The sequence below is a fragment of the Novosphingobium terrae genome (assembly GCF_017163935.1).
Taxonomy (GTDB): Bacteria; Pseudomonadota; Alphaproteobacteria; order Sphingomonadales; family Sphingomonadaceae; genus Novosphingobium; species Novosphingobium terrae.
Genome location: NZ_JABVZR010000001.1, coordinates 2907624 through 3022966 on the forward strand (window position 1 = coordinate 2907624; position 115343 = coordinate 3022966).

At 64.4% G+C, this 115343-nt stretch carries 93 protein-coding genes and 2 tRNA genes (1 of these 95 only partly in view); 49 read left to right on the top strand and 46 right to left on the bottom strand.

Going from position 1 to position 115343, the window contains the following annotated elements; all coding sequences use genetic code 11:
- The 8 genes from HGK27_RS13005 to HGK27_RS13040 form a co-directional block, all read right to left on the bottom strand.
- Nucleotides 1-17 carry the beginning of an XrtA system polysaccharide deacetylase gene (locus HGK27_RS13005; RefSeq protein ID WP_241127117.1) on the bottom strand. 901 nt of this gene lie to the left of the window's left edge, so the window shows 17 of its 918 coding nt (coding positions 1-17); it begins with the start codon at nucleotides 15-17; its stop codon lies off the left edge, out of view.
- A 35-nt stretch (nucleotides 18-52) separates the two neighbouring features.
- The gene (locus HGK27_RS13010; RefSeq protein WP_206241084.1) at nucleotides 53-1291 is read right to left on the bottom strand and encodes an AAA family ATPase; all 1239 of its coding nucleotides are present in this window, start codon (nucleotides 1289-1291) and stop codon (nucleotides 53-55) included.
- 17 nt (nucleotides 1292-1308) lie between these two features.
- Nucleotides 1309-3330, bottom strand: coding sequence for a preprotein translocase subunit YajC (locus HGK27_RS13015; protein ID WP_206241086.1), 2022 nt, complete (start codon nucleotides 3328-3330; stop codon nucleotides 1309-1311).
- On the bottom strand, nucleotides 3327-4646 hold the full coding sequence (locus HGK27_RS13020) for a tyrosine-protein kinase family protein (protein ID WP_206241087.1): 1320 nt from the start codon (nucleotides 4644-4646) through the stop codon (nucleotides 3327-3329). The genes HGK27_RS13015 and HGK27_RS13020 overlap by 4 nt, the downstream gene beginning before the upstream one ends.
- Before the next feature lie 10 nt (nucleotides 4647-4656).
- A complete protein-coding gene (locus HGK27_RS13025) occupies nucleotides 4657-6204 on the bottom strand; it encodes an XrtA system polysaccharide chain length determinant (RefSeq protein ID WP_206241090.1) in 1548 nt (515 codons plus the stop codon).
- A gap of 23 nt (nucleotides 6205-6227) precedes the next feature.
- Nucleotides 6228-6872, bottom strand: coding sequence for an XrtA/PEP-CTERM system exopolysaccharide export protein (locus tag HGK27_RS13030; RefSeq protein WP_206243153.1), 645 nt, complete (start codon nucleotides 6870-6872; stop codon nucleotides 6228-6230).
- Between the two features lie 252 nt (nucleotides 6873-7124).
- Nucleotides 7125-8351, bottom strand: coding sequence for a pyridoxal-dependent decarboxylase, exosortase A system-associated (locus tag HGK27_RS13035; RefSeq protein WP_206241092.1), 1227 nt, complete (start codon nucleotides 8349-8351; stop codon nucleotides 7125-7127).
- Complete coding sequence (locus HGK27_RS13040) at nucleotides 8348-9928, bottom strand: acyl-CoA ligase (AMP-forming), exosortase A system-associated (RefSeq protein WP_206241094.1); 1581 nt, start codon at nucleotides 9926-9928, stop codon at nucleotides 8348-8350. Before HGK27_RS13040 ends, HGK27_RS13035 begins: the two co-directional genes overlap by 4 nt.
- A gap of 26 nt (nucleotides 9929-9954) precedes the next feature.
- Here HGK27_RS13040 and HGK27_RS13045 point away from each other — a divergent pair, with 26 nt between their 5' ends.
- The 5 genes from HGK27_RS13045 (at nucleotide 9955) to HGK27_RS13065 (ending at nucleotide 13272) form a co-directional block, all read left to right on the top strand.
- A complete protein-coding gene (locus tag HGK27_RS13045; RefSeq protein WP_206241096.1) occupies nucleotides 9955-10980 on the top strand; it encodes a GNAT family N-acetyltransferase in 1026 nt (341 codons plus the stop codon).
- A gap of 128 nt (nucleotides 10981-11108) precedes the next feature.
- The gene (locus HGK27_RS13050; RefSeq protein ID WP_206241097.1) at nucleotides 11109-11369 is read left to right on the top strand and encodes an acyl carrier protein; all 261 of its coding nucleotides are present in this window, start codon (nucleotides 11109-11111) and stop codon (nucleotides 11367-11369) included.
- A 137-nt stretch (nucleotides 11370-11506) separates the two neighbouring features.
- Nucleotides 11507-12193: an alpha/beta hydrolase family protein gene (locus HGK27_RS13055; RefSeq protein WP_206241098.1), complete on the top strand. Its 687-nt coding sequence runs from the start codon at nucleotides 11507-11509 to the stop codon at nucleotides 12191-12193.
- On the top strand, nucleotides 12190-12999 hold the full coding sequence (locus tag HGK27_RS13060; protein ID WP_206241099.1) for a hydrolase 1, exosortase A system-associated: 810 nt from the start codon (nucleotides 12190-12192) through the stop codon (nucleotides 12997-12999). The genes HGK27_RS13055 and HGK27_RS13060 overlap by 4 nt, the downstream gene beginning before the upstream one ends.
- A 90-nt stretch (nucleotides 13000-13089) precedes the next feature.
- Nucleotides 13090-13272, top strand: a complete 183-nt coding sequence (locus HGK27_RS13065; RefSeq protein ID WP_407674616.1) for a Flp family type IVb pilin — start codon at nucleotides 13090-13092, stop codon at nucleotides 13270-13272.
- A gap of 124 nt (nucleotides 13273-13396) precedes the next feature.
- On the opposite strand, the gene trxB is transcribed toward HGK27_RS13065, so the two are convergent.
- Nucleotides 13397-14362 carry a thioredoxin-disulfide reductase gene (trxB, locus tag HGK27_RS13070; protein WP_206241101.1) on the bottom strand — a complete coding sequence of 322 codons (966 nt, stop codon included), beginning with the start codon at nucleotides 14360-14362 and terminating at the stop codon, nucleotides 13397-13399.
- Between the two features lie 301 nt (nucleotides 14363-14663).
- On the opposite strand from trxB, the gene HGK27_RS13075 reads away from it, so the two are divergent.
- Nucleotides 14664-15584 (top strand): hypothetical protein, encoded by a 921-nt coding sequence (locus tag HGK27_RS13075; RefSeq protein ID WP_206241102.1) that lies wholly within the window; start codon nucleotides 14664-14666, stop codon nucleotides 15582-15584.
- Between the two features lie 116 nt (nucleotides 15585-15700).
- On the opposite strand, the gene HGK27_RS13080 is transcribed toward HGK27_RS13075, so the two are convergent.
- Nucleotides 15701-17269: an aldehyde dehydrogenase (NADP(+)) gene (locus tag HGK27_RS13080; RefSeq protein ID WP_206241103.1), complete on the bottom strand. Its 1569-nt coding sequence runs from the start codon at nucleotides 17267-17269 to the stop codon at nucleotides 15701-15703.
- Between the two features lie 265 nt (nucleotides 17270-17534).
- Here HGK27_RS13080 and HGK27_RS13085 point away from each other — a divergent pair, with 265 nt between their 5' ends.
- Entirely contained in the window at nucleotides 17535-18677 is a 1143-nt protein-coding gene (locus HGK27_RS13085) for an aminotransferase (protein WP_206241106.1), read from the top strand.
- Between the two features lie 149 nt (nucleotides 18678-18826).
- On the top strand, nucleotides 18827-19309 hold the full coding sequence (locus tag HGK27_RS13090) for an EF-hand domain-containing protein (protein ID WP_206243155.1): 483 nt from the start codon (nucleotides 18827-18829) through the stop codon (nucleotides 19307-19309).
- 257 nt (nucleotides 19310-19566) lie between these two features.
- On the opposite strand, the gene fdhD is transcribed toward HGK27_RS13090, so the two are convergent.
- Nucleotides 19567-20403 carry a formate dehydrogenase accessory sulfurtransferase FdhD gene (gene fdhD / locus HGK27_RS13095; protein ID WP_206241108.1) on the bottom strand — a complete coding sequence of 279 codons (837 nt, stop codon included), beginning with the start codon at nucleotides 20401-20403 and terminating at the stop codon, nucleotides 19567-19569.
- Between the two features lie 102 nt (nucleotides 20404-20505).
- Here fdhD and HGK27_RS13100 point away from each other — a divergent pair, with 102 nt between their 5' ends.
- The gene (locus HGK27_RS13100) at nucleotides 20506-22875 is read left to right on the top strand and encodes an FdhF/YdeP family oxidoreductase (protein WP_206241110.1); all 2370 of its coding nucleotides are present in this window, start codon (nucleotides 20506-20508) and stop codon (nucleotides 22873-22875) included.
- 106 nt (nucleotides 22876-22981) lie between these two features.
- Here the strand turns inward: HGK27_RS13100 and HGK27_RS13105 are convergent, their stop codons facing one another.
- Genes HGK27_RS13105 through HGK27_RS13130 form a run of 6 tightly spaced genes read right to left on the bottom strand, consistent with a single transcriptional unit; the run spans nucleotide 22982 to nucleotide 27130 of the window.
- A complete protein-coding gene (locus tag HGK27_RS13105; RefSeq protein ID WP_206241112.1) occupies nucleotides 22982-23263 on the bottom strand; it encodes a hypothetical protein in 282 nt (93 codons plus the stop codon).
- 56 nt (nucleotides 23264-23319) lie between these two features.
- On the bottom strand, nucleotides 23320-24177 hold the full coding sequence (locus tag HGK27_RS13110; protein WP_206241114.1) for a copper resistance protein B: 858 nt from the start codon (nucleotides 24175-24177) through the stop codon (nucleotides 23320-23322).
- On the bottom strand, nucleotides 24174-25853 hold the full coding sequence (locus HGK27_RS13115; RefSeq protein ID WP_206241116.1) for a multicopper oxidase domain-containing protein: 1680 nt from the start codon (nucleotides 25851-25853) through the stop codon (nucleotides 24174-24176). The genes HGK27_RS13110 and HGK27_RS13115 overlap by 4 nt, the downstream gene beginning before the upstream one ends.
- A 25-nt stretch (nucleotides 25854-25878) precedes the next feature.
- Complete coding sequence (locus HGK27_RS13120) at nucleotides 25879-26442, bottom strand: RNA polymerase sigma factor (RefSeq protein WP_206241117.1); 564 nt, start codon at nucleotides 26440-26442, stop codon at nucleotides 25879-25881.
- Nucleotides 26439-26861, bottom strand: a complete 423-nt coding sequence (locus HGK27_RS13125; protein WP_206243157.1) for a periplasmic heavy metal sensor — start codon at nucleotides 26859-26861, stop codon at nucleotides 26439-26441. Before HGK27_RS13125 ends, HGK27_RS13120 begins: the two co-directional genes overlap by 4 nt.
- Before the next feature lie 5 nt (nucleotides 26862-26866).
- The gene (locus HGK27_RS13130) at nucleotides 26867-27130 is read right to left on the bottom strand and encodes a hypothetical protein (RefSeq protein WP_206241119.1); all 264 of its coding nucleotides are present in this window, start codon (nucleotides 27128-27130) and stop codon (nucleotides 26867-26869) included.
- A gap of 422 nt (nucleotides 27131-27552) precedes the next feature.
- Between HGK27_RS13130 and HGK27_RS13135 the strand changes: the two genes are divergently transcribed.
- The 3 genes from HGK27_RS13135 to HGK27_RS13145 all read left to right on the top strand — a co-directional run bounded on the left by HGK27_RS13135 (nucleotide 27553) and on the right by HGK27_RS13145 (nucleotide 31598).
- A complete protein-coding gene (locus tag HGK27_RS13135) occupies nucleotides 27553-29754 on the top strand; it encodes a penicillin acylase family protein (protein WP_206241121.1) in 2202 nt (733 codons plus the stop codon).
- Nucleotides 29755-29892: 138 nt separating this feature from the next.
- Nucleotides 29893-30831 carry an ABC transporter ATP-binding protein gene (locus tag HGK27_RS13140; RefSeq protein WP_206241122.1) on the top strand — a complete coding sequence of 313 codons (939 nt, stop codon included), beginning with the start codon at nucleotides 29893-29895 and terminating at the stop codon, nucleotides 30829-30831.
- Nucleotides 30828-31598, top strand: a complete 771-nt coding sequence (locus HGK27_RS13145; RefSeq protein WP_206241124.1) for an ABC transporter permease — start codon at nucleotides 30828-30830, stop codon at nucleotides 31596-31598. The genes HGK27_RS13140 and HGK27_RS13145 overlap by 4 nt, the downstream gene beginning before the upstream one ends.
- Nucleotides 31599-31705: 107 nt before the next feature.
- Here HGK27_RS13145 and HGK27_RS13150 read toward each other — a convergent pair whose 3' ends face one another.
- Both HGK27_RS13150 and HGK27_RS13155 read right to left on the bottom strand, forming a co-directional pair.
- On the bottom strand, nucleotides 31706-32146 hold the full coding sequence (locus HGK27_RS13150) for a hypothetical protein (RefSeq protein WP_206241126.1): 441 nt from the start codon (nucleotides 32144-32146) through the stop codon (nucleotides 31706-31708).
- Nucleotides 32147-32278: 132 nt separating this feature from the next.
- The gene (locus HGK27_RS13155) at nucleotides 32279-32431 is read right to left on the bottom strand and encodes a hypothetical protein (RefSeq protein ID WP_206241128.1); all 153 of its coding nucleotides are present in this window, start codon (nucleotides 32429-32431) and stop codon (nucleotides 32279-32281) included.
- A gap of 524 nt (nucleotides 32432-32955) precedes the next feature.
- On the opposite strand from HGK27_RS13155, the gene HGK27_RS13160 reads away from it, so the two are divergent.
- From HGK27_RS13160 to HGK27_RS13180, 5 genes are all read left to right on the top strand, one after another.
- On the top strand, nucleotides 32956-33489 hold the full coding sequence (locus tag HGK27_RS13160) for a protein-disulfide reductase DsbD domain-containing protein (protein WP_206241130.1): 534 nt from the start codon (nucleotides 32956-32958) through the stop codon (nucleotides 33487-33489).
- On the top strand, nucleotides 33482-34951 hold the full coding sequence (locus HGK27_RS13165; protein ID WP_206241132.1) for a hypothetical protein: 1470 nt from the start codon (nucleotides 33482-33484) through the stop codon (nucleotides 34949-34951). The genes HGK27_RS13160 and HGK27_RS13165 overlap by 8 nt, the downstream gene beginning before the upstream one ends.
- A 34-nt stretch (nucleotides 34952-34985) precedes the next feature.
- A complete protein-coding gene (locus HGK27_RS13170) occupies nucleotides 34986-36329 on the top strand; it encodes a peroxiredoxin family protein (RefSeq protein WP_206241133.1) in 1344 nt (447 codons plus the stop codon).
- Between the two features lie 65 nt (nucleotides 36330-36394).
- Nucleotides 36395-36784 carry a c-type cytochrome gene (locus HGK27_RS13175; protein ID WP_206241134.1) on the top strand — a complete coding sequence of 130 codons (390 nt, stop codon included), beginning with the start codon at nucleotides 36395-36397 and terminating at the stop codon, nucleotides 36782-36784.
- Between the two features lie 121 nt (nucleotides 36785-36905).
- A tRNA-Gly gene (locus tag HGK27_RS13180) sits at nucleotides 36906-36979 on the top strand.
- Nucleotides 36980-37136: 157 nt separating this feature from the next.
- On the opposite strand, the gene HGK27_RS13185 is transcribed toward HGK27_RS13180, so the two are convergent.
- A complete protein-coding gene (locus HGK27_RS13185; protein ID WP_206241135.1) occupies nucleotides 37137-37694 on the bottom strand; it encodes an outer membrane protein in 558 nt (185 codons plus the stop codon).
- Between the two features lie 164 nt (nucleotides 37695-37858).
- On the bottom strand, nucleotides 37859-38803 hold the full coding sequence (locus HGK27_RS13190; protein ID WP_206241136.1) for a carbon-nitrogen hydrolase family protein: 945 nt from the start codon (nucleotides 38801-38803) through the stop codon (nucleotides 37859-37861).
- Nucleotides 38804-38922: 119 nt separating this feature from the next.
- Here HGK27_RS13190 and HGK27_RS13195 point away from each other — a divergent pair, with 119 nt between their 5' ends.
- Nucleotides 38923-39777 (top strand): LysR family transcriptional regulator, encoded by an 855-nt coding sequence (locus tag HGK27_RS13195; protein ID WP_241127386.1) that lies wholly within the window; start codon nucleotides 38923-38925, stop codon nucleotides 39775-39777.
- 202 nt (nucleotides 39778-39979) lie between these two features.
- Here HGK27_RS13195 and HGK27_RS13200 read toward each other — a convergent pair whose 3' ends face one another.
- The 7 genes from HGK27_RS13200 to HGK27_RS13230 form a co-directional block, all read right to left on the bottom strand.
- Nucleotides 39980-41254: an ArnT family glycosyltransferase gene (locus tag HGK27_RS13200; protein WP_241127119.1), complete on the bottom strand. Its 1275-nt coding sequence runs from the start codon at nucleotides 41252-41254 to the stop codon at nucleotides 39980-39982.
- 26 nt (nucleotides 41255-41280) lie between these two features.
- Complete coding sequence (locus HGK27_RS13205; protein ID WP_206241139.1) at nucleotides 41281-42156, bottom strand: beta-1,6-N-acetylglucosaminyltransferase; 876 nt, start codon at nucleotides 42154-42156, stop codon at nucleotides 41281-41283.
- Complete coding sequence (locus HGK27_RS13210) at nucleotides 42153-43661, bottom strand: oligosaccharide flippase family protein (RefSeq protein WP_241127121.1); 1509 nt, start codon at nucleotides 43659-43661, stop codon at nucleotides 42153-42155. Before HGK27_RS13210 ends, HGK27_RS13205 begins: the two co-directional genes overlap by 4 nt.
- Before the next feature lie 157 nt (nucleotides 43662-43818).
- The gene (locus HGK27_RS13215) at nucleotides 43819-44808 is read right to left on the bottom strand and encodes a DUF6607 family protein (RefSeq protein WP_206241140.1); all 990 of its coding nucleotides are present in this window, start codon (nucleotides 44806-44808) and stop codon (nucleotides 43819-43821) included.
- Between the two features lie 21 nt (nucleotides 44809-44829).
- Nucleotides 44830-47070 (bottom strand): TonB-dependent hemoglobin/transferrin/lactoferrin family receptor, encoded by a 2241-nt coding sequence (locus HGK27_RS13220; protein ID WP_206241141.1) that lies wholly within the window; start codon nucleotides 47068-47070, stop codon nucleotides 44830-44832.
- A 315-nt stretch (nucleotides 47071-47385) separates the two neighbouring features.
- The gene (locus HGK27_RS13225) at nucleotides 47386-48804 is read right to left on the bottom strand and encodes a carboxylesterase/lipase family protein (RefSeq protein ID WP_206241143.1); all 1419 of its coding nucleotides are present in this window, start codon (nucleotides 48802-48804) and stop codon (nucleotides 47386-47388) included.
- An 81-nt stretch (nucleotides 48805-48885) separates the two neighbouring features.
- On the bottom strand, nucleotides 48886-49839 hold the full coding sequence (locus tag HGK27_RS13230) for an alpha/beta hydrolase (protein WP_206241144.1): 954 nt from the start codon (nucleotides 49837-49839) through the stop codon (nucleotides 48886-48888).
- 176 nt (nucleotides 49840-50015) lie between these two features.
- On the opposite strand from HGK27_RS13230, the gene HGK27_RS13235 reads away from it, so the two are divergent.
- The 3 genes from HGK27_RS13235 to HGK27_RS13245 all read left to right on the top strand — a co-directional run bounded on the left by HGK27_RS13235 (nucleotide 50016) and on the right by HGK27_RS13245 (nucleotide 53752).
- Complete coding sequence (locus tag HGK27_RS13235) at nucleotides 50016-51032, top strand: MBL fold metallo-hydrolase (protein ID WP_206241146.1); 1017 nt, start codon at nucleotides 50016-50018, stop codon at nucleotides 51030-51032.
- Between the two features lie 135 nt (nucleotides 51033-51167).
- The gene (locus tag HGK27_RS13240; RefSeq protein ID WP_206241148.1) at nucleotides 51168-53117 is read left to right on the top strand and encodes a hypothetical protein; all 1950 of its coding nucleotides are present in this window, start codon (nucleotides 51168-51170) and stop codon (nucleotides 53115-53117) included.
- A gap of 275 nt (nucleotides 53118-53392) precedes the next feature.
- Nucleotides 53393-53752, top strand: coding sequence for a hypothetical protein (locus HGK27_RS13245; RefSeq protein ID WP_241127123.1), 360 nt, complete (start codon nucleotides 53393-53395; stop codon nucleotides 53750-53752).
- A gap of 210 nt (nucleotides 53753-53962) precedes the next feature.
- On the opposite strand, the gene HGK27_RS13250 is transcribed toward HGK27_RS13245, so the two are convergent.
- The 4 genes from HGK27_RS13250 to HGK27_RS13265 all read right to left on the bottom strand — a co-directional run bounded on the left by HGK27_RS13250 (nucleotide 53963) and on the right by HGK27_RS13265 (nucleotide 59851).
- A complete protein-coding gene (locus HGK27_RS13250; RefSeq protein ID WP_206243378.1) occupies nucleotides 53963-54145 on the bottom strand; it encodes a hypothetical protein in 183 nt (60 codons plus the stop codon).
- Nucleotides 54146-54227: 82 nt separating this feature from the next.
- Nucleotides 54228-55547: an MFS transporter gene (locus tag HGK27_RS13255; RefSeq protein ID WP_206241150.1), complete on the bottom strand. Its 1320-nt coding sequence runs from the start codon at nucleotides 55545-55547 to the stop codon at nucleotides 54228-54230.
- A gap of 107 nt (nucleotides 55548-55654) precedes the next feature.
- Nucleotides 55655-58483: a TonB-dependent receptor plug domain-containing protein gene (locus HGK27_RS13260; protein WP_206241152.1), complete on the bottom strand. Its 2829-nt coding sequence runs from the start codon at nucleotides 58481-58483 to the stop codon at nucleotides 55655-55657.
- A gap of 219 nt (nucleotides 58484-58702) precedes the next feature.
- A complete protein-coding gene (locus tag HGK27_RS13265) occupies nucleotides 58703-59851 on the bottom strand; it encodes an L-talarate/galactarate dehydratase (protein ID WP_274617167.1) in 1149 nt (382 codons plus the stop codon).
- 161 nt (nucleotides 59852-60012) lie between these two features.
- Here HGK27_RS13265 and HGK27_RS13270 point away from each other — a divergent pair, with 161 nt between their 5' ends.
- The 3 genes from HGK27_RS13270 to HGK27_RS13280 all read left to right on the top strand — a co-directional run bounded on the left by HGK27_RS13270 (nucleotide 60013) and on the right by HGK27_RS13280 (nucleotide 63511).
- On the top strand, nucleotides 60013-61284 hold the full coding sequence (locus tag HGK27_RS13270; protein WP_206241154.1) for a glucarate dehydratase family protein: 1272 nt from the start codon (nucleotides 60013-60015) through the stop codon (nucleotides 61282-61284).
- A gap of 100 nt (nucleotides 61285-61384) precedes the next feature.
- Complete coding sequence (locus HGK27_RS13275; protein ID WP_206241155.1) at nucleotides 61385-62272, top strand: LysR family transcriptional regulator; 888 nt, start codon at nucleotides 61385-61387, stop codon at nucleotides 62270-62272.
- Between the two features lie 102 nt (nucleotides 62273-62374).
- Nucleotides 62375-63511 (top strand): mannonate dehydratase, encoded by a 1137-nt coding sequence (locus HGK27_RS13280; protein ID WP_206241157.1) that lies wholly within the window; start codon nucleotides 62375-62377, stop codon nucleotides 63509-63511.
- A 316-nt stretch (nucleotides 63512-63827) separates the two neighbouring features.
- Here HGK27_RS13280 and HGK27_RS13285 read toward each other — a convergent pair whose 3' ends face one another.
- Both HGK27_RS13285 and kdgD read right to left on the bottom strand, forming a co-directional pair.
- Nucleotides 63828-65156 carry an enolase C-terminal domain-like protein gene (locus HGK27_RS13285; protein ID WP_206241159.1) on the bottom strand — a complete coding sequence of 443 codons (1329 nt, stop codon included), beginning with the start codon at nucleotides 65154-65156 and terminating at the stop codon, nucleotides 63828-63830.
- Entirely contained in the window at nucleotides 65156-66088 is a 933-nt protein-coding gene (gene kdgD, locus HGK27_RS13290; RefSeq protein ID WP_241127126.1) for a 5-dehydro-4-deoxyglucarate dehydratase, read from the bottom strand. Before kdgD ends, HGK27_RS13285 begins: the two co-directional genes overlap by 1 nt.
- Nucleotides 66089-66430: 342 nt before the next feature.
- On the opposite strand from kdgD, the gene HGK27_RS13295 reads away from it, so the two are divergent.
- A complete protein-coding gene (locus tag HGK27_RS13295) occupies nucleotides 66431-66775 on the top strand; it encodes a hypothetical protein (protein WP_241127128.1) in 345 nt (114 codons plus the stop codon).
- Nucleotides 66776-66837: 62 nt separating this feature from the next.
- Here HGK27_RS13295 and HGK27_RS13300 read toward each other — a convergent pair whose 3' ends face one another.
- Entirely contained in the window at nucleotides 66838-69111 is a 2274-nt protein-coding gene (locus HGK27_RS13300; protein ID WP_206241161.1) for an outer membrane protein assembly factor BamB family protein, read from the bottom strand.
- Between the two features lie 26 nt (nucleotides 69112-69137).
- Nucleotides 69138-70043 (bottom strand): ThuA domain-containing protein, encoded by a 906-nt coding sequence (locus tag HGK27_RS13305; protein ID WP_206241162.1) that lies wholly within the window; start codon nucleotides 70041-70043, stop codon nucleotides 69138-69140.
- 177 nt (nucleotides 70044-70220) lie between these two features.
- Between HGK27_RS13305 and HGK27_RS13310 the strand changes: the two genes are divergently transcribed.
- The 11 genes from HGK27_RS13310 (at nucleotide 70221) to HGK27_RS13360 (ending at nucleotide 84857) form a co-directional block, all read left to right on the top strand.
- Nucleotides 70221-70748 carry a hypothetical protein gene (locus HGK27_RS13310; RefSeq protein ID WP_241127130.1) on the top strand — a complete coding sequence of 176 codons (528 nt, stop codon included), beginning with the start codon at nucleotides 70221-70223 and terminating at the stop codon, nucleotides 70746-70748.
- A gap of 117 nt (nucleotides 70749-70865) precedes the next feature.
- Nucleotides 70866-74291, top strand: a complete 3426-nt coding sequence (locus HGK27_RS13315; protein ID WP_206241163.1) for a glycosyl hydrolase — start codon at nucleotides 70866-70868, stop codon at nucleotides 74289-74291.
- Between the two features lie 16 nt (nucleotides 74292-74307).
- Entirely contained in the window at nucleotides 74308-75192 is an 885-nt protein-coding gene (locus tag HGK27_RS13320; RefSeq protein ID WP_206241164.1) for a LysR family transcriptional regulator, read from the top strand.
- Nucleotides 75193-75337: 145 nt separating this feature from the next.
- Complete coding sequence (locus HGK27_RS13325) at nucleotides 75338-76561, top strand: amidohydrolase family protein (protein ID WP_206241165.1); 1224 nt, start codon at nucleotides 75338-75340, stop codon at nucleotides 76559-76561.
- Between the two features lie 58 nt (nucleotides 76562-76619).
- Nucleotides 76620-78125 carry a bifunctional 3-(3-hydroxy-phenyl)propionate/3-hydroxycinnamic acid hydroxylase gene (locus HGK27_RS13330; RefSeq protein ID WP_206241167.1) on the top strand — a complete coding sequence of 502 codons (1506 nt, stop codon included), beginning with the start codon at nucleotides 76620-76622 and terminating at the stop codon, nucleotides 78123-78125.
- The gene (locus HGK27_RS13335; protein WP_206241169.1) at nucleotides 78122-78535 is read left to right on the top strand and encodes a GlcG/HbpS family heme-binding protein; all 414 of its coding nucleotides are present in this window, start codon (nucleotides 78122-78124) and stop codon (nucleotides 78533-78535) included. The genes HGK27_RS13330 and HGK27_RS13335 overlap by 4 nt, the downstream gene beginning before the upstream one ends.
- Nucleotides 78536-78549: 14 nt before the next feature.
- The gene (locus HGK27_RS13340; RefSeq protein ID WP_206243170.1) at nucleotides 78550-79461 is read left to right on the top strand and encodes a VOC family protein; all 912 of its coding nucleotides are present in this window, start codon (nucleotides 78550-78552) and stop codon (nucleotides 79459-79461) included.
- A 28-nt stretch (nucleotides 79462-79489) separates the two neighbouring features.
- On the top strand, nucleotides 79490-80320 hold the full coding sequence (locus HGK27_RS13345; RefSeq protein WP_206241171.1) for a fumarylacetoacetate hydrolase family protein: 831 nt from the start codon (nucleotides 79490-79492) through the stop codon (nucleotides 80318-80320).
- A 71-nt stretch (nucleotides 80321-80391) separates the two neighbouring features.
- Nucleotides 80392-82614, top strand: a complete 2223-nt coding sequence (locus tag HGK27_RS13350) for a TonB-dependent receptor (protein ID WP_206241172.1) — start codon at nucleotides 80392-80394, stop codon at nucleotides 82612-82614.
- Between the two features lie 63 nt (nucleotides 82615-82677).
- A complete protein-coding gene (locus tag HGK27_RS13355; RefSeq protein WP_206241173.1) occupies nucleotides 82678-83535 on the top strand; it encodes an alpha/beta hydrolase in 858 nt (285 codons plus the stop codon).
- Nucleotides 83532-84857 (top strand): family 1 glycosylhydrolase, encoded by a 1326-nt coding sequence (locus HGK27_RS13360; protein WP_206241174.1) that lies wholly within the window; start codon nucleotides 83532-83534, stop codon nucleotides 84855-84857. The genes HGK27_RS13355 and HGK27_RS13360 overlap by 4 nt, the downstream gene beginning before the upstream one ends.
- Nucleotides 84858-84999: 142 nt before the next feature.
- On the opposite strand, the gene HGK27_RS13365 is transcribed toward HGK27_RS13360, so the two are convergent.
- Nucleotides 85000-85329: a hypothetical protein gene (locus HGK27_RS13365; protein ID WP_206241175.1), complete on the bottom strand. Its 330-nt coding sequence runs from the start codon at nucleotides 85327-85329 to the stop codon at nucleotides 85000-85002.
- Here HGK27_RS13365 and HGK27_RS13370 point away from each other — a divergent pair.
- From HGK27_RS13370 to HGK27_RS13380, 3 genes are read left to right on the top strand one after another with little or no spacing between them, the layout of a single operon-like run.
- Nucleotides 85322-88102, top strand: coding sequence for a TonB-dependent receptor (locus tag HGK27_RS13370; RefSeq protein ID WP_206241176.1), 2781 nt, complete (start codon nucleotides 85322-85324; stop codon nucleotides 88100-88102). The two genes, HGK27_RS13365 and HGK27_RS13370, sit on opposite strands and share 8 nt — an antisense overlap.
- 23 nt (nucleotides 88103-88125) lie before the next feature.
- The gene (locus tag HGK27_RS13375; RefSeq protein WP_206241177.1) at nucleotides 88126-88782 is read left to right on the top strand and encodes a DUF6250 domain-containing protein; all 657 of its coding nucleotides are present in this window, start codon (nucleotides 88126-88128) and stop codon (nucleotides 88780-88782) included.
- The gene (locus HGK27_RS13380) at nucleotides 88779-91481 is read left to right on the top strand and encodes an exo-rhamnogalacturonan lyase family protein (protein WP_241127132.1); all 2703 of its coding nucleotides are present in this window, start codon (nucleotides 88779-88781) and stop codon (nucleotides 91479-91481) included. The genes HGK27_RS13375 and HGK27_RS13380 overlap by 4 nt, the downstream gene beginning before the upstream one ends.
- A 44-nt stretch (nucleotides 91482-91525) precedes the next feature.
- Here the strand turns inward: HGK27_RS13380 and HGK27_RS13385 are convergent, their stop codons facing one another.
- The gene (locus tag HGK27_RS13385; protein WP_206241178.1) at nucleotides 91526-92719 is read right to left on the bottom strand and encodes an SGNH/GDSL hydrolase family protein; all 1194 of its coding nucleotides are present in this window, start codon (nucleotides 92717-92719) and stop codon (nucleotides 91526-91528) included.
- 255 nt (nucleotides 92720-92974) lie between these two features.
- Between HGK27_RS13385 and bglB the strand changes: the two genes are divergently transcribed.
- The 3 genes from bglB to HGK27_RS13400 all read left to right on the top strand — a co-directional run bounded on the left by bglB (nucleotide 92975) and on the right by HGK27_RS13400 (nucleotide 95192).
- On the top strand, nucleotides 92975-94024 hold the full coding sequence (gene bglB / locus HGK27_RS13390; RefSeq protein ID WP_206243173.1) for a beta-galactosidase BglB: 1050 nt from the start codon (nucleotides 92975-92977) through the stop codon (nucleotides 94022-94024).
- A 323-nt stretch (nucleotides 94025-94347) separates the two neighbouring features.
- The gene (locus tag HGK27_RS13395; protein ID WP_206241179.1) at nucleotides 94348-94767 is read left to right on the top strand and encodes a C40 family peptidase; all 420 of its coding nucleotides are present in this window, start codon (nucleotides 94348-94350) and stop codon (nucleotides 94765-94767) included.
- Entirely contained in the window at nucleotides 94767-95192 is a 426-nt protein-coding gene (locus HGK27_RS13400) for a hypothetical protein (RefSeq protein ID WP_206241181.1), read from the top strand. Before HGK27_RS13395 ends, HGK27_RS13400 begins: the two co-directional genes overlap by 1 nt.
- Nucleotides 95193-95285: 93 nt before the next feature.
- On the opposite strand, the gene HGK27_RS13405 is transcribed toward HGK27_RS13400, so the two are convergent.
- Nucleotides 95286-96074 carry a rhamnogalacturonan acetylesterase gene (locus HGK27_RS13405; RefSeq protein ID WP_206241183.1) on the bottom strand — a complete coding sequence of 263 codons (789 nt, stop codon included), beginning with the start codon at nucleotides 96072-96074 and terminating at the stop codon, nucleotides 95286-95288.
- The gene (locus tag HGK27_RS13410; protein WP_407674617.1) at nucleotides 96071-97615 is read right to left on the bottom strand and encodes an MFS transporter; all 1545 of its coding nucleotides are present in this window, start codon (nucleotides 97613-97615) and stop codon (nucleotides 96071-96073) included. The genes HGK27_RS13405 and HGK27_RS13410 overlap by 4 nt, the downstream gene beginning before the upstream one ends.
- Nucleotides 97616-97706: 91 nt before the next feature.
- On the opposite strand from HGK27_RS13410, the gene HGK27_RS13415 reads away from it, so the two are divergent.
- The gene (locus tag HGK27_RS13415; RefSeq protein WP_206241187.1) at nucleotides 97707-99047 is read left to right on the top strand and encodes an oligogalacturonate lyase family protein; all 1341 of its coding nucleotides are present in this window, start codon (nucleotides 97707-97709) and stop codon (nucleotides 99045-99047) included.
- 40 nt (nucleotides 99048-99087) lie between these two features.
- Here HGK27_RS13415 and HGK27_RS13420 read toward each other — a convergent pair whose 3' ends face one another.
- The 3 genes from HGK27_RS13420 to HGK27_RS13430 are packed head-to-tail and all read right to left on the bottom strand — an operon-like array spanning nucleotide 99088 to nucleotide 105110.
- Nucleotides 99088-102072, bottom strand: a complete 2985-nt coding sequence (locus HGK27_RS13420) for a beta-galactosidase (RefSeq protein WP_241127137.1) — start codon at nucleotides 102070-102072, stop codon at nucleotides 99088-99090.
- A 9-nt stretch (nucleotides 102073-102081) separates the two neighbouring features.
- Complete coding sequence (locus tag HGK27_RS13425; protein WP_206241189.1) at nucleotides 102082-103533, bottom strand: rhamnogalacturonidase; 1452 nt, start codon at nucleotides 103531-103533, stop codon at nucleotides 102082-102084.
- On the bottom strand, nucleotides 103533-105110 hold the full coding sequence (locus HGK27_RS13430; protein WP_241127138.1) for an alpha-N-arabinofuranosidase: 1578 nt from the start codon (nucleotides 105108-105110) through the stop codon (nucleotides 103533-103535). The genes HGK27_RS13425 and HGK27_RS13430 overlap by 1 nt, the downstream gene beginning before the upstream one ends.
- A gap of 87 nt (nucleotides 105111-105197) precedes the next feature.
- Between HGK27_RS13430 and HGK27_RS13435 the strand changes: the two genes are divergently transcribed.
- Nucleotides 105198-106433, top strand: coding sequence for a rhamnogalacturonan acetylesterase (locus HGK27_RS13435; RefSeq protein WP_206241191.1), 1236 nt, complete (start codon nucleotides 105198-105200; stop codon nucleotides 106431-106433).
- Nucleotides 106434-106492: 59 nt separating this feature from the next.
- On the opposite strand, the gene HGK27_RS13440 is transcribed toward HGK27_RS13435, so the two are convergent.
- Nucleotides 106493-109450 carry a TonB-dependent receptor gene (locus HGK27_RS13440; protein WP_206241193.1) on the bottom strand — a complete coding sequence of 986 codons (2958 nt, stop codon included), beginning with the start codon at nucleotides 109448-109450 and terminating at the stop codon, nucleotides 106493-106495.
- 285 nt (nucleotides 109451-109735) lie between these two features.
- Between HGK27_RS13440 and HGK27_RS13445 the strand changes: the two genes are divergently transcribed.
- The 3 genes from HGK27_RS13445 to HGK27_RS13455 all read left to right on the top strand — a co-directional run bounded on the left by HGK27_RS13445 (nucleotide 109736) and on the right by HGK27_RS13455 (nucleotide 112592).
- A complete protein-coding gene (locus HGK27_RS13445; protein ID WP_241127139.1) occupies nucleotides 109736-110533 on the top strand; it encodes an IclR family transcriptional regulator in 798 nt (265 codons plus the stop codon).
- A 120-nt stretch (nucleotides 110534-110653) separates the two neighbouring features.
- Nucleotides 110654-111646: a VOC family protein gene (locus HGK27_RS13450; RefSeq protein WP_206241194.1), complete on the top strand. Its 993-nt coding sequence runs from the start codon at nucleotides 110654-110656 to the stop codon at nucleotides 111644-111646.
- Between the two features lie 28 nt (nucleotides 111647-111674).
- Entirely contained in the window at nucleotides 111675-112592 is a 918-nt protein-coding gene (locus HGK27_RS13455; protein WP_206241195.1) for a 3-keto-disaccharide hydrolase, read from the top strand.
- Here HGK27_RS13455 and HGK27_RS13460 read toward each other — a convergent pair.
- Nucleotides 112496-113521, bottom strand: a complete 1026-nt coding sequence (locus HGK27_RS13460; RefSeq protein ID WP_206241196.1) for a ThuA domain-containing protein — start codon at nucleotides 113519-113521, stop codon at nucleotides 112496-112498. The genes HGK27_RS13455 and HGK27_RS13460 overlap by 97 nt on opposite strands.
- A 685-nt stretch (nucleotides 113522-114206) precedes the next feature.
- Between HGK27_RS13460 and HGK27_RS13465 the strand changes: the two genes are divergently transcribed.
- Together HGK27_RS13465 and HGK27_RS13470 are read left to right on the top strand one after the other, a co-directional pair.
- Nucleotides 114207-114548, top strand: a complete 342-nt coding sequence (locus HGK27_RS13465) for a hypothetical protein (RefSeq protein ID WP_206241197.1) — start codon at nucleotides 114207-114209, stop codon at nucleotides 114546-114548.
- A gap of 142 nt (nucleotides 114549-114690) precedes the next feature.
- A complete protein-coding gene (locus HGK27_RS13470) occupies nucleotides 114691-115209 on the top strand; it encodes a DUF3237 domain-containing protein (protein WP_206241198.1) in 519 nt (172 codons plus the stop codon).
- 50 nt (nucleotides 115210-115259) lie between these two features.
- Here the strand turns inward: HGK27_RS13470 and HGK27_RS13475 are convergent.
- A tRNA-Arg gene (locus HGK27_RS13475) sits at nucleotides 115260-115336 on the bottom strand.
- Nucleotides 115337-115343 lie beyond the last annotated feature (7 nt).

Here is a 115343-nt window from a genome sequence, read left to right on the forward strand (position 1 = left end):
ATGCTGGACTTCGACACGGTACAATCTCCTCAAGACCTTCGGGCGTTAACCCTCAGGCGGCGACGCGGGGCGTCCCGTCGCGCTCGATCCATTCGATCAGCATGGTCAGCGTGTGGCGCAACGTGCGGTCCTGCTCGGCCAGACGGGCCTCCAGCTCGCCGAGGCGCGCGGTCAGCGTCTCGATGGCAGCGGCCTGAGCAGCCGAAGCGGCGGCCTGAGCCGCATCCTCAGGGCGCTCCGCCCCCTGACCACCGGCCAGTTCGATCACGGCATGCTGCAATTCGGCGATCTGCGCGGCCTGCTCGGCCAGACGGGCGGACAGCTCGTCCGACAGCGAGGCATGATGCTCCACCGCATGATCCAGCGGCTTGTCCCCGCCCGCTGCACGCGCGGCCACCACAGCGGGGGCCTCATGCGCAGCCTGCGCGATCACGCGGCCCAGCGACAGGCCGCCATCAGCCACCATCTCGCTCAGCACGCGGGCCAGCAGCACGCCATCGAGATGCTCGCGCTGCTCGGCGGCGCCTGCCATCAGCAGGCGGCTGGTGATCTGGTTGATCCGGCGCGGCACGCCGCCGCTGGCCTGATGGATCTCGGCAAAGAGCGAGGGCGCGAAGGTCGGGCGGCCCTGCCAGCCGACCAGACGCAGGCGATGGCCCAGATAGGCCTCCACCTCTTCGGCGCCCATGGGCTCCAGATGATGGGCGGCGATCACACGCTGGCGCAATTGCTCCAGCCCGGCCTGACCCGACAGGTGATCGCGGAATTCGGGCTGGCCCAGCAGCAGAATCTGCAGCAGCGGGTGATTGCCCAGCTGGAAATTGGAGAGCATGCGCAGCTCTTCCAGCGCCTCATCCGAGAGGTTCTGGCTCTCATCCACCACCAGCAGGCAGCGGCGACCGGCGCGCGCCTCACTGTGCAGGAACGCCTCGATCTGCGAGAGGGCCTTGGCCTTGCCGGTGCCGGGGTCACGGCCCAGCGCGGCCTCACCCTCGGCACGGATGGCGAATGCCTGCGCCACAAGCTGCACCAGATCCTTGTCATCCAGACGGCTGGTGACGACCTGCGCGGCGGTCAGGCGCTGGCGGTCGATGGTGGCCATCAGATGGGCGACCAGCGTGGATTTGCCGGTGCCGACGTCACCCGTGATCACCACGAAGCCCTCACCCTGCGCCAGGCCATAGCCCAGATAGGAGAGCGCCTTGCGATGAGTCGCGCTTTCGAAATAGAACGCCGGATCGGGCGTCAGCTGGAACGGGCGAGCGGTGAAGCCATAGAAATCATCGAACATCGTCAGTCCTCCGCCGGTCAGAAGCTGTAGCGCATGCCAAGGGCACCGGATGCAATCCAGATGTCCTCGCTCTGATCGGTCCTGGCCCCTGTGATAACCGCAGAGGCGTTGCCGCTAAGGTGCCGTGTGAAATAGTAATTATACAGAGCTGTTGCACTCACGCCCGTGGTATCGCCTGCCGCTGCCAGACCGCTTTCGAAGCGGTAAAGCTCCAGCGTGGTCTGGATGGTGGAACGCTGCGAGAGCTTGCCGCTCAGGCTCGCGGCCCCCCAGTAATACTGGTCAGCCTTGCCGTCCAGCGCGGCCAGCACCGTATCGGGGGCACCGATATACTGGCGCCGCTCCCAACCGGCGGCGAGGCCTGCCTGCCAATGGCCGAAATCATACATCGCGCTGGCGGTAACCCCGCGCCCGCGATAGATCTGCCCGTTGAGCGAGCCCAACCCGCCGCTGACGCAGCCCCCGCCCGTGGCCGAACCGACGCAGCTGGTCAGCCCGCCCGAAATCGGATCGCGAATGGCGGTAAAGCTGGTCGGCGCCGAGGTGAGCGCCGTGGTCAGCGCGCCACCAAAGCCGGTCAGGTTCTCATAGGCCACCACATTGAAGGTGGTGCGGCCATTGGGCTGCCAGTTGAAGAAGCCATAGCCGCCCAGACGGCCATAACGGCGCCCGATATGCGCCTCGGCGCTGGTGCGGGGGTTGGGGCGCCATTGCACGCCCACATCCCAGATCAGCCCGCTGGTGTCGAAGGCCATGATGCGCGGGCTGGAATAGTCGGTCACATAGCGGCCATGGGAGTCCACGATCGGGTTGCCATTGGCATCGCGCACCGCATCGCGGCTGCTAACCTGCACCTTTTCATAGCCCGCCGTGGCGATGGCGTTCAGGTTCTGGGTCACCGGCACGATCACGCCCGCGCGGGCATGCACATCCTCCACCTTCTGATCGAGATTGGAGATATCCTGCCGGTAATAGCCCGCCTCGCCCGTCAGGCCGACAGGCAGGCCCAGATCGCCCGGCTTGGTCGCGGCGGCAAGGCGCGCATCCTGCGAGAGCGAATGGCCCAGAATGCCGCCACCCGCCACCACGGCGCCACTGCCGCCATCCACATCGGTGTAACCGACATGATAGGCCGCATTGACCGCCACATCGCCAAGCTGCGTGGCATAGCGCGGCCCGGCATAGACCGAATAGACCTGGCTGAGCGTATCGCCCTGGCTGTTCACCCCGGCGAAGGTCGCGCCCCCGGCATAGGTGTTCACCCGGTTCGCATAGCCGCCGTAGTCCATATACAGGCCGCTCTTGCCCTCACCCGTCAGGCGCGTCGAGAAATTGGCGATGCCGCTCAGGTTGTCGCTGTCCTGCGCCTTGCCCCAGCCGATGTTGCGCTGATAGCGCAGCGAGATCGCGCCCTGCGTGTTGCGGCCATTGACCAGCCCGTCCACGCCCGCAGCCAGCACGGAATAGGTCAGCACATCGCCGGAAGGCTGTATGGGCGCATAGGCCACCTGCTGCGCCTCAATATAGGGGCGGATCAGCAAGGGGCGGCCATGCAGATCGGCGCTGCCGAAGGTGTTGATCTGGCCGGGAATCAGCGCGGAAGGGGCCAACACGGCATCATCGCCGCCGCCCGCCCCGTTGACCTCCTGCATGGTGACGCCGCCATTCGTTCCGGCGCGCGCGCCACGGATCTGCGGCGCCTGCTTGCCGGTGATGTCGGTGGAGGAAGGATCATTGTCCTGCGGTTCACCATTATAGGAAACCACAGTGTTATAGGGGTTGCCGCCATAGGCCGAATTCGGCGTGGCCGTCAGCGTGCCCTGTGCCGCAGACTGCGCGGGTGTCTGCGGCGCGGACGCAGGTGCCGCGCCCTGATCCGCATCGGCCTGAAGCAGCCCGCCGGTGTCATAAGCCATCGCCGCGCCCGGCGCGGCTTGACTCGATACCGCCGAGCCCGCCGCGCCCTTGGCCACGGCCAGACCCGGTGCGGCAAGCGCCATCAGGCTGACCGTGACGAAAAAGCCCCCCGCCAGCTTCATCCGCGATATCCGTGATAGGAGCCGAAGCGGCGCCCGCTGGGGCTGAACTGCACCGCATTGAGCAGCAGCTGCACATTAGGGCAGCCCGCCAACAGCGAGGCGGCATCCTGCACCGCATTGGTGCTGGTCTTGTCGGCACGCACCACCATCACCACCTGGCCCACCAGCTTGGCAACCTCGGCAGGATACATGGCGGCCAGCGTGGGCGGCGTGTCGATGACGACGATGCGGCGCGGATAGCCCTCGGTCAGCAGATCGAGCACGCGGGGCGCGCGCGAGCTTGCGAGATATTCCGCATCCGAATTGGTGGGGCGCCCGCCCGGCAGCACCGAGAGGCCGACGATATCGGTGGGGATCACCAGAGACCGCACATCGATGCGCGGATCGGCCAGTGCGTCCATCAGGCCCGGTCCCGCCGGAATGCCCAGAATGCCCAGCGCCGAGGAGCGCGCTAGATCGAGGTCGATCAGCACCACCTCGGCTTCCTTTTCCGCCGCGATCGACATGGCGAAATTGAGCGCGCAGAAGGTCTTGCCCTCGCCCGGATGGGGGCTGGTGATCATGATGCGCTGGCTGGCCGGACCGGAACGCATGCGGCGCAGTTCCTCGGCCTGAGCCAGCAGCTGGCGCTTGACGATGCGGAACTCTTCCAGCTGCGCGGTGGCGCCGCTTTCTGGCACGATCAACCCGGCCTCGGCCAGAGCGTTCCGGTTGACGGCATGGCGCGGCCGCGCGGGCGGCGGCGGCGTGACGGGCTGCTGCGGCGCGGCTGGCGCGGCCTGCTGAGGATAGCCCTGCTGGGGGTAGCCCTGCTGCGGATAACCGGGCTGCTGGGCATAGCCCTGAGGTGGCAGTCCCTGAGGCGGATAGGCCGGAGGCTGGCCATAGGCCTGCTGCGGCGGAAAACCCTGCGGCGGATAGGGGTAGGCGGGATGGCCAGCCTGTCCGTAAGGCGCAGGTGCCCCCTGCCCATAAGGCGGCTGACCATAAGACTGCTGGCCATAGGCCGGATGCCCGTAAGGCGGCTGAGCGCCCTGACCGAAAACCGGCTGGCCATAAGGCGGAAACGGCTGAGGTTGCGCCGGATAAGGCATGCCCGTCTGCGGATCGACAGGGCCGGCTTGCGGCACCGGATTGCCCTGAGGCAGCGGCTGAGGCCGGATCGGCGCCTGTTCAGGTGAGGCAGCAGCGGGTTGGGCCGCATGCGGCTGGCCCAGCGGCACGACCTGGCCCCGGCCATCCTGACCCTGCGGACCCTCGCCGTCGGAGCCTTGGCCGGCACTGCCCTGAGGCGTCAGTTTCCTGGGTTCGAACATCGCCATCTCCTCAGGCCCCGCCGCCGATGTTGAAGCGTTCCATCATCACCAACAGCATGAACAGCCCGCCCAGCGCGCCGCTGGCGGCAATAAAGCCGCGCAGACCACGCGCCCGTTCGGCCCGCGCCGTTTCCGACAGCGACTGCGAGATCGCCCCCAGCACCGGCAGGCCGGTCACACGCTCCAGCTTGGCCGTGGTGGCAAAGCTGGACTGCAATTCACCCAGCGCAAAGGCCACACCCAGCCCCGCGCCGATCCCCGCCACCAGCACCACCATCAGCAGCAGCGGACGGTTGGGCGCGGAGGCACCATGCGGTAGCACCGGCGGATCGAGCACCTGGAACTTGGTTGCGCCATGGGCTGCAACCACTTGTCCGCGCAGGCGCAATTCCTCGCGGTCCTGCAGCAGCTTGTCATATTGGGCTTTCAATATGTCATAGTCGCGGCTGATGTTCTGCGCTTCCTGTGCCAATTCGGGATTGCTGAGCTGGCGCGCCGTCTGCGTGGCGATGGCCTGCTCGATGGTGGTGCGCCGCGCCTGAAGCGCCTGAAGATTGGCCTGCCGCTCCACACGGATCGATTCCAGCGTGGTGTAGGCCGGATTGGGCTGAGCCCCCGGCCCGGCCACGGGCGTCGGCCCCTCGGCGCGGATCTGGGCCTTCAGCGCCACGATCTGGTTGCGCGCGGCAATCACATCGGGGTGATTGTCGGTCATGCCGCGCGCACGCATGCCCACCAGATCGGATTGCAGCTGCGCCAGTTGCGCCCGCGTGCCGCCAAGCTGACCGGGCGCCGCAGCCCCGGCCACCGTGGGCGCAACGCCCGCCATCTGGCCATTGACCGCCGCCAGAGCGCTCTGCGCCGCGGCAATATCGCCATCGAGGCCGCGCATTTCGGCGCGGTTCTGCTCCATCTGCTGGATCGTGGAAACGCCGCCCTGCGCCAGTTCGGGATGCTGGGTCTCGAAGGTCAGGCGGCGCTGTTCGGCGGCCTGCAACTCACCCTGACGGTTCACCAGCTGCTGGTCGAGGAAATCCAGCGTCTGCTTCATCTCGCCCTGCTTGGTGTCGTTGTTTTCGTCGCCAAAAATGTCGATCACCTTGCGCACGATGTCCTGCGCCAGATGAGCGCCATCAGCATCGCTCATCCCGCCGCCCGAGCGCGACTGGGCGCTGATCTCGAAGATGTTGTCCTGCGTGGCGACGATCTTGATCGATTTGGACAGGCCCGCGATCATGCCTTCCATCTGCTTGCGATCGGTGATGTTGTCACCCAGACGCGTGCCGCGGATCACCTTTTCCAGATTGGCCGAGCTGGTGAGCGTATCGCGCACGCGGTCCACATCGCGCTTGCGGTCCGAGGCATCGATGCCGACCTGCGCCGCGAGCGGATCATAGAGCTGGACCATGATGCGCGCATGCGATTCATAGGTGTTGGGAATGGTGCTGACCATGCCCCAACCGGCCAGACACACCAGCCACGCCACGCCCAGCGCGATCCAGCGGCGGCGCCAGATCGAGAACAGCGTGGCTTTGATATCGTCGAAGAGCGAGTTCATAGGGTTGGGTCCGGCCTCGCTGCTTAGAACATGCTTTCGGGGATGATGATGACATCGCCCGGCATCAGCATCACATTGGCCTTGCTGTCACCCTTCTTGAGCAGATCGCCCAGCCGCAGGGCAAATTCCTGCTGATGGCCGGTGGCCTTGTCATAACGGATCAGCTTGGCCCGGTTGCCCGAAGCATATTCGGAGAGGCCGCCCACTGCAATCATCGCGTCCAGAATGGTCATATTGGCGCGATAGGGCAAGCTTGCGGGCTTGCCGGTGGCGCCCACGATGCGGATCTGTTCAGAGAAGGTGCCCGCAAAACGCGTGACGATCACCGAGACCAGCGGGTCCTGAATATACTGGGACAGCTGAAGCTGGATGTCCTGCGCCAGCATGCTGGGTGTCTTGCCGACAGCAGGCATATCGGTGATCAAGGGCGTGGTGATGCGCCCGTCAGGCCGCACCTGCACCTTCGAGCCCAGCTCCGGGTTGCGCCAGACGAAGACGGTCAGCTCATCCATCGGGCCGATGATATAGTCCTCGCCCGGGCCTTCCTGATGCGCCACAAAATTGGCCGGAGGCAGCCGCGCCGCCGTGCCATCGCCCGCGCAACCGCTCAGGGTCAGGCTGGCGAGAGCCGCGCCGGCAATGGTGTGAACGGCTGTCTTGCTCGGCATCATGTCTTCCCGGACTGGGCGGTATCCGTCGGCCTGCGCGCTGCGAGGGCGCAGGGATGGATACGGCAGTTCATGGTCGGCTATGCGCCCGAAGGGTAAACATTGGGTTAGTCATCCACCCGCAAGACGCCGGTTTTCCGCCATTTTGCGCGGGTCTGTCCCGGTGGGAGACAGGCGCGCAAGGCCCAGCGTCTCGCCGTGGGACGATTCGCGCAAGAGTGTCCTAAGGGATTCGCCGGAGTCAGTCAGGTGTCAGATCAGGATTTCGCGCGCGGGTCCCTGCCCGAGGAAGGCCGAGGGGCTGGCACTGGCGCCATAGGCCCCGGCGCAGAACACCGCGACCACATCGCCCACATCGGCCTTGGGGAAATGGCCCTTGTCGGCCAGCCGGTCGAGCGGGGTGCAGAGGCAGCCGACGACGCTGGCCTCTTCCTCGGGCTCAGCGCCAAAGCGGGTGGCGATGGCGACGGGATAGTTGCGCCGCACCACCGTGCCGAAATTGCCGCTGGCCGCCAGCTGGTGATGCAGGCCGCCATCGGTGACGAGGAAGATATCGCCGTGGCTTTCCTTGCGGTCGAGGATGGTGGTCAGGTAGACACCCGCTTCTCCGGTGAGGAAGCGGCCCATTTCCATGGCCAGTTGCGTATCTTTCAGCACATCGGGGCGGTTGCTCAGGCGTTCGCCCAGCGCGGCGCCGATGGGGGTGAGGTCCAGCGGCGAATCGCCGTTGAAATAGGGAATGCCAAGCCCGCCGCCGATGTTGAGATGCGGCAGGGGCACATCGGCCTGCTGGGCCAATTGCACCGCCAGATCGAGCACCTGCCCCTGCGTTTCGGCAATCGCCGCGCCATCGAGCGACTGCGATCCGGCAAAGATATGGAAACCGCGCCATTCCGCCCCTGCCGCCACGATCTCGCGGGCCAGAGCGGGCACCTTGTCGGTGTCGATGCCGAAGGGTTTGGCGCCACCGCCCATCTTCATGCCGCTGCCGCGCAGGTCGAAATCGGGGTTCACGCGGATGGCGAGGCGCGGGGTCTTGCCCAGCTTTTCGGCGATGGTGAGCGCGCGGCGGGCTTCGGCGGCGGATTCGAGGTTGAGGGTGACGCCCTGCATGATTGCCGCCTGCAGCTCGATATCGCGCTTGCCCGGCCCGGCGAAGCTGATGAGCGAAGGATCGAGCCCTGCCTCGCGCGCCATGCCCAGTTCGCCGCCGCTGGCGATGTCGAAGCCGTCGACCAGCGTGCCCATCAGGCGCAGCAGGGGGGCGAAGGGGTTGGCTTTCACCGCGTAATGCAGCGCCAGGGCTTCGGGCATGGCCGCGCGCAATGCCGCCACCCGCGCCCGGATCATGCCGGAGGAATAGACGAAAGCAGGCGTCGCCCCGGCCTGAGCGATCAGTTCGGTGATCTTGATGCCGTCCACCGCCAGCACGCCGTCACGCGCGGCAAAGCCTGCGGGAATGGGGCCGAGGGGTTTCATGCGCCTGCCTCCAGACCGGCGCGGATCTCTTCGAATAGACCGGTGCGGTCGAGCTTGCCATTAGGGCCGATGGGCATGGTGTCTTTCCAGTGGATCACTTTGGGTTGCATGAAATTGGGCAGATCGGCGGCAAGGCGCTTGGGCAGCAGCGTTGCCGCATCCTCTGCGCCCGGCACGGCGCGCACCACCAGATGCACGGCCTGACCCAGCCGTGGGTCGGGCAGGCCCAGCGCCACCACCTCGGCCACGAGGCCGGTGGCCAAAGCCGCATCCTCCACCTCTTGAGGCGAAATACGGTTGCCCGAGGATTTGATCATCGCATCGCGGCGGCCCACGAAATAGAGCAGGCCATCCTCATCGCGCCTCACCCGGTCGCCCGACCATACTGCCATGCCGCCATAAACACTGCCCTCCGGCGCGGGACGATAGCGTTCGGCGGTGCGCTGCGCGTCTTGCCAATAGCCTTGCGCCACCAGCGGGCCGGTGTGGACGAGTTCGCCTTCCTCATTGTCCGCCGCGATCTGGCCCGCATCGTTCACCACCAGAATTTCGGCATGGGGGATGGCCTTGCCCATGCTGGTGGGGTGCGTGTCAATCAGCGCGGGATCGAGATAGGTCGAGCGGAAGGCCTCGGTCAGGCCATACATGGCGAAGAGCCGCGCATCAGGGAAAAGCGCGCGCATGCGGCGCACCAGATCGACCGTCAGCGCGCCGCCGGTGTTGGTCAGGCGGCGCAGTCTGGTGGCGGTTTCGCTCGGCCATTCGGCTTCGATCAGTTGCACCCAGAGCGGCGGCACGCAGCCCAGCGTGGTGATGTTGTGACGCTCGACGGCCTTCACCACATCGCGCGGGGTGAGGTAATCGAGCGGGGCGGCGCTGCCCCCGACATACCAGTGCGACAGCAACTGGTTCTGCCCATAATCGAAACTTAGCGGCATCACCGCCAGAGCGCGATCATCGCTCTGCAGCCCCAGATAATTCGCGACGCTTTCCGCCCCCAGCCACAGATTGGCGTGAGAGAGCATCACCCCCTTGGGCCGCCCCGTCGAACCGCTGGTGTAGAGGATGGCCGTCAGGGCGTTCGGATTGGCCTGCGAAGGCGGCAAAGGGACGGCACTTTCGGCCAAAGCCAGCGCCTCGGCCTCCTCCAGCGTGGAGCAAGTTTCAGGCACATCGCCCGGCTCCAGCGTGGTAAGGCGCGAGGGCGTGGCGATCACCAGCACCGCCCCACTGTCGGCCAGAATATGCGCCACCTGCGCCCGTTTCAGCAGCGGATTGATCGGCACATGGATGCAACCGGCCCGCGCGGCGGCCAGAGGCAGCAGGCAGGTCAGTTCTCCCTTGGCCGCCCAGCTGGCCACGCGGGGGCCATGCTCACCGGTAAAGGCCTGTTCCCCCAGCCGATCCTTTAACCAACCGGCAAGACGAGCGACACGCGTTCTTAAGTCCTGCCAGCTAAGCACACCGCTGCGCAGCACCAGCGCGGGAGCGTCATCTGCCCCGCGCAGCGCGAGGTGATCGAGCGGAAGAGCCGTGATTTCGGCACTTTGACCGGTAACGTCGCTGGAATAAGGCATGATGGAATGAAACGAGGCCTTTTGTCGTGATCTCGCTGGCTTATCACGCCGATCTTAAGGAAGTTCAACGCGATTGCGCGCTGGCGGATGCTTTGGCGCTGGCTGCGGGGGCTGAGCCGGGCGTGGCCGGGCCTTTCGATCGTCTTGGCTGGTGGCTGGCGCTGCAAGAGGAATGCGCCGTCGCGCCGATTCTGGCGGTGGCGCGACAGGGAGATGCGCTGGCCGCGCTGCCGCTGGCCCATGGCGATCAGGGACTGAAGGGGCTCGCCAACTGGTACACCTTCCGCCTGCGCGCGCTTTTGACACCGGGCGCCGATAGCCCTGCCCTGCTGAAGGCTCTGGCGCGCGAGGTGAAGCATCGCGGCAGCCGTCTGACGCTTTCGCACATCCCCGAAGAGCAGATCCATCTGCTGGCCGATGCGTTTCGCGCCGCCGGATGGATGGTGCAGGTGGCCCCTTGCGATATCAACCACTGGCTGGATGTGGCAGGGCGCTCCTATGTCGATTATCTCGCCGCTCGCCCCGGCCCCTTGCGCACCACGCTGAAACGCAAGGCGAAAAAGGTCTCCTGCGAGATCCATCGTGACTTTTCCGAAGACATCTGGGCCGATTACGAGGCGATCTACGCCGCCAGCTGGAAGGGCGAGGAAGGCTCCATGGCGTTCCTCAAGCGTTTCGCGCAGGAGGAAGCTGCAGCCGGCCGCCTGCGCCTTGGCCTCGCCCGCGCGGAGGGCAAGCCTGTCGCCGCTCAGCTCTGGACCGTGGAGGCGGGCACCGCCTTTATCCACAAGCTGGCCTATATCGAGGAGGCCAAGCCGCTCTCCCCCGGCACCAGCCTGTCGGCTGCGCTGTTCCAGACGGTGATCGATGAGGATCGCGTCAGCTTCGTCGATTTCGGCACGGGCGACGATCCCTACAAGCGCGACTGGATGGAGCAACAGCGCAACCGCTGGCAATTGCAGGCCATCGATCCGCGCGCGGTCAGCCAATGGCCCGCTCTGGGGCGCATGTGGGCCTCGACCTTGGTCGCAAGAGTGAAGCGGCGTTTTTAGACTACACCGCCTATGGCGGCAGGGGCTTGTGAGCAGTTAAGCGCTCCATTAAAGCCACGCAAAACCTTCTGAACGGGTAACCACGTTCAGAACCGGAACAACAGAACCAAAACCCCCAAAGGGACATCATGAGCAAGGATATCGACCTTACATTGCGCCGGATTCTCGGCGATGTTCTGGGCCTCAAGCCCGCGCAGGTGGAGGCGCTGAACGAGGACAGCGGCCTGTTCGGCCATCTGCCCGAACTCGATTCCATGGCCGTTGCCGGCCTGCTGACCGAGATCGAGGACCGGCTGGACATCGTGATCGAGGATGATGAGGTCGATGGCGACCTGCTGGCCGATTACGGCGCGCTGCTGCGCTTTGTGAAGGGTAAGGTCGCCGCCTGAGTCCGTCGATCTGGTGGCATCGTATCAACTCCTTCAGCTTTTTGTTTTACCGCGCTTTCACACCGTTTTTCAGAAGGCCGGGTGATCCACCCGGCTTGAAAGCACTTTAGAACGAAACAAAGGGGCAGATCACCGGCATGCGTTATGCGGACTGGAGCTTTACGGCGCCTGATGGCAGCCACCATGCCGACAGCGCGCTATGGCTGGGCGAAAGCGGCCCGCGCCTGCTGATCGTCCCTGCCCTGCTGGATGAAGGCCATCGCCTGCGCCGCCTGACGGTCGAAGTGATGCGGCGGCTGGCGGCCAGCGGCATCACCTGCATCCTGCCCGATCTGCCGGGCACGGGCGATTCGGTCTTTCCCCTTGGGCAGACGGATGTGCGCCTGTGGCGCAAGGCGATGGGCGAACTGGCGCAAGAGGTCGGGGCGCAGGCCGTGTTTGCGCTGCGTGGCGGGGCTCTGGCGGCGCCTGAGGGGCTGAAGAGCTGGCATTATGCGCCCATCAAAGGGGCCAGCATTCTGCGGCAACTGATCCGCGCCCGCATCATCGCCTCACGCGAGGCCGGTGTGGAAGAACGGCAGGACGCGCTGATGGAGCAGGGCCGAGCGCAAGGCCTCGAACTGGCCGGATATCGGCTGGGGGCGGCCATGATTGCCCAGCTTGAAGAGGCTCAACCAGTTTCAGAAGGCACCACCCTGATCGATCAGGAAATGGTCACCGGCGCGCCCCTCTGGCTGCGCGCCGAGCCGGGGGAAAACCGCCAGCAGGCCGATGCTTTGGCCGCCATTCTCGCCATCGGACTGCGTGATGGAGTGCCCGCATGAGCCGCCAGCGCTTCACCATCCCCTGTGAGGGCAGCGCGATGGGTGCCACGCTGGATGGCCAGCTGGAGGGCGCCAAAGCGGCTCTGCTGATCGTTTCAGGCGGCAATGAAATCCGCAGCGGCACATGGGAGGGGCAGGCCTGGCTCGCCGCGGAGGTGGCGCTTGCGGGCTTTCCGGTGCTGCGCTTCGACCGGCGCGGCGTGGGTGACAGCGAAGGCGCCAACCTCAGCTATCGCGGCGCCGGGCCGGATATTGCCGAAGCCTTGGGCTGGTTGCGGGCTCAGGCACCTCAGGCGCGGATCGTGGCGCTGGGCAATTGCGATGCGGCCAGCGCACTGATGCTGGGCGATGGCTGCGGCGCCGACGGCCTGATCCTCTCCAACCCATGGACCTTCGAGGGCGAAGATGAAGGCGCCAGCGCCGAAGCGCAGGCCGATGCCAAGGTGTCCAGCCTGAGGGCGCATTACCGCGCGAGGCTGGCCAATCCGGCAGCGCTGCTGCGGCTGCTGACGGGCAAGGTCTCGCTGCGCAGTCTGGTGGGCAGTCTGGTCGCTCTGGCCAAGCCACGCGCGGCGCCCGCTCCAGACAATCTGGCCGCACGCATGGCGGCGGGGCTGGCGCGCTTTTCGGGGCCGGTCTCGATCCTGATCGCGGGACAGGACCGGACGGCACTGGCCTTTGCCTCGGCGTGGGATGGCAAGGATCAACGTATCACGCGGTGCGACGGGGCCAGCCATTCCTTTGTCGAGGCGCATGCCCGGGACTGGTGGCGCGCTCAGGTTTTGCGCATACTGGAAACTACGTAAAAACCCTTGTTATTGGCCTTCGCCTGGCGCAGCATGGAACAAAGACCTTTGTCATCTTTTGGATGGGTTATGCGACGCAAGACATCCTGGTTGAGATCGCTTCTGAAAAGCCTGACGGGCGACCGCAAGGGCGCGACGGCGATCGAATATGGCCTGATTGCGGCCCTGATCGCGGTGGCCGCGATTGTGGCGATGCGCGGTCTGGGCAATCAGCTGAAGGCCACCTTCAACACCACCTCCAGCGCGATGACAGCCGCCGCCCCATCGGCCTGACGCAAAAAGCGCCGCAGGCATCAACCCCGCGACGCTTTGAACGCGCGCCCGCCGCAGAGGCTGCGGCACGACGCAGACAAAATGGGAGCGCGAGGGGATAACCCCCTCGCCCTTATCCCTTTTCTTACCCGTCCACCTTCTCACGCGCAGCGAAATCCAGCGCGGCGACAAAACGCTCGGCATCCAGCGCGGCCATGCAACCGGTACCCGCAGCCGTCACGGCCTGACGATAGGTGTGATCCATCACGTCGCCGGCAGCGAAGACGCCGGGGATCGCCGTCTTGGGCGTGCCGGGCTCAACGATCAGGTAACCGCCGTCATCCACGGCCAGCTTGTCCTTGAACAGCTCGGTGGCAGGCGCATGGCCGATGGCGACGAAAGCGCCCTGCGCGGGCTCGACCGACTTTTCGCCCGTCACAGTGTCGGTCATCTCCACGCCGGTCAGAGCACCACCCTCGGTGCCGACGAAGCGGTCGACGGCCTTGTTCCACAGCACCTTGATCTTGGGATGCGCGAAAAGGCGCTCCTGCAGGATGCGCTCGGCGCGCAGGCTGTCGCGGCGGTGGATCAGGGTGACGTCATCGGAATGGTTGGTGAGGTAGAGGGCTTCCTCGACAGCGGTGTTGCCGCCGCCGATCACCACCACCTTCTTGCCGCGATAGAAGAACCCGTCGCAGGTGGCGCAGGCTGAAACGCCCTTGCCCGAGAAGGTCTGCTCGCCTTCCACACCCAGCCACTTGGCCTGAGCGCCGGTGCAGATCACCAGCGTATCGCCCTCATAGACATCGCCCGAATCGCCATAGCCGCGGAACGGCGGGCCCGAGAGATCGACCGAGGTGATCGTGTCCCACATCATGCGCGTGCCGACATGCTCGGCCTGGGCCTGCATTTCCTGCACCAGCCAGGGGCCCTGCACAGCCTCGCGGAAGCCGGGGTAATTCTCGACATCGGTGGTGATGGTCAGCTGGCCGCCGGGCTGCAGGCCCTGCACCACGATGGGGTTCAATCCTGCGCGCGCGCCATAGATGGCCGCCGTCAGCCCCGCCGGGCCGGAACCGATAATCAGCATGCGAGTCTTATGCATCGTCATGAAAGACGTCTCCTTGAGCGTTTTCAAACCGGGCAAACCACCCGGCGGCTCGGAAAACGCGGCAAACAAAATCTGGAGCGATGGATTCGAAGCAATCGGATTCGTCGTTCTCGCGGCCGAAATAGGAAGTCGCAACAAGAATGGAAAGGTATGCTGGAGCGCTAAACCACAGTTTGAGCCCCCAGATGCCCCCTGCACAGACCCCGCATGGTGTGTTACACCTTTGGTTCACCTGAGTTTTGCTACGGAGCAATCCGTGTTCTGTCGGTTACCCGCTTCTCCCCCGCCGGGTTTCTTGCCGGTGCGTGCCATCCATGCCTTGGCGGCGATCGGCTGTGCCTGGTCTCTGCCGGTGCAGGCGCATACGCCGCATGAAACGGCCCAGATCATGGCCCAACGCATTCTGACGCCCGACCACCGCGTGCTGACCAACCGCGGCCCGGTGGTGATGAGCGACAATCCGGCGCCTGAAGAAGGCACGCCGGACAGTGCCGGGGCCGGCATTGCCGATGCCGCCGCCACGGGTCTGGCCCCGCCCGATCTGCTGCCGCCCATGGTGGGCGTCACCGCGCTGGACGCGGGCTTTCCCGAGTTCGCCGATGCGCTGCTGGCCGAGGCCGGGCGGCAGATGGACGCGGGCATGGCCGATGAGCTGCTGGCCAGCATTGGCCGCGTCTATCGGGGCCGGATGGCGCTGCTCACCCATAAGGTGAACGGGGACAGCGACCCCTTCCATGCCAAGGCCCCGCGCGCCCTGCCCGGCGACGATCCGGATATGACGTGGGACCGGCTGAACAACCATAATTTCGGCTCGGCGCGTTATCTGGCCGTGGCCGTGACGAACAAGTTCAACGGCTTTTCCAGCATGGCCACCAATGTCCAGCTGCAGCACACCACCGGGCCGGTGGATGTGGAGGTGAAGGTTTCGGGCTGGCAGGGGCTGAGCATGGCTCAGGCGATGAGTCTGAGCTACAACAGCATCGCGCTGGTCGATCTGAACAAGAATGTGAAGGTAGGCATGACCGCCAGCGGCAGTCTGGGCACGCTGGGCGCGCTGACCCCGGCGCAGGATCAGGTGGCCGGGCCGGTGGCGCGTTTCAAGCTGTTCGGCAATGGCACCTCGGTCTCGGCGGAGACGGGCTATTCCTTCCGTATGCGGCAGGAAAGCGATCCCGGGCTCAACCGCTTTCACGCCAATCTGAATTTGAACGTGAAGCTGTAAAAGCGGTTTGAAAGCGCGGCACCAGCCCGCTTCCCCGGATTTTCAAACAGCCTCACGAAAAAGCGGCGGCTCCTTCCGGAACCGCCGCTTCCTTCATGCGTGTTTTGGAAGCTCGATCAGCGCTCCCACACGCCATTGACCTTGCGCGGCAGACCCCAGGGGTTGGCATCCTGAAGCGCGGCAGGCAGCAGGGCATCGGCGATATCCTGATAGCAGACCGGGCGCTGGAAACGCGTCAGCGCCAGCGTGCCGACCGAGGTGGTGCGCGCGTCGCTGGTGGCGGGGAAAGGCCCGCCATGAACCATGGCGTGGCACACTTCCACGCCCGTGGGCCAGCCATTGGCCAGCACGCGGCCCACGCGGTCGACCAGACCGGGCAGGATCTGCGCGGCGACCGCATTGTCGCTGTCCACAGCGTGGATCGTGGCGGTCAGCTGACCTTCCAGCGCGGCGATCACGGCGTTCAGCTCGGCCACATCCTTGGCGACAACCACCACCGAGGAGGACCCGAAGACCTCATGGCCCAGCGATTCATCGGCGATGAAGTCAGCGGCCTTGGCCTTGAACAGCGCCGGGCTGCAGCGGTTGAGGCCCGCTTCCTTGCCGGTGGCGACACGCTCGGCATGGCTGTTGGCGTCCAGAGCGGCCACACCCTTGGCATAGGCACCCGCAATGCCCGGCGTCAGCATGACGGCGGGGTCAACGCCCGCCAGCGTGGCCGAGGCGGCATCGATGAACGTATCCAGATGCTCGCTTTCCAACGCCAGAATCAGGCCCGGGTTGGTGCAGAACTGGCCCGCGCCCATCGTCAGCGAACCGGCAAAAGCCTTGCCCAGCGCCTCGGCCTTTTCAGCCAGAGCGCCCGGCAGCAGCACGACCGGGTTGATGGCCGACAGCTCGGCGTACACGGGGATCGGTTCCTTGCGGGCCTGCGCCAGCTTGACCAGCGCCAGACCGCCGAAGCGCGAACCGGTGAAGCCCACAGCCTTGACGCGGGGATCGGTGACCAGCGCGCCGCCCAGCTCGTTCGAGCGGCCCGGCAGGTAGCTGAAGGTGCCCTCGGGCAGACCGGCCTTGGCGACGGCGGCGGCGATGGCGCGCGCCACCAGCTCACCGGTGCCGGGGTGCGCGGGATGGCCCTTGACCAGCACCGGGCAACCGGCGGCGAAAGCCGAGGCAGTGTCGCCACCGGCGACCGAGAAGGCCAGCGGGAAGTTCGAGGCACCGAACACCACCACCGGGCCCAGCGCGACATTCATGCGGCGCAGATCGGGGCGCGGCAGGGGCGCACGATCAGGCATGGCGGGATCGATGGTGACATCGAGGAACTCACCCTTGCGCAGTTCGGCGGCAAACAGCTTGAGCTGGCCCACGGTGCGGCCACGTTCGCCTTCGAGGCGGGGGCGAGGCAGGCCCGATTCGGCCATGGCGGTCTCGATCAGCACGTCGCCGATGGCGAGGATTTCCTCAGCCACGGCGTCGAGGAAGTCGGCGCGGGTGTTGGGGGCCAGATTGGCGAAGACCGGATAGGCGGCGGCGGCCAGAGCGGCGGCCTCTGCCACATCAGCGGTGGTGGCTTCGGAAACCTGCGGGCCAAAGTTCTCGCCGGTCGCCGGATTGACGGACTGGAACCCGCCCTCATGCTTGCGCGCCGTGGCGCCGATCAGAATGCTGCCGTCGATCATGTGATGTTCCTTGAAGGATGCTGCGAAAGAGGTGCTGTTTGAAGGCGATATGGGGGTTAAACCGGGCGATTACCAATGCGTCCTTGCCATCAATCCATGCGCGGAATGTGAATCAATCGCCTGCGGCAGTGGATCAATGGTAGCGCAATCATTACGCCCCCTCCCTGCCCCGGCTTCGCGCCTGACACAAGCCCTGTTGGCAGGCTGATCATTTTTGCGAAAAACCGGTTCCCACTTTCCCGAACCATGTTCTAGATTGGCCGCCATGACCCAGGGCACCACGATTTTCGAACGAATGTCAGCGCTTTGCCGCAACAGCGACGCCGTCAATCTGGGTCAGGGCTTCCCCGATCTGCCCGATCCGCCCGAACTGATCGAGGCCGCGCGCCGCGCGCTGGTCGACCGATCCAACCAATATCCCCCGATGCGCGGCCTTGCTGAACTGCGCGCGGCGGTCTGCACCTATTACGGCCAGACTCAAGGCCTTGCGCTCGATCCTTCAGAGGTGATCGTCACATCAGGCGCCACCGAGGCGCTGGCCGCCAGCATCCTCGCGCTGGTCGAGCCGGGTGATGAGGTGATCTGCGTCCAGCCGCTCTACGATGCCTATGTGCCGCTGATCGAGCGCGCCGGCGGCATCCCCGTCTTCGTGGACCTCAAACCCCCGGCATGGGATCTGGACATCGGCGCTCTGGCCGAGGCGATCACGCCGCGCACGGCGATGATCCTGCTCAACACGCCCAACAACCCCACCGGCACCATGCTGCCCCGCGCCACGCTGGAGGCCATCGGCCAGCTCGCCGAAGCCTATGACCTGATCGTGCTGTGCGACGAGGTCTGGGAAGGCATGGTCTTTGACGGCACGCCGCATATCTCGCCGCTGGCGATCCCCTCGCTGCGGCAGCGCTCGGTGAAGGTGAGTTCGGCAGGCAAGATCTTTTCGCTCACCGGGTGGAAAATCGGCTGGGCCGTCGCCGCCCCCGAACTGGCCGAACGCATCGCCGCGCGCCACCAGTTCCTCACCTTCACCACCCCCACACCGCTGCAATGGGCCGTGGCCGATGGCCTCTCGCTGGGCCGCGACTGGCTTGCCGCCCATGCCGCCCGCTATTTCCTTGGCCGCCGCGCGCTGATCAAGGGGTTGACCGAGGCCGGTTACAGCCTGCTGCCCGCCTCGGCCACATGGTTCGTCACCGTGGATCTGGCCGCCTCCGGCTTCACGCAAGAGGATGCGGTGGTGGCCGAAAGGCTGGTGAGCGAGGGCGGCGTGGGCTCCATCCCGGTCTCGGCCTTCTATGCGCAAAACCCCCAGACGAGCTACCTGCGCCTCTGCTTCTGCAAGACCGCCGAAACGCTGACCGAAGCGGTCGAACGCCTCGCCCGCTTCCGCGTTCAGCAGAGCGGATAAGGCGAACCGGTCCCCCCACGCGGCCACCGCCGTGACAATTGACGACACGATGTGACAGATGGCGCGTTATTCAGACGCTATACAGCGCCCATCCGCCACATGAGGCGGTCAAGGCCCGCCGCCGACACGGCGGCCAATGGAGAGATCCCATGCGCCCACTGCTCGCCGCCCTCAACCCCGCCCGCCTCGGCCTGCTGACGCTGGCCGCCGCCGCTGCCGCCACCGGCGTTGCCGCGCTGGCCCAGCCGCCCGAAGGTGGCCCCGGTGGCGGTCCCGGAGGCCCCGGTGGTCGCGGCAACCCTGTCGAGATGATCATGCATGCCGACGCCAACGGTGACGGCAAGGTCACCAAGGAAGAGTTCGTCGACGCGCAGTTCAAGCGCATGGACCGCAACCAGGATGGCGTGATCGACGCCAAGGACTTCGCCGACCTCCCCGCCGAAATGGCCGACCGCCAGAAGGAACGCGTCATGCGCGCCGACGCCAATGGCGATGGCAAGGTGACCAAGGAAGAGCTGGCCGCCAATGCCAGCCGCATGTTCGACCGTTTCGACACCAACCATGACGGCGCCATCACGCGTGAGGAAGCCGAGGCTGCGGTTGCCCAGATGCGGCAGGCTCAGGGGCAGTAAGGGTTTTCAGAAAGGGGACATGCGAGGGTGTTACACCCTCGCGCTCCCGGGTTTTGTCAGCCTTGGCGCTTCGGGTTCGGCCTGGAGCAATGTCGCTGCGCCGCGGGCTTTCATGATCGAAGGGCGCCGGGGCTTTCTGCCTGCGGCGCCTTTTCGTTGCGCGGGTGGAGCGGTGAAGCCCTTTATATCGGAGCCACCTCCCTATCGTCGGGAGACGTTATGGGAGCGCGAGGGGGTAACCCCCTCGCTTTTTCCTTTTACTTCTTAATCACATCCTGCGGATCGCAGATCACCAGGGCGCTATCCCGCCGGGCCAGAGACACCAGCGCCAGTCCCGCCACCTCGGCACGCTGAGCGGCCAGACTTGTCGGCGCGGAGATCGTCACCAGCAGCGGGCAGCCCGCGCGGACGGTCTTTTCCACCAGCTCATAGCTGCAGCGCGCGGAGAGCAGGATAAAGCCGCCCGCCGGGTCCAGGCCCTCGCGCAATAAGGCGCCGATCAGCTTGTCCAAGGCATTGTGGCGCCCGACATCCTCTCGGGCCAGCACGATGGTCCCATCCGGGGCGCAAAAGGCCGCTGCATGAACCGCGCCTGTCGCACGACCCAGCGGCTGGTGCTCCGAGAGAGCATTCAGAGCCCCGGCGATGGCCTCGCGGGTGACGGCAAGATCGGCTTTCAGACGCGGCAAAGGCGCCAGCACGGCCTCGATGGAGTCCATGCCGCAGAGGCCGCAGCTGCTCTCGCCAAGGCGGGTGCGGGCGCGGTCCAGCGCCAGCCCGGCGCGGTCCGGGCTGAGCCAGAGGCGCAGCACCCGGCCTTCCCCCGCCCGATCGGGAAATTCCAGCGGGACGGCATCGACGGCTTCCATCTGGTCGGCCCGTTCGATCAGGCCTTCCGCCAGCGCGAAACCCAGCGCGTAATCCTCAAGGTCGGCGGGGGTGGCCATCATCACGGCATAGCCGAAGCCGCCGACTTCGATGGCGATGGGCGCCTCGATGGGGACGGTGCGCGGCAGGTCGGCGTCGCCCGCTTCGGCCAGACCCAGGCGGTGGACCGGCAGCGTGATGGAACGGGGGTCAGGGGGGCTTTGCATGGTCTCTCCATAGGCCCAGCCGCCGCGATGCGCAAAATTTGGGGCTGTCATGACTCGCGCATGTGCTTCATAATGCTTGGCCATTGGAACGGAGCGGCAGTCATGGATGAACAACGGCCCGAAGGCATTGAACGCTATGACGATCCCGCTGGCGGCTGGGGCGCTTTGCGCGCGGTGGCCAGCGCGCTCAAGCAGCAGCAGGCGGTGGAGCGCGGCACGCAGGCCCTGTGGAAGCAGAACAAGCCTGAGGGTTTTGATTGCCCCAGCTGCGCCTGGCCCGATCCCGATCACAGCTCCGCTTTCGAATTCTGCGAGAATGGCGCCAAGGCGGTGGCGTGGGAATCGACCTCGCGCCGAGTGGGGGCCGAGTTTTTCGCCCAGCACAGCGTCGCCGATCTGTGGCAGCAGTCAGATCACTGGCTGGAGGATCAGGGCCGCATCACCGAGCCCATGCGCTACAACCCCGCCACCGATCATTACGAGCCGGTCAGCTGGGGCGAGGCCATGGCGGCCATCGGCAAGGGGCTGGCCGCGCTGGACAATCCCGATCGGGCCGAGTTCTACACCTCTGGCCGCTGTTCGAATGAGGCGGCGTTTCTGTATCAGCTGTTCGTGCGGCTGTATGGCACCAACAATTTCCCAGACTGCTCGAACATGTGCCATGAGGCGACCTCGGTGGGGCTGCCCAAATCCATCGGCATCGGCAAGGGCACGGTCAGCCTCGATGATTTCGACCATGCCGATCTGATCCTGTCCTTCGGGCACAATCCGGGCACCAACCATCCGCGCATGATGGCCAATCTGCGCAGCGCCGCCCGGCGCGGGGCGCGGATCATCGTGTTCAACCCGCTACGCGAGCGCGCGCTGGAACGTTTCGCCTCGCCGCAATCGCCGGTGGAGATGGCCACCTTCTCGGCCACGCCGATTGCCGACACCTATCTGCAGGTGAAGGTGGGCGGCGATATGGCGGCGCTCAAGGGCATCGCCAAGGGGCTGCTGGCGCTGGATACGCAGGCTCTGGCGGCGGGCAAGCCCAGCGTGCTGGACCGGGCCTTTATTGCCGAACACACCAATGGCTTCGACGCCTTCGTGGCCGATATCGAGGCCACCGACTGGGATGTGATCGTGCGGGACAGCGGCCTTGCCCGCGCCGATCTGGAAGGCGTGGCGGCGGTCTATGCCAAGGCCAAGGCGACGATCCTGTGCTATGGCATGGGCATCACCCAGCATCGCACCGGCACGCAGAATGTGCAGCAGCTGGCCAATCTGCTGCTGATGAAGGGCAACATCGGCCGCAAGGGTGCGGGCATCTGCCCCCTGCGCGGCCACTCCAACGTGCAAGGCGACCGCACCGTGGGCATCTGGGAGCGCCCGACCGAGGCCTTCCTCGACAAGATGCAGGAGGTCTTCAACTTCGATCCGCCGCGCAAGCATGGCAATTCGGTGGTGGAAAGCATCGCCGCCATGCGCGAGGGTTTTGCCAAGGCCGTGATCTGTCTGGGCGGCAATCTGGCCATCGCCTGCTCCGATCCCGTCGCCTGCGCCGAGGGTTTTCGCAAGCAGGATCTGGCGGTGCATATCACCACCAAGCTCAACCGCACGCACCTGTTGATGGCGAAGGACAGCTTCATCCTGCCCTGCCTTGGCCGCACCGATCTGGATGTGCAGGCAACGGGATCGCAGGCGGTGACGGTGGAGGATTCCATGTCGATGGTCCACGCCTCGCGCGGGTTTTTGAAGCCGCCCAGCGATATGGTACGCTCCGAGCCGTGGATTGTCGCGCATATGGCCAAGGCCACGCTGGAAGCCATGGGCAAGCCCGATGCGGGCGGCGTCGACTGGGAGGGGCTGGTCGGCGATTACGATCTGATCCGCGATCTGATCGAGCAGGTGTTCCCCGCCTTTGCCAATTACAATCAGGGCATTCGCAAGCCGGGTGGCTTCCACCTCACCAACTCGGCCTCGCTGCGCCAGTGGAACACGCCCGACGGCAAGGCGCAGTTCCTGACGCATGCCAGCCTCGACGAGGATGAGGTCACCGATGATGACACCGTCCTCAAGCTGACCACCCTGCGCTCGCATGACCAGTACAACACCACGGTCTATGGGCTGGACGACCGCTATCGCGGTGTGTTCGGGCGGCGCGATATTCTGTTTGTCAGCCCGAAGGAGCTGGCGCGTCTGGGCTTCCATGAGGGCGATGTGGTCGATGTTGCCACCGCTCTGGCGCATGCCGCGCCGGGGCGCGTGGTGCGCGGGCTGACCCTGGTGGCGCAATCGCTGCCCGATGGCTGCTGCGGCGCCTATTACCCCGAGACTCAGCCGCTGATCGCTCTGGAGCATCACGATCCGCAGAGCATGACGCCGGCCTACAAGTCGATCCCGGTGAAGATCACTTTGGCCGAGCCCAAGGTGCCCAGTGAGGCCGATGAGCTGGTCGTGCGGCGTGATGGGGTGGCGGGGATCGTTTAAGGGTTAGGGGAAGTAGGCCTCCGGCGGGCAAAGGGTCCCAAGCGTGTGCTTGTCACGCGCGACAAGCTAGGGCGCCCTTTGCAATCCCTTTCATGTCTGTATCCCGTTATTTGTGCCAGTAGCTGAAGGCCCATCCCAGATCGGCAATGGCTTCATCGTCAAGCTCGGGGTGGCGCCGGCGTATTTCCGCCTCAGCCCATGTCGTGGCTGAAATCAGCGAGTGAGTTTGCCAATCGACAGGCAACCCGTCCATCTCCTTCACAAGCCGAGAGATCTCTTCGACCATAGCATCATCGAAGACCTCCCGCACCCGATCCGCCCTGGCGCATGGAAACGAGGACCTGCCCCGCCCAAGATAGAGCTGCAAAGCGCGCGACATGTCATTCATGCGGGCCATCATAGCGCGATCAGGCAAGGGCCGCCATGTCGCCCATACTCACCCGCTCAGAACCACCCATGCAGCCCCAGCACCAAACCCCGGCTGTTCGCACTGTCACCGCGCAAGCGGGCCAGATCGCCGCTCCGCCCCGGCAGCCATTCCCAGTTCACGCCGACATAAGGCGCGAATTTGCGCGTGAACTCATAGCGCAGACGTAGCCCAGCCTCGGCGCTCGATAGCCCCGCGCCCAGCCGCTGCCCCGGCAGATCCTGCGCCGCCAGCAGCACTTCGCCGCGTGGTTGCAGCACCAGCTTGCGGGTGATGCGCTGATCCGCGCTGACCTCCAGCCTTGCGCTGACCTCGCCCCGGTCCGACAGATAGGCCTGCGCCAGCACATCGAAACGATAGGGCGCCAGCCCCTCCAGCGCGACCATCGCATGCGTGCGCGCCGGGCCCTGACCGAAGTCCTGACGCACCCCGGCCTGCACATTCCACCATGGCGTCAGCGCGCGCGAATAGGCCGCCTCCACCTCGCCATGGTCGAGCTTCTGGCCGACCTCTCCCTCGCCCCGGCTGCGCAGCACGAAGCGGTTGAGATCGCCCACCCAGCCCTCGCCTTCCCATTCATAGCTGTCCCGCCCCCGGTTGAGGCGATATTCCGCCAGATCGAGCACCGCCGCGCCGTAAGGCCCGCCGCCTTCACGCATCATCGCCGCCTCGGCCCGGGCCATGGCGACAGGGTCGTAATAGCGATCCGCCGCGCGGTTATGCGCCATCGATGGCGCTGAAGCGCTTCCCGCAGGCTGGTCGGTGCCGACAGGATCGGCAGCATCCGCAGCGGGAGGCGCATCATGGGCATGATCCTGCGCGAAAGCGGGCGAGGCGCAGGCCAGTGTCAGCGCTATGAATGCAAGCCGCCTCATGCCGGGTGCACCTGCATGTCCTTGGCCGGGCGCACCTGCGCCACGCGCATCATCCCCATCGCCATATGCAGGAAGAGATGGCAGTGGAACGCCCAGTCCCCGGGCTCCGGCGTCACATCGAAACTGGCCTTGCCGCCCGGCTGCACCGTCACCGTATGCTTGCGCGGCGCATGCAGCCCCTGTCCCGTCACCAGATCGAAGAGATGGCCATGCAGATGGATCGGATGGGCCATCATCGTATCGTTCACCAGCGTGACGCGCACCCGCTCCCCGGTGCGGAAAGGCAGCGGATCATGGGCGCTGCGCATCGTCTTGCCGTCCATCGACCACATATAGCGCTCCATCGATCCGGTGAGATGCACCTCCACCTCGCGCTCCGGAGCGCGCGTGTCGGGCATGGGGTTGAGGGCAAGCAGATCATGATAGGTCAGCACGCGGTGACCCAACCCATCCAGCCCCACGCCCGGGTCACCAGTGCGGTCCATCGGCATGGCCGAGATCATATCCACCCCCGGCCCCATCGCCACCTGAGGCGCCAGAGAACCATCGCGCATGGTCATCTTCATCGATGAGCCCTTGGGCATATCCATGCCCATATCCTTCATCGTCAGCAGCGGGCGTGGACGCAGGGGCGGAAACTCGGCCTTCATGCCCGCTGCCGGGGCCAGAGTGGCGCGCGCCATGCCGGAGCGATCCGCCGACTCCGCCACAAAGGCATAGGCGCGACTGTCAGGAGGCGTAACGCGCAGATCATAGGTTTCACCGGGACCGATCTGCAACTCATCCACGCTGACCGGGCGGACATCCTGCCCATCGGCGGCGATCACCTCCAGCGGCAGACCGGGGATGCGCAGGTTGAAGAAGCTCATCCCCGCCGCGTTGATCACCCGCAGGCGCAGGGGCTGGCCCGGGGTGAACAGCGCGTTCCAGCCCTCCTGCGGGCCATGGCCGTTGACCAGATAGCGCAGCACCGCCCCGCTGACGTCCGAAATATCGCCCGGGTCCATGCGCATCTTCGCCCAGCCCAGCCTTTCGGCCAGAGGCTTGCCCTGCCCCTGCAGCAGCCCTTGCAATGTCGAGGGCTGGCGGTTGTAATAGTCGGAATCCTGCTTGAGATTGTGCAATATATGCGCCGGATGGACGAAGGCGTGGTCGGAAAGCACCAGCACCTGTTCGGCAGCGGGCATCCCTTCGGCAGGCTCGATCACGATGGCGCCATAGGCCCCCATCAGCTCCTGAAAGCCGGAGTGAGAGTGATACCAATAGGTGCCGCTCTGGGTGACCGGGAACTCATAGGTGAAACGCCCGCGCGGCGGGATACCGGGGAAAGACACGCCCGGCACGCCATCCATCTGGAACGGCAGCAACAGCCCGTGCCAATGCAGCGAGGCATCCTCATCCAGTTCATTGATGACCGTCAGGCGCAGCTGCTGGCCTTGCTTCAGGCGCAAGGTGGGGCCGGGCACGCTGCCATTGATGGCGATGGCGGCGGCGGGCTTGCCGTCGATGGGCAGATGGCCCTTGCTGAGGGTCAGGGTGATCTCTTCGCCTGACAGCGCCGCACCGCCCTGCGCGAACAGGGGCTGGCTGGCCCCGGCAGGCCAGCCAGCGCCCAGCAGCATGGCGGCACCTGTGGCGCGAAGCAGAGTGCGGCGATCGAGATCGGAGAGTGTCATACCAGCGTGATACGCGTTGGCGCGGTCAATCCCTCAAAGCCTCGCGCAGTTTTTCGCGGGCGCGGTAAAGGCGCGTCTCCACCGCCTTGGCGCTGATGCCCAGCAAAGCGGCCACCTCGGCCTGAGACAGGCCCTCGATGGCGCGCAGCACCAGCACATCCTTCAACCGCTCGGGCAGGTCGGCGATGGCGGCCATCGCGCGGGACAGTTCCTGCTTATCCGCCAGATCATCATCGGCCAGCGGCGCATCATCGGCCCAGTGATCCGCGGCATGGGCAGGCAGAGGCAGGCCCAGCCATTGCCTGACCTTGCGGCGGCGGCTCCAGTCATGGCTCTTGTTGATCGCGATGCGGGCCAGCCAATGGGCGAAGGGCCGTGCCCGGTCATAGCGCGCCAGAGCGGCAAACGCGGCGACAAAGGCCTGCTGGGTCACCTCCAGCGCGGCATCCTCATCGCCGCATTGGTGGCGGGCGATGCGGAAGACCTGCGCGCGGTGGCGCTCCAGCAGTAGGCGATAGGCCTCCTGCCGCCCGGCCAAAGCCAGAGCGGCCAGATCGCCATCCGCCAGATCCGCCAGAGCGCGGGTCATTTTTTGCCGTCAGTCAGGGCCTTGACCACGGCGGCGTCATAGCGCGCGGTCTGGTCGGGGCGCAGCACACCGCGCATAGCGAAGACATGCTCCAGCGTGGCCTTCTGCAGATCGCCCATCGCATGATGCGTGGCATCGACGGCGGCAGCAACGCGCGGGCCATAGCCATGCTCGGCCTGGATCGCGGCGGCCAGATCGGTGTTGGCGGCGCGCAACCGGCTCTCAAGCGCCTGTTTGCGCAGGGCAAAATCCTGCTCGATGGCGGAGAGTCGCGCCTTTTGCCCGGTATCGAGATCAAGCTGCTCATGAAGCAGGCTGTGCAGCGCGGATTCGGGCGGCGGGGCGGGCGCCAGCAGGTGATGCCCCGCCAGCACGCCCCCCAATGCCGCGACAAAGGCCAGCGCAGCCCCCAGCAGCATGCGGTTCACGGACGATCCTCCAGCAAAGCGGAGGGGATAAGATCGGGGCTCAGGCCCAGCATGGTGGGACTTGCGGCTTTCGCATGACCGGGCAGCGAAGAGGCCACGCCCAGCAGCAGCGCCAGCCCCGCTACCACGCCCAGTCCCGCCCCGCCCCAGACCGGCGCGGCGCGGGCCATGCTGCTCAGCCGATCGGCATCGATGCTCTCCACGCGCGGATCGGGCGGGAGGTCGCCCAGACGGGCCAGCAGATCATCGATGTCGCGCATGGCGAAGCTCCTTGTGGTTCGATGCGGAATACGCAGGGCGCGGCCTTATCCCTCATCGCGGCGAGGGATAGGGCAGCGGGGCGCGTAACACCATCATTTGCGCCCTTCGATGGGGTGCCGCAACGGGTTCAGCCCGAGCCTGCCGAAGGCGCCATGGCCGCGCATCCGAAAAGAAGCGCGCTGCAATGCGACACGCCGTTCAGTGCCACGACCTCCGGGGCTGGTGCTGGTGATGACCGCCATACCCGGCATGGCCGACCATCAGCCCATGACCATGAATGGCGTGCACGCGACGGTTTCGCCCGATGGCAAAAGGCACAGGGCGTGATGCATGTCGAGGTGAAGTGAGGCAATCGATGAAATTGTCCCATAAGCCAGCCGACGCATAGGCCTGCGCGACTTAAGCCTCTAGGCTGGCTGCCATGGATACGTTTTCTCGCCGCGCACGCCCCTCGCTGTTTCTTCTGGCCCTGCTGACATCGGCATTGGCATCGACTGGCGCCTCGGCGGCGCCTGCCGATCTGGCCCGGCAGAAAGCGCAGGCCGCCCGCGTCACCATCACCCGCGATGATTGGGGCATCCCCCATGTGCATGGGAGAAGTGATGCCGATGCCGTCTTCGGCATGATCTATGCGCAGGCCGAGGATGATTTCTCGCGCGTCGAGGCCAATTACCTCACAGCACTGGGCCGCACCGCCGAAGCCGAGGGTGAGGATGCGATCTGGGGCGATCTGCGGGAGAGGCTTTTCGTCGACCCCACAGAACTCAAGGCACAATATGCCGCCAGCCCGCTATGGCTGCGCAGGCTGATGGACAGTTGGGCCGATGGGCTGAACTATTACCTTGCCACCCATCCTCAGGTGCATCCCAAAGTGTTGCATCACTTCGAGCCATGGATGGCGCTGAGCTTCACCGAGGGCAGCATCGGCGGCGATGTGGAGCGTATCTCGATCAGCCAGCTCAAGACCTTCTACAACCAGCCCACCCCACCAACGCCCGAGGAACTGGGCAAGGTGCCGCGTGAACCTTCGGGGTCGAACGGCATCACCATTGCGCCGCAGATCAGCGCCAATGGCCATGCGCTGCTGCTGATCAATCCGCATACCAGCTTCTACTTCCGCTCCGAAGCGCAGATGAGCAGCGATGAGGGGCTCAACGCCTATGGTGCCAGCACCTGGGGTCAGTTCTTTATCTATCAGGGCTTTAACGCGAAGGCGGGATGGATGCATACCTCCTCCACCGTCGACAACATCGATGAGTTTGCCGAAAGGATCGTCCCTCAGGGCAAGGGTTACGCCTATCGTTACGGCGCGGCGCTGAAACCCGTTGCCAGCACAGTGGTCACCCTGCGCTTCCGCAAGCCGGATGGCGCGCTGGGGGAGCGCAGCTTTACCACATGGCGCACGCATCACGGCCCGATCGTGGCGATCAAGGATGGCAAGTGGATCGCCACCGCGCTGATGTGGAAACCCGTCCCCGCGCTGGAGCAATCCTATTTGCGCACCAAGACCAGCGATCTGGCGAGCTTTATGAAAGTGGCCGAATTGAAGGCCAATTCCTCCAACGATACGCTTTTCGCCGACAGCAAGGGCGAGACCGCCTTCCTGATGCCGCAATTCATGCCCCTGCGTGACAATCGCTTCGATTACCGCAAGCCGGTGGATGGCAGCGACCCGGCCACCGACTGGCACGGGCTGCACAGCATCGCCAGCCTGCCCAATGTGATCAATCCGAAGGTTGGCTGGACTCACAACACCAATGACTGGCCATGGGACGCCGCCGGTCCGGACAGCCCCAAGGCCGCCGACTACCCGCGCTATATGGATCAGGTAGGGCACAATCCACGCGGCGCCCATGCCGATCTGGTGCTGACGGGCAAGACCGGCTGGACGGCTGACAGACTGCGCGATGCCGCTTTCGATTCCTATCTGCCCGCTTTCGGGGATTTGCTTCCCGGTCTGGTGAAAGCATGGGAGGCTCTGCCCGACAGCGATCCGCGCCGCGCCGGGTTGGCCGCGCCCATCGCCCTGCTGAAAGGTTGGGACTGCCGCTGGCATGCCAACTCCACCGCAACCAGCCTCGCCGTCTTCTGGGGCGATCAGCTGTGGCATGAGGTGGGCAGCTTCGCTCAAGCCGAGCGGATGAATGTGCCCGACTATATCGCCTCCAAGGTCAGCCCGGAGGAGAAGCTGAAGGCGCTCAGCGCCGCCGTCGATCGCCTGACACAGGATTTCGGCGGGTGGCAGGTGCCATGGCAGCAGATCAACCGTTTCCAGCGGCTGGACGATGCCATCAAGCCGCATTTCGATGATGCGCAGCCCTCGGCGCCCGTGCCCTTCACCTCGGCGCAATGGGGCAGTCTGGCCTCCTTCGGCGCCAAGCCATGGCCGGGGACGAAGCGCTATTACGGCACCAGCGGCAACAGCTTCGTCGCCGTGGTGGAGTTTGGCCCGCGCGTCTCGGCCAAGGCGGTGATGGCCGGCGGGCAGAGCGGCGATCCGGCCTCCCCCCATTTCGCCGACCAGATCCAGCGCTATGCTGATGGCGATCTGCGCAAGGTCTATTTCTACCCCGACGAGTTGCAGGGCCACGCAGAAAAACCCTATCATCCGGGTGATCTATAGGATTAACCGGAGAGTACAAAAAGAGACCAGCCCCTCTGGTAACCCTGCGCAGACAATCCTATCTTCCGGTCCGGTGGGGGGCCGCGAAGGCGTTTCCACGCCATTTTCCCGTCGCGCTTCCGGTCCTGAGGAGCCTGCATGCCCCCCGTCTCATCCCCCATTCTGTCCATTTCGGGCTTAAGCAAACAATATAAATCCGGCCATACGGCGCTTGGCGGCGTCGATCTGGAGATCGAGCGCGGGGAAATCTTCGCCCTGCTCGGCCCCAATGGCGCGGGCAAGACCACGCTGATCTCCATCGTCTGCGGCACCGTCAACAAGACCGGCGGCACCATCGCCATGGATGGCGTCGACATCGCCGAGAACTTCCGCCTCGCGCGCCAGCGCATCGGGCTGGTGCCTCAGGAGATCGCGGTCGATATTTTCACCACCGTGTGGAACACCGTGTCCTTCAGCCGGGGCCTGTTCGGCAAGCCGGCAGACCCGGCCTATATCGAACAGCTGCTGCGCGACCTCTCGCTGTGGGAAAAGCGCGATGCCAAGATGATCGAGCTGTCAGGCGGCATGAAGCGCCGCGTGATGATCGCCAAGGCGCTGAGCCATGAGCCCGATCTACTGTTCCTCGATGAGCCCACGGCGGGCGTCGATGTGAACTTGCGCCGCGACATGTGGGCGCTGGTGCGCAAACTGCGCGAAAAGGGTGTCACCATCATCCTGACCACCCATTACATCGAGGAGGCCGAGGAAATGGCCGACCGTGTGGGCGTGATCGACGGCGGCAAGGTGCTGCTGGTGGAAGAAAAAGCCGCGCTGATGCGCAAGCTGGGCAAGCGCCGCCTGACCCTGACTCTGGCCGAAGCCATGGCGCAGGTGCCCGCAGCGCTGTCCGACTGGTCGCTCAGCCTCGAAGAGGATGGCCAAAAGCTGGTCTACAGCTTCGATGCCGAGGAGGACGATACCGGCATGCCCGCCCTGCTGCGCCGTCTCGATGAATTGCATATCGCCTTCAAGGATCTGGACACCAGCCGCTCCTCGCTTGAAGACATCTTTGTCGAGCTGGTGGAGAAACCGGCATGAGCGGCATCAACATCCACGGCATCTGGGCCATCTATCGCAGCGAAATGGCGCGTACCGTGCGCACCGTGTGGCAGAGCATCGCCACGCCGGTGATCACCACGGCGCTCTATTTCATCGTGTTCGGCGGGGCGATCGGGTCGCGCATGCAGCATGTGGGGGGCGTAGGTTACGGCGCCTTCATCGTGCCCGGGCTGATCATGCTCTCGCTGCTGACTCAGAGCATTTCGAATGCCTCGGTCGGCATCTATTTCCCCAAATTCACCGGGACGATGTTCGAGATCCTCTCGGCGCCCTTGAACGCCATCGAGGCGGTGATCGCCTATGTCGGCGCGGCGGCCACCAAATCGGTGGTGATCGGCCTGATCATTCTGGCCACCTCCACCTTCTTCACCGATGTGCGCATCCTGCATCCGGTGTGGATGGTGGGCTTTCTGCTGATGACCTCGATCGCCTTTTCGCTGTTCGGCTTCATCATCGGCATCTGGGCGAAAAGCTTCGAGCAGCTGGCGATCATCCCCTCGCTGATCGTCACCCCGCTGACCTTCCTGGGCGGCGCCTTCTACTCGATCGACATGCTGCCCCAGCCCTGGCGCACGGTCAGCCTGTTCAACCCGGTGGTCTATCTGGTGAGCGGCTTCCGCTGGAGCTTCTATGGCCTGGGCGATGTGGGCGTGGCGGCCAGCCTTGGTTTCACGGCGGGCTTTATGGCGCTGTGCCTGGCCGTGCTGTGGTGGATCTTCAAGACCGGCTGGCGCCTGAAGCCATAAGAGGCAGGCCTTAAAAAATGCGGGCCGTTCATCGCCCCCCGACGATGAACGGCCCTGTCTTCGGGCGAGCAGTGGCTCAGCCCTCAGAGTAACTCAAAACGCCCCTGTCAGGCCGCGAAAGCCTGACGCGCCGGATCGCGCAGATAGGAGCGCAACGCACCGAACACATGCTCCGTCACGCTCAGCGAAGTGCTGTCTTCCAGCTGTTCGCCGCTCATGCGGATCGAACCCTCACTGACCATCACACCCACCAGCCGCCGCGCGAACTCATAAGGCGCCCCCAAACGCCCGATGGCCCCTGCCAGCGACATGTTTTCGCCGGCGCAACCGGCCGCGAAAACCGTCAGCAGAATTTCCCACGACCAGTGCCGACCGAAAGAAGAGCCTGCGATACAGGCCCGATAGGCCGCCATCGTCAGTTCCGACCGGGCAGCAGCACCGGCAAAGAAATTCTCTTCCTCCAGCAGGTCTTGCGACTTCGCTTCAGGAAAACGATCGTTTTGGAAACGATTGTCCTCCGCAGCCAGACTGGCCTGATGATAGCTCAACGCAATCCCCTTCGCATCGCTAACACGGGAAGCAGTGCCTAAGCATCGCCTCTTTTGCGATCCGAGACCCCCATCCCGAATCGCAAGCCCTGTTTAACATCACGCCGGGGATAAGAATAGTTGGAACTTGTATTACTCGGCGCCCTTGCCGCCTTCTCGGGAATTATTAAAATCATTTTGGAGTAATTCTATTGCCGTCGCAATATGAAGAGCAGGAATATCGATTTTTCTTTTATCAAGTAAATCGAGAATATCTTGCAGCTGCTGAATGATTTTGGCGACCACTTTTTTCTCCATATCAGAAATCGGTGAAACCTGCACTCAATCGCCAGCAGCGCTTTCTTGATGGTTAGATCGATAAAACCCTTTGCATCCACCCAAGGTTTGACCGATGATCCGTCAAGCCAAGAGATGATTTGCCCGCAAGGTTGGCCAAAGCAGATGGTATTGCAAAACACCCTTAAACGCAGAACGGCAAAAATCGTTCCCGGGTGCTGAAATTTTTTCTGAAAAAATTTGAAATCACAGGGTTGGAGCGGGCTGACGTCCGCTTCGCAGGGCCATTTTGCAAGAATATTTCTCCAACCTGAAATTTCCACGCAATCTTTGAACATCGCGTTCCACCCCGATTCGCAGCACCATCCCCCTCCCCCTGCCACTCACATCGAAGGACCGCCGGGGCCGGATCACGGTGTCCCGGCAAGAAGCTGTGCCTCCAGCTTCCAGCCCTTATAGGAAAATTTCATTTCCCATAGCTTTAATGGGATTTAAAAGCGCGGCACCTTCCTGTTGAAAGCGCTGCCTCACCCATGACTGCCCCACCCGCCTCCTTCTCCGCCAGGACTGTTCTGCCCTCCCTGCCCCTCGCAGCGCTTGCGGCCCTGCTGCTGCCCGGCCCCGCCTCGGCCCAGCCCGGCGCCAATCCGACCGTGTCCTGGACTCTGGCTCCAGCCACCAGGGCGCCACTCCACCCCGGCGACAGGGTCAGGCTGGTGCTGCAGGGCACGGTGCGTGAGGGCTGGCACGTCTACGCCTTCAAGCAGAAGGAGAACGGCCCCACCCCGCTGAAGGTCTCGCTGGAGGCGGGCGATGTGGCGCTGGCCGATGGCGCCCCTTCGGGCAGCGCGCCGATCCTGGCGCATGATCCGGCCTTCAATCTCGACACGCCCTATTACACCCGCACTTTCGCCATCTCGGTACCCGTGCGGCTCAAACCCCATGCTGCGGCGGGCCGCCAGCAACTGCCCGTCTCCGTGCGCTTCCAGACCTGCAATGGCGCCACCTGCGAACCGCCCAAGACGCTGCATCTGACGGCAGCGGTGGATGTGGCGCCCCGTGGCTGAGCGGCGCGCCCCGATCCACCCCCATCTGGCCAGCCTCGCCAAACGCCTGCCGCTGCTGGCCGGTCTGGCGGTGGTGGGCGCTGTGGCGCTGCGCGACGCGGGCGATCCGGCAAAAGCCCAGATCGCGGTGCAGAATCAGGGCTATGTGCCTTTCAGCGATGCGCCGATCAACTATCGCACGCGCCCGCTCACCGACCCTGTTGCCTTGCTGCAAAAGCGGCTGGATGCGGGGCAAGCGCATCTGACATGGGATGACAAGCGCGGCTATCTGACCTCGGTGCTCAAGCTGCTGGATGTTCCGGCGGATTCGCAAACGCTGGTCTTCTCCAAGACCAGCTTCCAGTTCACCAAAATCTCGCCCGATCACCCCCGTGCGCTTTACTACAATGACGACGTCTATGTCGGCTCTGTGCATGACGGCAAGACGGTGGAGATCGTCTCCTTCGATCCGATGCAGGGCGCGATCTTCTATCTGCTCGACGACCAGAAGGCGGAGAAACCCACCTTCCAGCGCGCCGAACTGGATTGCACCCAATGCCATATCGCGGCGGGCACACGCGGCGTGCCGGGGGTGCTGCTGCGCTCCGTCTATCCCGCACAGAGCGGCGCGCTCACCCCGCGCAGCCCGCAATACATCACCGATCAGAAAAGCCCGCTGAAGGACCGCTGGGGCGGCTGGTATGTCAACGGGCCGCTGGCGGGGGCCACCATGGCCAATGCGGCGGCGGTTCCGGCAGCAGCAGGCGTCCAGCCTGAAACCACCGCAGGGGGGAAGATTCTGCCTATGTTGGGCGCGATCGCCAAGCCCTTCGATCCGGCCGCCTATGTCGCCCCGGGCAGCGATGCCGTCGCGCTGCTGGTGCTGGCGCATCAGACGCAGGCGCATAACCTTATCACGCTGACCAATTACCAGACGCGCCTCGCCCTGCATGCGCTGGGCAAGGATGAAGGCACCCCGGCCTACGCGCAGGCCACGCTGGCCAGCCTGCCCGAGGAGGCGCGCGACAAGATCACCAAGCCCGCCGAGCAACTGTTGCGCTATCTGCTCTTTTCCGGAGAGGCCCCATTGGGTGGAGGCGATGCGCGCAAGGTGATCGCCGCTTCGCCCTTCGCGCGCAGCTTTGCGGCGCAGGGCTTGCGCGATTCCCAAAAGCGTTCGCTGCGGGACTTCGATCTCTCCACCCGCACCTTCCGCTATCCCTGCAGCTATCTGATCTATTCCGGCGCTTTCGATGCCATCCCGGAACCGGCCAAGGGTTACGTCTACCATCGCCTGCTGGAGGTGCTGAGCGGGCAGGACCAGTCCGCCGATTTCGCGCATCTCTCGCCCGGGACGCGGCAGGCGATCCTGCAGATCCTGCTGGAAACCAAACCGGGCCTGCCCGCCGAATGGCACGCCTATGCCGCCGCGCATCACCTGCGCAGCGCAACCTTCCCCAGGCAGCGGACCACCGCATCCTGACCCATAAACCGCCAGCCTGACCGGAGTGAAACTCATGAAAACAAGTCTGAAGGCCTCTCTCGCCACCGCCCTGCTGCTGGGCAGCGCCGCCCCCACCCTCGCCGCCACCGAAAGCCCGGTCGCCGGGCGCTGGGATGCGGTGCTGACGCGCAACGGCACGCAGATCCCCTTCCGCCTCGACATCAAGGGCGACGGCCCCTCGCTGCAAGGCGTGTTCTACGATGGGTTCAAACCCTATGACGGCACCACCAGCGCCAGCTTCCAGAACGGCAATCTGGTGCTGAATGTCGATCACTATCTCACCACCATCAACGCAAGGCTGGAGAATGGCCAGCTCGACGGCAAGGTGGTGGCCCAGAACCGCGAATCCTCGGCCGATTACAGCTTCCACGCCGTGCGCCATGTCGAGGCTCCGGCAGGCGTTTCCGGCCCGGCCATCGCGGGCACATGGATCATTCCGCTCTCCTCCCCGTCCTCCAAGGGCGAGAAGGCCTTCCGCTTCATCGTGGAGCAGAAAGGCGGCGACGTGGCCGGCTCGATCCTGCGCATCGATGGCGACACCGGCAGCTACACTGGCGCCTTCAAGGACGGCAAATGGGTGCTCAGCCACTTCGACGGCGGGCGCCCCGGCGTGATCGTGGTCACCCCCAAGGGCGACGGCACGCTGGAAATCCAGCAGGAAGCCAGCCGCCCCGCCAAAGCCGCCACCAGCGATTACGGCAGCGATGCCCCCGATGGCCGCTATGCCCCCGCGCTGATCGCCTATCGCGAGGATGTCGCCACCGCGAAGGGCTTCGCCAAGCCCGACGACTTCCTGACTCACACCACCGCCGCCGATCCTAACGCGATCTTCAAGTTCAACTTCCCTGACAACAGCGGCAAGCTGATCTCGCAGGACGATCCGCGCTTCAAGGGCAAGGTGGTTCTGGCGGTTGTCACCGGCACCTGGTGCCCCAATTGCCATGACGAGGCGCAGTATCTGGTCGAGCTGGACAAGAAGTATCGCGACAAGGGTCTGGCCATCGTCGCCCTCAACTTCGAAGAGCCCGAGCAGCAGGACACATTCAAGCGTCAGAAGGCCTTCGTGAAGCAATATGGCGTGAAGTACACCTATCTGGAGGCCGGTTCGCCTGCCCAGATGTGGGAGAAGGTGCCCCAGCTCAACCATCTCGACACTTGGCCCGCCACCGTGTTCATCGGTCGTGACGGCAAGGTGAAAGCGGTGCATTCGGGCTTCGCCTCGCCCGCCAGCGGTGCCTTCCACGAGCAGCTCAAGGCCGATTTCACCAGCCGCATCGAGCAATTGCTGGCCGAAAAGCCGGTGGTGGCAGCCGCCGATAACCAGCCCTCTGGTAAGGCTCTGGCGCTGAACCGCTAAGAGCCGGGACGGGGCGGGCCTCCACCCCTGCCCCGTCTTTCCCGCAAATCTGACGGAGTTCTTCGGTGCGAGCATTTCTGGCGTCGCTGGCTGCGGCTGGCGCGATCCTGACTTTCGGCAATGCCGGCTCCTCCCTGCACGGCGCGGAGGCCGCCCACGGCAGAGGCGAGGTGCTGTTTGAAAACCGCTGCGCCCGCTGTCATGGTCTGGGAGGCGATGGTGGAGACGGGCTGGCCCCACCGCTGATCGGCGTGGTGGGCCGCAACATCGCCAGCCGCAGCGATTACGTCTATTCCGATGCGCTGAAAGCCAAGAGCGGCATCTGGTCCGACCTCACGCTCAACACCTATATCGCCGATCCGCAGGCCTTTGCGCCGGGCGCCGATATGGATGTGAACTCGCCTGATCCCGCCGAGCGGGAAGCCATCATCGGCTATCTGAAAACGCTGCACTGAAGCGGATCGGAAAGCGCACAGCCTGTCGATAAGGTGATGGAAAGTGGTTGACCGATCCCCGCCTCCTGTGCCAATCGCCCAGCCACGCTTGGCGTAACGGTCTTAATCAGGCCTTTGGCGGGCGGGTGTAGCTCAATGGTAGAGCAGCAGCTTCCCAAGCTGAATACGAGGGTTCGATTCCCTTCACCCGCTCCATAAAATCAAACAATCAGGATCGTTTAAGCAGCAATGCGGCAAGACGCATGCGCTTTGTGCCGGCGATCCTCGCCAGCAGCGCTGTCACACGCTCAGGGTATCAAAAACCGGCGGAGGGCAGGCAAGCCCACCCTCCACACGGAGGCAGATCAACAGATCAGAAGTGGACGCCCACGCCCGTCATCAGCTGATTGCGCGAGAAATTGTCCTGATAGCTGGTGTAGCGATACTCAGCCAGAACGTAGATGCGCGGGGCAATGGTCTGCTGCACGCCCACGCCGAAGCGCACGCCATCGCCGTTGGTGCTCACGCTGTAACCCGGCACGTTGTAATTGATGCGGCCATTGGCATAGCCCACCTTGGCGTAAACATGCGTCAGCGGCGACACCGACAGGGTGGCGCGGCCACCGAAGTAGAAGTCACGACCGGCGCTCAGGCTCGAGTTGCCGCCGCGATAACGGGCGGTCGAACCGGTCAGTTCGGCGTCGGCGCCGATGCTCACCAGCGGGGCGATCTGATAGTCGTAACCCACGGCGCCACCATACGAGAAACCGCTCTTGTGGTAGGTGCCCAGGCCATTGTCGCCCTCGTCGAGCGAGACGCGGTCCCAGCCGACCAGCGCTTCGGCGCGGGGGCCGGTCTCGGCCTGTGCGGGCGCGGCAGCCAGCAGCGAGGCGCCCAGCACGGCACCGGCCAGGATCAGGGAATGACGCATAGGTAAATCTCCAGAAAGGGGGGAGGCGCCGGTTAGGCAGACGCCCCTCACCGCGCAACAGCGCCTCTGGCATCACAAAGAAAATGTAACATAACTGTTACATTTGGACCACATCACCATGCCCCAGATGATGCGGCGCACCATGCCCGTGCCCCGCGCGGCCCTCAAGCGGGCTCGACACTTTCTGTCGTGTTCTGGCAACGTACTGTCTGGCGCGGACTTTCATCCACCAGCAATGTGAACAGATCGGGTCGCGCGTAATGGCCCGAAACGTCCAGATCGTAACGCGCGCGCACAATATCGTCGGTGTCGATCACCGCTGAAACGATCGCTTCCTCGCCATAGACCGGCCCGGCCAGCACATCGCCCATCGGGCCGATGATCACGCTGCCGCCCCGGATCAGTGGCTGATCGCAGAACGTGGCGGCATAGCTTTCGGGCAGATCGGCAGGCGTCAGATACTGGCAGGCGCCGACGACGAACATCCGTCCCTCATAGGCGATATGGCGCAGCGAGGACTGCCAGATCTCGCGCTCATCCACGGTGGGGGCGCACCAAATTTCCACGCCCTTGGCATACATCGCCTGACGGAGCGCGGGCATGTAATTCTCCCAACAGATCGCGCCGCCCAGCACGCCCATCGGTGTCTGCACCACGCCCAGCCCCGAGCCATCGCCCTGCGCCCAGACCAGCCTTTCGGTGGCTGTGGGCATCAGCTTGCGGTGATGGTTCACCAGCTCGCCCTGCGGGTTGAACGTCAGCGAGGCGCAATAGAGCGTCGCGCCAACCCGCTCGATCACCCCGGTCACCAGCCATGCGCCCAGAGCGGCCGCCATGGCGCCGATGCGCGCGGTCTCGGCGCCCGGTACCTCGATGGCCGAGCGCCAGTAGCGCAGATAATCCTCACGCCCCTCGGCCGTGCGCGAGCCAAGCCGCGCCCCGAAATCCAGCCCCTTGGGATAGCCGCCGACAAAGGCCTCGGGAAAGACCACCAGATCGAGCCCTTGCCCCGCTGCGCGCTGGCACAAACCCTCCATGCGGTCCAGCGTGGCGGGCGTGTCGAAAAGGATCGAGCCGGCCTGAATGGCGGCGATACGGAACTGGGGCATCGGTCTCTCCTGCAAGGATAGCCAGCAGCTTGATCCTCAACTCATCATCGGGCAAACCGCATTTCACGATGCACACTATTGCCCTGAACGATATTACAAGGCTGGATTTATCCTTGGCTGTGGTGTTCCTTGCCATTTTTCAGGAGGGCAGCGTCTCGCGCGCGGCGCGGCGGCTGTCGCTTAGCCAGTCGGCGCTGAGCGGATCGCTGGGCCGCCTGCGCACCATCACCCAAGACCCACTGTTCATCCGCCGCAACGGCGGCATGGAGCCCACCCCCCGCGCCATCGCCATGGCCGGCGATCTGGAGCAGGGCGTCGGCCTGATTGCGCAGGCCCTGCGCCCCCAGCCTGCCTTCGACCCCGCCACCAGCAGCGCCCGCTTCACCATCGGCATGTCCGACGATTTCGAGCTGGCCATGGGCCCCGCCATCATGCGCCGCGTGATGGCAGAGGCCCCCGGCGTCACCATCGCCTTTCGCCAGACCAACCGCGCGCTGGTCGAGCAGGCCTTCACCGCCGGAGAAATCAACCTTGCCGTGGTGGCCGATCCCCCCGCACGTTCATGGCTGGCCGCGCAGGAGTTGGGCCGCTCCGCCTATGCCTGCCTCTATGATCCGCGAATGGTCGAGGGTCCGCTGACGCTGGAGGATTTTCTGGCCCTGCCCCATGTGCTGGTCTCTTTCAGCGCGCATCAGGGCGCGGTGGATCAGGCCCTGCGCCGCATCGGCCAGCAGCGCCGCGCGGTGACGGCGCTGACGCATTTCTCCGCCCTGCCCGGCTTCCTGCGCGGCACCCGCGCGATCTCGACTATCCCGACGCATGCCGCGCGGGCTTTGGCTTATGAGCATGGTCTGGACTATGGCCCCGTGCCGGTGGAGATGGGCGATTACAGCGTCTCGCTGCTGTGGAAACGCGAGGCGGGGCATGCGTGGATTCGTGAGGTGATTACCGGGGCTTTTCAAAGTCTAAAGTGAAAATGCGAGGGGGTTACCCCCTCGCGCTCCCATAACGTCTCCCGGCGAAATCTCAGGTAAGGCCGCAACCCAGCGCCCAACCTCTCCGCCCCGCAGGGAACAATTGCCTCCGGCGGCAGGAAGCTTGCGCTGCGATCAGACTTCGCGCTCCATCCGTGTCGGGAGACGTAACGGGGGTGCAGGGGGCGTAACGCCCCCTGCTTTATCCCTTCAACTTAACCTTCCGATCCACCCACAACGCCACCAGCCACCCGCAGGTCATTGCCGCAAACGGCATCACCGGGAAATGAAACCGCGACTGGCCGGAAAACACCACCGCAATCGCGCTAACGTAAGCTGCAATGCCATAAGGCAGCAGCCACCAGTCGATCAGACGCACACCCTCGCGATGGCGGCGGCGCAGCTCCACCACGGCAAAACCGGCCATGCCCAGCAGCATCAGCACATAGATCGCCTGATTGGCCAGACGCAGCGCCAGACCCAGCTTGGCGAACCGGCTCCATGGCGCCCAGCCGCGCTCGTAATGCCATTGCGCCTCGCCATCGGGGGCCCAGAGGCGCATCAGCTTCAACGGCACCAGTTTCGCGAAACCGACAGGGTGGCTCTTGATCCAATCGACGCCCAGCCGCTTGGCCTCGGCATCGAACTGCATTTCGTTGAGGCCCTTACGGGCGTTGAGTTGGTGCACCAGCGGATCGTCGGGGGTGAAATCGCCGCGCGCGGAATCATTGTTGCCCGTCAGCAGGGTGATGCCGCCATTGGTGGAGACCAGCACAAAGGCGCCCATCTCGCGCTGGTTGCGCAGGGTCCAGGGCGAGACGGTGAGCAGCGCCACCGCCACCACCAGCGCCCCTTGCGCCACCAGCAACGGCAGGCGACGCAGGGCATCGGGCTCGCGCCACAGGCGGATGGCGAAGATCAGCGGGACGACCACCAGAGTCTGCGCCTTCACCAGCATCGCCACGCCGAAGACCAGCCCGGCAAGCACCAGCCCCACCCAGCCCGTGCGGCACACCAGCAGCCAGCAGCCACCCAGCAGCAGGGCGGTGTAGAAGCATTCGGTCATGGCCAGCGGGCCGTAGAAGGCATTGTTGGGATAGAGCGCGATCAGCAGCAGGGCGATGCGCCCGGCCAGCTGGCTCTTCCCGATGCGCCGCGCCAGATCCTGCATCACCAGCGCCGAAATCGCGCTGCACAGCAGGTTGAAAAGGCTCACCACCAGCGTGGAGACGCCGAAAGCGCGGAACAGCAGGGTCAGCGTCAGCGGCCAGCCCGGGGGCCAATAGGCGGTGGGCGCACCATGCTCGCGGTAACCCAGACCATGTGCCATCTCGGTGGCGCGGTCGACATACCATGCCGCATCCGAGGAGGGCGTGACATGGGCCAGCAGCAGCAGCGCGCGCGGCGCCAGCCAGAGCAGCCACAGCAACACCAGCGCGCCTCGGGCGCTTCCCAGCCATGCGATAGAACGCGCCAACCCCTGCCCCCTGTTGCTGCTGCCCGTCATGACGACAGGCGCAGGAAGAAATCATCCACCCCGGCATCGCATTTGCGCGCGAACCATGCCCCGCTGTGCAGGATCGCCTCGGCATCCTCGGCGCGCAGCAGCTTGGGGTGCCAGCCCAGAGCGCTCCAGTCGATGTAGCGGCGGGCCGGTTCGATGCGATCGGCAAAGTTTCGGCTAAACACCGAGGGCGCGACATGCTCATCGGCGCATTGGGTGCAGGCCAGCCGACCGCTGCGCAGCAGGCGCTCGTAATCGGCGAGCAGGCGCTGCGCCACGTCATGCGGGGCGGAGAACCACTCGCTGCCCTTCATCCATGTCTGCCCGGCATAGCGCGAGCGCTTCAGCCCCGCCTGACGAAACCAGCGCGAGAAGATCCAGCTGGCGCGGATCTGGGCGCGTTCGATGTTTTCATTGAGGCGCGGCGTGCCCCGGAAACGCAGCTTGCGGCGCTCGAACCACCAGTCGTCCATGCGCTCGGTCTGGATTTCGCCCCAGATGTCGGTGAAGATCGGGCGGCGGGGGCCGTGGCTGGCGATCTCTTCCGCGATCTGCCCGGGCGAGCGCACCGGCCAGTCGGAACCGCTGGTCAGGTGAAAGTAATCGAAGGGCTGTTTCAGGGCCTCGCGCAGCAGGCGCTGCTGGGCGCTGATCTGGGTGTAATGGCCCCAGCGCACGCGGGTGGGGTTGCTCACCAGGGTCAGACGACCGCTGGCATGCGAGGCGAAGCGCGCACGCTGATGCTTCCACAGATCGCAACCGGAATCGAGATGAAGCACCACCCGGTCTTGCGTGCCTTGGGGCAGCAGACGGTCGATCAGCAGGGCGAGCTGATCGGGCAGGTTGTGCGCCATGATGGCATAGGTCTGGATCATGCACGCACCACGCGGCGCAGCAACGGCACTTTCTCGGCCAGCCCCTCCAACTCATTGACCACCGGATGGCGCAGCAGAACCAGCGCCACCAGCCACAGCGCCACGCCCACCGCCACCGCGCCCAGCAGCACCGGCAGAGCGATCTGATCGGGGCTCTGCCAGAAGAGATAGGTCGCGGCCAAAGGCGCCAGAGCGGCCAGCATCGCCACGAAGCTGCGGGCATAGATGCCGGCCATGATCTTCACATCAAACTGCGTGATCTCATGCATGAAACGGGCGTAAAGCGCGACATAACCCACCGCATAGGCCATGCGCGAGATCGCCGCGCCCTGCACGCCCCAATGCGCGCCGCCCGCCAGCAGGGCCAGCGACATCACCGTATCGATCACGCAGAAGACCATGAGTTTATCCATCCGCCCCATCAGGATCGGCAGATCGGTGTTGAGCGGCATGGCGATGAACAGCAACTCGCTGAGCGCGATCCATTGCAGCAGCGGCGCAACGCCGCTCCACGCCGGACCATAAAGCAGATGCACCAGCGGCTGCGCGGCGAAAGCCAGCCCCGCCATCCCCGGCCAGACGATGGCGGTGTAGCCGGAACAGACGCGCAAGTAAGCCGGGCCAAGCGGCTCGCCCCGATCACGGATGCGGGCGAAGGCGGGGAAGAACACGCTGCCGATGGCGCCTGCAATCAACATGCGGAACTGGTCCGACAGGCTGACGGCGCGGCTGTAAAGCCCCACCGCCGCCATCGTCAGCATCTTGCCCACGATCAGATCGGGCGAGCGCGTACCCAGGGCTCCGGTGAAGTACAGCAGGCTGGAGCGTGAGCCGAAAGCCAGCACCGGCTTCACCCCATCGAGCCGCAAGGGCCATGGCGGCGCACGGCGCATGGCTTGCGCGATCAGGCCCCGCGCCACGGCGGAGCCCACCGTCGCCCAGGCCAGCGCGAAGGAGGATGAGCCTGCCCACGCCAGCGACACCGCCACCGTGGCCTGCACCAAAGCCCCGCCGACATTGACCGCGAAATGGCGATGGAACTGCATCGATCGCGCCATCAGCGCCATGGGCACCACCGCCAGCGGCAGGAAGAGATAGCTGGCGGAAATGATGAGCAAAATCTTCATCAGCGCCGGTTGGTGATAGGCCTGCGCCATCGGGTAGGCCGCCGCCGCAATCAGGCTGGCGATCACAAAGGAAAACAGAAAGGCCACGCTGGAACAGCGAGCGATTTCCTCGCGGCTGAGGGTAGGCTGCGCCGCCAGATAGCGCGACAGGCCAAAGTCCTGCAGGATCGAGACCAGCAAGGCCGCCGCCAGACCGATGGAAAACAGCCCCACCTCGGCCGGCGAGAGGAAAAACCGCGAGATCACCACCGAGCTGCAGAACTGGATCGCGAAGGAAATATACTGCCCCGCCATTGCCCAGACGGCGGCGCCGCGCACGCTCATGGCGGCGGGTTCGCGACCTCCTTCCGTTTCGGGCGTGTTGGCGGTGTCGCTCACGCGCGATGTCCGTTGGATTGGGGGCAGATCATCGGTGGCAAGCGGTCCAGCGTCATGCCGCGCCTTATGCCGCGCGGCTTCGCAAAGGACCATAGCGGCAAGGGCGTAAACAAATGCTTGGGCAGGCTGATTTTCCCGCCTGCCCAAGCCCTGTTGCTTAGTGTGCGACCTCGGCGATCACCGCCTTACCACGGCGGATGGCCTCATCCGTCTTGACCTTGCCGTTCTGGATATCCTCGGCGAGATCCATCAGCCTTTCCGCCCCTGCCGAGCCGGTATCGGCCACCTCGGCGACGGTCACGCCCTTGTTGCGGGCGATGGTCTCATCCCATGCCGTGCGGATCGCGGCCCAGTAATTCTTGGTGGCGTTCCAATAGGCATCGGCGGCGGAAACGGCGTAGTTGCTGTCACGCTGATAGGTGTTCAGCACGGATTCCTGCACATAGGGCACTTCCTTGCCGCTGGCATCGGGCCCCATCTTGATGTTGTCCTGCCAGTGAATCCAGCCCGTCGGGGTGGGCGAGTGGCGGTTGATGCCCAGATAGCGGTCATAGGGCGGATGGCGCGTGGCGTCACGGCGGGCGAGCGGGCGCCATGTCCAGCTGCTGCGCCAGCGGCGCACACCGCCCTCGTCGGTCCACTGGCCCGAGCCGCCATAGCGCGGGGAATCGTCGGTCTGCCACACCGTCTGCGACCAGCGACCGGCGCGGAATTTCTCGGGCACCGGCTCCAGCTTCCACGCGCCCTTGCCGGCGTAGGTGAGGATGGATTCGGGCTCATAGGTCCAGTCCTGACGCCAGTGCTTGATCACCAGCGTTTTGCCACCCTTGTCCTTGGGCATGGTGACGACCAGCAGATGCTGCAGCACGATGTGGCGGCCAGTGTCCTCCACCACGCGTACGCTTTCATGGCCGCCTGTCACGGCAGCGGGGATCGGCGTGTAATCGGCGCGCCAGCTGGTGGTTTCGCGCATGTCAAAGGTGACCTTGAAGTCGCCTGCCATGTTGAGGATATCAGCCCGGTCGGCCTTGAAGGAGGCGTCCTGCTCGGCGGCACTGCGCTGGGCGATGGGGGCATCGGCCAGAACAGGCGCCGCGCAAAGCAGCATGGCGGAGGCCAGAAAAGGCCGGATCAGCTTGTGTTTCATGGATCTATCGTCCTTGAGAGATCAGAACTGGAAGGTCGCGGTGACTTTGGCATTGCGCCCGGGCTGCGAATAATAGGCCTTGGCCATGGATGAGCTGTCGGGGATATCCAGCGCATCGTAATAGGTCTTGTTCAGCAGGTTGAACACGCCCGCCTGCACCTTCACCCCATGCAGGAAGCTTGGCTCCCACCAGCCGGAGAGGTCCACCAGCCCATAGGGCGGCGCCTTGTTGAGATCGGAGGTCGGCGTTTCCACCTGACGACGCGGGCCCGCGAAGGTTCCCGTCAGGTCCACGCCATAGCCGCTGCCGGTGTAGCCCACGCCAAGGATCGCCTTGAAGGGCGGGATCGAGTTCAGATAGGCCGGTGTCGAGGTGTCACGCCCATGGACATAGGCCAGCGAGCCCCAGGCCCGCCAGTGATCGTCCAGCGCATATTGCGCGCTGGCCTCAAGCCCATAGATCCGCACGCGGGTGCGGTTGACATATTGGAACACGCCCAGCGGATAGTTGCCGCTGATCCCCGCCGCCGCCGCCGTGGTGGTGATGGTGTCGATGAAGTTGTGATAGATGTTGTCGTAATAGCTCAGCTTGAAGCCGCGCTTGGCGGTGCCCCCCTTCACGCCCACTTCGTAACCTTTGCTGGTTTCGGGCTTGAGGTTGGGATTGCCGATGTTGGCATAGCTGCCCGCGCCGCCATAGAGCAGGTAAAGCTCGGTGGCCGAAGGCGCGCGGAAGGCCTGAGCATATTGGCCGTAAAGCGTGATGCCGGGCACCACATCGACCTCGCCCAGCACCTTGGGCGACCAGCGATCGCCATGGGTGCCGTTCAAAGGCCCGGTGTAGGCGTCATTGGCCTGAAACGCTGCGGTGTTGATCGGCGTGCGGCGGAAATAGTCGTAGCGGATGGCCGGGGTGATGCGGATGCGGTTGTCGGCAAAGGCGATGCGGTCTTGCAGCGTCACGCCAAGGTCCGTGCCATGCACATTGGGCATATCCGCCTGATTGGTATGGAAATAGGCGCAGGCGAAGATGGCGGGCGTGCAGCTGTCAATGCCTGCGGTGTATTCCTTGGTCCGCGTGCCATAGAGTTCGCCCGAGAGGGTGAAGGTGTTGAGCACACCCGCCGCCTTCGCGCCAAAGCTGATGTTGCCCGTGCCCCCGAACTGATCCGAGGTAAGATCGCTGACGCGGTTATACGTGCCCGCAGGCGTGGTGGCGCGGTTGGCATAGGTGCCCAGCGTCAGCATGGTGCGCTGCCAGTAGCCGATCAGATGCGCCTGCGTGACGCCCGTATCCCCCTGCCCCGTATAGTCATAGCTGGCCGAGACGCGGCGGCGGCGGTTCTCGGTTTCGGTGGCATAGCTGCGATAGGTGGAGGACAGGCTGGTCAGCGTGTTTTCGGTGTAATCGCGGTTGAAGGTCTCCGCCGCGATGCCGATGCGATGGCCATTGCCGAGGTTCTGGTAGAGCTTCACCAGCAGGCTGTTCTGGTCGTAATCGGCGGGGTTCTTGGCGGTGCGCGTGGTGCCGGTGCCGAGGATCTCGCCCCGGTTTCGCTTCTCATGGCCGACGCGCAGGCCGCCCTGCACCAGCAGTTCGGTGTCCTTGTGGCGGAAGGCCAGCGCCTGATTGAGGTAGAGGCTGTGGCTGGTGCTGTCATAGGTGGCTTTCGACAGGCCGCCGAAATTCTTGCCCTCCTTCAGCAGATCGGCGGGATCGAGCGTGCGCAAGGCCACCACCCCGCCCATGGCGCCGGTGCCAAAGAAGCTGGAATCGCCCGACTTGACGATATCGATGGCAGACAGACCGTTGAAATCATAGGAGGACACACCGCCCTGTGCATTCCACACGCCATCGGTCAGCCAGGGCTGGCGGATGCCGTCGACGGTGGTGAGCAGGCGGTTGGAATCGAGCCCGCGCATGGCGATGCTGTCATTGCTGGCCCGCACATTGACCGAGGCATCGAGGCGGCGCGACACATCCTTCAGATCGTCGATCATCAGATGGCGCAGGGTGCCGGCATCGATGGTGGTGGTCAGCACGCGGGGCTTGCCCTGTTCGCTGCGGTCGGCCTCGTCGCCCAGAGCGGTGCTGGTGACCGTGACCGAGCCCAGATTGGTGGCGTTCTGATCCGTGCCCTGCGCGAAGGCGGGCTGCGACAAGGCCATAGCCGCGAAAAGCGTTGCCACAATCGACAGGGGGCTGCTGCTGGCTCTGAGCGCAGGCGACAGGGCAGTCCGGATGGGCTGGCGGGATGACATGAGCGATCCTTTCGAAGGCAGCGCCCGCCGAGAGCTTCGGCAGACGCCACGGTTGACGGCGTTTCCGGGCCGGACGACGCCCCCCGCAGTCCGGCCATGGCCGCCCCATCTATCTATTGCACTTGCGAGTCAATCGCATTTATGGATTTTTGCGCAAAGAGGCGATGCGGTCAGCGCGATGGCACGCCGTCAAAAGCTTTCGAAAAAAGAACGACCTACCGGGCGCCACCGCATTTCGGCGGGCGCCGGATGCAAGAACGGGGCGGCTCGTTTTCCAACGACCGCCCCGTTCTTGCCGGTTACCCGGTGCTGACCTCAGGGTTTTGAGGCAGCGGCCTCAAGCTGGCTTCCCAGGGGATCGCGCTGGGCCCTAGGCTTACCGTCCTCAGCGAAATCCATCAGCACATCAGCAGATTTGGCATAGCGCGGCCATGCGGGCAGGCCCGGCGCGGCGGGGGTGCCCGTCCTGGCGAAATTCACCAGATAGGCGCTGATCGCCTTGCCCATCCCATTGTCACGCGGGGTGGTCGCGGCGCCATATTTGATGGCCTGCGTGTCGAAGAAAAAGGGAATGTCGGTGGCATGGCCTGCCCCCGGCTTGCCGACCGAATTCGCCACATAGGAGAAACGGTATTCCCACAAGGGCACGCCCTGCCCCGCCAGCGTGCCCGCGATCTGCCGCGCGCCGCTGGCCATATAGCCGGTCGGGCCGCCGATGTCGGCGCTGGTGGCGCCGATCAGCACCGGGACTTTCGCGAAATGCCCCTCGGCAAAGGCCTTCGCGGGCTCCACAGAGATCGTGCCATCGGCAAAGGGGCTGGCAAAGGTGCGCGGGCCCGGCCCGAACAGCGCCATCATGTTCAGCCCATCGGTCACGGTTTCGGCGGGCAGAGCGCGCAGCTTGTCCAACGCCTGCGGGTCATCGGGCGAGACACCCTTGGACTGGCCAAAATCCGCCCCGATCTTCTCCACGCTCTGCAGGGTGGCCCCGGTCAGATTCTGCCCATTGCCGCCCGACATCACCACCGCACGCTGGAACAGCCCCTGCGCCAGAGGCGAGGTCAGCAGCATGTTCACCGACATGCCGCCCGCGCTTTCGCCGATCAACGTGACATTCTCCGGGTCGCCGCCGAAGCGGGCAATGTTGCGCTTCACCCATTTGAGCGCGGCGATCTGGTCCAGCGTGCCGTAATTGCCCAGCAGGCCGCCATCCTCATGCGCCTTGGTCAGCGCGGGATGGGCAAAGGTGCCGAAGCGCCCGACACGGTAGTTGAAGCTGAAGAACAGCACGCCCTTTTTCGCCAGTTCGGCACCCGAATAGGTCGGCGGCGAGGCGCCGCCATTCACAAAGCCGCCGCCATAGATCCACACCATCACCGGCAGCTTGCCGCCAGCTTTGGCCGGGCGCCAGACATTGGCGTAGAGGCAGTCCTCGGCGGGCGGTGTACCCAAGGGGGCGGCGTCGCTGGGGAAAGGCACCTGCATGCAGTCATGGCCATAGGCTGTGGCGTCGCGCTCGCCCTGCCACGGCGCGGCGGGTTGAGGCGCTCGCCAGCGCAGCGCGCCGACCGGCGGTGCGGCAAAGGGGATGCCCTTCCAGCTGGCCACGCCATCCGCGATGGCGCCTTTCAGCGCGCCGGTCTCGACCGTAACGCTGACCGGCGTATCGGCGGCCATGGCGGAACAAGGGATCATGGCGGCGGCAAGGCTGGTCAGGCAAAGGCTCAGGCGCATCGATACTCTCCCCCAATACGGTATGTTTGATAGCGATCCTATCGAGGGAGAGCAGCTCCGGCAAGCGCCTGAAATTCATACCTATTCATGCAGGCTTTTCAGGAAGTTGTCGATTGTGTCGACCACGGTCGGCAGCCATGGTTCGAACAGCCAGATATCGTGCGGGGCCTTCTCGAAGGCGTACCAGCGGGCGGGGATATGGTTGGCCTGCAAACTGGCCATCACCTGATCCTTGCCCTCCGTGAAATGGGCATTGCCGCTGCTGATGATCAGCGTGGGTGGTGATTTGGCGCCAACATAGGTGGCGGCGGAGGCCTCCTTCCAGCGCTGGGGCACCTGATCCCAACTGCCGCCCAGCCATTTCGCTGCCGAGGACTGCGTGCCATTGGCATTCTCGAACTGCAGAGCCAGCGGCGTGGTAAAATCCAGCACGCCGTCGATATCGATCAGGGCGTTGGCGCTGCGGTCATCCTGCGGCGTCGAGCGGAACAGCCCCGCAGCATCGGAATAGGCCACCAGCGCCGCCATCTGCCCGCCGGATGACGCCCCGCCCAGCGCGATCTTTTGAGGGGATAGTCCAAACTCGGCGGCATGGGTTTTGACCCAGACCATGGTGTCACTCACATCCACCAGACCAGCGGGAAAAGGCGCCTCGGGCGAGAGGCGGATTTCGGGCAGGAACACCGTATAGCCGCGCTGCGCCAGCCGGTCGGCCAGCACATAGAAATGCGCCTTGCTGCCAGAGCGCCACGCCCCGCCATGCACCAGCACCAGCCCTTGATGGCGCGTATGATCGGGCGCGGGGCGGAAGATATCGAGGTGCAGGTCGCGATCGGGCAGGGTCTTGTAGGCGCGGTCGAACAGCATGGTTTCACCGGGTGCGGGCGCCACCGCCGGCCATGCAATGCCGGGATAGAGGCTGCGGTAGCGCTCGAACCGGCTGGCGATGGTGTAGCTATCGTCCACCGGGCGCGCGGCCACGGACGCGGCGAGAAGCAGGCAGGCCAAAGCCGCGCAGTGCAACAGAGTCTTCATGGCCCTCCCCCCTTTTGGTCTTGCCTTGCTATCGGCGCGGCGGGTTTGTCTTCAAGCCGTTCCTCGCTTGCGGTCCATGCTGATTGCGCAAGGATCGAAAGCGAAATGGACTTGGACTTGAGCGCCACCGCGCCGATGATCTGCGCCATAACAATCACAATCGTCAGGAGAGAGCCATGGCATTGCACTCTATGCGTTACGCCCTGCTGGGCGCGGTCTGTCTGGGCATGGCCGGGCTAGCCGCCGCGCAGGCCCCCATCGCCTATCCCTCGCAAGCCAGCTTCCCCCATGAAAACCGCGAGGCCGTCGCCCGCCATCTGGCCGAGGGACGCAAGATCGCCGGTTCCGATCTGGAGGCCGATTTCAACTGGCGCTGCCTGATCAGCCCGCTCGACAAGAAGATCGTCGCGGGCGTGCAGCATGACGGGCTGGTCCCAGCCACGAAGGTTTTCGACAATCTCTATTCCATCGGCCAGAATGCCGTTTCCGCCTGGGCGCTCGACACCAGCGACGGGATCATCGTCATCGATGCGCTAAACAATGGCGATGAGGCGCGCGATATTCTGGTGCCCAACATGCGCGCCTTGGGTCTTGACCCGGCCCGCATCAAATATGTGCTGCTGACCCACGGTCATGGCGACCATTGGGGCGGCGCCAAATATCTGCAGGATACGTTCGGCGCGAAAGTCGCCACCTCGGAAACCGACTGGGGCATGATCGAAAGCCCCAACCATGGCGGCGGGCCTTTCGCCAATCTGGTGCCGCCGCGCCGCGATATGGTGCTGAAGGATGGCGACGTGGTGACACTCGGCAAGACCAGCGTGAAGATCTATGTCACGCCGGGGCATACGCCGGGCGCGCTCTCGATGATTTTTCCGGTGTTCGATCATGGGCAGCGGCATCTCGCCGGGCTGATGGGCGGCACGGGCGGCGGGCAGGACTCGGTTTCCGCGCATAAGCAGATCGTGTCGCTGGCGCGCTGGCAGCAGATCACCAAGGCGGCGGGCGTCGATGTGCTGGTCACCAACCATCCGGTGCATATGGCCGCCACTGAGAAGGAGGCGCTGATCCGCTATGGCGCGCCCGGGCCGAACCCCTTCATCTACGGTGTCGATAAATATCAACGCTATATGGGCGTGATGAGTGCCTGCTCACGCGTGCAACTCGCCAGACTGGGCGAAACCGGCGACTGATCCAAATCTTGCGCGTCATCCATGCCGCTTTGGCATGGATGACGTCTCCATACGTCTTGGAATGACACCGGTTTCCACGCTAGTCTCTGCCCAAAGCCGCCCAAGCGGAGCCTTTTGGGGAGAGACATGATGCCGATGCCACGCAGGCAATTCCTGACGCAATCCACCTCGCTGGCCACGGCCCTGTCCGCCAGCCTGATGGCCGCGCCCCGTGCCATGGCTGCCCCGGCAGCGCCCACCGCTGCGCAAAAGCTCACCATCACCACCCCGATGGCTCCGCCCGAATGGGCCCTGCTGCAGCGCGCCGTGCTGGCGGCCCATACCGATGCCTGCGAGGCCTTCTTCCGCCGCTATTACGACGCCAACGGCTTCCTCCTCGCCCGTGAGCGCTGGGGCGGCGACGATGGCCCGGACGATGCCATCGAAAACGTCAACGACTGGCCCCAGCTCTACGCCCTCGGCGCCGATGAGCGCATCCGCACCCTGTATGAACACGCCTATGAAGGGCATGTCCGCCAATACACGCTGGCCAAGACCACGCAGGTGCCCTTCGCCCGCGAAGGCATGTATTTCCGCGAATTCCCCGTGATGATGGACTGGCAGCACAATGGCGAGGGGCTGACCGTCTTCAACAACATGGGTCTCGGCAATCCCTATTCGCAGGCCTATCGCAACCGCGTGCGCCGCTTTGCAGGTTTCTACACCGGGGAAGACCCCAGCGCCCCCAATTACGACAAGCAGCACAAGATCATCAAATCGATGTTCAACGGCAGCCGTGGGCCCTTGATGCGCAAGGCCACCGCTCTGGACTGGGCGGGCGATCCGGTGGAGCTGGCCGGCGTCGACCAGAACGCCCTGCTCCATGGCGAGCATGATTACGACCAGATGCTGGCCCACTTCAAGGACTACACCGACACCACCGGGGACACGCCGCTCAACCTTGAATCGACGGGCCTTGCCTTCAACGCCTATATGCTGGCGGGCGAGGAGAAATACCGCGCGTGGATGCTGGAATATGTCGATGCATGGGTCGAGCGGGCGCGGGCCAACAATGACATCATCCCCACCAACATCGGCTATGACGGCAAGATCGGCGGCGAGGCGGGCGGCAAATGGTATGGCGGCGTCTATGGCTGGGCCTTCAGCCCGGTGGTGCCTCAGACCGGCCAGCGGCAAGACCGCAACCGCATCGGCTTCACCCTGTCGGCCTTCATGAACGCCTATGTCATCAGCGGCGGGAACGACAAGTATCTCGACGTCTGGCGCAAGATGACCGACCGCATCAATGCCCAAGCCAAGACCGTGAACGGCAAGCTCTCCGCCCCGCGCATGTATGGCGACAATGGTTGGTACTCCTTCCAGCCGGGCAAATGGCTGCTGGGCGCGCAGGACATCTATTACCTCACCATGAAGCCCGCCGACCGCGCGCGCATGCCCGACCATCCGTGGATCAGCTATCTTGAGGGCAAGAACCCCACCTACCCCGTGCAGGCCCTGCGCCTTGCGCTGGAGCGCATCCGCAACGCCCATGCCGCGCTGCTGTCGGACCAATCCACGCCCGACACGCGCTTTGCCGATACGGTGATGGATCAGAACCCGGCCAACATCGCCGCGCTTGTCGAGCTGATGCAGGGCGGGATCTATGTCGGGCGGCCGGGTTGGTCGCGCTATTCGCCCAATGTCGGCGGGGCGTTCCAGTTCGTGCGCCTGCGCTACTTCGATCCTCTGAACCGCCGCCCCGGCCTGCCCGAGGGCGTAAGCGCTCTGGTGGAAGGCATCACGGCGGATGAGACCGTGGTGACGCTGGTCAACACCAACCAGAGCGCCAACCGCACTGTCACTCTGCAAGGCGGCGCCTATGGCGAGCATCAGATCCTGAGCGTGACGCTGGATGGCAAGGCGGTGCCAGTCAATGGCCGCGTCGTGGAGGTGCAGCTGGCTCCGGGTGCAGGCGCCAAGCTGGTGCTGAAGATGCAGCGCTTCGCCAACGCGCCGCGTTTGGACTTCCCATGGGCCGCGCCGATTATGGACAGCACCGAAGGCCTGCGCACCATGACCGCCGAAGAGCGTGATGCGATGCTGTAAGGGACCCATCCCCGGCGGGCAAAGGGCTCGCCGGGTTTTGGAGCGCAGGGCGGCGGATGTCGAAGGCCGCTTCGCTGCGGTAGAAACACGGATAAGTCAGCGGGAAGCCACCACCGGTCCGTGACAGCATGCTCTGGCCAGCAAGCGCTGCCCGGCATTTCAAATGCCAGAATTAACAATTTATATGAAATTTGAATACCAGCCTGCTTGAGTGTTCATGGTCCCTGCAGTTTGACGGTGGCAAGGTCGGGCATGACCTGTAGGAGGGATTTTCTATGACGATCAAATTTAATGCAAAGGCAGCTCTCGCCGCCGCCGGGCTTGCAACGCTTGGGCTGGGTGTGATCCCCTCGACAGCCTCGGCTCAAGGGTCCGGGTATGACCAGCGCTATCGTGACTCGCATCGTCAGCACTATTCGGATCGGGCCCGTGGTCGCTATGCTTCGCGCCATTGCGGCAGCGGCAATGGTGCCGTCGGGACCGTCGCCGGCGGTGCTGGCGGTGCTTTGCTCGGCAACGCGCTGGGCGGTGGCACGGCCGGAACGATCGTGGGCGGTGTCGCCGGTGCGCTGGTCGGCCGGACCCTCGACAAGAAGAACACGCGTGACCGCAACATGGCCCGCAACGGCTGCTGATAACAGGGGTCGCCCGGGGTCTGTTTCATCAGCCGCCCCGGGATGGCCGCTGTTATCCTGAGCAAGGGATGGCGGCCAGACCCCGGATCACACGCAAGGCAGAGACACATGGGAGCGCGAGGCGCTAGCCCCCGCGCATGGCCCCCTTCTCTCCAAAGCAAAAAGGGCGCCCCAGCGGCGCCCTTCTCGTTTCGCGTTGAACCGGCGGGATCACGCCATGATGGAAAAGGTGCTCCCGGTCGCCATCGCGGCTGAAGCCGTCGCGATCTGCGCATCAGCGCTGGCCGATGCGGCCACGGCGGGGGCGGCCAGCTGCGAGGCGGGCTGCTGAGGGGGCCATACGGCGCTGGCAACGCCGCTGGAAGCTGCGACTGTGCCGATCTGAATGCTCATCACTGATCTCCGCTCTGTGAGAATGCGTTCGCAAGTCCGTTCACTCAGCGGGAGGACGACACGGCCCTCCCCCATTTAAGCCTCAGATGCGGTGAGCCGCTTTTTCCTCGCCGATCCGTTCGATTTTGCCGACGAGCAGCAGGAAGCACAGGGCAGCGGCAAGCGCGCAACCGGCCACCACCAGCAGCACCAGATTGAAGGAATGCGTCTCCTTCAGGATATAGCCGATGACGATGGGCGTCAGGATGGAGGAGATGTTGCCGAACATGTTGAAGATGCCCGCCGAGAGGCCTGCGCTGTCTCGCGGGGCCACATCGGCCATCACCGCCCAGCCCATGGCCCCCACGCCCTTGCCGAAGAAGGCGAGGCTCATGAACAGCAGCACCATCGTATCGCTGCTGGCATAGTTGCAGGCCACGATCACCAGCGCCATCAGCATGCCCGAGACGATGGGCACCTTGCGCGCCACCGTCAAAGAGGCGCCCCGGCGCAGCAGCCAGTCCGACCAGATGCCGCCCAGCACGCCGCCGGCAAAGCCGCAGATCGCGGGCATGGTGGCGAACATGCCGGCCTTCACCACCGAAAGGCCCCGCTCCTGCACGAGGTAGACCGGGAACCAGGTGATGAAAAAGAAGGTCAGCGCGTTCACAAAGAACTGGCCCAGATACATGCCCCATAGCGTGGGCGTGCAGAGCAGCACGCGCATCTTGCGGCGGTTCTCGCTCTGGTCGGCCTGAGGCGCGGCGGCGGGGGGATCGACCAGCGCGCCGCCCTCCACGATCAGCTCCATCTCGGCCTCGCCAAGGCGGGGATGGTCACGCGGGGCGCGCACCACGCTGGGCCAGATCCCGGCGGCCAGCAGCCCGAAAGCCCCCATCACCACAAAGACCCATGGCCAGCCGAAATCGGCGACGATCCAGCCCATCAGCGGCGCGAAGAGCACCGTGGCGAAATATTGCGCGGCGTTGAAGATGGCGCTGGCGGTGCCGCGTTCGCGCGCGGGGAACCAGCTGGCCACGATGCGGGCATTGCCGGGAAAGGACGGCCCTTCGGCAAAGCCCACCAGAAAGCGCAGCACGAACAGCACCGTCACCGCCGTGGCGCCGCTCATCCAGACCACCGCGCCATGCGCGGCGGTGATCAGCGACCAGATAACGATGGCCCAGAAATAGACCTTGGGCGCCCCGAAGCGGTCCAGCAGCCAGCCGCCGGGCAGCTGCGCCACCACATAGGCCCAGCCAAAGGCCGAAAAGATCCAGCCGAGCTGCAGGGCATCGATCCCCAGCTCCTTGGACAGAGAGGGCGCCGCCAGAGACAGCGCCGCCCTCACCGCGTAATTGATGACCGTGACGGCAAACAGCATCGCCAGAACCGTCCAGCGCACCTTTCCGATCTGCTGCATGCCTATCTGCTGTTTCGTCAAAGCCACCCAAACACCTCTTATGTCTTTGGCCCATCATGCAAAAACGGGCGAGGCAGGGAAAGAGCCATTCCCTGCCTCGCTGGCAATCAGTAACGGAAGCGCACGCCCACGCGGAAATTGCGGCCCAGCGTGTCGTAAAGCACCGGGTTGGTCTGCAGCGTGGAGGAGGCGATACCGGCGGCGATCGGCGGGTCCTTGTCCAGCAGGTTCTCGATCTTGAAATAGAGTTCGGCCTTTCGCTGGCGGTCGCCCCAGACGGTCAGATTACCCGCCAGATCGAAATAGGTCGCCCCGGCGATGTAATTGTTGTCGATGTCCACACCCGATTTCCAGGTGTTGTCGTACACGCCCGAGGAAACGCTGCGCATCGTGGCCTGCAGCGAACCGCGATCATTGTCGTAGCCCAGCGTGGTGTAGGTGCGCCACTTGGGGATGGGATAGGTGGCGTTGGGGCCGCCGTTCTCACCCACATATTCGATGGTGTTGCCCGCATTGGTGTAGGCGTAATTGAGCGCGCGCGTCGCCAGGAAATGCAGCGAGAAGGCGCCGCTCATGCCCGGGATGATCTTGCTGGCTTCCACACGATAGGAGGCATCGAAGTCGATGCCGCGCACCCGCACCGTGGCCAGATTGACCGGAATGCGCAGGATCGAGGTGATGTTGCCGCCGCTGTCACGCGTCACGTAATTGCAGATCGCCGTCTCGCCCGCCGCGCAGCGGTTGACGATATCGGCCACCGCCAGTGTGGTGATCGCATCCTTCAGGCGGATGTTGTAATAGTCGACCGAGGCCGAGAAGCCCGGGATGAAGCGCGGGCGGAACACGCCGCCAAGGCTGAGCGTATCGGCCTTTTCCGGGCGCAGATTGGTGTTGCCGTTGCTGATGGCGGTGGTGCGGACGGTCACGCCCTTGACCGGATCGGCAACGTCGGTGGCCTGCGTCGCGCCCGCGATGTACATTTCGCTGATGGAGGGCGCGCGAATGTCGCGGCTCAGCACGGCGCGCAGCTTGATGTCGCTGATCGGCTCATAGGTCAGGCCCGCCTTCCACGTCGTGACCATGCCCGAGGTGGAGTAGCTGGTGACACGCACCGCGCCATTGAAATCGGCCGATTTGCCCAGCTTGCTGTTCTTCAGCAGCGGCACCACCGTTTCGGCAAAGCCTTCGGTGACGTTGTAGCCGCCAGCATTGGTCTTGTAATTGCCGGTGTACCAGCCATTGGTCTGCGAGAGCGGATCGCCCACCGCCGTGGCGCTTTCACTGCGATGCTCCACACCTGCCGCCAGCGAGACCGGCCCGGCCCAGTTGTTGAGCAGCGTACCGCTGACCGAGGCCGCGCCCACCTGCTCGGTGATGCCCTGCGACTGCCAGGCGGTGCCCTTCACATAGTTGATGGCAGCCTGGCTGGCCACGCCATAGCCAAAGATGTTGAGCGGCACGCAACCATTGGAAGGATTGGTCAGCGTCGAGCGGCAGACGATCTGGCCGCTGCTGTTGGTCACCGCATCGATGGCATTGGCGAAATTGGCGACATTGGTGGTGTTGAGCAGGCGGATGTTGAGATCGGTGTGGCCGTACTGATAATAGGCATTCCACGTCCAGTTGCTGCCGATCTTGCCTTCCAGCGAGCCGACGATGCGGTAGTTGGTGCGGCTGATATCGCTGACCGGGCGGCCCAGATCATAGGTCGAATAGCCATAGCCGAAGGAGGTGACCCCGGCGGCGGCAGCCTGATTGCGCACGCTCTGCGGCAGGAAGGCATTGCTGGCCGACATGGTCAGATTGCCCGCATAGCGCTGATAGGCCGCGCTGTTGCGCGCGCCGCTGGAGCCATAGGAGCCTTCCAGCGAGGCGGTGATGTTGTCGGCCACCTCATAGGTCAGGCGGCCCCAGGCGTTGTCGCGGTCGATGCGCGGCGACAGGGCGATGGTGTTGCCCTCGTTCCAGGTGTTGCCGCCCAGCATGAAATTGCCCGCGATGGTGCCATACTGGAACGGCGACACCGCCCCGCCCGCAAGGAAATTGGTGCCCTTGAGCGCCGTGTTGGTGATCACGCCGCCCTGCGAGACATTGTTGTAGTTCACATTGGAGGCCACGATCTGGCGCGGCTGGCCATTGCCCGCCACATAGGCCGGATTGGGCACCAGATAGGTGGCGGTGTACCATTTGCGGTTCAGCGCATCGACACCGTCCTGATGCTCATGCTCATAGCTGAAAAGGATATGGCCCTTGCCGCCGGCAAAGCTCTTGCCCGCCGCGATGCTGGCATCATAGCTCTTGTTGTCGCCGCTCTGGGTAATGCCGCCGTTGATGTTGCCCTTGATGCCGGTGAAGGTGCGGTCGATGATGAAGTTGACCACGCCCGCCACCGCGTCCGAACCATAGGCCGCCGAAGCGCCGCCCGTCACGATGTCCACGCGCTTGATCAGTGCGGTGGGGATGTTGTTGACGTCCACCGCGCCGGTCTGGGTGGACGGGGCCACGCGCTGGTTGTCCACCAGCACCAGCGTGCGGTTGGGGCCAAGCCCGCGCAGATCGAGCAGGTTGAGGCCGTTGACGCCGGTCGAGGTGTTGCCATTGCCCACGCGCGAGGTCTGGCTGGGCGAGAGCTGAGGCATCTGGTTGACGTAATCGGCCAGATTGGCGGGCGCGGCCTTGTTGATGGCATCCGCGCTCACCACGGTCAGCGGCGTGGGGGCATCATAGCCGTCACGCTTCACGCGGGAGCCGGTGACGATGATGTCCTTGTCGCTGACGGCATGCGGTGCATCGGCAGACGGGGTTTCCGGCGCGGGCGTTGCCGCAGCCGGCGCGGTCTGGTCCTGCGCCTGAGCAACTGAAGTCGTCAGCGCCAGCATGGTCATGCCCGTGCTGGCCAGCGCGCAAAAACGCAGTCGCTTCCATGTCGAAACCATCTCTCATCCCTCCCAAGGCCGTTCCCGCTCTGCGGTGTTCTTCGGCGTTTCTTCCTCACCGGTGTCGGGCATCCCGCCCCCCTCGTCCAATGCCCAGCCGCGATTGACCTATTCGCAGGCGGTATTGATGCCACCGGTGTCAGTTTCTATTTTATGGGCTCTTTAACGCCTGCCATGGCGACAGGGGCGGCGGGCGCGCCGCCCCTGTAACAGTTGGGGTCAATGGGCGTGATCGGTGCAGCCCTTCGCGTCGATCCGGCAGGAGGCTTCGGTCCAGGCGCGAGCCTGCTCCGACAGCGTCACGCCCAGACCCGGACGCTGCGACAGCATCATCAACCCGTTCTCCAGAATCTGGCGCTCGTTGAACAGCGGGTCCAGCCAATCGAAATGCTCGACCCATGCGTTGTGCGGGTAGGCAGCGGAGACATGCACATGGATTTCCATGGCGAAATGCGGCGCCATCATCAGCCCGGCCTGCTCCGCGCGGGCAGTGACGCGCTGGAACTGGGTGATGCCGCCCACGCGCGCGGCGTCGGGCTGGATAAAGTCCACCGCGCGGGCATCGATCATCGCGAAATGCTCGGGTGCGGAGACCAGCATCTCGCCCGAGGCGATGGGCGTGTCGATGGCGGCGGCCAGCGCGGCATGGCCCTCGATATCATAGGCGTCGAGCGGCTCCTCGATCCAGACGAGACCGTATTGCTCCATGGCGCGGCTCATGCGCAGGGCGGTGGGGCGGTCCCACTGCTGGTTCGCGTCGACCATCAGCGCCACGCGGCCATTGATCTGCTTGGCCACCGCATCCAGACGCGTCAGATCGACCTTCGAGTCAGGATGGCCGACCTTGATCTTGATGCCGCCGATGCCGCTCTCGATGCTCTTTTCGACATTCTCCAGCACCTCTTCCAGCGGCGAGGACAGGAACCCGCCGGAGGTGTTGTAGCTGGGCACACCATCGCGCCATGCGCCGAGCAGGCGGCCCAAAGGCAGACCGGCGCGCTTGGCCTTCAGATCCCACAGGGCGATATCGATGGCGGCAATCGCCTGCGTCGAAAGCCCCGAGCGGCCCACCGAGGCCCCTGCCCAGACCAGCTTGTTCCAGATGCGGCCAATGTCGGCGGGGTTCTCGCCGATGATGCTGTCAGCCACTTCGCGCGCATGGGCATACATGCCGGGGCCGCCCGCGCGCTTGGAATAGGAGAAGCCAAGGCCGGTATGCCCTTCTTCCGTCTCGATCTCGGCGAAGAGCATGGCCACGCGGGTCAGCGGCTTCTGGCGCCCGGTGAAGACCTTGGCATCGGAAATCGGCGTGGCCAGCGGCACCCACGCAAGGCTCAGCGTGATGGCGGCGATACGGTCGTTGGGCATGGGGTCCTCTCTGTCTGTTGCCTGCACCATCGCGGGGGTAGCGCGAAGGATCAACGCTCAAGGCGGCATCGCTCGATAGTGGATGGGCATTGGTCTTGATGCGCGGTGCGCGCCATGTCCTGTTTCAAAGACGTCATGAGAAAAGTTGTGGGAGAGAGTTTGTGACCACCATCACCGGCGTGCGCGTAACGCCCATCGCCTTTCGCGATCCGCCGCTGCTCAATGCGGCGGGGATCCATGAACCCTATGCCCTGCGCTCGATCATCGAGGTGGAGGTGGGCGATCTGCTGGGCCTAGGCGAGAGCTATGGCGATGCCCCGGTGCTGGCCGCGCTGACCGCCATCGCCCCGGCGCTGGTGGGGCTGGAGATCCATGATCTCAACGGGCTGGAGCGCGTCATCAAGGAAGAGCTGGCCAAGCTGCCCGCCGCCAAGGCTGGCGCCGAACTGGCGCCGGGATCGCAACCCTCGCGCCTACTGGCCAATTGCTTTTCGGCTTTCGAGGTCGCCCTGCTGGACCTGCAGGCCAAGGCGGCGGGCCTGCCTTTGCACGCCCTGCTGGGCGGCGCGGTGCGGCGCGAGGTGCCCTTCAGCGCCTATCTCTTCTTCAAATACGAACGCCACATCGAGCCCGAGGAAGCCCCGGACGAATGGGGCGAGGCCATCACCCCCGACCAGATCGTCGCGCAGGCCAAGCGCATGATCGACCTATATGGCTTCGGCTCGATCAAGCTGAAGGCGGGCACATTGCCGCCCGAGGTCGAAATCGCCAGCATCGAGGCCCTGTCGCAGGCCTTCCCCGGCGTACCGCTGCGCATCGACCCCAATGGCGCCTGGTCGATGCAGACCGCGCTGGATGCCGCCGAAAAGCTGGGCCCGCTCATCGAATATTACGAAGACCCCGTGGCGGGTCTGGACGGCATGGCGCAGCTGCATCGCGACACTGGCCTGCCGCTGGCGACAAATATGGTGGTCATCAGCTTCGACGGCTTCCGGGAGAGCATCAAGCGCAATTCGGTGCAGATCGTCCTGTCGGACCATCACTATTGGGGCGGGTTGCGCGCCACGCAGCATCTGGCGACGATGTGCAACACCTTCAATCTGGGCCTGTCGATGCACTCCAACTCGCATCTAGGGATCAGCCTGATGGCGATGGCTCATCTGGCCGCCACCACGCCGAACCTCTCCTACGCCTGCGACACGCATTACCCGTGGGTGGAGGATGCCGATGAGGTCGTGACGGGCGGCAAGGTGCCGATCAGCGGCGGCTGCGTCCGTCTGGGCGATGAGCCCGGCCTTGGCGTCACGCTCGACCGCGAGCGCCTCGCCCGCGCCCATGCCACCTTCAACCGTATCTCCATCCGCACCCGCGACGATCTGGGCCAGATGCGCAAATATGACCCCAACTTTTCCGGCCAACAGCCCAGATATTGAGACCTATGCCCCTTCCCCATACCCGAAATGCCGCCAGAAGACTTGTATCCTGCCCTCACCTGAACGATGGTAACCGCATAAGGGTGAGGAAGGGGCCGCCGTGTTTGAACTGATCCAGCTGCGCTGCTTTGTGGCAGTGGCGGAAGAATTGCATTTCGGGCGCGCCTCGCAGCGGCTCAACATGACCCAGCCGCCGCTCTCGCGCCATATTCAGGTGCTCGAACGCATCATGAAGGTGGAGCTGTTCCACCGCTCCAGCCGCTCGGTCAAGCTGACGGCGGCGGGCATGGCCTTCCTGCCCGAAGCGCGCCGCGTGGTTCATCTGGCCGACAGCGCCATCGCCACCGCCCGCGCCGCCGCAGAGGGCAAGCAGGGGCTGGTCAGCCTGGGCTTCACCGCTGCCTCGGGCTACAGCTTTCTGCCGCGCTTTATCGCCAATGCGCAGCAGGCCGCGCCCGATGTGCGCTTCGTTCTGAAGGAAATGGTCTCGGGCGAGCAGCTCGACAGCTTGCTGGCCGGGCGCATCGATCTGGGTTTCCTGCGCCCGCCCGTGCGCCACCCCGATCTGCAATCGCTGCCGGTGTTGCGTGAGCGCTTCATCGTCTGCTCCCCCGCCAGCGTGCCCGAGGCCGATCGCCCCCGCCGCCTGTCCGATTTCGATAATCTGCCCTTCATCATGTATGCGCCGGACAAGGCGCGCTATTTCCATGATCTGCTGGTCGGCCTGTTCACCGGCGCAAGGGCCGAGCCGCGCCATGTGCAATATCTGGCGCAGATCCACACGATCCTGATGCTGGTGGGCGCGGGGCATGGCTATGCGCTGGTGCCCGAAAGTTCGCGCCGGTTGCATCCCGACGGCGTGGTCTTCTCCGAAATGGAGGAGTCCGAGCCGGTGGTGGAACTCCACGCCGCATGGACCCGCGATGCCGACAATCCCGCCCTGCTGGCGCTGGCGCCCAAGCTGGAGGAGCTTTGCGCGCTGGATTGAACCCGGATCGATAGCGCAGCCGCATCGCTTCATGCCCAGTCGCGATTGTTGACACGCGCCGCGCCGACCTAAGGTCTCCCCAATCAAAACAGGAGAGGACTGATGGATCGACGCGACTTTCTGGCCGGTATCGGCGCGGGAGCAGCCGCCGGCAGCGCGGTGAGTGCGGGCCTGCCCGCCTATGCCGCCACCGCCGCCAAGCATACTGCGGCGGGCAAGAATGGGGGCGCCCGCCCCAAGCTGCTGATGAAGCTCGGTTGCCAGAGCAGCCCCTCCACCGACGAGCATTTCGCCTTCCTCGCCCGCTATGGCGTCACCCATATCGCGGCGGAGGGAGAACGCTCGCAAGGGCGCCTCTACTCCACCGCCGATGAGGTGAAAGCGGTGCGCGAGATGGCCGAAAAGCACAAGCTGACGCTGGCCATTTTCCACCCGCTGCTTCTGCCCTCCAGCCATATCGACAAGGAAGCGCACGGCGGCATCATGCTGGCCAGCAGCCCCGAGCGCGAGCGCGAAGTCGAAGCCTTCCAGAACCAGATCCGCGCCTGCGCGGCGGCGGGCGTGCCCTGCATCAAATACAACATGAGCCTGCTGGGCGTGCTGCGCACCGGCTTCGAGCATGGCCGCGGCGACGCCATGTTCGGCCATTGGGACGCCGCCAGCGCCCAGCCGCCCACGCCCCTCACCCGCGCCGGGCCCGTCAGCGAGGACGCCTTCTGGGAACGGATCACCTGGTTCCTCGACCATGTCGTGCCCGTCGCCAATGAGTACAAGGTGCGCATCGCCTGCCACCCGCAAGACCCCGGCACCCCGCCCGAGGGCTATCAGGGCATCCACCGCGTGCTGGGTACAGTCGACGGCCTGAAGCGCTTCATCACCATCCGCGAGAGCGCCTACCACGGCCTGAACTTCTGCCAGGGCACCGTCAGCGAAAACCTGCCCCGCCCCGCCGAGCAGATCTTCGATGTCATCCGCTATTTCGGCAGCCGCAAGAAGATCTTCAACGTCCACTTCCGCAACATCGTGGGCGGTCGGGGCCACTTCCGTGAGGCCTTCCCGGACGAGGGCGACATCGACATGTACAAGGTCCTGCTGACCTACGCCGAGGTCGGCTACGACGGGATGCTGATGCCCGACCACGTGCCCGAAGTCCCCGGCCACCCCGAGGCCGCTCTGCAAAGCTTCGCCTTCGCCTATGGCCATATTCGCGGGCTGATGCAGGCAGCGCAGCACGCGTAAAAAGACGGGCTGGAGGCCGGGGAGGCTTCCAGCCCGAAGGCAGGGTCTGGTTAAGGGAGAAAAGGAAGATGCGAGGGGGTTACCCCCTCGCGCTCCCATGACGTCTCCCGACGAGAGGGTGGTGGCGCCCGATCCTTGCGCCTTGCCTCTCCACCTGCGCCACTAAAAGCGCCGCAGGCTCTCAATCCGTCAGCATTGAGCAGGGAATACTGCCTGCGGCGCTGCAACATTGCTCCAAGGCCGAACCCTGTACGCAACGTAGACATTAAAGGGAGCGCGAGGGTTATGACCCTCGCATTTCCTCTTCTTAAAACCTTCAACGCACCAAAGCGGGCTTCTTGTTATCGAAGGTCCACCCCGGGATCAGATATTGCATCGCCGCAGCATCGTCGCGCGCCCCAAGACCGTGGCGCTGATACAGCTCATGCGCGGCTTCCAGCTTGTCCTCATCGATCGTCAGGCCGAGACCCGGCTTCGCAGACAGATCGACATGGCCGTCGATGATGCAGGGCGGCTCCTTGGTCAAAGCCGCGCCGTCCTGCCAGATCCAGTGCGTATCGATGGCCGTCACCTTGCTGGGTGCTGCCGCCGCGCAATGGGTGAACATCGCCAGCGAAATGTCGAAGTGATTGTTCGAATGGCTGCCCCATGTCAGGCCGAAGGCATCGCAGAGATGGGCGACGCGCACCGCGCCTTCCATCGTCCAGAAATGCGGGTCAGCCAGCGGGATGTCCACCGACTGGAGGGACAGCGAATGCGCCATCTGCCGCCAGTCGGTGGCGATCATGTTGGTCGCCGTGGGCAGACCGGTGGCGCGGCGGAACTCGGCCATCACCTCGCGGCCCGAGAAGCCGTTCTCCGCACCGCAGGGGTCTTCGGCATAGGCCAGCACATCGCCCAGCGGCTTCATCAGCCGCACGGCCTCGGCCAGCGACCATGCGCCATTGGGGTCAAGCGTGATGCGTGCCTCGGGGAAGGCCTCCTTCAGGGCGCGGACCGCCAGCACTTCCTCGTCGCCGGGCAGAGCGCCGCCCTTCAGCTTGAAATCGCGGAAGCCATAACGCGCCTGAGCCGCCCTGGCCAAAGCCACCACGCCCTCCGGCGTCACGGCCTCGCGGTTGCGCAGGCGGTCCCACGCATCGGCGCTGTCGCTTTCATCGCGATAGGCCAGATCGGTCTTCTTGGGGTCCGCGATGTAGAACAGATAGCCCAGCATCTCGACGCGGTCGCGATGGCGCCCGGTGCCCAGCAGATCAGCCACCGCCACGCCCACATGCTGGCCCAGCAGGTCGAGCATCGCGGCTTCAATCGCCGTTTGCGCGTGGATCGTGGTGCGCAGGTCGAAGGTCTGCAGGCCCCGCCCGCCCGCATCGCGGCTGGCGAAGGCCTTGCCCACCTTCGCCACCACGCTGGCATGGTTGCCCAGAGGCTTGCCCACCACCAGCGGGCGCGCGTCTTCCAGCGTCTGGCGGATCGCCTCGCCGCCGGGGACCTCGCCAAGGCCGGTGCGCCCGTCGCTGTCGGTCAGGATCACGATGTTGCGCGTGAAGAAAGGCCCGTGAGCCCCCGACAAATTGAGCAACATCGAATCCTGCCCCGCCACGGGCACGACACGCATGGCGGCAACAACAGGCGCCATACCCATCAGACCGAAGCCCGCGCCTTGGAGACCAGCTCGGCCAGCTGGTCCATTTCCTCGGGCAGCAGCGGCGTCAGGGGCGGACGCAGGGGCCCTGCGGGGCGGCCCACCACATCCATGCCCGCCTTCACGATGGAAACGGCATAGCCACGGCCCTTGTCGCGCAGGGCGATGTAGGGCAGCACAAAGTTGCGCAGCATATCATGCACCAGAGCGTGATCACGGGCGCGCACCGCCTTGTAGAACTTCACCGCCCATTCCGGCATGAAGTTGTAGATGGCCGAGGAATAGGTCGTCACGCCCATCTCAAGATAGGGCAGAGCGAAGGTTTCCGCCGTGGGCAACCCGCCCACATAGGTCAGGCGGTCGCCCAGCTTGTTGTAGATCCGCATCATCAATTCCACATCACCGACGCCATCCTTGTAGCCGATGAGGTTGGGATTGCGATCGCAAAGACCCGCCAGCGTATCCTCATTCACAATGGCGGTGCCACGGTTGTAGACGATCACGCCAAGATTGGTGGCCTTGCAGATGGATTCGATATGCGCGGCCAGACCTTCCTGCTTGCCGCCCACCAGATAGGGCGGCAGCAGCAGCAGACCATCGGCGCCGGCCTTTTCGGCGCCGCGCGCGATCTCCAGAGCGATGGCCGAGCCATAGCCGCAACCGGCGATCACCGGCACTCGGCCAGCGGTTTCCTCAGCTGCGGCGCGCGTCACATCGAGGATTTCCTGAGGGCTCAGAGCAAAGATTTCGCCCGTGCCGCCCGCCGCGAACAGCGCCACAACTTCATGTTCGAGCATATAGGCGCAATGCTCGCGATAGGGAGCTTCCTGAAACTGCAGTTCGGCATCGAAATGCGTGACGGGGAAAGACAACAGCCCCGAACCGATTTTTGCCGCAATCTCGCCCGGACCCATCTTACCTGCCGAAGTCATCGCTTCATCCCATTCCTGTGCTTGTAATCCTGATCCTGTGACTAACCGGTGGGCCGCGCCCGGTCCAAGTCCGTTCCGGTTTCAAGTCATGTCAGTTCAGCATCGCCGGGATGATGCAGGAGTATGGAAGATAGATGCGAGGGGGGAGTCTTTAGCTGGTCGCCTTTTTCAAGAAAAAGGCTCCGGCCCCTCGCATTTACCCTTCCTTCACCAAAGTTCCCTGCCCATCGACGGAATGCCCGAACAACAAGACCAACCGTAACCTGTTTGTCGCAATCGATTTGCACCAGCCCCCACCCCTTTGATAGGCGCAACAGACTATCTGGACGGGGGACTTCAATCGTGAAAATCGCACTTCTGCTGGGCATGGCTCTGGCCACGGTGAGCCTGCCCTCCATCGCGCTGGCCGACGATCCCAACGATCCGACGATGCGCAGCAGCGCCGCGCGCGCGCGTGACCGGGAGGCCATCCGGCAGCTCAACCTGCGCGAGGCCGCACGCGTGCGTGAGCGTGATGCACGCTATGCGGAGGGCTGGAACAACAGCCAGAGCTACAGCGCCCCGCGCTATGAGGGTGGCGACAACAGCTACGCCCGCAGCCGCGCGCAATATGAGCGCGAACTGGCCGAATGGCGCCATGCCGTCGCCGCCTGCCGCGCCGGGGATTATGATTACTGCGCTCACTAAAGCGCCCATGATCTGAAGCATAACGCCCCGGCGCCTGCACGCCGGGGCGTTTTCATTGGGGCTTACGGCAGGCGGAAGGCCACCAGCGTATCGGCCATCTGCTTCTGGCCGACAGCCGTGCCGCCGCCCGCCGCCACCACGACATACTGCTTGCCGTCCTTGCCCATATAGCTGACGGGGGTGGAGGCGGCGCTGGCCTCCAGCGTGGTCTCCCACAGTTGCTTGCCGTTGCGGGCATCGAGCGCGCGGAAACGCCGGTCATTGGTGGCGCCGATAAAGATCAGCCCCGATTTGGTCGTCATATTGCCGCCGATGCTGCTGGTGCCTGCCAACGCGCCCTTGGGGCCGATCCCCTCGGTGATGCCAATCGGCACGCGCCAGACGATCTTGTGGCTTTCGGTGTCGACGGCCACCACCTCGCTCCACGGCGTAGCGCCGCAGGAGAGGTTCACCCCTTCCTTCGTGGTGAAGCTGAAAGGCTGGGCCGGTCGCCCGCCGCGCCGCATCGGCGGAGCCCCCGCCCCCATGCTGGCATCATCGGGCGAGGCATGCCCCATCCCTTGCGGCTGATTGCCCGGCAGGGTGAAGGTCACACGATTCTGCAGATTGACGAAGTACAGGTGCAGATCGGGGTTGTACGATCCCCCGCCCCAATTCGGCCCGCCCACAGAGCTGGGATAGGTGATCACCGCATGATCGGGCGCGCGGCGCGGGGCATAGAGCGGATCGCTGGTGGTATGGTTGTCGTCCCAAACCTTCTGGCAGGCGGCGCGCATGCCGGGGGCGAGATCGGGGATTTCCTCGCGCGTCATCTGCGTGCGCGCCAGCGGGCCCGGCGCATCAGGGAAAGGCTGAGTGGGCCAGACATTGGGGTCGGGCTTCACCGGTTGAGGCGTCGGCCTCTCGGTAAAGCCGTTCAGAGGCGTGCCGTCGCGCCGGTCGAACATGAAGAACAGGCTGTGCTTGCCGGTCATGGCCACGGCGGGCACGGTCCGGCCATTCTGCTTTACATCCATCAGCACCACCGGCGTGGGCGAATCCCAGTCCCACACGTCATGATGGGTGATCTGGTGATACCATTTGAGCTTGCCCGTCTTGGCATCCAGCGCCAGAATCGAGCTGGAATAGAGCTGCGATCCGGCCACACCGGGCGGAGCATTGGCATCGCCCGTCACCGCATAGACCACGCCAGCGGCATCATCCGCGCTCATGGTGGACCAGACGTTGGCGCCGGAGAGGTTCCGCCACTGATCGCCAGTGTAGTCCTCGTTGCCGGGCTCGCCTGTTTGCGGGATGGTGTGGAAGGCCCAGACCTGCCGCCCGGTATGCACATCGAAGGCGCGGATATCGCCGCGCGGTCCGGGAGGGCCATCCTCGCCGGGGCGCGAGCCGGTGATGAACAGGTCGCCCACCACCAGCACCGGATTGGGCACGGTGAAGGAACTGCGGCGCGATTCCCCGACGATCTCGCTGGCGACGCCGATGTAGGCGTCGATCTGTCCGTTGCGGCCGAAGCCCTTGGCGGGGCGGCCAGTGGTGACATCCACAGCGGTGATCATGCCGGAATCGGTAGCGAAGACCAGGCGGGGGGCGGTTTTGTCGTCGCCCGGCCAATAGGCGATGCCTCGGCCATGGATGTTGAGCGGGCTCTCATACTTCCAGATCACCTGCCCGGTTTCGGGGTTGAGCGCGGTGACGCTGGCCTTCAGATCGGGCTTGGCGGGCGAGGCGGGCGTCGAGATATACATCACCCCGCCGATCAGCAGCGGCGTCACCTCGAAGCGGAAATCCAGCCCCTGATCGCCCTGAGGGGTGATGCCCGCGCCATAGTGATAGGTCCATGCCGGTTGCAGTTTGCGCACATTGGCAGGCGTGATCTGGCTGAGCGGCGAGAAATTCATATTGGCATTGCCGCCGCCATAGGCGGGCCACTGGCTTGGGCCCGTGGGGCGCGGATAGGTGGCGGTGGAGGCCGGTTCCGCTGGCAGGCTGGCCGGGGCGGCGCCTTCCTTCGGCGCGAAATGGGTGCTGAGATAGGTGTGGATGGTTTGCGCCTCGCTTTCGTCAAGCTGAGCGCCGCGCGCCATCATCGCCTGAATGGTGGCGGCCCATTCCTCGGGCGTGTGCCGCTTGCCGATGGTGAGACCGATGGCATGGCACAAGGCGCAATGCTGGGCGACAACCTCACGCCCCGGACCCGGGGGGAGCAGCGCCAGCGTGGCCTCTGCCGATTGCGGCGCGGGAGGCTGGGCCTGCACCGCGCCCAGCGCCAGCACGCTGAACGGCACGCCCAGCAGCGCGGCCCTAAGGGCCAGTTTCTTGTTTTTGTTCAGCATTGTATCCCTCGCCCTGATCTTTGTTGTTATGGCTTGTCCGGCGTCACATTTTCGCTGCGCAGGCCCAGCGCCCAGTCGATGCCTTCCAGCAGCAGCGCCTGATTTTTGGGCTCGTCGAGAAACTCGTCGCGATGGCCGCCGGTGAAGTTGAAGACCCGCCCCTTGCCGTAGTTTTTGGCCCAGACGATCGGGTAATAATCGTCGCTCCGCCCGGAGCGCGCCTTTTGCTCCGGCGTCATCGCCGCAGGGTCCAGCGCCATGATGGTATGCACGCTGCCGCGCGTGAACTCGGGCTTCAGCACCGGCCATTGATCGGCCCACAGAAAGCTGCCCTTGCCGAAGGCCGCCGCGCCCTTCCACGAGGGGTCGACCACCTTCGCCTTCATGCCGCTCACAGGATACTCATTGGCCATAAAGCCGCCGATCATCTGGCCCCACTCGGGCCAGTTGTAGAAATTCACCCCCTGCGCATGGCCCAGCACCAACCCCTTGCCATCATCATGGATGGCGGCGATCAGATCGGCCTTCTGCTGATCCGACATGGTGCCCTCCCCGCTGCCGAGAAACACCACCGCATCGAAATAATCGAGGTTGCGAATGTTGGTGTTGCCCTTGGCATAGCGGGCGCTAGTCACCTTGATCGGCTGCTTGGTGATCAGCTGACTGTCGGTGCGCAGAAAGGCGACATAATCGCCGCTTTTGCGCCCCATCTCCTCGATCACGGCCATGGTGTGGTTGATCGATGTGTGGTGAAAACCGCTCTGCACATCGGCGATGACCAGCAGCTTCTTCTTGCCCGGATAGGGATCGCAAGGCGCATTGCAGAGCCCGCCGGGGCCGCCCGGCGCGGAAGGCGCCTGCTGCGCCTGTACACCGCCCGAGGCCAGCCCCAGAGCAGCGCAGAGCAGCAGCCATCGCGGGATCATCTTCATCGCCATCTCCACCGGCCCGAGCCGTCTTCTGATGGCCAGTTTCGCGATCCTTCAGCGACTTGCAAGGCTGTGCGCGGGCAGACCATGCTATCATTCATTCGTGGTCAGGCGGGGTGATCCCCTCACCCCATCCATAGGCCTGTACTATGGATAGTCCAAATATAGCGATTTGACCTTATGGAAACCCCGCCTATCCTGCCCGCCAAGCCGCAACCAACAGCGGCATTCGGTCGAGAGGTGCCCATGCAGGCCTATATTCTTCGCGAGACGATCATCAGCATGATCATCAACGCCGCTTTCTCGCTGGCGTTCTTTCTGGCGGTGTTCGGCCATGGCGCAGCAGTGCCGGTCTGGGGCATCGGCGCCTATGCCTTCGATGCCCTGCCGCAAAGCATCGCCATCGCCGCCATGAGCACACTGGTCCCCGGCGCCATCGCCCTGAAAAAACGCCGCAGCGGAGCGCTTCGCGTGCAGGCACCGCTCCGCACCTCTCAGCCGATCCTGCCGCATAATCTCTGGCTGAGGGCTGCCGTACTGGCCCTTTTCTCGGCGGTGCTGGGGGGCTTGTTCAACAGCGTTGTGCTGCTGGTGCTGGATCTGCCCGAACTGCCCTGGTGGCCCGCGCTGATCGCCAAGCTGGTCTATGGCGCGGCGCTGGCGGGCATCATCACGCCCATCGCCTTGCGCGCGGCCCTGCGCGGCTGACCACCCCGAACTTGCCATATGCTGGGACGATACAATAATATCTGAAAAACAGATGCCTACAGCCGCATCAATCCATGTATGCCTGCTTTGACGTTTGATCTCTGGGAGACCCGATTCATGCCCCTGCGTTCCCCGGCCCGCCTGCTGCGCTGGGCCCTGTGCGGCGCCAGTGCGCTCACTGCCCTGCCTGCCCTCGCCCAGACTGCTGCCCCGGCTCCCACCGCCAGCCTTGAAGACCAGTTCCGCGATCCGCCGCAATCGGCGCGCCCGCGTGTGTGGTGGCACTGGATGAACGGCAACATCACCAAGGATGGCATCGCCAAGGATCTGGCCTGGATGAAGGCGGTCGGCATCGGGGGGCTGACCAATTTCGATGTCAATCTGATGACGCCGACCATCGTGCCAAAGCGCCTCGCCTATATGACGCCGGAGTGGAAGGACGCCTTCCGCTTCGCCGCCAGCGAGGCTGACCGGCAGGGGCTGGAACTGGCGATCGCGTCCTCTCCGGGCTGGTCGGAGACCGGCGGGCCATGGGTCAAGCCCGAGGATGGCCTCAAGAAGGTGGTGTGGAGCGAAACCCGCGTCACCGGCGGCAAACCCTTCACCGGCAAGCTTTCCGCGCCGCCTTCGATCACCGGGCCGTTCCAGTCGCTGGCCAAGCCCATGGGGCTGGACGATGTGGTGACCACCGGCAAGAAGGCCGAGGAAGGCCCGCATCTCTATGGCGATATCGCCGTGCTGGCCGTGCCCGATACGGCGCCTGCCGATGCCTTGCCCAAGGCCTCTGTCAACGGCGGCGCTGCAGTGGATGCCGCCCCCTTCCTCGACGAGGATCTGATGAGCGGCGGCGCCGTGCCGCGCGGCTCGGCGGAGGCGCCCGGCGCGCTGGTCTACAGCTATGACCAGCCGCAGACGATCCGCAGCGCCAGCCTGTTCCTGCCCGGCGCCAAGGTGATGTTCCGCGGCCCCAGCGTGGCCCCGGTGCTGGAATCCAGCACAGACGGCACAAGCTGGCAGCGCGTGGCCGATATTCCGGCCTCCGACACGCTCTCCACCGTCAGCTTTGCGCCGGTGACGGCGCGCTATTTCCGCGTGGTGCTGCATCCGCTGCCGCCCACGGCCAGCAATATGGGCGAACCTGCCGCAGGCGCGGTGCTGCCCGATCTGTTCGGCAAGATGGAGGCCGATCCCAACAAGCCGTGGCAGGTCAACAGCTTCCGTCTCTCCGGCGAGGCGCTGGTCGACAAGTTCGAGACCAAGGCCGGGTTCAATCTGGCGCTGGACTATTTCAAGCTGGGCGGGCCAGAGGATGGCGCCAAGGGCCCGACGCCCACGCAGGTCATCAACCTGACCGACAAGCTGCGCCCCGATGGCTCGCTGGACTGGACGCCGCCGAAGGGCAATTGGCGGGTGATCCGTCTGGGCTATTCGCTGCTGGGCACCACCAACCACCCCGCCCCCGCCGAGGCGACCGGGCTGGAGGTCGACAAGTTCGATGGCGATGCGGTGCGCCGCTATCTCGACCATTATCTGGCGATGTATGACGATGCCGCCGGGCGCGATCTGATCGGCAAGCGGGGCGTGCGCGCACTGCTCACCGATTCCATCGAGGTGGGCGCCGCCAACTGGACGCCCAAGCTGATCGAGCAGTTCAAGCGCCTGCGCGGTTACGATCCCACACCTTACCTGCCCACGCTGGCGGGCGTGCTGGTGGGCAGCCGCGCGGACGCCGACAAGTTCCTTTTCGACTGGCGCCGCACCTTGGGCGATCTGATGGCCTCGGAGCATTACGGCACCGTCGCCAAGGCCGCCCATGAGCGCGGGCTAATCGTTTATGGCGAGGCGCTGGAGGATCACCGCCCCTCGCTGGGCGACGATATGGCGATGCGCAGCCATACCGATATTCCGATGTCGGCGATGTGGACGTTTGGGCAGAAGGTCGGCCCCAATCCCTCCTATCTGGCGGATATCAAGGGGGCAGCTTCCGTGGCCCACATCTACGGTCAGAACCTTGTGGCGGCCGAGAGCATGACCTCGGCGCTGAACTATTGGGGGGATTCGCCGCGCACCCTCAAGCATGTGATCGATCTGGAATTCGTGACGGGCGTGAACCGTCCGGTCGTTCACACCAGCGTGCATCAGCCGGTGGACGACAAGGTGCCGGGCCTTTCGCTGCTGATCTTCGGCCAGTTCTTCAACCGGCATGAGGCATGGGCGCCGCTGGCCCGACCGTGGGTCGATTATATGGCGCGCAATGCGCTGATGCTGCAGCAGGGCCGCAATGTGGCCGATGTGGGCTATGTCTATGGCGAGGAAGCCCCGCTGACGGGCCTTTATGGCGACAAGCCGGTGGCCGATGCGCCGGTTACGCATGCCTTCGATTTCGTGAACAATGCCGCGCTGACCGGCGCCCTGAGCAACGATGGCAGCGAGGTGGTGACACCCGGCGGCGCGCGTTATCAGGCGCTCTATCTGGGCGGATCGAGCCAGCATATGACCCTGCCCACCTTGCGCAAGCTGGCGGCGTTGGTGGAGGGCGGCGCGAATGTGGTCGGCCTGCCGCCGCTGGACAATCCCGGCCTTGGCAATGATGCGGGCGAGTATCGCGCGCTGGTCGCCAAGTTGTGGCCGGGCAGCGGGGATGCGCGCGTTGGCAAAGGCCGCGTAATCGCTTCGGACAAGATCGAGAGCGCGCTGGCCACGCTGGGTCTGGCTTCGGATTTCCGCATGGCTGACGCTGCTGCGGATGCCGATGTGCCCTTTATCCATCGCCGTTGGGCCGAAGGAGAGGATTACTTCCTCGTCAACCGCAAGACCCGCCCCGAACGCTTCGAGGCGCATTTCCGCGTCACCGATCAGCATCCGATGCTGTGGCATGCAGAAACCGGCACCATGGAAGCCATAAGCTATCGCACCGAGGGCAAGGAAACCGTCATCCAGATGACGATGGACGCCGAGGATGCCGTGCATGTGGTGTTCCGCAAGCCTCCGCCGTCCAGCAAGCCGGGGGTGATCGTGACGGTGCCGGTCGCCATGATGCTCAAGAAAGCCGTTCCCACCCCCATCGCCACCATCGAGGGCGCATGGCAGGTGGCCTTCCAGAGCGGGCGCGGCGCCCCGGCCAGCGCGACCCTGCCCGCCCTGCAACCTCTGAACGAGAACGCCAACCCCGGCATCCGCTATTTCTCGGGCGTGGCGACCTACAGCAAGGACATCGCCGTGCCCAAGACATGGCACGCCGGGGAGAAGCTGTGGCTCAATCTGGGGCAGGTGAATGAGGTGGCGCAAGTCAGTGTCAACGGCAAGCTTGTCGGCACGGCATGGCATGCGCCCTATCGGGTGGATGTGTCAGACGCCGTGCATGCCGGGGCCAATCGGGTGGAGATCAAGGTGGCCAATCTGTGGATCAACCGCCTGATCGGCGATGCGCAGCCCAATGCCCAGAAGATCACCTTCACCGCTTTGCCCACCTATCGCGCCGATGCGCCCTTGCGCCCCTCGGGCCTGATCGGTCCGGTGGTGCTGGAAGGAGCGGGCCAATAAGGCTAAAGCACTGACGATGATCGATCCGCGCGCCCTCCGTACCTTCCATCAGGTCTGCCAGACCGGGTCGATCAGCGGAGCGGCGCGCAGCCTCAACATCTCCCAGCCTTCGGTTTCCGCCGCCATCGCGCAGCTGGAAACGAAGCTGGGAGCCCGGCTGTTCGAGCGCACCCGTGCCGGCATCGTGCTGACGCCGGAAGGCGAGGCGCTGGCCGCCCGCGCCCGCATGCTGGACCATCTGCTGCGCGATGCGCAAAGCGATGTCACCGCCGCGCAAAAGGGCCTTGGCGCGCCCTTGCGGGTGGGCGGCACGCCGGGCGCGCTGGTCAGCCTGCTGCCGCGCGCTCTGGCGCTGATGGAGGTGCATCAGCCGCGCCTCACGCTCAATGTGCTGGAACGCCCCGACCGCGACCTGCTGGCCATGCTGCGCGATGGCGAGATCGATCTGGCCTTCGTCACCACCGCCATAGAGGCCCCGCCCCCGGATATCGAGGAACGCACGCTGGACCGCGATCCCTTCGCCCTGATCGTGGGCAAGGCCAACAACAGCCTGCCCGACCGCTTTTCGCTGAAAGACGCCACCCGCCTGCGCTGGGTGCTGCCCGAAGCACAGGGGGCCTTTCGCCGTCAGGTTGACGCGCTGTTTCTGGCGGCGGGCGCGCCGGTGCCCTCCGATGCCATCCGCTGCGATTCCCTGCTGACCACCAAGGCCATTGTGCGCGGCGGCACACGTGTCACCATTCTGCCAAGGCAAGTGGCGGCGGCAGAGCTTTCGATCGGCGTGCTGCGCGCCATTGCGGTGGAAGAGGCCGGGTTCGAGCGCTCGATCGGCGCGCGCTGGCTGAAAGAGCGCCCGCTGCCACCGCTGGCAGCCATGCTGATCGCGCAGCTTTCGGCCTGATCCACAGGCCCATCCATAGTTATAAACTATGCATACCCTAAAAACGCATATTTTACCTGATGCGAAATTCGCGGCAGAACCGGCATCAAGATAAGGCGCCCTCACCCAAAGGCGCCGCAGCAGACCAGTCCTTGGGAGAGGCTTTGTGAGCACCCTTTTTCACAACATCCGCGTCTTTGACGGCACCCCCAATCCGGCCCGCGAAGGCAGCGTGCTGGTGCAGGGCAACAGCATCGCCAAGGTCGTTTATACCCCCGAAACCATCGACGCCAGCGAGGCCGACACCCTGATCGACGGTCAGGGCGGCACGCTGATGCCCGGCATGGTCGAGGCGCATACCCATCTCACCTGGGCCTCCAGCGTCGAGAAGATCTACCACCAGTTCATCCTGCCGCCCGAGGAGCTGGAGGTCGCCGCCACGCGCAATGCCCGCGTGCTGCTCGATCACGGCTTCACCAGCGCCTATTCCGCCGGCGCTCTGGGCGATGGCATCGAGGCCCGCCTCAACCCGAAGATTCTGGCCGGTGAAACACCCGGCCCCCGCCTGATCCCCTCCACGCTGGAGCGCAGCCCCGATGGCGACGACACCGGCGATGTCTTCAACGGTCGCGGGCCCGAGGCGATGCGCGCCTTTGTGAAATATTGCGCCGATCAGGGTCTGGGCTCGATCAAGCTGGTGATTTCGGGCGAAAGCGCCCTCAAGCCCGGCAGCCATGGCGAAGTCCTCTACACCGAAGAGGAAATGGACGCCGCGCGCGAAGCCACCCGCGAACACGGCCTGTGGATCGCCTGCCACGCCTACACCGATGCTGCGGTCGAATTGGCCCTGCGCGCCGGAGCCCGCATCATCTACCACGGCAGCTACATCAGCGACGCGATGGTGGAAAAGCTGGCCGCCCATAAGGACGAGATTTTCTATGGCCCCGGCTGCGGCGTCTCTGTCGCCGCGCTGGAAGCCAGCCCGCCGCCGCATATCGACATGAGTTCGATGAAGAACTCCGCTGCCGAGCGCATGGAGCTGGAAGGCGTGCTGGTCCCCAAGATGAAGGCTGCCGGTCTGCGCATCCTGATCGGCGGTGATTATGGCTTCCCCTTCAACCCCAATGGCCGCAACGCCCGCGATCTTGCGCATTTCGTGCAGTATTTCGGCTTCTCTCCGGTGGAGGCGCTCAACGCCGCCACCGCGCTGGGCGGCGAGTTGATGGGCCTGAAGGTCGGTCAGGTGAAGGAAGGCTATCTGGCCGACCTGCTGCTGGTCGATGGCGATCCCACACAGGATGTCGCCATCCTTCAGGACAGCAACCGCCTCATCGCCATCATGAAGGATGGCCAGTTCCACAAGGCCCCTGCCGAGGCCGCCGTGGCCTAAAACACCAAGCACCAGGGCCGGGCGCCGGGAGCAGGCGCCCGCCAACAGGGATATGAACATGTTTGACGTGGCAATCATTGGCTGCGGGCCTGTCGGCGCGCTGGCGGCGAACCTGCTTGGCCGCGAGGGGCTGAGCGTGGTGGCGCTGGAAAAGGAGCTGGCGCATTACCCGCTGCCGCGCGCGGTGCATCTGGATCACGAGATGATGCGGCTGTTCCAGTCGGCAGGCGTGATCGACCGGGTGCTGGGTGATATGGCCGATACGGACGGGCATCTGCATGTCGGCGCTGCGGCTCAGGTGATCCGCTATATGGGCACGGTGGGCATGGCGCGGCCCTTCGGCTGGTCCAACGATTACTTCTTCTATCAGCCCGAGCTGGAAGCCCATCTGCGCGAGGGTTTTGCGGGGATGCGCAATGTTGCGCTGAAGTTGGGCGCAGCGTTCACCGGCCTGACTCAGGAGGATGGCGCGGTCCACATCGCCTATACGCAGGATGGCAAGGACCAGACCCTGTCGGCCCGCTGGGTGATCGCCTGTGACGGTTCGCGCAGCCCGGTGCGCAAGGCCTTGGGCGTGGCGCTGGACGATCTGGATTTCGAGGAACCATGGCTGGTGGTCGATGCCGAGGTGGAAGGGCCCGTCAGCTTCCCCGCGATCAGCGGCGTGCCTGCTCAGGCCGATCTGCAGCGCCTCTCGGTGATGATGTGCGATCCCAAGCGCCCCGCCACGGTGGTGCCCGGTCGCGGCAACCACCGCCGCTGGGAGTTCATGCTGCTGCCCGGCGAGGACGACACCGCCATGATGCAGCCCGAGGCCGTCTCGGCGCTGGTCGAGCCATGGATGCAGGGTGTGCCGCATAAGGTCGTGCGCGCCGCCACCTATCGCTTCCACGGGCTGGTCGCGCACAAATGGCAGGTCGGGAATGTGTTTCTGGCGGGCGATGCCGCGCATCAGACCCCGCCCTTCTTCGGGCAGGGCATGTGCCATGGTCTGCGCGATGTCGCCAATCTGGCATGGAAGATGGTGGCCATCGCCAGGGATGGCGCCGACGCCGCCATCCTCGACACCTATCAGCCCGAGCGCGATCCGCATGTGCGCGGCGTGATCGGCGCGGCGGTGAATGCCGGGCGCTATATCTGCCAGCTCGATCCGGTGCTGGCAGCGCAGCGCGATACGGAGATGGCCCAGCGCGCCGCTTCGGCCACCAAGGAAACCGCCGCCGATCTGATCCCCGCGATCTCGACCGGCCTCATCGCCGAAGGCACCCCCAGCGCGGGCGAGCGCTTTATCCAGCCCGTGCTGGCCGATGGCAGCAAGCTGGACGATGTGACCGGCGATGGCTGGCGTCTCTTTGCTCAGGGTGCCGCGCCGGTGGCGGGCATCAATGTGGTGGATCTCGCCACGCTGAATGACAAGGGCGCCATCACCAACTGGCTGGCTGCCCGCAGCACCCCTGCCGTGCTGGTGCGCCCCGATCACTATGTCTTCGGCACCGGCACCGCCGAAAGCCTGATTGCCCGGCGCGCCGCCCTGCTGGGCCTCACCATGGAGAAAGCCGCATGAGCGCCCTCACCCTTGCCACAGCTCAGGCGATGATCGCCGGGGCGCTGGCCGATGCCCGCGCGCAAAGCCTCAAGCCGCTGGCCGTCATCGTGCTGGATGCGGGCGGTCACCCCATCGCCTTCGCGCGTGAGGATGGCGCCAGCTTTGCCCGGCTCGATATCGCCCGCGCCAAGGCCGCAGGCGCTCTGGCCATGGATGCCGACACTTCGGTGCTGGCCGAACGCGCCAAGGGCAATCCCGTATTCTTCCAGAGCGTTAGCGTTGTGCTGGATGGGCGTATCGCCTTCTCGCCCGGCGGCGTGCTGGTGAAGAGCGAAGGGCAGATCGTGGGTGCCGTGGGGATCAGCGGCGACACGGGTGAAAATGACGAAGTGGCGGCCAAGGCGGGCATTGCCGCCGCCGGATTTTAAGGACCAAGCCCATGATGAAACTTCGCAGCATCGAACTGGCCCTGCCCGGCGCGGCTCAGGCCCATCAGTGGATGATCGACATCTGGGGCTGCGCCGATGGCGGCCAGCAGGATGGCACCTTCTATCTGCGCGGCAGCGGCACCTTCCCCTATCTGGTGGCCTTCACCGAAAGCCCCGAGCGTTTCGTGCGCTCCACCACCTTCATCTGCTCGCAGGACCGGCTTGAGCAGATCGCGCAGGTCGCCGCCGAAAAGGGCCTCAACGCAGCCCCCACCATCAGCCGCGATCCGGGCGGCGGGGCGGGTCTGGTGGTCGAACTGGCCGAGGGCGAGTTGCTGCGCTTCCTCGTCGGCGCCACAGAGGTCGAGCCTCTGGCCAGCCACCCCGCCTATGCCCTGCGCGATGTGCCAGTGAAGCTGACCCATGTGGTCTTCAACGCCGCCGATGCAGAGGCCAGCGGGGATCTGGTGGAAGAGGTGCTGGGCTTCCGCGTTTCGGACCGCACCAAGGGCATGGTCTTCGTGCGCTGCAACGATGCGCATCACTCCACCGCCTTTGCCCGCGCCGGTTTCTCCAGCCTCAACCATATCGCCTTCGAGATGGAGGATCTGGACGCGGTGATGCGCGGCATCGGCCGCATGCGCGACCACAAGTTCGCCCCGGCATGGGGTCCGGGCCGCCATGGTCCGGGCGACAATGTCTATGCCTATTACATCGCGCCGTTTGGCCCGGTGATCGAATACTCCACCCCGGTCAACAAGGTGGACGAGACCTATCCCACCGGCGCGCCCGATGACTGGACTTGGCCGGAAAACCGCATCGACCAGTGGGGCATCTCCGACAAGGATTTTGCCGGCCTGCGCAGCGCCGAGGAGGCCTTCCGCTTCCGCCGCGAATGGGAGCCGGCCCCGATCCTCTCCGCCTGATCGCACCATCACAGAAAGACCCGAACCCATGCGTTACATCAGCTTCCGCCGCCCCGATGGCACTCCCTCCTATGGCCGTCTTGAAGGCGAGACCGTGATCGATCTGGCCAGCGCCGCCACGCCCGATCTGAAGGCCGCCATCGCTCAGGATGCGCTGGGCGCGCTGACCGATGGCGCCAGCTATGCGCTGCAGGATGTCGTGCTGCTGCCGCTCATCCCCAACCCCGAGAAAATCCTCTGCGTGGGCCTGAACTATGCCAGCCACGTCAAGGAAACCGGGCGCGAGCAGAAGGAGCATCCCGCCATCTTCCAGCGCTGGAACGATACGCTGATCGCCGATGGCCAGCCGATGGTCCGCCCGCCCGAAAGCATCCGCTTCGACTATGAGGGCGAGCTGGCCATCATCATCGGCAAGCCGGGCCGTCGCATCGCGCCGGAAAACGCCTGGGACCATATCGCGGGCTATGCCGCCTTTAACGACGGCAGCGTGCGCGATTGGCAGCGCCACAACATCCAGTTCACGCCGGGCAAGAACTGGCCCGCCACCGGCGCTTTCGGCCCCGCGCTGGTCACCCCCGACGAGATCGAGGATCTGGGCGCCATTCGCGTGCAGACCCGCCTCAACGGCGAGCTGGTGCAGGATCAGCCGGTCTCCGACATGATCTGGGATATCCCGACCGTCATCGCCTATTGCTCCACCTTCACCCAGCTCAACCCCGGCGATGTGATCGCCACCGGCACGCCGGGCGGCGTGGGCGACAAGCGCACCCCCGCCCTCTACATGAAGGCCGGCGACACGGTGGAAGTCTCCTGCGGCACCATCGGCACGATCACCAACCGCATCATCGACGAAATCTGACCCGGCACGGGGGCGCCGCCGGGTGGCGCCCCGACGCCGATCAACAACAAGAACCCAAAGGGAGAGACCCAATGATCACCATCAAGCATGCCGCCATGCTGTCGGGCGTCGCGCTGAGCGCGCTGAGCCTGCCCGCCATGGCCCAGACCGCCGCCCCGCAGGCCGCAGACGCCCCCAGCCCGAACGAGATCGTCGTGACCGCCCAGCGCCGCGCCGAAAGCGTGACCAAGGTTCCCATCTCGATCACCGTGGCCGATGGCGCCCAGCTGGAGCGCCAGCAGGTCAACACCATCAACGATCTCAACCGCATCGCCCCCTCGCTGGAAATTCAGGCCGCTCCGGGCCAGAACACCGGCGGCGGCGGCGCGATCCGCGGCATCGGCACCCAGACCTTCTCGGCGGGCGCGGTGGCGTCGGTCGGCGTGGTGGTCGATCAGGTCAGCCAGGGCAATGCCAACATCTCCAACCTGTTCGACGTGGCGCGCGTGGAAGTGCTCAAGGGTCCGCAGGGCACGCTGTTCGGCCTGACCACCTCGGCCGGCGTCATCAACATCACCACCAACAAGCCCGAATTCGACAAGATCAGCGGCCGTGTGCGCACCGAACTGTCGAATGCCGGCACGGCTGGCTCCGGCTCGGGCAATCAGGTGGTGCAGGGCGTGATCAACGTGCCGCTGGCCAGCAACATGGCCGTGCGCGTCTCGGCCTTCACCAACCTGCTGCAGGGCCCCGATTACAACACCGCCACCAGCAAATATGCCCGCACCGACACATGGGGCCTGCGCGGCCGCCTGCGCTGGGAGCCCACCGATCGCCTCTCGGTCAACATCGCGGGTGATTACAGCGACACGCGCGTCGCCGATGGCGGCAATTTCATCACCTTCGTCAAGGCCGCCAGCGGCTATGTCGCCAATCTGGCGAGCTGCGGCGTGACCGCTGCCGAGGGCAACCGCAACTTCTGCACCACCAATCACTATGTCGACCACCAGTACACCGGCGGCGGCTCTTTGCAGCTGGATTATCAGGCCGATCCCTTCACGGTGACCTCGGTCACCTCTTACCGCAAGAGCCTGGAATCGGGCGAAGGCGCCGCGCATGACGTGTTCCGCATCGATCCGCTCAGCCTGCATGTGATCAATCAGGGCGTGCATCGTCCGCTCAACCTGTTCACGCAGGAGCTGCGCGTCGCCAACTCCGGCAGCCATCTGATCGACTACACCGCCGGCCTGTTCTATTCGAGCCAGGTCCAGAGCCGCGATTCCGAAGCGCTGACGGTCAATGCCGAAGTGGCGCCCAATTTCTACTTCCCGGTCGTCAACTCCGGGACCGGGGCCTTCCATGTATCCGACACCTCGATGGCACTTTTCGCCCAGACCACGATCCATGCCGCCGAAAAGCTGCGGCTGATCGCGGGCGGGCGCTACACCTGGGACGGGTTGAAGCTCGACACTTTCGCCGGGCCGATCACCGGCACCGCCAACAGCCATGCCGGGCTGGATGTGAACAACTTCTCGTGGAAGCTGGGCGGCCAGTATGATCTGGCGCGCAAGACGATGGTCTATGCCACGGTGGCACGCGGCTTCAAGGGCGGGCAGATCACCACGCCGGTCGCCGCATCGCCCTATGTGGTGCAGCCTGAAATCCCCACCTCCTACGAACTGGGCCTGAAGAGCACGATCCTGGGCGGCTGGGTGCTGGATGCCGACCTGTTCTATGAAAAGATCAAGAACTTCCAGGCGCAGAGCTGCATCACCGTCAATTCGGCGATCTCCTGCACCACCAGCAACATCAATGGCGTGAAGTCGCGCGGCGCCGAAATCGACCTCTATGGCAAGGTGACGAAGAACCTGTCGCTGAACACCGGCTTTATCTGGGCCAAGGCGACCTATCCCAAGGGCTATATCGGCACCGATGGCGTCAACATCGGCGACACGCAGCTGGCCTATGCGCCCGAATACAAGTTCACCCTTTCGGGCGAATACACCCACCGTCTGACCGACAGCGTCAACGGCTTCTTCGCGGCGGACACCGTGTGGAAATCGCGGGTGCGCTATGAGGCCAATGCGATTTCGGATTCGACCTTCCGCCCGCACTGGACCGTGGGTGGCCGCGTGGGTGTGCGCACCGCCAACGATCGCCTGACCGCCGCCATCTTCGTGCGCAACCTGTTCAACGTGCATGAGCCGGTGCTGATGCAGAGCGGCTATCCCGACAGCGGTTCGGCCAATGTCGGCGCGCTGTATGGGCCGCAGTCCTTCCGCACGGTGGGCCTGTCGCTCGACGGCAAATTCTGATGAAACGGGGGCGGAGGGCTTGAAGCGCTCCGCCCCTTTTGCTGAACGACAGGATGCCGAGCCATGAGCCAGCGTGACATTGCCAAAGCCATCACCGCGATGGGCACCGGGCTTGGCCCGGATGTGCTGACCGCCTGCCGCGCCCTGTTCGATGCGGAACAGCGCGCCGGAGAGGTTCCCCCCAGCGCCCGCGATATCGCCTATGGGCCGCATGAAAGGCACAGGCTGGACTTCTATGGGGCGCGAGACGAGGTTTTGAAGCCCGTGCTGCTCTTCGTCCATGGCGGCGGCTTCGTGCTGGGTGACAAGGGCGAGAAGGAGCCCGGCGACTGGCCCAATGCCGCTGTCGGCATGATGGCCGCAAAGCTGGGCATGGTGGGGGCGGTGATGAATTATCGCCTTGCCCCCGATCATCTCTGGCCTGCGGGCAGCGAGGATGTGGGTGCTGCCGTCGACTGGCTGCGCGCCCATGCTGCGCAGCATGGCGGCGATCCGGAGCGGATCGTGCTGCTGGGCACCTCGGCGGGGGCGGTGCATGTCGCGGGCTTTTTGCGGCTGCGCGGCGATCATGCCGATCTGGTTCGGGGGGCGGTGCTGCTCTCCGGGCTTTATGGCTACACCCCGCTCGATCCCAAGGATGAGCGTTACTATGGCGCGCCCGAAACCTATGCCGGGAAGATGCCGCGTGAGGCGGTGGCCGCCACCACCCTGCCGCTGCTGCTGGCCTGCGCCCAGTTCGACCCGCCGCGCTTTCAGGCCGAATTCCTGGGGCTGATGACCGAGCGGCTGGAGCGCCATGCCGCCATGCCGCGCTCGGTCACGCTTTCGGGCCACAATCACTACACCATGGCGATGCATCTGGGCACGGCGGACCGCCGTCTGGCCGATGAGATCGCCGGTTTTGTTGAGGATATCACATGATCGACCCCCAGATTTCCAGGCGCACCCTGATCGCCGGTGCCGCTGCTCTGGCCGCCACGCCCGCCTTTGCGGCCACCGCCAAAGTCACCACCGGCAAGGCGTTCCCCAAGGGCTTCCTGTGGGGCGCCGCCACGGCGGGTCACCAGATCGAGGGCAACAACACCAATTCCGACCAATGGCTGCTGGAAAACGTCCAGCCCACCATCACCGGCGCGCCCTCGGGCGATGCGGTGAACAGCTTCGATCTGTGGCGCGACGATCTCGATCTGGTGAAGAGCATCGGCCTCAACGCCTTCCGCTTCAGTCTGGAATGGGCGCGCATCGAACCCGAGCCCGGCATGTTCTCCCGCGCCATGCTGGACCATTACAAGGCGATCATCGATGGCTGCCATGCGCGCGGCATCGCGCCGGTGGTGACCTTCAACCATTACACCACGCCGCGCTGGTTCGCGGCGCAGGGTGGCTGGCTGCATCCGCAGGCCGCCGATCTCTTCACCCGCTTCTGCGACCATGCGGCCAAGCATCTGGCAGGCGGCATGGCGGTTGCGCTGACGCTCAACGAGCCCAATCTGCCGCGTCTGCTGCCCTTTGTGCTGCCGCCGCAGTTCATCGGCGGGCTGCGCGCCAATCTGGCGGCAGCGGCCAAGGCGGCGGGCGTGCCGCGCTATGTGGTGGCCAACACCGTGCTGCCCGAGGATGTGCCCGCGCTGACCGCCGCGATGATCAAGGGCCACCATGCAGCCCGCGATGCCATCAAGGCGGTGCGCCCCGATCTGCCGGTGGGCTTCAGCCTGTCCATTGCCGACGATCAGGCGGTGGGCGAAGGCTCCATCCGCGACAAGATGCGCGGCGAACTCTACGGCGCATGGCTGGAAGTGGCGCGCAGCGACGATTTCGTGGCGATCCAGAACTATGAGCGCATCCTGTGGGGCAAGGACGGGCGCCTGCCCGCGCCCGAGGGCTCGGTGCGCAATTTCCGGGGCGCGGAGGTCTATGCCCCCTCGCTGGCGGGCGCGGCGCGCTATGCCCATCAGGCCACCGGCAAGCCGGTGCTGATCACCGAGCATGGCGTGGGCACCAATGATGACACCATCCGCGCCAATCTGATCCGCGATGGGTTGCGCGATCTGCGTCAGGCCATGGCCGAGGGGCTGCCGGTGCAGGGCTATATCCACTGGACGCTGATGGACAATTACGAGTGGGGCACCGGCGTTGGCGAGGCCAATTTCGGTCTGGCCAGTGTCGATCGCACCAGCTTCAAGCGCACCCCCAAGCCGAGCGCCGCCGTGCTGGGCACCATCGCGCGCAACAATTCCCTTTAAGACTGTCATGGGGGGCGGGAGGCACAGATCCTCTCGCCCCCATGTCTCTTTGGCGCCGTGTGATCGCGCCTGTGTGACGGCCATGGCGACTCGATGCGCCAAAGGCTCACATGATGAACATATATTTCACCATGAGATCTTGTTATAAGCGCCAGGCGAAGGCCGTTTCACGCCTTTGCCTGGCGCCATGCTGCGCCGCCAGAATTCCCATAAAAATCTGAAAATAAGTCATTAAATCGCGCCAGACATCATGTTTGAGCGCGTCTTTTTGCGCGTCATCTTTCCATCGCCACCGCCTGCCTCTCGCGATGCCCTGTGCTCTTGCCAACCTCCATCCGGCTTGATAGAAGTTCACAAATAGAATGTTAGTCTCATATATTGATACATCAAGATGAGGCATATTAGGGGATGGGACTGAAAGAATGAGACTGGGAACACTTGTCCGCAGCACAGGCGCATCGTCGATGGCCATGGGGATCGCGCTGCTGTGCCACGCCCCCGCTTTCGCGCAATCCGCCCCGCCGCCCGCCCCTCAGGACCAGACGACCGTCTCCGACAAGGACATCATGGTCACCGGCATCCGCCAGAGCCTGGCCAATGCGCTCAACGCCAAGCGCAGCTCCGATCAGGTGATCGACGCCATCTCCGCCGAGGACGTGGGCAAATTCCCCGACAAGAATGTGGGTGAAGCCCTGCAACGCGTGACCGGCGTGCAGATCGGCCGCGCGGGCGGCGAAGGCTCCTCGGTCTCGATCCGCGGCGTCGATCCGGGTCTGGTGCGCGTTGAGGTCAACGGCCAGTCGATGCTCTCGACCTTCGCCGCCCCCGCCAGCGGCGCGGCGACCAATCCCGCCGTCGAATTCCGCGACATTCCCGCCGAATTCATCAGCCGCCTCGAAGTCGTCAAATCCGCCACCGCCGATATGACCGAGGGCGGTCTGGGCGGCACGGTGCGGATCATCACCCGCCGCCCCTTCGATTCCAAAAAGGACTATCTGGCCGGTTCCGTGCAGGGCGTTTACGGCACCACCGCCGGCAAGGTGGACCCCAAGGCCTCGATCATTGCCAGCCATCTTTTCGCGCATGATACGCTGGGCGTGCTGGTCTCGGGCACCTATGAAAAGCGCAGCATGTGGTACGATCAGGCCAAGACCACCGGCTGGCGCCAGATGAAAACCTCCACCACCGCCACCTGCACCGCCGCCGTGCAGAGCGGCTGCGTCGATCTCAACGGCGACGGCACGGGCGATTTCTACCCCGATATTCCGCGCTATGCGATGTATCGCGAAAGCACCGAACGCTATGCTTTCAACAGCATCATCGAATGGCGCCCGGTCGACAATTTCAAGCTCTATCTGGACACGACCTACACCCGCGGCCGCCAGACCGAGAACGACCAGTTCATGCAGATCACCACCTCATCTGCCCTGAGCGCAACCTCTTCGCTCGGCAGTGACACCGCTATCAATGCCGGCAATGCGGCCAGCAACGTCACCTTTCTACAGCCGGCCACCAGCAATCCCAACAGCGCCAGCGGCCTTGGCGTGACCTATCGCAACGTGCTGGGCACCATCGACCGCCAGACCTTCACCGGCGTGCTGGGCACCGAATGGCACCCCACCCCGCGCCTGACCCTGAAAGCGCGCGGCGGCTATTCCTGGGCCCGCGCCTTCAACGATGAAATCGACGTGGTCGGCAGCCAGTTCGGCCTCACTTCGGTAGGCGTGAATTACAACAATCCCTCGGGCGCGCCCAACATCACCATTTCGGGCGATCCCACCAATCCATCGGGCATCAACAACTTCCAGATCCAGCACAAGCCGCTGATCAACCGCCAGACCGAAAAGAACTTCCAGTTCGACGGCCAATACGATGTCGGCGGCATTCTGCAAAACATCAAATTCGGCGTGCAGCGCCGCCTGCTGGGGCAGAACGCGATCTATCACGACGCCACCATCACCTATGACGGCTATGGCACCACAGCCGGCACGGGCGATATCAAGACCCGCAGCTATGTGACCGGATCGGGCGTCGACAACATCACCTCCACCGCCAGCAATGCGGCGATCCTCTCGCAGATCCAGTCTTTCGTCAGCCATTACGATCTGGGCGATCACAACTTCTTCAGCACCGGCAATCTGGGCTTTTCGCCTTACGCGCGCTGGATGAACATGGGCATGGCCGTGGCCAATGCGGCGGGTATTCCCGATGCCACCGTCGCGTCGAGCTGGGTGCCGGGCAGCACCTATGATGTGAAGCTTAAGAACTGGGCCGGATACCTCTCCAGCAAGTGGCAATTGCGTCCCTTCGGCCATGATCTGGATATTGTGGCCGGCGTGCGCGTGGTCAATATGAAGACCGTCTCCTCGGGCTACAACATCAACACGGTGGCGGGCACCTTCGCCCCGGTGACCTATTACGGCAGCAACACCTATGCCCTGCCCAGCGGCAATCTGCGTTACGATCTGATCCACAACAAGCTGATCCTGCGCGCCACCGCCACCAAGGTTGCCGCGCAGCCGGATCTGTCGAAGGTGGCGCCATCAATGTCGCTGAACACCACCTCGCTGACGGGCTCGGTGGGCAATCCCAACCTGAAACCCTACACCGGCCAGCAGTATGACCTTGGCGCGGAATGGTACCTCTCCAAGCTGAACTATCTCTCGGCCACGCTGTGGCGCAAGGACATCACCGGCTTCCCGCAGAAGATCGCGACGACGCAAAGCTACTTCGGGCAGGACTATGTGATGACGACCTACGTCAACAGCCCCGCCCCGGTGCATATCACGGGCTTTGAGGCCGGTTCGCAATTCGCCTTCAGCTTCCTGCCGGGCAAGCTGAAGAACATGGGCATGCTGGCCAATTACACTTACGCCAAGGACAGCGGCTATTCGGTGACCGGCTATTATTCGGGCGCCAAGCTGGGCTTCCCGGGCCTGTCTCACCACACCGTCAACGGCTCGATCTATTATGAGGACAGCAAGCTGTCGGCGCGCATCTCGTACAACTGGCGCTCGCGCTACAACATCGGCCCGGATCGCGACAATCTCAACGCTTTTGGCGAAGCCTTCGGCCAGTGGGACGGATCGTTCAGCTACAAGTTCAACGATCATGTCAGCGTGTTCCTTGAAGGCGTGAACCTGTTCAACGCCCAGCGCAAGGAGGATGAGGAAAGCCTCTATCGCGTCAGCACGGTGGAAACCTATGGCCGCCGCATCTACTTCGGCGTGCGCGGCAAGATGTGATCGCGAGGACGGGAGGACGGGGCATGTCACGCTGGCAGATACTGCTGATGGCCCCTGTCCTGCTGATGCCGGTTGCCGCCAACGCCACCCTGCCCAAGGGTTGGGTGGTTGAAGCGGAAGACCCCGCCGCCAAGGTCAACGAAACCCATGGCGTGATCGATATCGACAGCGCCAAGGGGATCACCCTGTGGTCACCGCAAAAGCTCTCCGGCCCCACCACCATAAGCTTTCAGGCGATGGCGGTGGCGGCAGGCGGGCCGAATGACAAGGTCAGCGATCTCAACGCCTTCTGGATGGCGCATGAGAAGGACGGCACATCCCTCACCCGCCGCTCCGGCAAGTTCGAGGATTATGACACGCTGGCGATGTATTATGTCGGCATCGGCGGCAACCGCAACACCACCACGCGCCTGCGCCGCTATGTCGGGCAGGTCGGCGTGCGCCCGCTCCTCCCCCAGCATGACCGCAGCGACGCCCAAGCCATGCTGCGCCCCAACATCTGGACCAGCATCACCCTGACCGCGAACGGCCAGCACATCACCGTGCAGCGCGACGGGCAGATGCTCTTCACGCTCGACGATCCGGCACCTTACACCAGCGGCTGGTTCGGCCTGCGCACCACCTACAGCCATCTGCGCATCCGCAGGCTCACCATCTCAACCGGGACCCCTCGCCCATGATTTTTTCCCGTCGCGATACGCTGAAACTCTCCAGCCTGCTGCCCGCTGCCGCCACCATGCCAACCGCAGCATGGAGCGCCCCCGCCAAAGCCCCCGCCCCGGTTGCCCTGCACTGGCTGGAAGGCGCGCCACATCTCGATCTGGGCCAGACCCTGGGCGTGGCATGGCCGCGCGGCACGCTGCCCCGCAACGCAGGCTTTGCCGTGCAGGCCAACGGCGGCGCCATCCCCGCGCAAAGCTGGGTGACGGCGACATGGCCCGATGGCTCAATCAAATGGACCGCCCATGCCCTGCCGATCCCGCAAGGCCCCGCGCCCGATGGCCTGCAGGTGATCCCCGCCGCCCGCCCGGCAGCACCAGTTGAGCGCGTCACGGTGGAGCAAACCAACACTGGCGCGCGCGTCGCCTGCGGCGGCGTAGTCTGGGATTTCGCCAACAGCGGGCAGGCGCTGATCCGCTCGGCCAGCATCGGCGGCAAGCCGGTGCTGGGGCCGCTGACCTTGGTCGGCGCGATGGCGGAAGGCCCGGATGGCCCCCGCACGCCGTTTACCGGCACCGTCACCCGCCTCACCGTCGAACAAAGCGGCCCGATCCGCGCGGTCATCAAAGTGGAGGGCCTGCATCGTCCCGACGCCAAGGCCACCTTGCCCTTTACCTTGCGCTTCTACGCCTATGCCGGAGCGCAGCATCTGCGCATCGTCCATAGCTTCATCTATGACGGCCTGCCCGAACACGACGCCATCGCGGGCCTTGGCCTCTCCGCCGCCGTGCCGATGCATGATGCCCCGCATGACCGCCATATCCGCCTCGCAACAGACGGTGCGCTGTTCGCCGAAGCCGTCCGCCCGCTGACCGGCCTGCGCCGCGACCCCGGCGTCGCCTTTCGCCATGCCCAGACCCATGGCCAGCCGGTCCCACCGCTCGCGCAAATGAGCGCCGCCGTGCGCGACAAGCTGCAATACATCCCGACATGGTCTGACTTCCGCCTCGAACAGTCCAGCGCCCATGGCTACACCATCGAAAAGCGCACCGAGGCGGGCCATGCATGGGTCGGTTCTCAGGAGGGTGGCCGCGCGCCGGGCCTCGCCTATGTCGGGGGCGCCAGCGGAGGCGCTGCCATCGCCCGGCGCTGGTTCTGGGAAACCTATCCTTCCGCTCTCGCCGTGGATCATGCCGCCAGCGACACCGCCACCCTCACCGCATGGCTGTGGAGCCCTCAGGCTGCCCCCATGGACATGCGCCCATGGCGCGGCGTCAACGGCATGGAGGGCTATGATGCGCAAAACGCCGGTCTCGACATCACCTATGAGGATTACGAGCCCGGTTGGGACAGCGCTACCGGCATCGCCCGCACCGCCGAGCTGACGCTCTGGGCCTGCGCTGCCACCCCCGCCAATGAGGCCATCGTGGCCATGGCTCAGGCCAATGCCGCCGCACCGCGCCTGATGGCCGATCCCGCCGCTCTGCATGAAGCGCAGGTTTTCGGTGACTGGTCGCTGCCGGATCGCTCCGGCCCCAACCGCACGGCGATTGAAAACCAGCTCGCCAATCTGGTCGATTTCTACAGTGGAGAGGTCGATCGCCGGTCGTGGTATGGGTTCTGGAACTTCGGCGATGTGATGCACACCTATGACAGCGACCGGCACGTCTGGCGCTATGACATCGGCGGCTTCGCATGGGACAATTCCGAACTCTCGCCCGATCTCTGGCTGTGGACCCAGGCCCTGCGTACCGGCGCCTCCCAACCATGGCGTCTGGCCGAAGCGATGACCCGCCACACCAGCGAGGTCGACACCTATCATATGGGCCGCTTCGTGGGCCTCGGCACGCGGCATGGCGTGCAGCATTGGGGCGACAGTTCGAAGCAGCCTCGCGTCTCCAACGCCATCTACCGCCGGATCTATTACTACCTCACCGCCGACGAACGCGTGGGCGATCTGATCGCCGATATGGCGGAGTCCGACCGCACGCTCGATCATGTGGACATCGGCCGCAAGGTGCCGGGCGGCAAGGCCTATGCCGGGCCTCCGGGCACCTTCGAGATGGGCTTCGGCCCCAGCTGGACGGCGGTGGCCGGAAGCTGGCTCACCATGTGGGAGCGCACCGGCGACAGGCAATGGCGCGACCGTCTGGTGGCGGGCATGAGCAGCATCGCCGCGCTGAAATTCGGCTGGATGGCGGGCGGCGCGCCCTATGATCCCAAAACGCACCGCTTCTCGGGGCCCGGCGACCATATCGACATCAGCCACCTCTCCGCCGTCTTTGGCGCGGTGGAGGTCAATGCCGAGCTGATCCAGCTGATCGACCTGCCCGCCTACAAGAAGGTCTGGGTCGATTTCTGCCAGTGGTTCAACGCGCCCAAGGAGGAGTTCCTCGCCCATTTCGGCCCGCCCTTCGGCGCCCGCAACCTGCGCGAGGCCTATTCCCGCATGAGCGCCTATGCCGCCCGTGCCAGCGGCAGCAAGGCGCTGATGAAGCGCGCGGTGGAAGAATTCTACTCCGGCGATCAGGGCCTCGGCACATGGGATCACGATCCGCGCCACACGGTGGAGGGCGTGCTGGAATGGCCTCAGGTTTCCACCAATGCCTCGGCGCAATGGGGGCTGGCGGCGATCCAGATGCTGGCTCTGGCCCCGCAAGAGCTGGAGGCGGTGGCGATCCCGCCGCATCACTCCAGCGCTCAGGAACCGCGCCACTGATGAGGTGCCCTGCCGGCCTCACTCTGGCCGGCAGGGCCTTGGCTTTAACGCAAAAGGTTGAGCGGCACAGCCTTGGCCATGGCGGTAAAGCCCACATCATTGGGATGCAGATGATCGCCCGAGTCATAGGCCGGGGCAAAGGCCTGCGGGTCCGCCGGATTGCGCACCGCCGCGTCGAAATCGACCACACCATCGGCCTCACGCTGGCTGCGAATCCAGGCATTGACCTTGGCGCGCTGCTCCTCGCCCCAGGCCGACCAGTATCCCGCGCCCTTATAGGGCAGGATGGTGGCCAGCAGCACCTTGATCCCGTGGTCATGGGCGCGCAGCACCATCTGGCGATAGGCGTTGATCAGCCCCACCGTGTCGAAGCTGGCCTGCTGATTGTCGCGCGAGGCGCCGCCGATGTCGTTCACGCCCTCCAGCACAATCACATGGCTGACGCCCGGCACGCCCAGCACATCGCGGTCGAAGCGCGCCAGAGCGCTGATCCCCACGCCATCCTGAAGCACCTTGTTGGCCGAGATGCCCTGATTGGTCACGCCGACCTGAGTCATCCCCGCCTGTTGCAACCGCCCGGCAAGCTGATCGGGCCAGCGACGGTCCGAATCCACCGTGGCCTTCACGCCATCGGTGATGGAATCGCCCAGCGCCACCACGCTGCGCAAAGGCCGGGCCGAGGTGACATCGATGCCCGAGACCAGAAAGCGCCGCTGCATGGCGTTCACACTGGTCATCTCCGGCGCGGTGGTCTGGTCGCCGGGGGCGAGCAGCGTGTTGGCGGCGGCATAGCCATGGAAGGACCAGGGCTGCTGCCCGGCGGCCAGATGGATCGAGATCGCCACGCGCGCCAGCGGCGGCAGCGCCATCTTGACGGGATCGCTGACCATCGGCGCATGGGCTGGGATCACCACCGCCGGGCGGTCCCCCACGGTCACGCGTTTGCTGGTGGCGGGCAGGATGCGCCCGGCGGCATCGAGCTGAGCGACCTCGATATGGTCGATCAGCAGCGGATTGGGCGAATCGCTGTTGTCGAAGGTCAGGCGCAGACTGTCGCCTCCCACGGACAGGCGCATGATCTGGCGGATGGTGGTGTCCCCCAGCGGCGGCAGGGACGAAGCGCCGTTCACGCCGGGCACCGCCTGCATCGCCGCGCCCCAACTGCGCGCGGTGCCGGCCAGAGCGGGGTTCGCCACGGCCAAAAGGACCATTGTTGTCAAAGTGGTGATGCTGCGCATGGGTCTTCATCTCTCCTGTGCGGGGGCACGTCTGCTGCCCCTTGTGCCGCATTGGGGCCTTAGCGGCAAAGCATATCCCCGTCGAGGTTGACGCGGCTTCATGTATCATATATCGCAACAACGTATCACATAGAACAATAACGATCCCACCCCACCGGCGGATCGCGCTTCTATCATACCAGGCCAGGAGCTTCCCTCATCGTGACGCAAGAGAGTTTGAACCGACCCCATCTGATCGGTCTGATCGACCGGTTGATGGACAATCTGGTGTCGATCGAGGATACGACGGGCGAGTTCCTGCTGCGCCTGGAAGATGGCCGCGTCATCGACACCAAGGGCTGGAACGGCTGGGAATGGACCCATGGTATCGGCCTGTTCGGCATGTGGCGCTATGTGGAACAGACCGGCGATGAGAAAGCGCTGGGCATCATCCACCAGTGGTTCGCCGATCAGCTGCCGCGCGGCACCACCAAGAACATCAACACCGTCTCGCCCTTCCTGACGCTGGCCTATCTGTATGAGCGTGATCCCCGCCCGGAATGGCGCGCGCATCTGGAGGAATGGGCCGCCTGGCTGATGGCGCCCGACGGCCTGCCCAAGACCGAGGACGGCGGTTTCCAGCACATCGTCTACAATGACGAAAACCCCGGCGAACTCTGGGATGACACGCTGATGATGAGCGTGTTGCCGCTGGCGCGCATCGGCCTGCTGCTCGGCAAGCCGGAATATGTGGAAGAAGCGCGCCGCCAGTTCCTTGTCCATATCAAATATCTCTTCGACACGAAGACGGGCCTGTGGTTCCACGGTTGGGACTTTGGCGGACGGCACAATTTCGCGCGGGCGCTGTGGGCACGCGGAAATTGCTGGATCACGGTGGCCATTCCCGAGATCATCGAGATGCTGGCCCTGCCCGAGGGTGATGCTTTCCGCACATTTCTGGTCGATACGCTGGCCGCGCAGGTGCGTACTTTGGCCGCCACGCAGGACGCGGAAAGCGGGCTGTGGCACACGCTGGTCGATGACCCGACCTCCTATCTGGAGGCCTCAGCCACGGCGGGCTTTGCCTATGGCATCCTGAAGGCCGTGCGCCTGGGCCTGCTGCCTGCCGCGTATGAGGCTGTCGGTCTGAAGGCCGTGCAGGGCGTGATCGACCATATCAACGAGGCTGGCGAACTGACTCAGGTCAGCTTCGGCACGGCGATGGGCGACAGCTTGCAGTTCTATAAGGATATCGCCCTGACCTCGATGCCTTACGGGCAGTCTTTGGCGATTTGCGCTCTGGCCGAGGCGTTGCATCGGGTTTGAAGCAGGAAGGATAGGTGCGAGGGGGTTACCCCCTCGCGCTCCCATGACTGTCCAGGGCGTGCCTGACCCTCAAGGTTGGGCATGTGTTCAGGGCGCTGCTGGCTTTGAAAGCCTGTGGCGCTTTTTCTTTTTTTATTAACCTTAAGGCCTGACCGCTCTGGCTATTCGGAACGAAAAGGCAGCTTCGGCGTAACAACAGCGCTGTCGGCAATGTGCTATTGCCCTGTAATCTCAAGATGCTATTTCACCCTCCACGACATTTGATGGAAACCTGATGTTACGCTGCATTTTCGGCGTAACAGCCAGTTCAAAGGATGATTCGCATGGGTGCGGTTGAAAAAGCATCAGGTCTTGGCAGACCGGAGATCGTGGCTGCCGCCAAGGCCACCTATGAAGCTGCCAAAGGCAAAAAATACACATGGGGCGGGCACAGCACCAAGGGTTTCGACTGCTCCGGCTTCGTCAATTACACGCTTTGGCAGGCCAACCCCAGCGTGGGCGTTCATTTCATCACGGCGGCCCAGCTGTTCAATGACAATCGCTTTACCGAGGTGACCGATCCGCAGCCGGGCGATCTGATCGGCTTTCGCAAGGGGCCGGGCATCAGCCATGACCATGTCGGCATCGTCTATGACACGGATCACTGGATCGGCTCGCAATCCTCGACCGGCGTGGCCCCGGTGACCTTCTCCAATCCCTATTGGAGCAAGAAACCGCACTTTTTCCTGAGGTTGAAATACTGATGGCCGCCCGTCTGCGCGCAGCCGGGGCGCTGGCCCTGCTCCTGATCACCACCCCCGCCATGGCGGCCGGTGCAGCATCGCCCTTCTGGCTGAAAAGCTGGACCGTCAAAAACGTGCGCGGCGATCTGGGCGCCGAGACCACGCATGAGATCCTCAACAAGAAGATCACGCTTGGCGACAAGACCTACACCGATCCGCTATCCAGCGATTGCAAACAGTCGCTGAGCTATGCGGATATCAAACTGCGCCCTTCAAGCGGGCTGAAGCAGCATTTCGGCGCGAGCTGGAAGTTTCCGAAGCTGCCCGGCAATGTCTGGTACGGCTGGGTGCGCTGCGACGGCGCCAATGTGGAACCCTTCGCCTTTGTCGACAAGACCCACGCCTACATCTTCTACGAAAACGGCGCGATCATCGAACTGAACTGACGTCGAAGATCGAACACGGTGCTCGACGAAAAGCAGAGCTATCGCCGGGAGACGTCATGAGAGCGCGAGGGGTAACCCCCTCGCACTTCCTTTTTAATGACAGGCATAGTTCCCCAAAGCCGTCTTTCTTTCCAGATCGGGCCGTTGCGTCATCACCAGAGACGCAGCCGGAACACTGAGACCCGCCAGCTGCTCAGCCACCAGATTGGCCATGGCGCGGGCACCCAACTCGTTGAAATGGGTGTCATCATGCTGGCCCTGCGGGAAAGCGGGATAGGCCCCGGCGGCAAGGTTCATATAGAACTTGCGCGCCCCCTCGGCCCCCATGCGGTCGATCATGTTGCGCGATGCACCTTCCAGATCGATCAGCGGCGTGTTGGTGCTGGCAGCCAGCTCGCGCATCACGGCGGAATATTCCGCGAAATCCGCCTTGGACTTGCCCTGTTCGTCAAAATTGCGACGGGCGACGGGCGTGACCAGCACCGGATTTGCGCCCGCCCCACGCGATTGCCAGATCATACGCAGCAGATTGTCGCGAAAGAGGGCGGGATCGGCGAAACGCTCGGGCTTGGCCTTGGTGGCGTCATTGTGGCCGAACTGGATCAGCACCGTGTCGCCGGGCTTGATCTCGGCCATCAGGCGGTCCCAGCGGCCCTCGGCGATAAAGCTCTTGGTCGAGCGGCCGCCGATGGCACGGTTCAGCACCACAGCGCCGGGCTTCATCCCGCAGGCGAGGAACTGGCCCCAGCCCGCTTGCGGATAATGCACAACATCATAGGTCTGCACCGTGGAATCGCCCGCCACCAGAATGCGCGGAGGCGCTGCCTCCTGAGCGTGCGCGGTGCTTGCCATCAGCGCCAGAGCGCCAAGCCAGATCCTCATGCCTTCACCTCATTCTTGCCCCAGAGCCGGTCGTAGGACCAGCCGGAGAGATCCTCGACAACATCCCGGCTTTCCGGGCTGATCGGTTCGCGATGGCCCGCCCGCAGATGCTCGATTTCCGCCATCAGCACGGCGTGGGTCGCGCGGCTGAGGCGGAAGCGGCGCGAGATCGCTACCCCCATCACCAGCATCGCCCATGTGCCCAGCGCCATCACCAGCACCACCGTCAGCACGGCGCCCGACGTCTGCACATCGGCCTTGGGCACGAAGCCGCCCCAGTCCATCAGCAGGCCCACGAAGGCGACGGCGGCTGCTTGCGTGGCCTTGCGGATAAAGGTCATAACGCCGGCAAAGGCGCCCTCCCGGCGGCGGCCGGTGACGATTTCATCCACGTCCGCCATATAGTTGTAGGTGGCCCATGGGATATAGTTGAGCGCCCCGCGCCCCAGCCCCACCAGCCCCATGCCGATCCAGATCCAGCCCGACGTCGCGGGCAACCCCGCGCGCCACAGCAGCACCAGCGCCGCCACGCCAGCGGCAAAGCTGAATGCGGCAATCCGGTAAGCTCCGGCAGGCGTAGCGCGCAAAGCCATGCGGATCGCCATCAGCACCGCCACCAGTTGCACGATATACATCGTGCCCAGCAGCGCCGAGGCCGTCTGCGTGCTGCCCGCCAGAGCAAAGATCACAAAGAAGGTGAAGGCCGCGTTGAAGATATCCTGACTGATATAGCCGCCCAGATACATGCCCAGATGCAGGCGAAACGCGCGGATGCGCAGGGTGGAGCTGAGGTTCTTCCACAAGCTGGGCCGGGCCGTCACCACACGGGCGTTTTCGGGGCGATGCCGCTCCCAGCTGAAGGCATAGAGGAAGCCCGCCGCCGCCATAAACAGCAGCGAAAACAGGCCCCCCATGGCAAAGAAGGTCATCGGACTGTCACGCCCCAGCCAATTGATCAGCCACAGCGGCAAAAAGCCCGCCAGAATGGCCGATCCCTGCGCAAACAGGATGCGGATGCCTGCGAATTTCGCCTTGGTGGCAAAGTCGGAGGACATTTCGGCGGCCAGCGTTTCGTAAGGGATCACCTCCAACGCATAGGTCAGCTCGAACAGCACGTAGGAGACGAGGTAGAACCAGAAATTCTGCCCCGGCCACCACATCAGCGCGAAGGATGGCAGCAAGGGAATCGCCGCCAGAATGAAGAAGCGCCGCCGCCCGAATGTCTGCCCCAGCCAGAAGCGGTCGAAACTGTCCGACAGATGGCCGATGGTGGGTGAGGCAAAGGCATCCAGCACGCGCGCCACGGCGAAGATCAGCGCCGCCTCGCCCGCGCTCAAGCCGCAGAATTTGGTGTAGAAGATCAGCACCCAGGCGGAGATCACCGCCATCGATCCCGCGCCCAGCACATCGTTCGCGCCATAGGCCAGATAGTTGACGGTCTTCACCTGTCTGGGGGTGGCTCCCGAAGGGATACCCATGCTGATCGATCCTCTTACCCATGGTTCGGTCTGCGTAGCCATTGCGTCGCAACCTTGTGACATTTTTTCACATTGAGGGATCAATACATACTATGTAAAACAAAACCGACAAGCGGCAAATGACGTGCGAACCGCTTTTGAGGGAGATGACCGAATGCGTTTCAGTTCCTTGGGTAAGGCCTTTCTGGCGGGCACGGTCCTGCTGACCACACCTGCCCTCGCCAAGCCCCAGCGCGAATGGGTCGATCCGCTGACGCATCACCGCGTGTTGCGCATCAGCGACATGCCGGGCACCTCCAGCCTCTATTTCACCCAGAGCGCCTTCACCCCGCAGGGCGACAAGATGGTGATGAAGACCCCTCAGGGCATCGCGGTCGTCACGCTGAAGGACTGGAGCGTCAAGCTGCTGGTGCCCGGCCCGCAACTCAACCTTCTGTTTACGGGGCACAAAAGCCGCAACGTCTATTATGCCAGCCGCGCGCGCGATGATGCCGGGCAGACGTTCCAAGTCTATGCCGCCGATGTCGACACCGGCAAGGTGAAGAAGGTGGCCGATGTTGCGGGCGGCTCGATCGGCTCGATCAACGCCGATGAGACCATGCTGCTGGGCCAATACACGCTGCCCCCCGCCAATGTGAACCCCGATGGTACGCTGAAGCACCCCGCGCAAAAGGGCGGAAACGAGACTCCCGGCGGCTACACCTATGCCGAAAACCGCCCCGACGGCACACCCTACACCTATGCCGACGCCAAGACCCGCGCGCTCCACCGCCGCCTGATCGCGGGCATCCCGATGGAGATCTTCACGCACAATCTGGTCACCGGAGAGCGCAAGGTGATCGTGGCCTCGAAGGACTGGCTCAACCATGTGCAGTTCTCGCCCACCGATCCGGGGCTGATCATGTATTGCCACGAAGGGCCATGGCATGAGGTGGACCGCATCTGGACCATCCGCACCGATGGCACGGGGCAGAAGCTGGTCCACACCCGCACCATGAACAATGAGATCGCGGGGCATGAGTTCTTCTCACCCGATGGCCACACCATCTGGTACGATCTGCAGACGCCGCGCGGGCAGGTCTTCTGGCTGGCCGGCTATGATGTCACCACCGGCAAGCGCACATGGTACAATGTGGAGCGCAACCAGTGGTCGGTGCATTACAACCAGTCGCCCGATTTCAAGCTGTTCACCGGCGATGGCGGCGACAGCGAGATGGTTGCCCATGCGCCGGACGGCAAATATCTCTACCTCTTCACGCCCAAGCCCATACCGGACGATGCCGAAATCCCCACGGCGGATGCGGAGAAGCTGATCGTGCCGGGCACCTTTGCGCAAGAGAAGCTGGTCGATATGCGCAATCACAATTACAAGACCGAGCCGAACATGACTTTCACGCCCGATGGCAAATGGATCATCTTCCGCGGCCATTTCGAGAATGACCCGGATGAACACGGCACGCATGTCTATGCCGTGGAGGTGGCCAAGGCACAGTAAGGTTTGAAGGGGCGGCTTGAACAGGCCGCCCCTTTTCGGATCAGGGCGCTGGAGGAAGACTGGCCGGGGCCTCCACCATCCGCACCGGCAGGCCGCCCAGCCTGTTCTGCATCGTCACCAGCTTGACCTGCTGCGGCGCATTCTCCGGCGCGCCATCGCTGGTCACCGCCAGAGCGATCACATTGCCGCCATGGTGGTTGAGGATGCCCTCGGGGATGGGGAAAGTCCGCTGCGGGCCGACATGGGCGATAAACTGCCCCATATTCCAGCCATTGACGAAAATCAGCGCGCGATAATGCTGCGCGGAACGCGGCGTTGAGGGATCGCCCATCTGCACCCCGATGGTGGCATCCTGCCCCTTGGGCACGTTCAGGGTGAAGCTGCTGCGATACCAGTTGGTGCCCGCCGGGCCCTGAGCCAGACCCTGCACGCTTTTCCATGCGGCATCGTTGAAGGCAGGCAGATGCCAGCCCATCCGCTCGCCATACTGCCCGCCATTGTTGGGCGTGCCGCGTGCATGATCGGCGAAATTCTCGCCGCCAGCGCGCCCCTGAACGCGCCATGTCACCGGCACGGAGAAGGACGGCCCGGTCAGCGGCTCGATGGAAGCGGCGATCAGCCCGCGCGCCTCCTTATGCTCGTCCGAGGCGGTCAGATCCCAATTGTGGCCATTGTTGCGCACCATCACCGCCAGCACATGCTCGCCCTGCGTATGGGCGTTGTCGGGCAGATTGAGCGTCAGGCTTCCCGTGGTGATCGGGCGTGGCATACCGGCGGGCAATTCACCCTGCCCGATCAGCGCGCCATCGAGGAACACCTGCGCCATCCCCGCCCCGCCCGCGCCATAGGCCAGCGTGATCTTCTGCGCTTTGGCATCGCCCGCGAAACGCCCGCGATACCAGACATCGCCCTCATGGAAGCCATAGGGGTCCATGGTCATGGTGGGCTGACCATCAGGCTTTTGCGACTGGGTGGCGTCGCGACGATGGTCGATGGCCTGCCAGTGGCTGTCATCGAAGCCGGGCGAGGCTTCGGGAGAACCCGCCATGCTGCGCCATGCCAGCTGCGGCAAGGTCACCGGCGCCGGGCCGGGCAGAGTGCCGACCAGCGCGCCATCCTGCGCCCGCACCGCCACCGGGGCACCATTCCATGTCACGCGCGAAGCCTCGCCCCAGACCCGCAAGGGCCCAGCAGCAATGGTATCGCCCGTCAGCGCCAGAGCGCCGCCCTTCGCCACCGCATGGCGCACAAGGTTCGGCCCGCAGGCCAGCACGCCATCGGCAGTCCAGCACGAAGCACCCGCCGCATCATCGCCCAGCAGCAAGGTCAGCGGCGGGCGACCGCCTCCGCTGATCTCCACGCTGGCCAGAGCGCCATGGGTGTAATCCAGCACCAGATCGCCGCGTGCGGCATCGAAATGGCTCTCCACGCTGCCGCTGCTCACCTTTACCTGAGGGGCGCTGGCATAGCGCAGCACGGTGCGACCTGCTTCCCCCTTGCGGCCCACCATCAGCAGCAGATCACGAGGACCTTGGTGGATATGGCTCTGGATTTCGCTGGTGGCATAGACCAGCCGCTGGCCGCCAAGATTCACCCCAGCCACCAGCCATTTCGCATCGTAACCGTTCAGCCGCATCTGCGGGAACTGATAGTGCCCATCCGGCAGATCGGCGCTGAAGGTGAAAGGCGTATCCTCGGTGAGATGGCCATCCGAATGCGCCAACAGCAGGAAGCGCGCGTCGCTCTTGGGATTGCGGTTGTGATAGAGGCGGATCGCTTCGGAAGACGTCTTGATCGGCGCGGCCGGAATCATCCCGGCCAGATCGGGCACGGCGGCAATCGTGCCGCCGATCACCTTCAACTCGGCGGCCTTGTCGCGCAAGGACCGATCCTCGGCAATGGCCGCGCCATAGTCATAGCTGGTGAAGACCACCGGCGCGGGCAGCCAGCCCCAACTGGTGCCGCCATAGCCCATATAGATGCTCTGCAAGGCGATACCATTGGCCAGATTGGTGCCGTAGAACAGCTTCTGATAGCCCAACCCGCGCTGCACGGAGTTGCAGCCATAATTCCCGTTCGAGCCCCAGTAATCGAACCAGCCCCCGCCGATCTCGGCCAGAAAGCCCGGCGTATCGGGAGAGGCCGAGGCGCCGCCTTTTGCCCCGCCCTCGCCGTAAAAGCCCCAGTCGGGCGCGGGGGTGGAGCGCACCACATGCCCATCCGCCGTGCAGGCGCCGCCCGGATAGGCATCGAAAGCGTACATATCGTTCGGCCCATGCACCACGCCCGGCACCGGAGAGGCGTCCGGCACCCAACGGCCCTGACGGCCCGGATCGTTGTGGAAGATCGGCACATTGATGCCATCGGAGCGGGTCTTGGCGTAAAGGTGGTCCATATAGCGCCGATGCACCGCCGAGGTCTGTGACAGCTCATTCTCGATCTGATGCAGGATCACATTACCCTTGTGGCCCTTCCCGTCACCATTGATCTGATGGCGGGCGACAATGGCATCCACGGCGGTGAGCCACTCATCGGCGGCGGCCATGTATTCGGGATCATCGGTGCGGGCCTGGGCGCGCTGGTTCTGCAGCCAGCCGGGGAAGCCCCCGCGCGCCAACTCCGCATTCACATAGGGCCCAACACGGGTGATGACATAGAGGCCTTCCTCATCGGCCATAGTCAGCAGTCGGTCGAGGTCGCGGATGCCGCTGAAATCCTCCACGCCCTGTTTGGGGCTGTGGTAGCTCCAGTCGAAATAGAAGGTGACGGTGTTGAAGCCGCTGGCCTTCATCTTTTGCAGGATGTCGCGCCACAGATCAGGGCTCGGCAGGCGGAAGGGGTGGAATTCGGAGGCCCAGATCAGCTTGCGCTGCCCATCGATCATCAGCGAATGGCCGTCGAAGGAGACGCGACCGAAGCTCTTCACCGGAGCCTTGTCATTCACGGTGGGCCGCGCCTGCTGAGCGGCGGCGGGCGAGGCGATCAGGGCCAGAGCGGCGGCTGTCGTCATCAGAATCTTGCGCAAAAGAGCCTCCTATGAGGACAGAAGAGGGGAAGCGGTGATCGTCAGGCCCTCGGCATCGCTGTGGATGAAAGCCGGGCGGGCATCGGGCGCGGTGTGGCGGGCGTGGAAGCGCTCGATGGTCAGGCTCCGCACATGCCGCAGCCACAGTGCCCAAGCGGGCAGCGTGCCGAACATGCTGGGTTCGGGATAGGCATCCGGCACTAACGGAGGCTGCCGCCCGGCGTCTTCGGCGGTGCCGCCGCCCTGATAAGCCAGCGTGATGCCGCGCATTGTCACATCTTCAACCGGATGGCTTGGCAGACCGGCGATGGCGGCGGGGAAATGGTGATTGATGCCGCTGGCCGTGATGCCTTCCAGCAGGATGCGCCGCATCGCGCCCACTCTGGTGCCCGCAGGCCCGCGCAGCCTTGCGCCCAGCCGCAGGAAGATGGGCGCGGTGGTGACCTCTTCCATGGTCAGGTGGCGGGCGGTGATGTCCTCCACCACGGCGCCGTCGACGCTTTCGATGGCGAGGCCCCGGCTGCGCTGGAAGTGACAATCCTCGATGGTGATCCGGCGGATATCGCCATTGGTTTCGGTGCCGATCTTGATGCGGCCCGTCACATGGTCCTGATCGGGGGCCAGTTCCTGCGTACGGCCATGCGTCCCATCCAGTATCGTGCCCAGATCGAAGCCGGAGACCGTGCAATGGCGCACCGCAATGTCCTCGCTGGGCATGATCCGCCCCAGAGCAAGGCTGGTCTTGATGACGATGGCATCATCATTGGGGCTGTTGACGCGGCAATGCTCCACCACGCAGCGCTGCACGCAGTCCAGATCGATGCCGTCGCGCTGGGTATCGATGGTGAGGTCGCGCAGCACCATATCGCTGCATCCCGTGGCCAGAATGGCGAAATGACCGCCCCGGTCGATGGTGAAATCCGAAAGCGTCACCTGTCGGCATTCGCGCAGGGCAATCGCCTTGTTGCCCAGCCCGATCATCTCGGCATGACCCGTTTCCAACGCGGTGACTTGCGCGCCGCTCATGCCCTGCATCGAGAGCGGGCGTTCCCCCGATTGCGCCCGCCAGCGTGAGCCGGGGCCGTTGCGGGTGAGGCCCTTGCCCTCGATAAGGCCGGGGCCTGTGATTGCGATCTGGGTGAGGTTTTCGCCCCAGATCAGGCTGTTGTGCCAGTGACTATGGCCGAAGTCCTGATAGAGTTGCTCCCCATTGTCCTCGGGCTGATCATAGGCGCCGCCGTGAAGCGCGGGATCGGCAGCCTCAATCACCGCGCCTGCGTCCAGATGCAGCGTCACCCCGCTGGCCAGCCGGATCGAGAAGCAAAGGTAGCGCCCCGCAGGCACCATCACCACGCCCCCGCCCGCCTCATGCGCGGCGCGGATCGCTGCGTTGATGCCCTGATGCGCCAGAACGCGCCCATGGTTGGCGGCGCCGTAAGCGGTGACATCGAAGCGCTTCATCAGCGCAGATCCAGCACCACCAGCGCCTTGGCCGGAACATCCAGCGAGAGCTTGCCGTCGCGGATCACCGCTCCGGTAAAGGCGGCAGGCGCTACGCGCGCGGGGGTCGCAAAATCATTCACATCCTGCACCCGCCCGGCGGTCAGAATGCGCCCCGAAACCTGCGCGGCATTCACACCCGTCAGCGCGATCTCCAGATGATGCGGCTGGTTCGGATCGATGTTGACCAGCGCCACATGCACCGCGCCATCCTTCCCGCGCACAGCAGAGCCCGTCACGGCAGGCGCGGTCCATTCCTCGCGATTGTACCAGGTTTTTGGCAGGTCGAGCGGCAGGGCCGTGCCATCCTGCCATGGGCGGTAGAGGTCGAAGGTATGATAGGTGGGGGTCAGCACCATCTTGGGCCCATCGGTCAGGATCATCGCCTGCAGCACATTCACCATCTGGGCGATGTTGGTCATCCGCACGCGCTCGGCATGGTGGACGAAGATGTTGATGTTCACCGCCGCCAGCAAGGCATCGCGCAGGCTATTCTGCTGATAGAGGAATCCGGTGTTGGTGCCGGGCTCCACATCGGTCCAGATACCCCATTCGTCCACCGCCAGATTGACGCGGCGCGCGGGGTCATACTTGTCCATGATGGCGGAGTGCTTGGTGAGCAGTTCCTCCATACGCCATGTCTTGGCCATGGTGCGGGCATAATCGGTCTCGGTGAAATCGGTGGCCGATCCCCTGCCCTTCGGAGCGCCTGCCGTTTCGCCCGGCGTGGTGTAGTAATGCAGGCCGATGCCGTCGATCTGCTTGCCGGCCTCGCGCATCATCACTTCGGTCCAGTTGGTATCGGGGCCGTTGGCGCCGCTGGCGACCTTCTGGATCTTCACACCATAGGGCGCTTTCACAAAGGTGGCGTAGCGACGGGTGATCCCGGCGGCATCGTCGGGCCGCATGTTGCCGCCGCAGCCCCACAGCTCATTGCCAATGCCAAAATAGGGCAGCTTCCATGGCTCCTTGCGGCCATTCTTCGCCCGCTCCTGCGCCAGAGCGCCTTCGGGAGCGGTGATGTATTGCACCCACTCCTCCATGGCGGAGGGCGCATCGCTGCCGACATTGCCCGAGACATAGGCGTCCGCCCCGATCAGCTCGGCGAAGTCCATGAATTCGTGGGTGCCAAAGCTGTTGGGCTCGGTCACGCCGCCCCAATGGGTGTTGATGCGGGTGGGGCGGTTGGCGCGCGGGCCGATGCCGTCTCGCCAGTGATATTCATCGGCAAAGCAGCCGCCCGGCCAGCGCACCAGCGGCACATGCAAGGCGCGTAGAGCTTCCACCACATCCTTGCGATAGCCCTTGATGTTGGGGATTTTCGAGTTGGGACCGACCCAGATGCCGCCATAGATGCCATAGCCCAGATGCTCGGCAAACTGGCTGAAGATATGGCGGTCCACGGTCGCGCCCGGCGCATCGGCGTGGAGCGTGGCAGCCGTATCCGTCTGGGCTTGTGCCGAGGATGCCAGAGCGCTGCCGCCCAGCAGCAAAGCCATGGCACAGCGCGCCATCCAGCGTGAGGCAGGACGAATCATGGGGTTCCCCTCTCCAGGATTATTTTCATATATCGGTATGATGTCACGTATATTGAAAATCAAGTATAAGTCTTGCATAGTCATGGCATGACCTTGACCCGCACGCTGACCACAGGAATGATGACGGCCATGCTGTCGATCGCCGCCACCTCGCTGCATGCTGAAACGGCACCGCGCCTCTGGCGGCTGGATGGCCCCGCCAAGGCGGGAGAACAGGCGATTGCCCCCACCGCGCCATGGAATCCGGCGACGGGCGGTTATGAAAGCGATGGCGCACTCTCCCTGCCGGTGGCGGAGGGCAACTGGCTGGTCACGCTCGATATCGGCAGCGATGCGCATGCCGGAACCACCACCATCAAGGCCGAGAACCGCCGCCTGATGCTCGACCGCATTGCCAGCGCCAAGGGCCAGCATGTGGTGAGGCGCTTTGTGGTGCATGTGCATAATGCGTCGCTGGGCGCGGTGCCGCTCAATGCGCCGGGCGGGGATCATGTGCGGCTGACCCCGGCGCAGGCCGCCCAGCGCAATTGGGATGACAGGCTGACGCTGGAGGTGTTGGGGCCCGGTGCAACGGTGCGCTGGGTCAAGGTGGAACCGACGCAGGTGCCCACCATCTTCACGGTGGGCGATTCCATGGTGGCCGACCATCCCACCGAGCCCACCGGAAGCTGGGCGCAGTTCCTGCCCGCCATGCTGGATGATGGGATCGCCGTCGCCAATTATGCCGAGAGCGGGGCGACGCTCAAATCCTTCCTCGCCGATCTGCGGCTGGACAAGGCGCTTTCGCTGATGAAGCCGGGCGATGTGCTGATGATCCAGTTCGGCCACAACGATCAGAAGGCCAACTGGCCCCAGACCTATGCCGAGGCGAACACCACCTATCGCGCTTACCTTGCCGCCTATATCGCCGAGGCGCGGCGGCGTGGCGCCACCCCCGTGCTGGTCACCAGCCCGGAGCGGCGCAATTTCGATGCGGCAGGCCATATCGTTCCCTCGCTGGGCGATTATCCCAAGGTGATGCGCGACATCTCGCAGGAGCAAAACGTGCCGCTGGTCGATCTCAACCGCGCCAGCATCGCGCTGTATGAAGCGCTGGGGCCGGAACGCGCCCCCGCCATGTTCAACGACGAAGGCCGCGACAAGACCCATTACGACAATTGGGGCGCATGGATGGCCGCGCGCATCGTGGCCGATCAATTGCGCATCGCCCTGCCCGCGCTGGCATCGCATATCACCTCGGCGCCCTTCGATCCGGCCAGGCCCGAGAAGGCCGAGATTGCCGTTAGTGCCGCTCATTCCAGCCAGCGCCCACTCGGCAACTGACTCACAAAAGAGCCGCCGGGAGTTGCCTCCCGGCGGCCAGTGACACGCAGGGAGCGTGGTCAGAATTTGGCGTTCACGCCAAAAGTGATGGTCCTGCCAGTGCGCGTATCGAAAAGCGGGTCCTGACGGCCGCTGTCGATGTAGAGCACATTGTGAGTGTCGGTGATGTTCTGCACATCCACGGTCAGCTTCACCTGCTTGGTCAGATTGTAGCTGGCCGAGGCGTCGATATAGGTGGTGCCGTGATTGCCCAGAATGTCGCTGTCATTGGCGCCCGAGGGGATCTGGCGGATATAGGGCCCGCGATAGCTGACCGTACCGCGAATGCTGAACAGCTTGTTCTCATAGAACAAGGTGCCGCTGGCCGTATCGGGCGACATGTTCACCAGATTGGCGGTGGTGGAAAGCGTGGAGGTGGCACTGCTCTGCAGCACGTAATTCACGCGGGACGCCACATGGGTGTAGTTCGCCAGCAGGCCGAAATCTTTCGCAAAGCCCGGCAGGAAGGTGAAGGGCAGTTGCAGATTGACCTCGACACCGTTCAACGGCCCGCCCGGCGTGTTGACCGAACGCGTCACGGTGAAAAGATCGCTCGGCAATGTGTTCGAATTGGCCAGCAGCGTGTTGGGCAGGCCCAGCTGGCTGTAGGGCACCAGCGTGTTGACCGACTGGATGTAAGTGCTGATCTGCTTGTGGAAATAGGCCACCGAGAAGAGCGAACCGGGGCGGAAATACCACTCCAGCGCGGCGTCAAATGTGGTGGCGCGGATCGGGTTGAGATAGGGATTGCCGATGGTGGCCGTGCGCGTCACCGCATTGACCGCCCCGCCCGAGGGCAGCACCGCCAGTTCGGGCCGGCTCATCACCTTGGCGGCGGAGAGGCGCATCAGCAGGCTGGGCTTCAGCTCCAGCACGATGTTGGCCGAGGGCAGCCAGTCGGAATATTGCCGGTCGACGATGGCGGGGATCGCCACGGTGGGATAGGGGCCGGTGGTGGTGGCCGTGGGGATATAGCCCACCGTATGCTGCATGGTGTTGACGAAGCGCACGCCCACATCGCCGCGCACCGGGATCGGGAAGGTATCGGGCAGATCGAACTGCTGCATCACGAAGGCGCCCAGCTCCTGCTCGCGCACTTCGGGCGAGCCATTGCCGCATTCGATGCCGCAGAAGGTGAAGCTGTTGTAGCCCACCGCCTGCTTCCACTTCTCGATATCGGTGGCGGTGAAGCTGGAGAGCGCGCCGGGGTTGAGCAGCGTGTTGAGCCCGGTGATCTGATAGGTGAAGCTTGAGGTCGTCACGCCTGCGGGCAGAGCGGTGGTCGCCTGATTGGCCGGGGCGATGTTGAGCTGGCGGTTCTTGAAGGCGCTTTCGCGGAACTGGCCGCCGAACTTCAGCTTGAAATGATCGCTCCACGCCCAGGTAAAGCTGGTGTCATAGGTGAGGTTGCGCGTGGTGACATACCAGTTGCGGGTGTTGTAATTGCCCAGCACCGTGCCATCAGCCTTGCCCGGTGCGTAGGAGAAATTGGCCGGGTTCGAGACATCGATGCCATATTTCAGCACCGGGATGGAACCACCGCCCCGGAAGTCGATCGAAAAGGGCGCATCGATGGCGTCAAGATTGACCGTCAGGCGCTCGGGATTGTCGAAGATCGATTTGGACCAGCCGCCCATCACATCGACGGTCAGCTTATCGGTCAGATCGTGATGCAGCGTGATGTTGCCCTGAGCGAAAGTGGTGGTGAAACGGTCCACCAGACTTTCAGAGCGCAGATCCACGCCATTGAAAGCGCCATAGAGCAGCGAGCCGTTGGACTTCAGCTGAATATCGGTGACCGAGGTCATCGGCTGGCCATTGTTGCTGGCATTGCGCGCGAAAGAGAGCGCATCGATGTAATTGTCATGCCGCACCACATGATAGCGGCTGAACAGGCCATCCACCACGATCTCGGTGCGGTCATCGGGCTTCCACTGGATGGACAGCGATCCGCCCATGCGCGTGGCATCCTGCACCGAGTTGAGATAGCGCGGGATGCGCGGCAGAAAGACGCCGCCGCCCGGCTGACCCGAAGGCCCCGTCAGCGACTGGATCAGATTGTAGGCCGCCGTGCTGCCGGTGCGCGGATTGCCGGTGGAGCAATTAGCGGCATCGGTGCCTTTCAGCGCGCTGGTCGCGGGGTTCTGCGGGGTAACGCCAACAGGTGAGCAGAAGCCGCCATTCACATAGGTCGGCAGAATGTTCACCGCCGAATAGCCCACCTCGCGGATGTTGCGATGGCTGTAGCTGAAGGTGCCCAGAATGCCGAGCGTGCCGTCGTTGTTCTGCTTGGAGATCAGCAGCGAGACGCGCGGATCGACCTTGCGGCTGACCTCATTCCACACGCCCTTGGCGGAAATGGTGGCAACGAAGCTCTTGTGGAAGTCGAGCGGATGCGGCGCCTTCAGATCGACGGTGGCGCCCAGCGAGCCTTCCTCCACGTCAGCCGAGGGCGTCTTGCGCACCGCCAGTTCGGAGAAGATTTCGGTGGGGAAGACGTTGAAATCGAAGCTGCGCCCGGTGTTGCCCGCGCCGTAAATGTCGGAGGAGCCGGTCTGCGCCGTGCCTTCCATGCCGTTGAGGCGCACGCGCGTGAAGGCCGCGCCAAGGCCGCGCACGGCGATGTTCTTGCCCTCGCCGCCGTCGCCGCGGGCCAGCGCGATGCCGGGCACGCGCTGCATCGATTCCGCCAGATTGGAATCGGGGAATTTGCCGACATCCTCGGCCTTGATGGCATCGATGGCGGCCGCCGATGTGCGCTTTTCCTGAAGCGCGGCATTCAGCGATGAACGAAAGCCCGTGACGACGATCTCACGGTCAGGCTCCGCAGGCCTGGCGGCGGGTGCCGCGCTTTGGTCCGACTGATCCTTGTCTTGCGCCAAGGCCGGCGTGGCCAGCAGCGCGCTTGCCGTCAGACCGGCGATCACCATGGCCAGTCGGGAAGGAGATGGACGCAGGCGCCCCCCGGTCGAATGCATCGATTGCCCCAAAACATCCTCCATTTTTGTCTTCGTCCCGGCCGCGTACCCCCCTGTCGAGTCGCTGCACCGAGCCTGTGTTGCTTCATGAATAGGTATGAGATGGCGGCAATGTCAAAGCATATATCGCAACAATGTTTCACATTGTGATCAGTTAAGTTGAACTTATTGACGATGAAGGACTTATTTTTTGCATATTTGGTGCAACCGCATTTCACATAGCGCACATCGCATTGCTCTTCAGACCAATTGCCGTCCGCATGGAAACGCCCTATATCCGTGCCTATGAGCGACAAAGACACTGCCGACGACGCCGGTGAGAGCAACGGCGAAACCACGATCAAGGGCGCCCAGACGCTGATGCGCGCGCTCGACATTCTCGACGAGGTGATCGACCGCCCAATCCGCGCCGCCGATCTGGCCCGCAAGCTGAACATGAACCGCACCACCGCGCATCGCCTGGCCCACGCCTTGCGCCTGCGCGATTATCTCTCGGTCACGCCCGAGGGATTTGCGCTGGGCCCCAAGCTGCTGCAGCTGGGCGCTTCGGCCAGCGAACAGACTGATTATGTCCGCATCGCGCGGCCCAAGATGGAAGCGCTGTCGAACCAGACCGGTTTCTGTGTGTTCATCGGCAACCGTGAGGGCAATTGGTCGCGCCATCTCGACCGGATCACCGGACGCCAGCGGCTGCGTGTCGCCACCGCTCCGGGCGACCGCCGCCCCATCGCCGAGACGGGTCTGGGCAAGGCGCTGTTGCTCGATGACACCGAGGCGAGCTGGAAGAAGCTGTGGAAACAGGCCCATGCCGATGCCGCCAGCGATGAAGAGATCGCCGCTTTTCTGGAGCGCATGCGCGGCTACAAGGCCGAGGGTCTGGTCCGCCATGACAGCGAGCTGGGCGATGGCGTGCGGTCCATCGCGGCGCCGGTGCGCAATGCGCGCGGGGCCATCGTGGTGGCGATCAGCATCGCCAGCGCGGCGACCTATCTCACCGACGATATCGCCGGCGATCTGGCCGAAGGCGTGCGCCACTGCGCGCAAGAAGTCAGCGCCGCCATCGGCTGGCGTCCGGATCGCTGAGTGACCGCGCTCCTTCTCGGGGCGCGGTGACCACAGGATCTTGTACGCTCCCAGCCATGGGCGGGGGTGACAGGGCGGGCTAAACCCTCGGGCTGAACAGGGCCGAGGGGAGAGAAACGCATGGCTGTATCGTTGCGCCTGCTGTGGGTGTCGGCGGGGTTGATGCTGACCACATCGGCCTCTGCCCAGACTGAGGCACCGATGGCCGATCTGCCGATCCTCGGGCTGGCGCAGGTGTCCTTTCGGGTGAGCGATTTGGCGACATCACGGCATTACTACCACGATGTGCTGGGCCTGCCTGAAGCCTTCGATTTGAAGGACAAGGCCGGGCATGTCCGTTCGGCTTACTTCAAGATCAATGACGAGCAATATCTCGAACTGATCCCCGGCCTGCGCGCGGGTGACAACAACCGGCAGGCAAGGCTGGTGGTGCAGGCTTCCGATCTTGAAAAGCTGCATGCAATCTACACCGGGCGCAGCCTCCATCCCGGCCCGATCACGCCGGGCCCGGATGGCAATCCTTTGTTCCGGATCGTGGCGCCCAATGGCTTGCCGCTCGATTTTCTGCAGTATGCACCGGGCTCGCGCCAGGACTTGCTGCGCGGCAAACTGCTGACGGATCAGCGTATCTCGACCCATCTGCTGCATGCCGGAACCATGGTGACGGATGATGCCACCAAGGCCTTCTTCGCAAGGCTTGGCTGGGGCAAGGTGCTGCCCGGGCCGCGCGGCGACTATATCGAAACGCCCGCATCCGACAAAAATCTGGAGACCAAGAACCCTCCCCTCGATCCCGGCAATCCAGCCACCCGCGCCCAATATCTGCGCGAGGTCTCCGGCGCGGTGAACCACTTTTCGCTGGAGATCACCGATATGCATGCCGCGCGCGAAGCGTTGAAACGGCGGGGCCATTATGACGATGTTCGCCTGCGCGTCGCCTCGGGCAACAACCATCACTGGCTGCTGCATCTCTTCGATCCCGACGGCACCCGCACCGAACTGATGAGCAAGGACCCGGTCCCCGCCGGTGTCACGCCCTTTTCGGTGATGCCGCCGGGCCCGCCCGCGCCGCCGATCCCGCCGACCACACCGGGCGTCTATCCCTGGCCCTGAATGCCCACCCGATAGAGGGAGGAATGCCTTGAAACGGATCGCTCTTGCCACCTGCCTGCTGGCCTGCGCCGCCCCCACTCTGGCGCAACGCCCCCCGCGCTACATCGAACCCACGCCCTACACTTTCGATGACCATCAAGGCTGGCAATCGATGTTCAACGGCAAGACCCTCCAGGGCTGGGAGGGCCAGATGGACGCATGGAAGGTGGAAGGCGGCGCCATCACCGCCACGGACCATGGCAACAGCCCCTCCATCTACCTCTTCTGGAAAGGCAACGACGGCGGCGACCTCAAAGATTTCGAGTTCAAGACCGAGATCAGGCTGGAGGGCGACAAGGCCAACAGCGGCGTGCAATTCCGCGCCCAACTGCTGGGCAAGACCGACAAGCCCAATTCCGAATGGGAGTCCTTCGGCTATCAGGCCGATATGGACTTTGCCAATGTCCAGACCGGCGCACTGATCGAATGCTGCGCCGGACCACATCGCGGCCCCTCGCCCCGGCCTTTCCGCGCCAGCATGGGCATGGCGCTGCGCACCGCGCCCGAAGCTTCAGGCACGCCATCGCTGATCGGGCGGATTGGCGATCCTGCCCCGCTGAAGGCCAGCATCCATACCGGCGGCTGGAACCAGTTGCATGTGATCGCGCGCGGCCACACGCTGTTTTATCTGATGAACGGCGTGCTGATGTCGACCGTGCAGGATGACGATCCCGCCCGCTTCATCGCCCATGGCCGCCTCGCCATCCAGCTTGAGGGCAGCGGGGATCGCAAGGTGTCCTACCGCAACATGTGGCTGAAAACTATCCCTGAAGACCCGCCCCGGCTTGTGCGCCGGGGCGGGTCGCAGGCCTATTGGCAAAAGGGCGCCGCCCCCATCACCGATTTGATGCCGCCGATCAGCATGGCCTGGAATTCGTCGGCGCCGGGCATGCCATGGGGCTGGTAGGTGCGCGTGTCATGGCCCAGTGTGGTCGCCCAGACCTTGCCGCCATCGTAATACTGGCACCACGCCACCGGGTGGAAATCACCATGCCCGGGATGATGCCCCACCACGGAAGGATAGCGCGGGTGGACCAGATAGTCCGGCAGGATCGCCCCGGGCTCGCCCATTGTCGCGGCGATGCTTTTGGCGTCGCCCCCCACCTTGGGCGGCGTGGCCCATGACTTTTCGTCTGTCGTCGCCAGAAAGCGCACATGGGTGGGGAAGGGCACCAGATTGTACCACTCATCGCGATAATGGAACCGCTTGGGCAGCCCCTTGGTCGAGGCGTCCTTGTCGTCCACAATCACCACATCGCCCTCGCGCGCGGGCAGATGATCGTAGAAATTGGCGCCGCCCAGCATGCCCTCATAATAGGGCCAGGTGTAATTGGTGCCGAAGGCGTTGTGGATCGCCACGAACCCGCCGCCCGCGCGCATATATTGCCGCAGCGCCGTCTTGGCGGTGTCATCGAGGATCTCGCGCGAGGTCGAGAGGAAGATCACCGCATTGTAGCCATTGAGGCTGGCCATCTGCGTCACATCCTCGGTCCAGTCGACATCCCAGCCCTGCTCATGCGCCATGCGGATCATGCCCGCCTGCGCCACATTGTCAGGCCCCAGCGGCGGGTTGAGCCCGGCGGGCAGAACATGGCCCAGATTGGCATGGCGCGAAGCACCGGTGCGCGAATAGATCAGGATGCGGTATTTGGTGGTCGGGGCGCGGGGCCAGTCGTGATAACATTTGGGATCGAGGCCGCGGCAGACGCCATAGTCCATCTCACCCAGATTGTCGTTGATGGGGCCGCCCGGATTGCCGGTCTGCGCCATGGCCTGACTCGTTAACGCACCCGCCAGCATGATGGCCAGCATGGCGCTGAATCTCGAACGGCTCATGGCTCTCTCCCTGATGTTCTCCGGTGACGAACCGGATGGTCCAGATGTGCGATGCGCCTCTTCGGCGAGAAAATCCAGCCTTTCCAGCTGCGGGTCACGGGCACTAAGTGCCTGTTGTTAAAGGCAGGAATGCAATCGATCAGCATTGATCGCATTTTCCGCAAGTCCTGATCGGTTTTTCGCACTTGCGGCAAATCTGCTGCGGTGCAATAAAAGCCCTGCCTTTCAGGCATCCTCTCCCAAACTTTCTAAAGGGCCGGTCTTCGGATCGGCCCCTTTTTTTGCCCTTCTCAAACCCGTTGGACAAAGCCGGGCGTCATGATACGCTCCGAGTCGCTGTCGAATGGGCGGCAGCATGGGACCCGGGGGGGACCTATGACAAGAATGCACCATAATGTGCCTGCGTCGCGACCTGTAACGCGCAAAATGCCGACTCCACAAACCTGCTCTGACCGGGCAGCCATCTGTATGGCTGTGCCCGCCTTTACGCTGCTGCTGCTGTGTTTCTGGTGGCTGCATATCCTCTAGGCGGAGCATAAGGCCCAGCGCGGCAAGGCCGATCGGCTTTGGCGCGCGAAGCTCTGCCTGATAACCGGCCTGCGTTCGGCAGCTTTTAGCGGTGTGGCAATCATCCCCACACCGTCTATAGGGACGCCAGCGCAATTCCGGCATTTCAGGCAGACCTATGGCCCGCAAACATTCCAAACGTGATCCCTATGGCGACCTCGACCGCGAGGATGAGGAACAGGCGCCGCCGCCGGTGCCCTGCTGGCTCTGCGGGCGGCCCACAGGCCAGACGATCGTCTGGCATCACCCCATCCCGAAGAGCCGGGGCGGGCGCGACGTGGTGCCGATGCACCCGATCTGCCAGCAGACGCTGATCGCCAATTTCACCAATTCCGAACTGCAGCGCCACGGCATGGATGTGGAAGGCCTGCTGGCCAATCCGGCTGTGCGCAAATTCGTGGACTGGGTGGCCAACAAGGACCCGGATTTCACGGCGCCTCTGGCCAAGAAGCAGCGCTGATCGCAGCTCAGGAGAGGCCGCTGCTCTGGCCGCAGCCTCTCCCTGCCCGCTGAGTCACACGGAACCGACAGCAAAAATCCCTTTGCAGACGAGCGGGACTGAAATAGCTCTACCCCATAACAAAAGGGAGAGCCGTTCCGCCATGACCAACCGCCGCGATTTTCTGGCCAGCGGAGCGCTGCTGTCCCTGACCATGAGCGACAGAGCTCTGGCAGCCCCTGCCTCTACCGATGATGGCACACCCCATCTGGACCTCGCGATGGAGATCATCGTCGACATCGGCGAGACCGAGGATATGGGCGAAGGCCCGCTGGGCCACCGCCGCATCGTGCCCATTCTGGGTGGCAGCTTTTCCGGCCCCCGCTTGCGCGGCAAGGTACGCCCCGGCGGCGCCGACCGCCAGCTGATCCGCAGCGACGGCATGCACCAGTTGAGCGCGCTCTACGAGCTGGAGACCGATGATGGCGCGGTCATCACCGTGCTGAACAAGGTGATGGTCGAAACGCTGCCCGATGGCGCGCGCTATGCCGTCTCCGCCCCGGAACTCACCGCTCCCAAGGGCCCGCATGACTGGCTGAACCACGCTGTTTTCGTGGGCACGCTGACCAGCCTGAAACCGGCGCGGCAGGCCGTCAAGATCCGCTTCTTCCGCGTGTCGTGAGAACCTGCCGGGAACGTCTTGCGCGAATCGCGGATAAGCATTGGAAAACATGGTGCGCCCGACTGGATTCGAACCAGTGGCCCCAAGCTTAGAAGGCTCGTGCTCTATCCAACTGAGCTACGGGCGCACACCAT

Bases quoted from the DNA above. Each gene is read 5' to 3' on its own strand.
- HGK27_RS13010 (WP_206241084.1), bottom strand. From the start codon at position 1,291: ATGTTCGATGATTTCTATGGCTTCACCGCTCGCCCGTTCCAGCTGACG.
- HGK27_RS13015 (WP_206241086.1), bottom strand. From the start codon at position 3,330: ATGAAGCTGGCGGGGGGCTTTTTCGTCACGGTCAGCCTGATGGCGCTT.
- HGK27_RS13020 (WP_206241087.1), bottom strand. From the start codon at position 4,646: ATGTTCGAACCCAGGAAACTGACGCCTCAGGGCAGTGCCGGCCAAGGC.
- HGK27_RS13025 (WP_206241090.1), bottom strand. From the start codon at position 6,204: ATGAACTCGCTCTTCGACGATATCAAAGCCACGCTGTTCTCGATCTGG.
- HGK27_RS13030 (WP_206243153.1), bottom strand. From the start codon at position 6,872: ATGCCGAGCAAGACAGCCGTTCACACCATTGCCGGCGCGGCTCTCGCC.
- HGK27_RS13035 (WP_206241092.1), bottom strand. From the start codon at position 8,351: ATGAAACCCCTCGGCCCCATTCCCGCAGGCTTTGCCGCGCGTGACGGC.
- HGK27_RS13040 (WP_206241094.1), bottom strand. From the start codon at position 9,928: ATGCCTTATTCCAGCGACGTTACCGGTCAAAGTGCCGAAATCACGGCT.
- HGK27_RS13050 (WP_206241097.1), top strand. From the start codon at position 11,109: ATGAGCAAGGATATCGACCTTACATTGCGCCGGATTCTCGGCGATGTT.
- HGK27_RS13055 (WP_206241098.1), top strand. From the start codon at position 11,507: ATGCGTTATGCGGACTGGAGCTTTACGGCGCCTGATGGCAGCCACCAT.
- HGK27_RS13060 (WP_206241099.1), top strand. From the start codon at position 12,190: ATGAGCCGCCAGCGCTTCACCATCCCCTGTGAGGGCAGCGCGATGGGT.
- trxB (WP_206241101.1), bottom strand. From the start codon at position 14,362: ATGACGATGCATAAGACTCGCATGCTGATTATCGGTTCCGGCCCGGCG.
- HGK27_RS13080 (WP_206241103.1), bottom strand. From the start codon at position 17,269: ATGATCGACGGCAGCATTCTGATCGGCGCCACGGCGCGCAAGCATGAG.
- HGK27_RS13085 (WP_206241106.1), top strand. From the start codon at position 17,535: ATGACCCAGGGCACCACGATTTTCGAACGAATGTCAGCGCTTTGCCGC.
- HGK27_RS13090 (WP_206243155.1), top strand. From the start codon at position 18,827: ATGCGCCCACTGCTCGCCGCCCTCAACCCCGCCCGCCTCGGCCTGCTG.
- fdhD (WP_206241108.1), bottom strand. From the start codon at position 20,403: ATGCAAAGCCCCCCTGACCCCCGTTCCATCACGCTGCCGGTCCACCGC.
- HGK27_RS13100 (WP_206241110.1), top strand. From the start codon at position 20,506: ATGGATGAACAACGGCCCGAAGGCATTGAACGCTATGACGATCCCGCT.
- HGK27_RS13105 (WP_206241112.1), bottom strand. From the start codon at position 23,263: ATGAATGACATGTCGCGCGCTTTGCAGCTCTATCTTGGGCGGGGCAGG.
- HGK27_RS13110 (WP_206241114.1), bottom strand. From the start codon at position 24,177: ATGAGGCGGCTTGCATTCATAGCGCTGACACTGGCCTGCGCCTCGCCC.
- HGK27_RS13115 (WP_206241116.1), bottom strand. From the start codon at position 25,853: ATGACACTCTCCGATCTCGATCGCCGCACTCTGCTTCGCGCCACAGGT.
- HGK27_RS13120 (WP_206241117.1), bottom strand. From the start codon at position 26,442: ATGACCCGCGCTCTGGCGGATCTGGCGGATGGCGATCTGGCCGCTCTG.
- HGK27_RS13125 (WP_206243157.1), bottom strand. From the start codon at position 26,861: ATGCTGCTGGGGGCTGCGCTGGCCTTTGTCGCGGCATTGGGGGGCGTG.
- HGK27_RS13130 (WP_206241119.1), bottom strand. From the start codon at position 27,130: ATGCGCGACATCGATGATCTGCTGGCCCGTCTGGGCGACCTCCCGCCC.
- HGK27_RS13135 (WP_206241121.1), top strand. From the start codon at position 27,553: ATGGATACGTTTTCTCGCCGCGCACGCCCCTCGCTGTTTCTTCTGGCC.
- HGK27_RS13140 (WP_206241122.1), top strand. From the start codon at position 29,893: ATGCCCCCCGTCTCATCCCCCATTCTGTCCATTTCGGGCTTAAGCAAA.
- HGK27_RS13145 (WP_206241124.1), top strand. From the start codon at position 30,828: ATGAGCGGCATCAACATCCACGGCATCTGGGCCATCTATCGCAGCGAA.
- HGK27_RS13160 (WP_206241130.1), top strand. From the start codon at position 32,956: ATGACTGCCCCACCCGCCTCCTTCTCCGCCAGGACTGTTCTGCCCTCC.
- HGK27_RS13170 (WP_206241133.1), top strand. From the start codon at position 34,986: ATGAAAACAAGTCTGAAGGCCTCTCTCGCCACCGCCCTGCTGCTGGGC.
- HGK27_RS13185 (WP_206241135.1), bottom strand. From the start codon at position 37,694: ATGCGTCATTCCCTGATCCTGGCCGGTGCCGTGCTGGGCGCCTCGCTG.
- HGK27_RS13190 (WP_206241136.1), bottom strand. From the start codon at position 38,803: ATGCCCCAGTTCCGTATCGCCGCCATTCAGGCCGGCTCGATCCTTTTC.
- HGK27_RS13205 (WP_206241139.1), bottom strand. From the start codon at position 42,156: ATGATCCAGACCTATGCCATCATGGCGCACAACCTGCCCGATCAGCTC.
- HGK27_RS13215 (WP_206241140.1), bottom strand. From the start codon at position 44,808: ATGAAACACAAGCTGATCCGGCCTTTTCTGGCCTCCGCCATGCTGCTT.
- HGK27_RS13220 (WP_206241141.1), bottom strand. From the start codon at position 47,070: ATGTCATCCCGCCAGCCCATCCGGACTGCCCTGTCGCCTGCGCTCAGA.
- HGK27_RS13225 (WP_206241143.1), bottom strand. From the start codon at position 48,804: ATGCGCCTGAGCCTTTGCCTGACCAGCCTTGCCGCCGCCATGATCCCT.
- HGK27_RS13230 (WP_206241144.1), bottom strand. From the start codon at position 49,839: ATGAAGACTCTGTTGCACTGCGCGGCTTTGGCCTGCCTGCTTCTCGCC.
- HGK27_RS13235 (WP_206241146.1), top strand. From the start codon at position 50,016: ATGGCATTGCACTCTATGCGTTACGCCCTGCTGGGCGCGGTCTGTCTG.
- HGK27_RS13240 (WP_206241148.1), top strand. From the start codon at position 51,168: ATGCCACGCAGGCAATTCCTGACGCAATCCACCTCGCTGGCCACGGCC.
- HGK27_RS13245 (WP_241127123.1), top strand. From the start codon at position 53,393: ATGACGATCAAATTTAATGCAAAGGCAGCTCTCGCCGCCGCCGGGCTT.
- HGK27_RS13250 (WP_206243378.1), bottom strand. From the start codon at position 54,145: ATGAGCATTCAGATCGGCACAGTCGCAGCTTCCAGCGGCGTTGCCAGC.
- HGK27_RS13255 (WP_206241150.1), bottom strand. From the start codon at position 55,547: ATGCAGCAGATCGGAAAGGTGCGCTGGACGGTTCTGGCGATGCTGTTT.
- HGK27_RS13260 (WP_206241152.1), bottom strand. From the start codon at position 58,483: ATGGTTTCGACATGGAAGCGACTGCGTTTTTGCGCGCTGGCCAGCACG.
- HGK27_RS13265 (WP_274617167.1), bottom strand. From the start codon at position 59,851: ATGCCCAACGACCGTATCGCCGCCATCACGCTGAGCCTTGCGTGGGTG.
- HGK27_RS13280 (WP_206241157.1), top strand. From the start codon at position 62,375: ATGGATCGACGCGACTTTCTGGCCGGTATCGGCGCGGGAGCAGCCGCC.
- HGK27_RS13285 (WP_206241159.1), bottom strand. From the start codon at position 65,156: ATGGGTATGGCGCCTGTTGTTGCCGCCATGCGTGTCGTGCCCGTGGCG.
- kdgD (WP_241127126.1), bottom strand. From the start codon at position 66,088: ATGACTTCGGCAGGTAAGATGGGTCCGGGCGAGATTGCGGCAAAAATC.
- HGK27_RS13300 (WP_206241161.1), bottom strand. From the start codon at position 69,111: ATGCTGAACAAAAACAAGAAACTGGCCCTTAGGGCCGCGCTGCTGGGC.
- HGK27_RS13305 (WP_206241162.1), bottom strand. From the start codon at position 70,043: ATGAAGATGATCCCGCGATGGCTGCTGCTCTGCGCTGCTCTGGGGCTG.
- HGK27_RS13310 (WP_241127130.1), top strand. From the start codon at position 70,221: ATGGAAACCCCGCCTATCCTGCCCGCCAAGCCGCAACCAACAGCGGCA.
- HGK27_RS13315 (WP_206241163.1), top strand. From the start codon at position 70,866: ATGCCCCTGCGTTCCCCGGCCCGCCTGCTGCGCTGGGCCCTGTGCGGC.
- HGK27_RS13320 (WP_206241164.1), top strand. From the start codon at position 74,308: ATGATCGATCCGCGCGCCCTCCGTACCTTCCATCAGGTCTGCCAGACC.
- HGK27_RS13330 (WP_206241167.1), top strand. From the start codon at position 76,620: ATGTTTGACGTGGCAATCATTGGCTGCGGGCCTGTCGGCGCGCTGGCG.
- HGK27_RS13335 (WP_206241169.1), top strand. From the start codon at position 78,122: ATGAGCGCCCTCACCCTTGCCACAGCTCAGGCGATGATCGCCGGGGCG.
- HGK27_RS13340 (WP_206243170.1), top strand. From the start codon at position 78,550: ATGAAACTTCGCAGCATCGAACTGGCCCTGCCCGGCGCGGCTCAGGCC.
- HGK27_RS13345 (WP_206241171.1), top strand. From the start codon at position 79,490: ATGCGTTACATCAGCTTCCGCCGCCCCGATGGCACTCCCTCCTATGGC.
- HGK27_RS13350 (WP_206241172.1), top strand. From the start codon at position 80,392: ATGATCACCATCAAGCATGCCGCCATGCTGTCGGGCGTCGCGCTGAGC.
- HGK27_RS13355 (WP_206241173.1), top strand. From the start codon at position 82,678: ATGAGCCAGCGTGACATTGCCAAAGCCATCACCGCGATGGGCACCGGG.
- HGK27_RS13360 (WP_206241174.1), top strand. From the start codon at position 83,532: ATGATCGACCCCCAGATTTCCAGGCGCACCCTGATCGCCGGTGCCGCT.
- HGK27_RS13370 (WP_206241176.1), top strand. From the start codon at position 85,322: ATGGCCATGGGGATCGCGCTGCTGTGCCACGCCCCCGCTTTCGCGCAA.
- HGK27_RS13365 (WP_206241175.1), bottom strand. From the start codon at position 85,329: ATGGCCATCGACGATGCGCCTGTGCTGCGGACAAGTGTTCCCAGTCTC.
- HGK27_RS13375 (WP_206241177.1), top strand. From the start codon at position 88,126: ATGTCACGCTGGCAGATACTGCTGATGGCCCCTGTCCTGCTGATGCCG.
- HGK27_RS13380 (WP_241127132.1), top strand. From the start codon at position 88,779: ATGATTTTTTCCCGTCGCGATACGCTGAAACTCTCCAGCCTGCTGCCC.
- HGK27_RS13385 (WP_206241178.1), bottom strand. From the start codon at position 92,719: ATGCGCAGCATCACCACTTTGACAACAATGGTCCTTTTGGCCGTGGCG.
- bglB (WP_206243173.1), top strand. From the start codon at position 92,975: ATGGACAATCTGGTGTCGATCGAGGATACGACGGGCGAGTTCCTGCTG.
- HGK27_RS13395 (WP_206241179.1), top strand. From the start codon at position 94,348: ATGGGTGCGGTTGAAAAAGCATCAGGTCTTGGCAGACCGGAGATCGTG.
- HGK27_RS13400 (WP_206241181.1), top strand. From the start codon at position 94,767: ATGGCCGCCCGTCTGCGCGCAGCCGGGGCGCTGGCCCTGCTCCTGATC.
- HGK27_RS13405 (WP_206241183.1), bottom strand. From the start codon at position 96,074: ATGAGGATCTGGCTTGGCGCTCTGGCGCTGATGGCAAGCACCGCGCAC.
- HGK27_RS13410 (WP_407674617.1), bottom strand. From the start codon at position 97,615: ATGTCACAAGGTTGCGACGCAATGGCTACGCAGACCGAACCATGGGTA.
- HGK27_RS13415 (WP_206241187.1), top strand. From the start codon at position 97,707: ATGCGTTTCAGTTCCTTGGGTAAGGCCTTTCTGGCGGGCACGGTCCTG.
- HGK27_RS13425 (WP_206241189.1), bottom strand. From the start codon at position 103,533: ATGAAGCGCTTCGATGTCACCGCTTACGGCGCCGCCAACCATGGGCGC.
- HGK27_RS13430 (WP_241127138.1), bottom strand. From the start codon at position 105,110: ATGATTCGTCCTGCCTCACGCTGGATGGCGCGCTGTGCCATGGCTTTG.
- HGK27_RS13435 (WP_206241191.1), top strand. From the start codon at position 105,198: ATGACCTTGACCCGCACGCTGACCACAGGAATGATGACGGCCATGCTG.
- HGK27_RS13440 (WP_206241193.1), bottom strand. From the start codon at position 109,450: ATGCATTCGACCGGGGGGCGCCTGCGTCCATCTCCTTCCCGACTGGCC.
- HGK27_RS13445 (WP_241127139.1), top strand. From the start codon at position 109,736: ATGAGCGACAAAGACACTGCCGACGACGCCGGTGAGAGCAACGGCGAA.
- HGK27_RS13450 (WP_206241194.1), top strand. From the start codon at position 110,654: ATGGCTGTATCGTTGCGCCTGCTGTGGGTGTCGGCGGGGTTGATGCTG.
- HGK27_RS13460 (WP_206241196.1), bottom strand. From the start codon at position 113,521: ATGAGCCGTTCGAGATTCAGCGCCATGCTGGCCATCATGCTGGCGGGT.
- HGK27_RS13465 (WP_206241197.1), top strand. From the start codon at position 114,207: ATGGCCCGCAAACATTCCAAACGTGATCCCTATGGCGACCTCGACCGC.
- HGK27_RS13470 (WP_206241198.1), top strand. From the start codon at position 114,691: ATGACCAACCGCCGCGATTTTCTGGCCAGCGGAGCGCTGCTGTCCCTG.